This is a genomic window from Saliphagus infecundisoli, assembly GCF_020177375.1.
GTDB classification, from domain to species: Archaea; Halobacteriota; Halobacteria; order Halobacteriales; family Natrialbaceae; genus Saliphagus; species Saliphagus infecundisoli.
The window spans coordinates 213,312-322,553 of sequence record NZ_JAIWHV010000001.1; the positions used below are offsets into that span (position 1 = coordinate 213,312).

The window sequence follows — 109,242 nt, forward strand, 5'->3', positions numbered from 1 at the left end:
GGTAGGAGACCAGAGTGTCGCCGCGTTCGACGGTCCGGGGGGCGTGTTCCTCGAACCCGATCGCCTCGGGGCGGATCCGCATGTTCTCGTTGTCGAGGTAGCCCCCGAGGTACTCGTTGATTCCATTGCGGACGGATTTCGGCGAGGTGATCACGCCGTAGGCGCCGGGTTCGCCGTAGGCGACGTGGAGGGTGTCCGCGAGCAGGTCGAGGATCGCGAGGTCGTGTTCGACGACCAGCATCGACTTGTCCTCCTCGGCGGCGAGTTCCCGGATCAGCCGTGCGGCGATCACCCGCTGGCCGATGTCGAGGTAGGGGGTGATCTCGTCTAAGAAGTAGAAGTCGGTGTCCCGCGCCAGGGTCGCGGCGAGCGCGACCCGCTGGAGTTCGCCGCCCGAGAGGTCATCGATCGCCTGGTCGAGTACGGGTTCGATCGAGAGCCGGGAGGCGAGTTCCTCCAAGACGCCGCGTTCGTCCGCCCTTTCGAGCAACTCGCGGGTGTTGCCCTCGAACTGCTCGGGGATCTGATCGACGTACTGTGGTTTGCGTGCGACGGTGATCTCGCCGTCGCGGATCGACTCGATGTAGTCCTGCAGTTCGGTCCCTCGATAGGCATCCAGAACCGCGTCCCAGCCCGGCGGCTCTTCGTGTTCGCCCAGGTTGGGCTCGAGTTCGCCCGCCAGGATCCGGACGGCGGTCGTTTTCCCGATGCCGTTGGGTCCCAGAATGCCCGTCACCTTCCCCTCCTCGGGGACGGGAAGCCCGTAGAGCGCGAAGGCGTTCTCGCCGTAGCGGTGGGCCGGCTGGTCGTCGAGTTCCTGGGGGAGATTGAGGATCTCGATGGCGTCGAAGGGACACTTCTCGACGCAGATCCCGCAGGTCTCGCCCAGACAGATCTCCTCGCTGATCCGGATCTGGTCGGGTTGGCCCTCCGCCGTCTCCTCGCCCCGGAGGGTGATACACTCCTTGCCCGTTCGATTCGGCGGACAGAAGTTCTTGCACTCGTAGTTACACCGGTCGGGCTGACACCGGTCGAGATCGACGACGGCGATGCTGTCGTCGGCCATCAGCCCGTGTACTCCGTCGTGAGCAGGATTCCCCACGTGATGAACCACAGCGAGAAGGTCATCAGGGTGATGAAGAGGTAGTGTTTGACCCCGAACTCATCGTCGCCGTAGATTCCGAGCGCCTGGATCAGCGGGAACTGGAGGACGATCGTCCCGACGACGATCAGGAGCGCCCGGGTGTCGGTCGCGGCCGTCGCCGGCGCGGCGTCGCCCGTGATGATCGAGGAGGCGATCGCCGCCCCGATGCCGAGCAGAGCCGCGAACGACGTCACGCCGATCGAGCGGACGTGCTCGCGTCGGTCGCTGAGCGATTCGGTCGCCATGTCCGTGAGTCCGACCCGGGCGTTCAAAAGCCGTTCGGGTTCGCTGGCGAGCCCTCCCGCGCCGACGGAACGCGACCGTCCCCTTTATGGCCGTGAACGTTCAATTAGTCGTACAATGGTGCGGAGATCCCGGTCGCGGTCGCGCGGGGGCGGGGGAGCCCTTTCCCGCCGGGCCCTTCTCGGCGGCGGAGTGGTCGCCGTCGGTGGGGCCGGACTCGTGGCCCGCTCGGGCGCGTTCTCACAGAGCACTGCGACCCGGGAGGCGAGCATCGACTCTGCCGGCGACGACGAGGCGTTGGTCGGGGTCGCGGTCGCGTCCGTCGTCGCCGGGGAGGACGACCAGGAACTGGCGACGATCACGAACAACGCGGGCCGGGAGCTCTCGGTCACGGTGACGCTTGCCGACCCCGAGGACGGCGAGGTCGGAGAGCCGGCGGCGACGATCGGGCCCGACGACGAGCACACGTTTTCAGTTTCAGTCGCCCGGGGCATCGATACCGGTGAGAAGGCACTCCCGTTCGATATCGAGGCGACCGGCGACGACTCCTTTCACGCCACGATGGAACGGCGGGCGGACGTCGAGGCGGGCGAGGAGCCCGGCGAGCCGACCCTCAAGCGGAAGATTATCGACGAGACGAAGAACACCAACGCCGCGTTCACCATCGAGTACGACGTCGAATCGGTGGCCGACTTCGACCGCCTCGAACTGGACGTCGAGAACGCGAGCGTCGGCTGGATCGCGGGCGAGTCGTTCGTCCGCGAGAGCCCCGAGGGCGTGCTCTCCTATCCCTCGAGCGGCCACGACGGCGGCGCCGAGGGCCACACCTACACGTTCACGTTCCGGGTCTACGACTCGAACGGGGTAGTGCTCACCCGAAGCACCGAACGGGTCGCCGGCGAGGAGAGCGACGACGACGACGGGATCGGCGGCGCGGACGACCCCGAGCTCGAGTGGTTCGCCGTCGAGGACGACAGCAGCCCCCAGCACGGGACGACGCTGGCAGTCGAGTACCAGACCGCCGTCGCCGATCCCGACCGGTTCGGGTCGGTCCGCGTCGAGTTCGACACCGACGCCGATCCGGGCGGACACTGGGCCGACGAGACGATCTACGGCGAGGGGTCGAGCGATACCGTGACCCACACGAGGGACGGCACCGTCGGCTCGACCTACGAGGTGACCGTCGCCGTCGAACGACCCAGCGGGGTCACGGTCGACTCGGGGACGGTCACGATCGAATCGGGCTCGAACGAGACGATCGACTGGCCGTAGTCGCTCGGTTTTCCCGTTCGAACGTCGGACTACGGCGGCCGATCGCCGGCTCCGAGCCGGCTCCGGCGGTTCTCGACGGTGTGGACGGCCGCCGATATCCCGAAGAGCGCGACGAGCAGCGTCGCCCAGCCGAGGGTCGGAACGGTCTCGGTGGGGACGACCTCGAGCCAGAGGCCGGCGATCACGGCGCCCGCGACCGCCGAGAGTCCGAGGTAGTAGACGCCCCAGGGGATCGAGTCGCCGGGAACGATGTCGAGATAGACGTCGAGGTCGGCGGCGGAGTCGGTGAGTGCGATCGTCCGGTCGTCGAACTCGACCATGTTCGCGCGTTCGAGGGTCGGCAGGTGGGTCTGCTGGAGGGAGGTGTAGACCCGCTTTCGCTCGGCGGAAGTGAGTTCCGCGACCTCCTTGTCGAGTTCCCAGGCCGCGACGTGCTCGGCGAGGTCGCCGAGTTCCACGGGGTCGTCCTGCTGTTTGCAGTAGTGGATCGCGTACCGCCGGCGGTGGTTGCTGAGCAGGTCGAAGATCTCGCCGCGGGTCGGCCGGTCGTCCGTTTCGGACTCCGGGCCCGGGGCCGATTCGTTTTCACCCTTCTCCTTCCCTTCTGTCAGCGCCATCGACTCCTCACTTTTCGTGAAAATCAGACGGGAGAGGTATAAGTCTAGCGACCGTTCCGGCACCGTTTCGGCAACAGTTGTCGGAGAAAGGCCGGCTTGAAACGGCTCTGGCCCGGCCAGACGACGTTCTGGCGACTCAATACAAAGGGGAGTGGGTCCCAAGGAGGGGATACACCATGAGGATGAACAGACGGAACGTGCTCGCGGGAATCGGTATGACGGTCGTTGCCGGCGGCGGCGCCCTCGCGTCGGGCGCGTTCAGCCAGGTGGAAGCGGATCGATCGGTGAGCGTCACCACGGCGGGCGACGGGAGCGCACTCCTCCAGTTCGACGTCGACGACAGCTACAACGGGATCGACGACACTGGTGACGGGGTAGTCGCCCTCACGTTCCAGGACATCAACCAGGACGCAGTGACGACCTTCGAGGGCGCGCTGACCGTCACCAACAACGGGAGCGACGACGTGTCGCTCTCGGCCTCGAACGTCCCGGCCGCGATCACGTTTACGGATGCGAACGGAACGGATCTCGCGAACGGCGTGGATATACCGTCCGGCGGAAACAGCGCGAACTTCGACATCGAGATCGATCTGGTCGACAACTCCGAGCCGAGCGACCAGGACATCACGTTCAACGCCCAGGCCCAGAGCAACTGAGCCTCCCGTCACCGACTTCCTTCGTCGGTGAACCGACCGCAAGATCGATCGGATAATACATCCAATGTCCCGAAACACTCGTTTCCTGGCCCTGCTCGCCGTCGTGACGGGCACCACCTTCATCGTGCTCGGTCTGGCGGTGCCGACGGGAGCGATCGTTTCGGGAGCGCCCGACGAGGGTCGGTCGAGAGCCGTCGCCCTCGAGCCCACCTCCGACCACGCCGGACTCTCAGGGGACGAACTCGTCGTCGAACTCGCTAGTGTGAACAGGGACGCGACCTCGAGGTTCGACAGCGTCTTCACGATCACCGCCCGGGAAGCGGGAGCGATCCGCCTCGAGACCGACGTCGAGGGCGTCGCCTTCCATCGGGATGGGCAAGCCATCGCACCGGAGGAACCCCTCCGGCTCGAGGCCGGCGAGACCGTCCCGGTGGGGGTGATCGTCGAGACGGCCGACGCCGACCCCGAGGGCGGGACGTTCACGGTCTACGTCGAGGGCGAGTCCACGGCACCGACCTACGCCGTCGGCAGCCGGATCTTCACGGATCGGTTGACCGCGCTGGTCGCCGTTCCGATCGCCGTCGGGCTCCTCTCGGTCGCCGGGCTCGTCCGCCGTCGCCGGGATCTCTGGCCCGTGCTCCCGTGATAGCGGCCGAAACGTTCATCCGACCTGACACGGTAGCCATCGCCGGAGCAGACGGATGGACGGACTGAGAGGAGACGAATCGTCGCGGCCGATCGCCGGGCGGAGAGTGCCGGACGGGGAGCACCGGGGACGGCGATGAGCGGCGGAAGCCTCCTCGGAAAACTGTTCACGATCGTTTTCGCGATCGTTCTCCTCTCGCTGGTCGTCGGGCAGGTGCTGGGCCAGCCGATACTCCTTGGATACGTCACGACGGGGAGCATGGAGCCGACGATTGACGCCGGCGACGGCTTCGTCGCGATCCCGGCGGCGGTGACGGGCGAGCCCGAACCCGGAGACGTCGTCACCTTCGAGGCGACCGAACTCCACGACGGCGGGCTAACGACCCACCGGATCGTCGGCGAGGCCGAGGGAGGGTACGTCACCCAGGGCGACGCCAACCCCTTCACCGATCAGGACGGCGGGGAGCCGCCCGTTACTGAGGGACAGATCGTCGCGAGCGCCCTCCAGGTCGGGGACACCGTCGTGACGATCCCCCACCTCGGGACCGCGGTCATGGGGATCGGGTCGGTCCTCGAGACCGGATACGCCGCCGTCGCCTCGACGCTCGGCTTCACGACGACGCCCGACGGCGAGGGCGGCGGGGCGGTGCTGGTCGGTCTCGGGGTCGTTCTGGTCGGCCTCGGCGCCCTCTTTGGTTCCGGCCGGGACGTCGGCCGTTCGACGGCCCGGGAGAACGTGCTCGCGGTCCGGGTCGCGATCGCAGCCGTCCTCGTCGTTTTCGTCGCCGTCGCGACGGTCGCGATGGTCGTCCCCGCGGGGGTCTACGAGTACGAGGTCGTGAGCACGACCGAGCCGACCGACGATCCCCAGGTGCTCGCACCCGGCGAGTCCGGCGAGCTGGCCCGGACCGTCGACAACGCGGGCTTCGTTCCGACCGTCGCCATCGTCGAACCGCAGAGCCTCGGGATCGCCTCCGAGCCCGACCGCCTGACCGTCGGCGCCCGGGGGGAGGCCGAGACGACGGTCACGCTGACCGCGCCTGAGGAGGAAGGCGAGTACGTCCGCCACGTCGGCGAGTACCGCTACCTGCTCGTCCTCCCGCCGTCGGTCCTCGCCGCGCTCCACGGCGTCCACCCGCTCGTCGCGATCGCCGCCGTCGACGCCGTCGTCGTCGCCGTCGTCGTCGTGACGATGGTCGCGCTCCTGGGATCGGGTGATCTCCGATTTCGCCGGCCCGGCGGGAACGTCCCCGCCAGGCGCCGCCTCGAGCGCAAACTCCGGAAGTGGCGCTGAAGCGCCGTCGGCGAAACACTAGTATTATATCTCGTGAATGTCTGTAATTGAGTATACTGGTTCGGGGGACCGACTCCCCCGATTCGGGAGGGAGGACACGTGATCGACAACCCGCGGATCGATCTCCTGGTCGCCAGACACGGGCGAGCGATCGCGATCGCCGCGGTCGCCGTCGGCGTCCTCGCGCTAGTCGCGACCGGCTGGGCGGCCGCGAACCCACAGACGACGACCGCGCCCGCCGGGGTCGCCGAGGATCGCGTCGAGACCGAGGTCGCCACGAGCGCCGAGGTCGTCCGGGACGGCCTCTGGGAGTCGGGAACGGAACTCCGGGACAACCCCCTCTACACCCGCAACGACACCCCCGTCGTCGCCGTCGAACCCCGGACGACCGTTCCCGAGGACAGCGAGGTGACGGTCGATCACGTCGTTTCGATCTGCTACGAGGCGGTCCGCGACGAGACCGTCTTCTGGGAGGACGGTGAGGAGGTGCTGAACGAAACGGTGACCGCCGAGGGCGGCGTCGCGACCTCGAGCACCGAGATCGACGTCGAGTCGGTCGCCGACCGCCGCGAGGCGATCGAAGCGGACCTCGGCGACGTCGGGACGGTCGCGCTCTCGGTCGTCGTCGACGTCCGGTACTCGGGCGACCTCGACGGCGGCTACGAACTCTCCACGCCCCTCGCGATGGACGAGGAGGCCTACTGGTTCGAGGAATCGATGTCGGAGTCGGTGAGCCACGACCGGGCGGCCGGAGCGGAGACCACCGAGCCCCGGAGCACGCTCGTCGCGGGATTCGGCCTGCTCGCGCTCGCGGCGTTCGGCGTCGCGGCCGTCGTCGCCCGGCGAGGAACGGTCGACCCCGACGTCGCCCGGCGCCGGCTCCACGAGCGCCGACACGCCGAGTGGATCTCCCACGGGACGATCCCGATGTGGATCGGCGACCACCACGTCGCACTGGACACCTTAGAGGACGTCGTCGACGTTGCGATCGACACCAACGAGCGGGTGGTCCACGACCGCGACCGGGAGCTGTTCGCGGTCGTCAGCGACGACGTCGTCTACTACTACAGCGAGCGGGGCCTCTGGGAGGAGACCGCCTGGCCCGACTTCGACCTGCAAAGCGGGGAGCGCCCGCCGATGCCCGACGACGCCGGAGGGAAGACCGCGAGACCCCCGGAAATGGACGGCGGGAGCCCGGCCCTCGAGGGCGACGGCTCCGCGTCCGTTCCGGGCGGGACCGACCCGGCTTCCGACGACGACTCGCTGCCCGATCCCGACGACGACGACGCCTGGGAACAGCTCTGATCCCCGACCCAGGTAGACTCAACTTTTATACTGCTGGGACGTTTCGATTCGCAACGATGGCCGACACCGACGGGGAGGACATGACGGACCTGCCGCCGAGCGCCAAACTCGTTTTCAAGGTGCTCGAGTACGACGGGCCCCTGACCCAGAAACAGATCGTCGAGGAATCGATGCTGTCGGCGCGAACGGTCCGCTACGCTCTCGAACGCCTCGAGGGGATCGGGATCGTCGACGAGGACATCTACTTCGCGGACGCCCGACAGAGCCTCTATCGGATCGACGAGCCGGTCGCAGCCGACGGCTACGGCGCCGACGAGAAGCGCGAGGACGCCTGCTGTGCGGGCGGCCAGTAGCACCACAGTTATTTTCCGGCACTCGGGGAGTTCGTGTATGGACAAGGACACCCTGCCCCGCTGGGGCTGGCTGCTCGCCGCGCTCTTTGCCGCCGCGATCACGGCGTCGCTCGCGAACGTCGCGCTGTTCCGGCCGATCGGCCTCCCCCAGTCCTACGACGTCGTCACCACGATCGCGCTGATGGCGCCCGTGCTCATCTACGTCGGGCTCTGGCACGACGACGAGCGCCAGGCCTACTGGACCAACTCGCGGCCGAAGATCGTCGGCGACGCCGTCTTTACCCTTCTGGGGGCCCTGCTCGGCGCCGGCTTCGCCATCGCCGCGCTGATCGACGTCGGGATCCCGCGGCTCGCGACCGACGTGATCGCGATGCTCGCGGGCTTTCTCCTCGCCTGGGGTCTGTTCTGGTGGCGCAATACGGAACTCTACCGGGAGGACGACACACGCTAAGGGATTTCAGGGCCGACCGGTTACGACGGCACGACCGTGATCGGCTCCTGGCGGTCGATCGCGTCCTCTAACTCCTCGGCGATCGCACTCCCCCGCGACACCTGGATCTCTCCCCCGCGGCTCACCGTCGCGGTAAACAGGTAGTCGCCGCCGGCACGGATCTCGACGGTCTCACCCTGGTTGCCCTCGACGGGGACGACGACGTGTCTGGAGGTGATCTCGGGGGTGGTGATCCGGCCCTCGGGCTGTCCGGCGCTCCCGCCGCCGGCGGCGCCCGATCCGCTTGAGCCGTCTGAAGCAGCCCCGCCGGAGTGGGGGTTCTCGTCGTGGGTCCGGACGTCGATGTCGATCCCCAGCCTGTTCTCGATGTCGGTGATCCGGCCGCCGCCTTTCCCGATCACCGTCGAGATGTCGTCGTCGTCGACGTAGACGACCGCTCGGTCCTGGCCCGAGAGCTGGACGTCGACGTAGCCTCTGGCGACCGAGCGGATCTCGCGTTCGATCTCGCCTTTCGCGAGGCGATCGACGCCCGACTCGGTTCCGGGCCCACCGTCCTCGTCGTCGAGAGGGACGGTGACGACCTGGCGGTTGAAGGTGTAGATCTCGTACTCGGGCTCGCCGCTTTCGAACTCCGAGACGAGGATCACCGGCCGGGCTAAGTCCTCCTCGGTGAGCCCCGCGGGCACCTTCACCTCGGTCGTGACGTCGTACACCTTCGCGACCTCGCCGGCCTCGATGTAGACGACCGTGTCGACGACCTGGGGGATCATCCCCAGTTCGACCCGTCCCACGAGGCGCTGGAGGGCGTCGATCGCCCGGGTGGCGTGGACGACGCCGATCATCCCTACCCCGGCGAGGCGCATGTCCGCGAAGACCTCGAAGTCGTCGGTCTTGCGGACCTCGTCGTAGATGGTGTAGTCGGGCCGGACCATCAACAGGGCGTCGGCCGTCTTCGCCATCTCGCCGCCCAACTCGGTGTACTGGGTGATCTCCGGGCCGACCTGGAGGTCGCGGGGCTTCTCCATCGTCTTGACCGCGTACTCCTCGTCGTTCAGGTACCTGGCGACCGCCTGGGCGAACGTAGACTTGCCCGCGCCGGGCGCCCCCGAGATGAGCACGCCCCGCTGGTGCTCGCCGAGTCGGTCCTTGAGTTCCTCTGCGTGTTCGTAGTCCTCGATGTCGGTCTGTGCGATCGGCTTGACCGCGGTGATCTCGATGCCGTCGGAAAAGGGCGGTCTGGCGATCGCGATCCGGTAGTCCCGGAACTGGACGATCTTCATGCCGGGTTCCGAGAGCTCGACGAAGCCGCCGCTTGCCTCCTTGGCGCCGTCGACGACCTCGCGGGCGTACTCGTCCATCTCCTCCTCGGAGAGCGGGTCGTCGGCGATGGCCTCGTAGCGCATCTCGTCGAGTGCGCCCCGCTTTGCCATCGGGCGGGTATCGGTCTTCAGGTGGACGCTCATCGTCTCGTCGTCGAAGAACTCCTCGAGGGCAAGGGTGCCGACCTCGCGGGACTTCGGCGAGATGTAGGCGACCTCCAGGCCCTTCGCTTCTGCCACTTCGGCCTGGACGATGTCACTCGTGACGAAGGTGGCCTTGAGCTCCTCGGCGAGGTCGCGGATCAGCGCGTCGATCTCGCCCTCGGCGGCGTGGCCCCGCTCGATCGCGTCGGGGCGGTCGCCGACGTACTCCAGGTCGATCCGTCTGCCCTCGGCGAGGTCGGCCAGCGTCTGGAGCTCCGAGAGGCCGTCCCAGCCGCTCTCGAGGCCGTCGTTGGCCTGGGCCTCGAGTTCGGCGACGACCGCCTCCGGCACCGAGACTGTCGCTCCCTCGAACGTCACCTCCACGTCCTCTTCGCCCTCGATCGCGGCCGAGACGCGGCCGTCGATGACCACGCTCGTGTCCGGTACGACGTTCATGCCGGCGGATTCGGCCCTCGCGGGTATAAGGCTGCGGAACGCAGGTGACGGGTTCGGCCGCCTGCCCCCGGCAGCAGGCCGACAAAGGAGTTCAGTCGCCGGACGCTCGGTCGAGGGAGGCGACCGTGGCGTCCTCGAAGACCGCCTCGCAGCGACGACCGGGGACGGCGCTACAGACGACGATCCCGGCGTGGACCGGCCCGGTTCGCTCGATCGGGCGCTGGTCGACCGGGGTCCACCGGTCGCCGCCGGGAGAGACGAAACAGGTCAGGCGCTCGCCGAGGAGGTCGGCCCGGAGCCATTCGGCTCCGATCCCCTCGAGCTGGTGGCTGACGCCCGCCTCACCCGGGCGGGTCCGCCACAGTAGCTCCGTGCCGAACTCCGGGGTATCGCCGACGTAGCCGTACGTCGAGGCCCCATCGCGCCCGCTCCGGATCATCACGCCCGCCTTGCTACACGGATCGACGCCCTCGAGGGCGACGAGCCGGGCCCGGACGGTGACGTCGCCGTCGGCGGTCGCGTAGACGAACTGGAGGTCGTTCAGGTCGTCCCGGACGTCGTCGCCGTCGGCGGCGACCGTCCACCGGTTTGCGCCCGGGTCGAACGCGACGGTCCCGCCGGCCTCGAGGTCGCCGATCTCGACGTCGGACTCGAGATCGAGGCGGTCGCCGCGCCCGACGTCCGTGCGCTCATCGGCGGTCGGTGCCGACACGAGCGGACAGTTCCGAAACGAAAAGCGGGCGCCGCCCTCGGCGCTCTCGCCGACCGCCATTTTCCATCCCTGGGCGTCACAGATGTCGGAGACGAGGCCGAGCCCCACGCCGGTCCCCTCCGGGTCGGTGGTGTACCCCGGCTCAAGGACGGTTTCGCGCTCGGACTCGGGGATTCCCCGGCCCGTATCCTCGACGTAGAACCCGTCGTCGAGGGCTCCGATCCGGACGGTCACGTCCTCGCCACTGTTGGCGACGGCGTCATCGCGAGCCTGCGAGCGATTGCTCGTCGGACCGTGTTCCACGGCGTCATCGCGAATCTGCGAGCGGTGGCTCGTGGAACCGTGTTCCACGGCGTTCGTAAAGAGGTTCTCGAGGGCCGGCCGGATCGTCTCCTCGTCGACGGGCGTGTTCGTCGCCGCGGGGAGCCGGTTCTCCAGGGTCGCCTCCCCGGGGTAGACGCTCCAGACGTCCTCGACGACGTCGGCGAGCGACCCGGCCCCGCCGTCGGAACCGCCGGTCGAGCCGTTCGCGACCGTCTCGAGGTCCTCGATCATCTCGTCGATCCGACTGAGTGCCGCCCGAACCCGGTCGAGGTGGTCCTCGTCGCCGGTCTCCTCGGCGAGTTCGAGGTGGCCGGCGGCGACCTGCAGGGGGTTGCGGAGGTCGTGGCGGACGTTTCGGGCGAACGTCTCGAAGCGCTCCCGGAGCTCCTCGAGTTCCCGCTCGCTTCGTTTGAGGTCGGTGACGTCGACGGAGACGCCGACGAGTCCCTCCCGCCCGCCGTCGCTCCAGGGGATCTTCGTCGTCCGGACGGTGTGGGCGGTCGAGTCGTGGTCGTAGCGTTCGTCCTGGCCCCGGATCGACGCTCCGGTCTCGACGACCCGGCGGTCGTCCGCCGTGGTCCGGCGTGCCATCTCCGGGTTCGTCTCCCCGTAGAGGTCGAGGTCCGTCCGGCCGATCGCGTCCTCGGGATCGACGATCCTGGGGGTGGGGGTGGCATGGAGGTATCGCCCCTTCCCGTCCTTGACGTAGACGTTCGGCTCCGGGCCCTCGAGCAGCGCCGTGAGCGCGGCGCGTTCGACGCGGGCCTCCAGTCGCCGTCCGTACGTCTCGAGGCAATCGTCCACGGCGTGGCGCACGGTTTCGAGGGGATCGGCGGGGGTGTAGTAGCCGTCCGCGCCCGCGTTGAGGAGTTTCCGGGGGACTCCCTCGGAGTCGTCGGCGTAGAAGACGACCGGGAACGCGGCGTCGCGGGCGCGGACCTCCCGACAGAGGTCGGTGCCGGTCGTTTCCGGAAGCCGGTCGGCCAGCAGACACCCTACCTCTGGATCGCGGGCGGCATCGACCGCCGCCGCCGGCTCGAGGGATCGAATCTCCGTGGCCCGTCCCTCGAGGAGCGCGTCCCGGAGCTCCGGCGAGCGCACGGAGTCGCCGACGCCGACGACGACCGTCGGCGCGGGAAGGGGCCGGCTCATCGATCCGTCCCGTGGGGCCGGTCGTAGGGCTCCGCCGGCCCTCGAAAACGTCCTCGCTCGTCGCACATGGCCTCCCCTTTCCCTTCTCGGGATATAAGGCTACGGAACGTTCACGATAGTTTATCAGTCGCGGGCGACGACCGTCGAGCGCTCGCGGTAGCGCTCGTAGACGTCCTTGACCCACTCCCGGAAGGCGGGCGTGTCGTTCTCGACGCAGGCGGCGAACGTCCCGTCCTCGTAGCGGCCGACGAGCGCGGTGTCGTCGGTCAGCGTCAGCCCGAAGTCGACGGAGTCCTCGAGCGTCCGGAGGGTGAACGCCCCCGGCGGGGGCTCCTCGGGTTCGGGTACCCGCTCTAGGACCGGCCGGGGCATGATCAGCTCGGTCTCGACGCCGTCGGCCAGGAGCCGTCCGTGGACCTCGATGAAGAGGTCGCTGACGATCGGCGAGATCCCGCGGACCGACGACGTCTCGGAGTCGGTCATCGCCGTCCGGTAGTGGCTGATCGGCGCGTGGGGGTTCGTCGGGGTGGCGACGGTCACCGTCGCCTCCTCCAGCAACAGCGGGTCGAACGCGGGATCCCGGTCGGCGAACGTCCCGACGACCGGACCGTGGCGCTCGAGGGCCGAGAGCCGGTCGAGAAACCGCTTCGCCGACAGGTAGACCAGGTCGCCGACGGCGGTTAGCTCGTAGCGTCCGTCCACCTTCTCGACCCAGCCGAGTTCGCCACACGCGTTGAGGTGGCGCTGGACGGTCACCCGCGAGGCCGACAACTCCTCGGTCAGCCCCCGCGTGTCCGTCGGTTCCTCGTGGAGCGACCCCAACACGTCGAACCGGTGTGGCGACGAGAACAGGTCGGTTCCCCACTCGTATCCCATCGGCCGAACCCATTCGACCGACGAACGTATGCTTTCCGGTCATGATCCGTCGAAGGCGGCGTATCCGGTGGATTCGACCCCTCCATCGGCCGTGTTGGTCGTCCCGTATCCGTTTCAGGGGGTGTTCTCGAGGTCGAAAACGATCACCTCCTGAACGGGAGTGCAGTGGGTAAGGTAAGACCGTACCGAGTGGTACCAGAAACTGGCAGCACGACGACCCCGGTTCGGCCGGCCGCCGAACCCGCTCGATCGTGTGCCTCTGACATCACGGGGTCGGTTGGCCGCCGCCCCCTGTACTTCCTCTCCAGCCGTGGCTCCGCCGGACCCGCTACACTCACGGTCCTGGCCTCGAAAGCCGGTGCCATGGCAACGACGATCGCCGAACTGACCGAGGCCCTCGTCGGGATCGCGAGCCACGACGACGAGACCGCCGCCGGCGACCGCATCGAGGCGTGGCTCGCCGACGAGACGGAAGCGGCGGTCCGCCGCGACGGGATCGGGAACGTGATCGCCCGGCGAGGTGACGATGAAGGGGTCTCGGTCGCGCTCGTCGGCCACCACGACGTCGTCCCGCCCGAGGGGCCCCAGCTCGCCGAGGACGGCAGCTACCGCGTCGAGCGCCGGGAGGGCCGGATCCACGGCCGGGGCGCGGCGGACATGAAGGGCGCGCTCGCGGCGCAGCTGGTCACCTTCCGGGAGGCGGAGCTCCCTCCAGGAATCGAGCTCGTCTTCGCGAGCTTCGTCGGGGAGGAGACCGGCGGCGTCGGCGCCCGGTACGCGATCGACGACGGCTTCCTCCCCGACTACGCCGTCGTCGGCGAGGGCTCGACGAACTACTCGGGGCCGGACGTCACCGACGTCGTCGTCGCCCACCGGGGCCGGCGGGGGAGCACCGTCACCGCCCGCGGGACCGCCGCCCACGCCAGCGAGCCCGAGGCCGGCGAGAACGCGATCTACCGGGCGACGGCGGCGATCGACGCGATCCGGGAACTCGACGTTCCTCCGGTCTCGGTCGCCGGCGGCCGGCTCTCCGGAAGCGTCGTCGTCACCGAGATCGAGGGTGGCTCGGCGATGAACGTCGTTCCCGAGCGGTGTACGCTGACGGTCGACGAGCGGACGGTGCCCGGCGAGCGCGCCGACCTCGACGGTCTGGAACGGTTACCGGGAATCGAGTGGGCGGTCGAACAGGACCTCCCGCCGATGGAGTGCACCGACGAGACGTTCGCCGAGCGGGTCCTCGCGGCCGCCGCCGAGGCCCAGTCGGCCCCTCCCGAACTCGCGACCAAACCCCATGCGACCGACGCGGGCTGGCTCTCGCGGGCGGGGACCGAGTGCGTGATCTGTGGTCCCTCCGAACCCGGCGAGGCCCACACGCGCGAGGAGAGCGTTTCCATCCAGGCCCTCGAGCGGTGTTACCGGATCTATCGCGGGACCGTCGAGTCGTGGCCGGCCCACGGCTGACCTCCCTGGCCGGAACCCCGGCGTTGATGGGACCGGCCCTCGTTCGTCCGCCATGGCGAGCGATCAGCCCTCCGAGACGGGAGAGGACACCTACGAGCAGTTCGAGGAACGCGTCGAGCGCATCAGCAACGTCGGCAACGCCGCCGGAATCCTCCGGTGGGACCAGGAGGTGATGATGCCCGAGGGCGGCACGCCCGCACGGGCCAAACAGCTCTCGACGCTCTCGTCGATCAGTCACGAACTGCTCACTGCCGAGGAAACCGGCGACTATCTCGACGAACTCGAGGGCGAGGACCTCGACGGCGACCGCGAGGCGGTCGTCCGCGAGACCCGCCGGGAGTACGATCGGGCGACGACGGTCCCCGAGGAACTCGTCACCGAGATCTCGGAGACGACCTCGAACGCCCATCCCGTCTGGATGGAGGCCCGCGAGGAGGACGAGTTCTCGACGTTCGCGCCGACCCTCGAGAAACTCGTCTCGCTCAAACGCGAGTACGCCGAGCACATCGACCCCGACGCCGACCCCTACGCCGTCCTCTTCGCCGACTACGAACCGTATCTTGATCTCGAGACCGCAGAGCGAGTCCTGACTCGCCTGCGCGAGGAGCTGGTCCCGCTGATCTCCGCGATCGACGATTCGGATACCGAGATCGAGACCGACGCGTTCTCGGGGGAGTTCGACGACGACACCCAGGAGGAACTCGCCCGCGACGCCCTCGACACGCTGGGCTACGACTGGGACCGGGGCCGGATCGACACCGCCCCCCACCCCTTCTCCTCGGGGACGCAGTTCGACGCCCGCGTGACGACCCGGTTCGACGAGGAGGACCTCTTGGGATCGATCACCTCGACGATCCACGAGTTCGGCCACGCCAACTACACCCTCGGGCTGCCCGACGAGGGCTACGGCACCCCGCTGGGCGAGGCTCGCGACCTGACGGTCCACGAGTCCCAGTCTCGGCTCTGGGAGAACCACGTCGGACGCTCGGAGGCGTTCTGGGAGCGGTTTCTCCCGCAGGTCCGCGAGCGGTTTCCCGAGGTCGAGGCCACCCCCCGGGAGGCCTACGAGTCGGCGAACCAGGTGTACGACGACAACCTCATCCGGGTCGAGGCCGACGAACTCACCTACCACCTCCACATCGTGATCCGCTTCGAGATCGAACGCGACCTCATCGCGGGCGATCTGGACGTCGAGGAGGTCCCGGAGGTCTGGAACGACAAGTACGAGGAATACCTCGGCGTTCGCCCCGAAACCGACGCCGAGGGCTGTCTTCAGGACATCCACTGGTCTCACGGCTCCTTCGGCTACTTCCCGACCTACTCGCTGGGATCGGTGCTGGCCGCTCAACTGTACGACGCCGCCACCGACGCGGTCGGCGACGTCGACTCCCGGGTCCGCGAGGGCGAGTTCGACGAGCTGAACGGCTGGCTCCGCGAGGAGATCCACGCCCACGGCAAGCGTTACACGACCCCCGAACTGATCGAACGGGCGACCGGCAAGGCGTACTCCGCCGACGACTTCCTCGCGTACGCGAAGGCGAAGTACGGCGAGCTCTACGACCTCGAGGCGTACTGAAACCGGCCGGTTCTCGACCCATCCGTTCTCGGACGCCGTGAGCGTCGTTTCCCACTTCGGCAGGCGGGAACACGTCTGCCCGAGACCGATCGAAGCCGACTACTGAACGCTCGCAGTCGTTCGGACCGGGCTGACACCCACTGTGAACCGGAGCGACGACGGGCAAACCACTATCCCGTCGGCGCTGGTAGGACGTCGAACCACGATCCGAATGGCTACCGAGTACGTCTTCATCAGCGACCTTCACATGGGCGGCGACGAGCAACTCACCACGCTCGACTTCGAGGACGAACTCGTCTCGTTTCTCGAGGATCTGAAGGAGGATGGCGGCGACGTCGAGTTGATCATCAACGGCGACGCCTTCGGCCTCTGGGAGTACGCCGAGGCGACGGGCACCGACACGCTCGAGCGGGTGATCGAGGACCACCCGCGCGTCTTCGAGCAGTTCCGGGCGACCGGCGAGGAGATCGACATCACGCTGATCCCGGGCAACCACGACTACGACCTCGCGTGTTACCCCTCCTACGTGGATCGGCTCGCGGAGTACAACCTGACCCTCGAGCCCGAGGTCGCCATTACCAGGGAGGTCGCCGACGGAACGGTCTGGATCGAGCACGGCCAGCAACACGACGCGAACAACCGCATGCCCGACTGGGGCAACCCAGACGCACTGCCAGTTGGCTACTTCGTCGTCCAGCGGGTCGTCGCCGCCGCAGGGCGCTACTCCGAGCACGCTAGAGGCGACTGGCTCCGGGACATCCAGTCGGTCGCGCCGATGGAGGAGATCCCGCGCTGGCTGGTCTCGAACTACTTCTACCGCGAGATGAGCCCGCTGTTGCGAGCGATCGTCGTCCCCCTGTTGCTCTTTTTCAACATCACGATCCTCTACCTGTTCGGTACCGTCCTCGAGACGATCGGTCTCCTCCCGCCGCACGTGTTCACCGACAACCCCCTCATCCGAGCTCTCGGTGCCGCCGATTATCTCCTCGAACTCATCATCGCCATCAACGTCGTCGTCATCGGCATGTTGCTCGTGCTCGCGATCCCGTTCTGGTTTTTCAGGCGGGACCTGCGACGAACCCTCGGGCGCTTCGGCGTCATGCTGTCGGGGGTGCGGGTCGGCCAGGGCGATCGGCCGTTCCTGAACGCGGCCAGGGACGTCTTCGAGTCCCACCCCGACGTGGCCGTCTTCGTCTACGGCCACACCCACCGCGCGTCGCTCACGAAGTGGGGCGACCGCGTCGTCGTCAACACCGGCACCTGGCTGAAGAAGCTCCAGCACGTCGAAACGTGGTTCTCCCGGCTGCCCGGGCTCTACTATCCCTCGTTCCGGCTGAACTACTTCCGGATCTTCCCCGAGGGCGATCGGATCGTCGTCGAGTACGAGGAGATCGAAACGCGCCAACCCCGGGACCTCACCCGGTTTCAACAACTGGTCGCACGCAGACCGCCAGCACCGACGACGATCCCGGAACGCACGGCGGTCGATCCCGCAGGGCCCCTCGAGCTCCCGGACGCGGGATCGGGCCCCGATCCCGAACCGGCGACCGGGGGTGATCCGGAACGCGAACCGACGCGTGCGCCCGACCCCGAGGACGACTAGCTCGTGAGGACCTCGATCACGCCCGCGATGCGGCGCTCGAACTGGCGGAGAACCGCCGCCCCATCGCGTCGGGGAAGCCGTCGCCGCCCCCGCCGGGGGACCGTCGACGACGCCTACTCGTACGGACGCCGCATCGGCGCCGGCGACTCCGTGAACGGTCGCGGTTTCGCCGATCGACCGTTGGACGGACCGTACGAGCCTGCGATAGGTCGCGGCGGGACAGCTATCGGGAGGTGTGAAAAACGGTTATCTCCCGTCGCGTCGTCCGTCTGCAGGTCATGGAACGATACGTAGACGGGTTCGTTCTCGCGGTGCCCAAGGAGAAACTGGACGCCTACCGCGACATGGCGAGCGAGGCCGGGGAGCTGTGGATCGACCACGGCGCGCTCGAGTACTTCGAAGGGGTCGGAGACGACATGGAGCCCGACATGGGCGGGATGGCGGTCCGGACCTTTCCGGAGCTCGCCGACACCGACGAGGACGACGCGGTCGTGTTCTCCTTTATCGTCTTCGAGTCCCGGGAGCACCGCGACGAGGTCAACGCGAAGGTGATGGACGATCCCGCGATGGATCCGGACGCCTTCGACGAGGAGATGCCCTTCGACTCCGAGCGCATGGCCTACGGCGGCTTCCGGTCGATCGTCGGCCACGAGCGGTGATCGACGGAAAACGGCAACCGCACGCGGCGGCGTACGGCCTCGAGTACGCGGCGACGTCCGCCGAACTCTCCGACGTACCGAAATACTGACCCGACGGAAATACGGAAGGGGCCTCCCCCCGAACGGACCGTATGGCATTCGACAGTCTGGCAGGGAGGGCGGTCGTCGTCACTGGCGCGAGTTCGGGCATCGGCGAGGCGACGGTCCACGCGCTCGCAGAGGCCGGCGCGAACGTCGTGTTGGCGGCGAGATCTGGGGAGACGCTCGAGGAAATCGCCGACGACGTCGAGGCCGAGTACGACACGGAAACGCTCGTCGCTCCGACCGACGTCACCGAGGAGGACGCCGTCGAGGCGCTGATCGAGGCGACGGTCTCGGAGTTCGGCGAGCTCTACGGGCTGGTGAACAATGCCGGCCTCGGGCTGGGCGACGACGTCGAGTCGATGGACACCGACGACTTCGCGACGATGCAGGCGGTCAACGTCGACGGCGTCTTCTATGCGACCCGGGCGGCGATCCCCCACGTCCGGGAGTCGGGCGGCCACCTCCTGTTCGTCGGGAGCTTCGCGGGCCACTATCCCCGCCCCGGAAACCCGGTGTATGCGGCGACGAAGTGGTGGGTCCGCGGGTTCGCCCACAGCGTCGCGGGCCAGGTGGGCGAGGAGGGGATCGGCGTCACCGTCGTCAACCCCTCGGAGGTCCGCTCGGAGTTCGGCGGGGGCGACGGCGAGTCCTTTGCCGAACGGTTCGAGCCCGGCGAGGTCACCGAACCCGAGGAGATCGCCGAGGCGATCGCCTTCGCGCTCTCCCAGGAGCGGTCGTCGGCCAGCGAGATCGACCTCTACCGGCGGGACAAGTTCGCGGAGTTCTGAGTCCCTAAAACGGCGGTGCGTGTGCCGGGGATGGAGCCATCCGCCCCGCGTACCTCGATGGAGGCATGAAGATCACCGTTCCCGGACTGCCCGGCGTCTCCTACGACACCGACGCGGAGTCGACCGCGATCAGCGCGACGCTCACCGCCGCCGGACGGAAAGCGCCCAAGCCCCAGGGGTACGCGATCCAGCTCCTGCCCCTGCTGTGGTCGATCGACGTCGACCTCCAGGAAGCCCCCAACGAGCACCCGATCCAGTACCTCCATCCGGAGGGCGTCCACAGCCTCGACGAACTCCCGACGGACCATCGCCTCCGGCGGCTCGCCCGCGAGGCCGACGGCGCCCTCCGCCTCGTGGGGGACGTAAACGCCGAGACCGAAGCCGCGGTCGGCGAGCTCATGGGCCACGAGCGCGCCGACGGCGAGGAGTGGACCGAGATCGAGATCGAGGACGGCGACGCCCGATAAGCACGCACGCCTTTTAGGCTCCGGCACGTCCCTCCGCCATGCGCGTCGTCACGACCCTCCCCTCGGGGACGGAGCTTCTCGCTTCCCTCGGAATCGATCCCGTCGGCGTCTCCCACGAGTGTGACTTCCCCCCCCGGATGGCCGACCGGCCGGCGATCACCCGCTCGCGGATCGACGCCTCGGCGTCGAGCGACGAGATCGACCGACAGGTACTCGAAGCCGAGACGGACGCCGAGGGCGTCTACGAAATCGACTGCGAGACTCTCGAGGAACTCGAGCCCGACCTGATCGTCACCCAGGGGATCTGTGACGTCTGTGCGGTCGATGCCGCGGTCGTCGAGCGCGCGGTCGATCGAATCGAGCCCGACCCCGAAATCCTCTCGACCGACCCGAGCACCGTCGGCGACGTCCTCGCGGATCTCCGGCGGATCGGCCGCGCGGTCGGTCGGGAGGAGTGTGCCGAACGGGTCGCCGGCGATCTGGCGGAGCGCCTCGAGACGGTCCGCGACCGGACTCCCGACGAGGGGCCGCGGGTCGCGGTCCTCGACTGGACCGACCCCGCGATGGTCGCGGGCCACTGGATCCCCGAACTCGTTGCCGCGGCCGGCGGCGAGTACGGGATGGCCGACCCGGGCGACCGCTCGACCCCGCGGGAGTGGGCGGCGATCCGCGAGTACGACCCCGAGGTCCTGGTCGTCGCGCCCTGTGGGTTCGAACTCGATCAGACCGCCGAGAACCGAAGCAATCTCACCGATCGTGAGGGCTGGGACGAGCTTTCGGCGGTTCGGGACGGACAGGTCTGGGCGATGGACGGCCACCACTACGTCAACCGGCCGGGGCCACGCCTCGTCGATACCGCCGAACGTCTCGCGGAGGTCCTCGACCCCGAGCGGTTCGGGTCGCCTCCCGAGTCGGTCGCGGTGCCGTTTCCGGCGCTCGCGGACCTCGACCGGCGCGGGGAGCGTCAGTCCGCGGGAACCGTACACCGGCCCTCGTAGGAGACGTCCCGGATCGACTCGATCTCGGGGTCCTCGCCACAGACCGGACACGCCGGGTTTCGGGCGATCTCGACCGTCTCGAAGGAGAGCCCCATCGCGTCGTAGGTCAGCAGTCGGCCGTCGAGGAGGTCGCCGACGCCGAGCAAGTATTTGACCGCCTCGGTCGCCTGGATCGTGCCGACGGTGCCCGGGAGGACCCCGAGCACGCCGGTGGTCGCACAGTTCGGTACGGTCCCGGGTTCGGGCGCGTCGGGGAACAGACAGCGGTAGCAGGGCCCCTCGCCGTCGTTTTCGAACGTCGTGGCCTGTCCCTCGAAGCGGTAGATCGCACCGTGTGAGAGGGGGATCCCCTCGAGGGCACAGAAGTCGTTACAGAGATAGCGGGTCGCGAAGTTGTCGCTGGCGTCGACGACGACGTCGGCGCCGGCGAGCAGGTCGGGAGCGGTCTCGGCGGTGAGGCGGGTCTCGTGGGCATCGACCCGGATATCGGGATTGAGGTCGGCGACGCGTTCGGCGGCGCTCTCGACTTTCGGTCTGCCGAGGTCTCCCTCGCCGTGGATCACCTGGCGCTGGAGGTTCGAGCGCTCGACGCGGTCGTCGTCGATTATCCCGATCCGGCCGACGCCCGCGGCCGCGAGGTACTGGACGACCGGCGAGCCGAGGCCGCCGGCGCCGACGACGACGACGTGGCCGTCGAGGAGCCGTTTCTGGCCCTCGGGGCCGACCTCGTCCATGATGACGTGGCGGGCGTAGCGCTCGAGGCCGGTCGCGTCGAGAGCCAGATCGGTCATATCCGACCCTGGGCGGGAGCGACCGTAAGTCCGTGGGTCGTGTGTGGCAGGGACTGTCACGACCCAACGATTTATTAGCGTGGTACGCGATACCGTCACTATGGCATCAGCCCCCACCGATGCCGACGACGAGTTGTTCGACGAATTCCTCACGGACCGCGGCCATCAGGTACGACGAGCAGGGTGGGAGCGAGACTATAACAAGAAGAAGTGTCCGGAGTGTTCGGGGCTCCACGATTCGGAGGCGACCTCCTGTAACGTCTGTGGGTGGGCCCCGCGATAGGGCCCGTCGCGACCGCTCCTGAGCCGGCGTTTCCCGACGTAAGAAACCCACGTGACTTATGAGTGTCGGGTCCCTGAACGGGGACAATGGCTCCCACGGAGACGCAGGTGACTCGGTTGTTCGGCGGTCCGGGCAGCGGGAAGACGACGGCACTGCTCGACCACGTCGAGGAGGTCCTCGAGCCGGAGGGCGTCACGTTCCGTGACATCCTCGTCGTCTCCTACACCCGGGCGGCCGCCCAGGAGATCCGCGAGCGCCTCGCCGAGCGCCTGGACGAGAGTCCCCGCGCGCTCCAGGGCAACGTCTGTACGATGCACGCGAAGGCCTACGACCTGCTCGATCTCTCCCGTGGGGACGTCGTCGGCGAGAGCGAGAAGGAGGCGTTCTGCGAGGAGTTCGGCCTCGAGTACGAAGACGAGTACTCGGGTGCGGGCCGGCGGACCGCCCGCTCGACGACGATCGGGAACAAGGTGATCGCGACGAGCCAGTGGCTCCAGCGGACCCGCCGGGAGGTCGGCGACTGGTACGACGTCCCCTTCCAGTGGGACGAAGAGGAAGTGCGGTTGCCGCCGGAGATCGACCCGAACGCCCAGGAGGGCAACAAGTACACGCCGACGTGGCCCTCCGACGACGACCGGATCGACGTCCCCGAGGCGATCCGGGGCTGGCGTTCCTACAAGGGCCGGGAGGGGAAGATCGGCTTCGCGGACATGCTAGAGCGGGTCAAACAGCGCTCGCTGATCCCGAACGTCGAGTATCTGGTGATCGACGAGTTCCAGGACATCACCACCCTCCAGTACGACGTCTACGAGGAGTGGAAGCCCCACGTCGAGCAGGTGTTCATCGCCGGCGACGACGACCAGGTCGTCTACTCCTGGCAGGGCGCCGATCCCGCACTCCTTCTCGACGAGGAGGTCGACGAGGACATCATCCTCCCGAACTCCTACCGGCTGCCCTCGAACGTCCTGAACACCGTCAACCGCGAGATCCGTCACATCGACCACCGCCAGGACAAGGATCTCGAACCGCGCAAGGAAGGCGGCGCCGTCGAGGGCCACCGCAACGCCTCGATGCTCGACGTCGTCCGGATGGTCCGGCGCACCCTCGTCGAGGGCGACGGAACGATCATGGTCCTCTTTCGGGCGCGCTACCAAATGTTCCAGTTCATCGATGAGTTCATCACCGAGGGGGTACCCTTTACCGCCCTCACCGACCAGCGGATGTGGACCGATCGGCTCTCCCAGTACGTAAGCGCCGTCGAGAAAGTCGAGGACGGCGAGGACGTCAACGGACTCGAGGCCCGCCGGCTCGCGGACATGCTGATGGAGTCGGCCTTCGGCACCAACGACCGCGACGCGCTCTTCGATACGATCGACGACCGCGAGGAGGCCGCGGGGGTCGAGGACCTCACTGACCTCTCGATACCCGCCGAGGTGATCACCGACCACGCGCCGTTCATGCCGGGGCCGAACTCCGCCTCGGACATGGTCCGGAAGGTCACCAGCTTCCAGAAGAAGAGCATCAAGTCCTACTTCGCGGTGGGCAGTTACAAGGGGATGGACACCGACCGCGTCCGCGTCGGCACGATCCACTCCGCGAAGGGCCGGGAGGCAGACCACGTCCTCGTCGGCACCGACCTCACCGAGAAGGTCGTCGAGCAGATGGTCGCCACCGTCGACGACCCCACCGCAGTCGAGGGTGTAGAGGAGTTCACGAAGACGACCTCGCCGGTGCCGATCCTCACGGACAACGAACGCCGGGTGTTCTACGTCGGGATGTCGCGGGCCCGCGAGCGACTCGTCCTCCTCGAGAACCTAGTCGACGGCGCTCCGACGCTCCCCATCGACGTCCTGCTCAACAACCGGCCGACCGAGACCGATCTGGAAGAGCTGATCGAGGCGGCAGTCGAGCCCCAGGAGCGGGAGGTCGAGGCCGAAGCACCCTGACTCGCCCTCGCGGACACTGCAGTCGATCGGTTCGGTCGGTGACCCCGGCGGGAACGGTCACTCGCGCGGTTCGTCGGGATCCTTGCTCACCGCGCCGGCGACCCGCTGTGCGACCATGCCCGGGACGTCCCCCGGCAGGGTGACGTATCGCTGGACGAGGACGAGCGCGACCGCGAGCCCGATCAGGACGGCGCCCACGACGGGCTGACCCCGGACGAGGAGGAACTCGAGGCCGGCCAGCGCGGCGGGAATCGCGAACACGAGCACGCCCGCCAGCGAGAGCGTCTCGATGATGCTTGCCATCGGTCGGTGGTCGCTCCGGAGCGATAAAAACGCGCCGACCCCGCTCGGGTACGGTCCCGCACCGAACCGTCACGGTTTCGTGACGCGTTTCGGTATCGGTGGGCATTTCACCACGCCCGCCGACGGTCGGGTATGTTCACGGGAATCGTCGAGGGAACCGGCGAGGTCATCGCCCGGTCGCGGACCGACGACGGGATACGTCTCCGGATCGCGACCGAGGAGGTCGCGGCGGGCCTGGTCGAGGGCCAGAGCATCAGCGTCAGCGGCGCCTGCCTGACGGTCGAACGCTTCGAGGACGGGGCGTGGTTCGAGGCCTTCCTCGCGAGCGAGACCGTAGCGCGGACCTACCTCGGCGATCTGGCGGTCGGCGACCGGATCAATCTCGAACGGGCGATGCCCGCCGACGGCCGGTTCGACGGCCACGTCGTCCAGGGCCACGTCGATGCGGTGGCCCGTCTCGACTCCCGGGAGCCGGTCGGCGACGACTGGCGGTTTGCTTTCGAGCTTCCGGAGGGGTACGACCGCTACGTCGTCGAGAAGGGGTCGATCACGCTCGACGGGATCAGCCTCACGGTCGCCCGTCTCGAGGGCAGTCGGGTCGAGGTCGCGATCGTTCCGACGACCCACGAGCTGACGACGCTCTCGGAGAAGGCGGTCGGCGATCCGGTCCATCTCGAGGTGGACGTGCTCGCGAAGTACGTCGAGGGGTTGCTCGAATCGGGAGTCAGCGGTTGGGCGGATCGATCTCGGTGACCTCGGTCGCGGGGTCGCCCTCGCCGACGCGGTACTGGCGGTAGCGCCGGCGGTAGCGGGTGATCTTCCGGTAGAGGTAGTAGCCGGCGGCGGCGTCGAACGCGACGACGTAGCCGACGAACGCGAGCCCGGGGCCGATCCCGGTCGCGCCCGCGATGAGGTCGGGGGCGACCTGGGCCGTCGAGTTGTAGGTGGCGTGGATGACGGCGGCGACGAGCAGCCCCTTCACGACGAGGGGACCGGCGTTCTCAGGGTTGAACTTCGCGAGCCCGAGGTAGTAGCCCGCGATGGCGGAGTAGATGACGTGGCCCGGGCCGACGAGCGCGCGGACGGTAGTGATCCCGGTCGCGGCGGCGAGCAGCCCCGCCGACCCCTCGACCTCGGCGACGACTCCGGAGATGTAGATCGCGTTCTCGATGGCGGCGAAGCCGAGGCCGGCGACGGCGCCGTACACCGCGCCGTCGATGACCGCGTCGAAGGAGTCGCTCCGGAAGGCGAGGACGCGGACGGCCAGTAGCTTGACGGCCTCCTCTAGGGGGCCGACGATCAGGTAGAAAAAGAGGACCATCCCGACGACCGGGATCGACTGAAGAACGGCGCCGCCGGCGGCGTTGCCCAGGGCGGCGAACGTCGCAAAGAGGATCGTGAGGACGAAGGTGCCGACGAGCAAGGAGAGCGGCTCGCTCGTGGTGACGTCGGCGTACCAGATGTAGGCCGCAAGCGCCAGCGCCGGGACGGCCGACAGCGCGAAGAACGCACCCAGGAACGGCTCCTCGACGACGAGCAGGGCCGGCGAGACGAGAAGGGAGAGCGTGATCAGGGCGGCGACCGCGAGGACGATGCCGCGGAACCCGTAGCTGATCGCGCGGTAGAGCCGGACCGCGAGGCGATCGACGAGAGTGCGGGGCTCCCAGGTCGAGACGTCGTAGAGATCGACGCCCTCGCCGGCCGAGCGCTCGATCGGGTCACGAAGGGGTGACATACCTCCTGTAGGGCGAGGCCGGTGGAAATAGTTTGGCCGACGGACAGTCCCTGCGACCGTCGTCCACGAGAGGGATGGCTTGAAAGTCCCGCGGCCCAACCCCCGGACATGCACTTCGACCAGCGGACCCAACGCGCGCTCCGGGCGGTCGGCCTCGAGACGGACGACCTGCGGGCGGCGAGCGAGGCGGTCGTCGAGAGCGTCGCTGACGACGCCGCCGATCTGGTGACCTTCTTCGACGCCCACGACGTCGTCTACTCGGACATGGATCTCGCCCACAGCACCGCGGAGTTCCCCGAACACGAGGTGGAGTACGCCGACATCACGACCCACGCGGCGGAGATGCGGGGCTGGCTCCGGTTCGATACGTGGGGCGTTCCGATCGAGGACGGCCGCGTGCTCGGAGAGGAGCACGTCGAGCTGACCCTCGGCCCGACGATCCACGACCGGGTCCGCTTCGGGTCCGACCGGGAGGTCCTCCGGTGATCGGCGGGGGGCCGCGATGACCGCCGTCCGGATCCGGGGGATCTACACGACGGCGCTCACCCGCCTGCTCCGCCAGGACGGTCTGGAGGTCGTCCAGCCCTCCCCGCCGATCCGCGAGCGCTTCGAGGACGGACTCGATACGGTGCCCGCCGACGTCCGGATCGACACGAGCCGGGATCGCCAGGGGGTCTCGGTGTCGGGCGATCCCGACGGCGTCGAGGCGGTCGCGGCGCGTCTCGCCGACGCGGGGATCGACGCCTTTCGCTGGGACGACCCGATCCCCGAGGGGGCGGTCTTCGACTGCGAGGTCCTCGAGGCGGGCGGCGGGGGCGGCGCGACGGTCGATCTCGGCGACGGCCGGCGTGGCTACCTGCCCTACGACGCCGTCTCCGGCTACGTCGGAGATGGCGACCGCTATCGCGTCCAGGTCCGAGAGTCGGCCTCGCCGTGGGGCGACGACCGGGCCCGCGTCGAGCCCGGGTTCTCGGTCGGGGACGGGCTCTGCTCGCTCTCGCGGGACCGATCGGGGATATCGGCGGCCGTCGGCGGCGAGCGCGGGGAGGAGCTCGTCGGCCTGACCGAGCTCCTCTCGATCGAGGTGCCGGAGGGATGGGGCCTGCGCTGGGAGCGGGCCGCGGCCGACGCCGACCTCGAGGCGATGGGAGAGGCCGTCGCCGACGCCGGAGACCGGGCGCGGGAGTTGGAGGCGACCCTCGCCGACGCGCCCGACGAGCCGGGCGACCCTGCCCTTCTCGCCGAGCCCGAGGGAACCGTCTGGTGCTGGTTCGGCCGGGAGTCCCGGTTCGCGCTTGACGACTCCCGCTGCGCCGTGACGGCGACGATGGCGGGTCACCACCGGATCAAGGCCGGAAGCTCGGCGGCGAGTTCGGCCGTGGACTTCGCGGAGGCGGTCTGTGGCGGCGGCGGGGAGTTTCCCTTCGGCGCGGTCGCCGGCCAGTTCGGTCCCGAGGCCGGCGACCGGATCGCGCTCGGCCACGGCAAGCCCGACGGGCGTCTGATCACGCTCGGAACCGGCACGGTCACCGACTGGAGCGGGGACGGCAGCGTCTCCCTCGAACGCGAGATGACGGCCGGAGGAACGTACGACGCCCTCGAGGTTCCGATCGAGCGAGGCGACGTCGCGGTCACGAAGCTCCGCGAGGGGCGGTGGTGGTATCCGACGACCTACCGCGATTCGGAGGGTGTCGCGAAGGGGACGTACGTCAACGTCTGTACGCCCGTCGAACTCTTTCCCGACTGCGCGCGCTACGTCGACCTCTACGTCGACGTGATCCGACGGGCCGACGGCTCGGTCGCCGTCGTCGATCGGGAGGAACTCGCCGAAGCGGTCGCCGACGGGCTCGTAGACGAGGAGTTAGCGGAGAAGGCGCGGAACGTCGCGTCGGCGGTCGAACGGGCGCTCTCCTAACCCCCAAGAACTGCCTGGAGGACGGCGCCCTCGCCCTTCCGGAGGTGTTCGGCGGCGGTACTGGGCGCACAGCCGAGCTCGGCCGCAACGTCCTCGTGGCTCGCCTCGCGGGGTACCTCGTAGTAGCCGACGGCGAGGGCGACCTCGAGGGCCTCCCGCTGGCGGTCGGTGACCAGCGAGTCGGCTAGCTCCGTCACCCCGCGCATGCCCCCGACCGCCTCGACCCGGACCTCGATCGGATCGGGGACGCGCTCGATCGCCGCCTCGATCTCCTCTCCGGGACCGAACACCGAGTACGAGACGGTTTCCTCCGCGTACTCGATGGGCGGGATCACGACCGCGGTGCTCTCCGCGACGGCTCCGAACAGTTCCCGAAGCGGTTCGGTGGTCGCGTCCCGGACGTAGGCGTAGAAGGCCTCGCCCGCGGGCGTTATCTCGAACTCCCGGACCTCCGGAATCGTCTCGAGGCGCTGGCGAAACGCCTCGCGGTCGCCTTCCAGATAGTGCATGATCCCGAGTTCGTCGCCCGCGAAGCTCCAGTGGGTGGCGGTCGCGTGCTCGACCGCGGGGTCGTTGACCAGCACGTCGTACATCGGGTGGATCTCGGCCTCCCGGCCGCCCGCGTCGAGGCTCAGCCGGACGTGGTTCATGTGGGTTGCCTCGCCGTCCACGACTTAAACCCCACAGACGGATCCGGCGACATCGCTTCGGAAGCCGGGACCGAACCGATCCCCATGAGCGAACCACGAACGCTGCTCACCGGCGCGACCGGCACGCTCGGCGACGAGCTACGCCCCCGCCTCCGAAAAACGGGCCACGACGTCCGATCGGCGAGCCGGTCCCCACCCGCCGACGCCGACGGCGAGTGGGTCGAACTCGACCTGGCCGACGGGACCGGGATCGAACGGGCCCTCGAGGGGATCGACGTCGTCGTCCACGCTGCGACCGCGCCCCGGGGCGATAGCGAGGCAGTCGACGCCGGCGGGACCGAACGGCTCCTCGAGGCGGCCGCCGAAGCCGGCGTCGAGAACGTCTGTTATCCCTCGATCGTCGGCATCGATTCGATCCCGCTGTCGTACTACGAGCACAAACTGGCGGCCGAGCGCGCCCTCGAGAAAAGCGACGTGTCGGCGACGGTCGTCCGGATCACCCAGTTCCACGAGTTCGTCCTCGAACTGTGCGGGACGATCGAGCGGCTGCCGGTCTGGCCCGTGCCCTCGGGGTTCTGGGTCCAGCCGATCGCTGCCGGCGAGGCGGCCGACGCCGTCGTCGAACACGCGACCGTCGAGCCGGCTGGGCGGGTCGAGCCCGTCGGCGGCCCTGAGGTCCGGACGGCCGCCGACCTCGTCCGGAGCTACCGCGAGGTCGCCGGGCTCCGCCGGCCCGTCGTCGGGCTCCCGGTGCCGGGTTCGGTGGCGTCCGGCTTCCGGTCGGGCGCCGCGACCCGTCCGGATCGGGCCGTGGGATCGACTACGTGGGGGGAGTGGCTCCGGAAAGAGGTGGAGTAAGCCCGATCAGTCAGCCGCCAGCTCGTCAAGCCCCGCCGACCGGAGGTCCTCGCCGTCGAGCGAGGATCGCAGACCGTCCATCCCGTCGTCGCGGTCGATGCCGAAGCCACCGGCGTAGAGCTCTTCGACCCGTACCATCTCCTCGTCGCTCAGTTTCGGGACGTCGCTCGCGGCGGCCCACTCGTCGATGTCCGCCTTGGTGCGGAACGTCGGCGTGACCGTCGCGACGGCGTCGTGAGAGAGCAGCCAGGCCAGCGAGGCCTGGCCCATCGTGCGCCGGCCGTCCGCGTGCTTCGGGTCCTCCAAAAAGCGGAGCTTCTCGACTTTCTCCCAGCCCGTCTCGTACCACTCGTCGGGCCGGAATCCCCGATGATCTCCCTCGCCGAGTTCGGTGTCGGGGGTGACCTGCTCGTTCAGGATTCCCGAGGAGTGGGGCACCCGCGGAATCAGGCTCGTGGTCGATCCCGTCCGCTCGATGGTCTCGAGGAAGTGGCTGCCGACCTCCTGTTCGAGGACGTTCCAGACCAGTTGGACGGCGTCGAACTCCGCCTCGATTGCCAGATCGCCCTCGGCGAGCCAGCCGATCGAGGGCCCGAGCGCGAGCCCTCGCGCGCGGATCAGCCCCTCCTCCTCGAGTTCGTCGAGCGTCTCGAGGACGTCGGGAGTGATCTCGTCGGCGTCGGCGTTGTGGAGCTGGAGGACGTCGATGGTATCGACGCCGAGGCGATCCGCGCTCTTCTCGACCGCCGTCCGGACGTAGTCGGGGTCGATCTCCTTGGGGAGTTCGCCGTGGCCGGCCTGGGGATTGTCGTAGAAGTCGTAGCCGACCTTCGTGGCGAGGGTCACGTCCTCGCGGACGTCGGCGATTGCCTCGCCGATCAGTTCCTCGCTGCGGCCGTGGCCGTAGACGTCGCCGGTGTCGATGTAGGTGATCCCCCGGTCGATCGCGTGGCGGACCATCTCGATCGCCTGGTCCTCGGAGCGGTCGCCCCACCAGTCGGTGCCGACGACCCACGCGCCGAAGCCAATCTCGCTGACCTGGATTCCGGAGTCGCCCAGTTCCCGGTAGTGCATGTTCCGGAATTGGGGGCGCGGGCACTTATCGGATACGGAAGCCGCGTGGTTCGGGACGAACGTTTATGGTGTCGGCGAGACGGGACGACCGTGTGGGCGATGACCTGACCCGCCGTCTCGACCGGATCACGCTGCTGCTCGGGGCTATCCTGGGCGTCCAGACCGCGACGCTCCTCGTCCTGGCCGCCGCCACCGGCGTCTCGATCGTCGCGCTCGCGAGCGCGAGCGTGATCGCGCTCGTGGTCGTCGGGCTGCTCGTCGCGCTCCTCGGCGGGGCCCTCACGGAGGCGAACCCGTTCGGGGGAACCGACCGGCCCCGAGGACGGTGATCCCCGGCGCTGTCCATGCCCGACTCGGGGGTCGCCGAGGGGCGATGGGGCAAGACGGACGCACAACCGAACCCCTATGAAGCAGGCACCAGTAGCCATCGACCATGACAAAGCGGCACGTCTCGCTCCCCGACGAGGCCGAAGCCGGCATGCGCGACTTTCTCGACGAAGTGGACCGACGACTGTCGAGCGACGAGGACACCTGTTCGGTCGTCGAGGACGTCCTCATCGACCTCTCGGGCGACCGGGAGGCCTACGAGCGGTTCCAGGCCGGCGAGTCGATGTCGCCCGCCGAACGCGTCCGCGTCCAGAGCTACGATCCCTGCAACACGACCCTCGAAAGCGAGTACTACGCCGAGAAGGACGAAGAGAAGTTCCGCCGGTCCAAGCATCTCCAGTGGCTCTGGCGCCAGTTCGACAGCCTCCCGATCGCCGACAACGTCGAGTTCGCGCTCCGATTTCGCCGGATGCTCGCCGACCACCTCTTCGAGTCCTGTGGCGAGGGCTGTCGGTTCTTCAAGGGGATCTCGTTTACCTACGGCCACAACATCACGATCGGTGACAACGCCGTCGTCCACGACGAGGTCCACCTCGACGACCGCGGAAAGCTAACGATCGGCGACCGGGTTTCCGTCTCCGACGGCGTCCACGTCTACAGCCACGACCACGACGTCGTCGACCAGACCGAGGTCAGAAACTACCACACGATCGTCGAGGACGACGTCCGCCTGACGTACGACTCGATGGTCCGGGCGGGCAACAGGGTCGGCGAGAACGCCATCGTCGGCGCCCGCGGCATCGTCCAACACGACATTCCTGCCCACCACATCGCCGTCGGGATGCCCGCGAAAAGCGTCAAGATCAAACCTGGCTGGGAGGACGTCGCGACTCCCATCGACGACGCCGGCGAGAACCGCCAGGAGGAACGCCATCTCGACTACGACCTCCCGCCCGACCTAGAGCAGTTCGACGAGTTCCAGCGCGACCGTCTGCCGCCGAACTGAACGCCTGCGAACGGACACAACGCCCAAGTCCCTTGAGATCGTACCACACGGCATGGAGCTGTGGGGATGGATCGCGGGGTACGCCGTCCTCTTTGCACTCCTCCAGGCGGTACTGTACTACCGCTACGTCTACCGCGGGGACGGTCCGTCGACGGCACTCCCGGAGGCCGGAGCCGCCGACCGCGGCTCGCCTCCCGTCGAGGGGTCGGCGCCGGGAGACGACCGGGAGCCGGAGCCGGAACCGGACGACGGCGAGACGATGCACTGTCCCCATTGTGGAGGGCCGAACGAGATCGATCCCAGCTTCACCTACTGTCGTCACTGCGTCTCGTCGCTTCGCCGTTAGTCCTCGTTGAGGATCTCGAGGTCGAACTGTTCGTTCTCGGTGACGGCGTTCAGGACGACGCTGGTGTTGGACTCGTTGATGTCGGGGTCGGTCAGCAGCGTCTTGATCTGGCCGTTCATCCCGTCGGTGTCGGTGAACTTGCCGACGGCGATCACGTCGTAGTCGCCGGTGACCTCGTAGACGGAGGTCATCTGGTCGTGTTCGCGCAGGCGATCGGTGATCTCGGGGAGGGCGTTGCCCTCGACCTTCAACTGGATGACCGCGGTGACGTCGAAGCCGAGCGCGTCGTAATCGACTTTCGGGGTGTAGCCCTGAATGACACCCTGCTCCTCGAGGTCAGAGAGGTGATTCGAGACGGTGGTGACCGAGACGTCCAGGTCCTCCGCGAGACTCCGGAGGCTCGCCCGGCCGTCGCCCAGAAGTGCATTCACTAGCTTCGCGTCGAGATTTTCGTACGTCATCACGCCCGCTACGGCCTCCACCCATTATAAGTTTACGAATATCCAATTACAGTGTTCGGAGAGAAGATTTGCTCGGAACAGCAGGGCTTTAATAGTGGGGATAGTTGGATACGCCGACGAGAAGATGACAAGCGGAAATCTCACTGCGACCGAACAGGGGGTATTAGACGAGATCGACGACGAAGGCGTCGATTTCCTCCGACTCCAGTTTACGGACATTCTGGGGACGGTAAAGAACGTCGCGATCCCGGCCCGCCAGGCCGAGAAGGCGTTCACCGACGGGATCTACTTCGACGGCTCCTCGATCGAGGGCTTCGTTCGAATCCAGGAGTCGGACATGCGGCTCAAACCCGACCCCGAGACGTTCGAGGTGCTCCCGTGGCGAAACGACGAGAACGGTGCGGCCGCCCGGATGATCTGTGACATCATCAACACCTCGACGGACGAACCCTTCGAGGGCGACCCCCGGTACGTGCTCCAGCAGGCCATCGAGCGCGCCGAGGAGATGGGGTACGAGGTCAACTTCGCGCCCGAACCGGAGTTCTTCATGTTCGAGGAGGACGAGGACGGCCGGGCCACCACGAAAACCGCCGACACCGGCGGCTACTTCGACGTCGCACCCAAGGACCTCGCCAGCGACGTCCGCCGGGACATCATCTACGGGCTCGAGTCGATGGGCTTCGAGATCGAGGCCAGCCACCACGAGGTCGCCGAGGGCCAGTACGAGATCAACTTCGAGTACGACGACGCCCTCGCGACCGCGGACAACGTCGCGACCTTCCGGATGGTCGTCCGTGCGATCGCGGCCCAACACGACCTCCACGCGACGTTCATGCCCAAGCCGATCCCGCGGATCAACGGTTCGGGGATGCACACCCACATGTCGCTGATGGAAGACGGCGAGAACGCCTTCCACGACGAGGACGACGAGTTCAACCTGAGCGACGTCGCCCACTCCTATCTCGCGGGCGTCCTCGAACACGCGCCCGCGATTACCGCGGTCTCGAACCCCACCGTCAACAGCTACAAGCGCCTGGTTCCCGGCTACGAGGCGCCCGTCTACGTCGCGTGGTCCGACCGCAACCGCTCGGCGCTCATCCGCAAGCCCGCCGCGCGAATCCCGGCCGCAAGCCGGATCGAGGCGCGCTTCCCCGATCCCTCGTGTAACCCCTACCTCGCCTTTGCCGCCTTGATTCAGGCGGGCCTCGACGGGATCGAGAACGATCTCGAGGCGCCCGACCCGATCCGGGAGAACATCTACGAGTTCGACGAGGAGAAACGCGAGGAGTACGGCATCGAGACGCTGCCGACGAACCTCGGCGAGGCCATCGAGGCCCTAGAGGAGGACGAGGTCGTCTACGACGCGCTGGGCGAACACGTCGGCCCCAAGTTCGTCGAGGCCAAGTCCCAGGAGTTCGAGGACTACCTCGTCGACGTCTCCCAGTGGGAGCTCGATCGCTACCTCGAGACGTTCTAACGCCACACCCGTTCTGCCATCACGTCTTTTTCGAGCGCGATTCGACCGAGAACTCCTTGCCGGCCGAGCACGTAGAACGGCGATGGACGTCGATCCGACCCGCCTCCGACGGGAGTTCGGCGGGACCGACGGCGAGGTTCGCGTCGTCGCCAGGCAGGCCGGCGACCTCCTCGATTCGGGCCGGCTCGGGGCCGACCGCGGCCACGAACTGACCGCCGAGGAGATCCTCTCTCACCTGCGGGACGCGCCCGCCGGCTCGAGCCCGGTCGAGCGATGGAACTGGTGGATGGGCGCACTCGAGATCGCTTACGGCGGCTACGAGCAGTTCACGATCCGCGCCGACGGCTCGGTGGACGGGTAGTCGCTACGAGCGCCACTCACCGATCCGGTCGCGGAGACGGCCGGGGACGCCGAGCGCGGAGATCCCGCCGCCGATCAACACCATGAGCCCGTAGACGCCCAGCGTCGAGGTCCAGACGACGAACATCGCCAGAACGGCCCACCCTCCCGAGAGGAAGTAGAAGGCGGCGATCGACATCGCGGTACCATAGAGGAGCACGAGATAGGGGCCCCAGCCGCGGGCGTGGCTCCGGCGGACCCGGCTCCGGACGTAGCGTTCGAGCTCCGCCTCGAGGGACTCCTTTCGAACCGTACGGGACTCGACGCGCTCCTCGACGTCCTCGAGTTCGTCGCGCAGCCGTTCGATCTCCTCGCGAAGCGCCGCGGGGTCGCCCGAGCGGTCCCGGGTGCGGGCGCTCTCGGCGGGCGGGTCGACCGGCTCCTCCTCGACTCCCGTGGCGTCGTCGGTCATCGCTTCCGTCCGAGACTCTCTCGGGCGGGGACTTTGTAGCTGCCGGTCTCCCGACGGACCGTCGTCGTCGGGGCCGTCGATCCGGTCGATCTCCCGATCGTGTCCGGCGAGGACGGCGTTCAGGACGGCTCCGAGGACGACGAGGACGGAGCCGGCGTAGAGCCAGGTGAGCACGAGGAAGACCGCGCCCAGCGCGCCGTAGATGGCGTAGGTGGACGCGAGGCCGGCGTAGATCCCGAACGCGCGCCCGAGGACGGTCCAGCCGGCGGCGGCGAAGGCGGCTCCCGGGAGGGCCTCCCGGAGGGTGACGTCGGCGTTGGGAAAGACGAGGTACACCGGGACGAACGCCATGAGGACGGTGAGGAAGACGAAGACGGGGGCGATGATCCGGAGGAGCCCGCTGGCGGCGGCGGCGAGGAGGCCCTCGGCGACCGCGACGGTGGTGATCCCCAGGAGGATCGCGACCGCGACGATCCCCGCGTTCCGGAAGCTTCGGAGGACCGTGGTCGCGGCGACGGTGCCGTAGACCTCCGAGAAGGTCCGGTCCAGGCCACGGAGGACCCGCGAGCCGGTCCAGAGGAGCCCGACCGTGCCGACGACAGTCGCGCCGCCCCGGCCCGACTCCTCGGTGATCGCCTCGGCGAGCAGCGACTGGGCGCTGGGCGTCAGGACGTCGCTCACCGACTCGGTGACCCGTGCCGCGAGCCCCTCGCCACCGGCGACCGTCGCCACGACGATCCCCAGGAGCGCCAGCGGGACCAGCGAGAAGAAGGCGTAGAAGGCGACGCCGGCCGCCAGAAGCGTTAGCTGTCGGTGCTTTGCGACCCGGCGCATGCGGGTCAGGAGGGCCACGGCCTCCCGGAAGGAGTACATGCCCCCGGGTTCGGCCCGGACGCGCAAATACCGACCGCCGGCACTGTCGTCGTCGCGGCGGTGGACTTTTCTCGCGTCCGGGGAGTGAGAGGGGTATGGACGAGCGGCGCTGTCCCGACTGTGGCGTGGGGATGGAGGAGACGTCCGTCAGGACCGGTGACGGAATGAAGCTCTCGATTTCAACGGGGAAACGCGAGGGACTGCTCGGGAAACTCGGCGTCGGATCGACGACGAGCCTCGATGCCGTCCGCTGTCCGGAGTGTAGGCTGGTACGACTGTACGCCGCGGGCGATTAGCCGAGGTTCGGCGCGGTCGCGGCCCGGATCTCGGCGACGTCGGCGTCGGTCTTGAACGCCGTTCCGCCGTAGTGAGCCGGCGAGGCCGAAAAGCCCGCGGCCCGGAGATCCCCCAGAAAGTCGTCCATCGCGTTCGCGGGCAGTCCCCACGACTTACAGAGCTTGTGCTGGTCGTAGTGGGTCGGCTCGTCGAGCTCGCCCGCGAGCTCGGAGAGCAGCTCGTCGAGCTTCGAGGCGGTTCCGAACGAATCGGGGACCTCGCCGCGGACCGCCTCGAGGAACCCCCGGTCACGGGTCGGACCGAGCCAGACCGGCCCGGCGACCAGCAGCCGCTGGCCCCCGCAGTTCGGGCACGTGTCGGGGGCGTCGGCGATCAACCCCTCGCTCGTCTCCCGGTAGAGGCAGTCCTCGCAGTGGACGATGTGACCGAGTTCCTCGAGAGCGGCGTCGGCGGCGGTCGGCTTGTGGGTGAGCTCCAGCAGCGTTCGGACGTAGTGGCTCCGGGCGTAGGTGACGATCGGGGCGACGCCGACGTCGAAGCGGGCGGCAGATCGGGCGAGCGCCGAGAGGAGTATCCGGACGCCCATCTCGGCGTGGTACTCCGTGTTCCGTGGCACCGCCGAGTACGACCGGATCCCGCTTTGCAGGTGGGCGCCACACAGCGGCGCGGTGTCGGTCGCGGTGACACAGACCAGATCGCGCGCGCTCGCGAACGCGGCGTCGGCGAACGGCATCGGCGTCCCGTAGGGATCGAGGTCGATGACGTCGACGGGAGCCTCGGCGTGCATCACCGCGTTCGCGTCGCCCTCGATCACGCGCGTCCCGTCGTCCTCTGCGAGGTTCTCGCGGGCGAGCGCCACCGCCTCGCCGTCGGTATCACAGCAGGTCACGCGCCAGCCGTCGGCGGCGGCCCGGAGCCCGCGGATACCGCTTGCAGTCATCGCGTCGAGATACGTCTCCGCGCGGGGTTCTCGCTCCCGGTAGGCCCGCAGAGCGGCGACCGTCAGGTCCCGGTTCAGCTCCTGGCGAGGGTTGTAGAACACCGCTTCCTCGACGCCGTCGGTGGACTCGCCGGGGACCGAGAGGGAGACGCCGCCTTCCGTGACGCGCATACCCTCGCTGGGACGGGGAGGCCGAAAAACGGCGCGGTCGGCGCCGAACCAAACCGCTTTGGGCCTCCGGTGGGGAGGTGGGGTCGTGACCGAGGGAGAGCCCGGTTCCGGCCCCCGCGACGCCGAGGCCGTCGAGCGCTGGCAGGCGGCGTTAGCGGAGGCCGGGGAGCTCACGCCCGACGTCGTCGATCGGATCGTCCGCCTCCACGGCGATCGGGGGGTCCGGGCGATCGAGGCCGTCGGCGAGGGTCGGGTGAAGGAGTATCGAGATTTTACGGTCGTCGTCGGCTACGAGGACGAGTACGTCGTCGAGGGCGGTGGCTGTACGTGTAAGGACAGCGAGTACAATCTCGATCCCGACGATCCCACGGCGCTGTGCTGGCACGTGCTCGCGGTCGCGATCGGCCGCCGGGTCGGCCGGATCGACGCCCACGACATGTGGTACTCGGAGGTCCGGGAGTTCGTCTGAGAGAGAGAAGTTTTTAACTCGGGGCCGCGAAGGTCGGATATCGATCCGTCGGCAGACCTTTCCTCGGCGGGCGACGGTCCGTGAAGTGACCCCGTTCGGTCGCGACCGTTGCCCGCCCGGACTGCCCACGAAGCCACACATCTATGAGCGACGATACGTCATCCACTCTCCACGAACGCGTCGAAACCGAAGTCCCCTCCCACCTCGACGTCACCGACGTCCAGTACGAAGGGCCGGATCTGGTCATCTACACCGAGACCCCCCGCGAGTTCGCCGACGACGGCAACATCCTGGGCCAACTCGCCCGGAGTCTCCAGAAGCGGGTGACGATCCGACCTGCGCCGGGCACCCAGTCGAGCCAGTCCGAAGCCGACGCGAAGATCCGCCAGATCGTTCCCGACGACGCCGAGATCCAGAGCCTCGAGTTCTACCCCACCGTCGGCGAGGTCCTGATCGAAGCCGAGAAACCGGGGCTGGTGATCGGTCGCCGGGGCCGGACGATGCGCGAGATCACCCGCGAGGTCGGCTGGAACCCCGAGGTGATCCGGACGCCGCCCATGGAGTCCTCGACGGTCGCGAACGTCCGGAGCTTTCTCACTCAGGAGCGGGGCGAACGCCGGGACTTTCTCACCGACGTCGGCGAGGAGATCCACCGCGAGCCCGAAGAGGAGGTGGACTGGGTCCGGATCACCACGCTGGGGTGCTGTCGGGAGGTCGGTCGGGCGAGTTTTCTCTTGCACACGCCGAACACGAAGATCCTCATCGACTGTGGCGACAAACCCGGCGCCGAGGGCGAGGTGCCCTATCTCCACGTGCCCGAGGCCGCACCCCTCACCTCCATCGATGCGGTCGTGCTCACCCACGCCCACCTCGATCACTCCGCGCTGATCCCGCTCCTGTTCAAGTACGGCTACGACGGCCCGATCTACACCACCGAGCCGACGCGGGACCTGATGGGGCTGCTCACGCTCGACTACCTCTCGGTCGCTTCGAAGGAGGGCCGAACGCCACCGTACGAGAGCACCCAGGTCCGGGAAGCGATCAAGCGAACCATCCCGATCTCCTACGGCGACGTCACCGACATCGCACCGGACATCAAGCTCACGATGCACAACGCCGGCCACATCCTCGGCTCGGCGGTGAGCCACTTCCACATCGGCAACGGCTTCTACAACGTCGTCTTCTCGGGCGACGTCCACTACGAGCCCACCCGCCTCTTTAACGGCGCGGTCAACGACTTCCCGCGCGCGGAGGCGATGGTGATGGAGTCGACCTACGGCCGGCGAAACGACTACCAGACCGACAGCGAGGAAAGCGAAGCGAACGTCCACGAGATCATCCGCGAGACCCACGAGGAAGGCGGAATTACCGTCATCCCCGCGTTCGCCGTCGGGCGCTCCCAGGAACTCATGCTCGTCTTGGAGGAGGCAATGGCCGAGGGGAAAATCCCGACGATGCCCGTCTACCTCGACGGGATGATCCGCGAGGCGACCGCGATCCACACGGCCTACCCCGAATACTTGCGGGACGGCCTCCGCGAGCGGATCCTCCACGAGGACGAGAACCCGTTTCTGGCCGAGCAGTTCGCCCAGGTCGACGGCGGCGGCGAGATGCGCGAAGAGATCGCGAGCGGCGAGCCCTGCGTCATCCTCTCGACGTCGGGGATGGTCACCGGCGGCCCGATCATGTCCTGGCTCGAGCTCCTGGGACCCGACTCCGAAAACACCCTGCTGTTCGTCGGTTACCAGGCCGAGGGGACGCTGGGTCGGCGCATCCAGAGCGGCCGGGTCGAGGTCTCGCTTGGCGGCCGACGGGGCCCCGATCGGCTCACCCTCGACTGTCGGATCGAGTCGGTCAGCGGGTTCTCGGGCCACGCCGACCGCGAGGGCCTTGAGAAGTTCGCTGGCGAAATGAACCCCCGCCCGGAGACGATCCTCTGTGTCCACGGCGACGACCGCGCGACCGACCAGCTCTCCTCGGCGCTCTACCAGAAGTACGACGTCCGGACCCACCAGCCCCGGAACCTGGAGACGTTCAGGTTTCCCTGATAGGGTCGGAGACGACGATTTACCGTTCGGTCGCGACACGGTACCGCGACCGACGGCGCACTGACTCGTCTCCGACCCTATGACCCGCGATCCTGCAGATAGCTTTATTCTCACGGAATCGGAGAGTCATCCATGCGCCAGAGGTGGGAGGAGTCGCGGGCGGTCGCCGTAGCGTTGGTCCTCGCCAACGCCGTTCCGCTCGTCGGCGTCGTCTTCCTCGGCTGGAACCTCCACTCGTTGCTGGTGATCTACTGGCTCGAGAGCGGCGCCGTCGGCGTCGAGTCGGTCGCGAAGATCCGCCGTGCCGAGGGCGAGGACGACCCCGAGGACTTGCCGTCGCTGTCGCTCAACGACACGCCGGTCGCGTCGTTCGTCGGCCGGTCGAACGGGGCGATCGCCGGCTTCTTCGCCACCCACTACGGGGGGTTCTGGGTCGTCCACGGGGTGTTCGTGATGGTCTTTCCGGCCATGTTCCCCATGCCGGTCGCCTCCCCGTCGGCCGTCGCGGGCTCTGTCGTCGCGCTCGCGGCCTACCACGTCGCGTCCTACCGGATCAACTATCTGGGAAAGGGAGAGTACGAGCGAAACGGGCCCGTGACGCTGATGGTCGAGCCCTACCGCCGGGTGTTCGTGCTCCACCTGACGATCGTCGTCGGTGCGTTCGCCGTCGCCTGGATCGGCGCCCCCGCGGGCGCGCTCGTCGTGATGGTCCTCGTCAAGACGGTGCTGGACCTCCGTGGTCACTGGAGAGAACACGACCGGGCACAGCGGCGAACCCCGCCGGAGGCGCCGACGGCCTGATGGCTCCTGTCCGGCTACTTCCGGCCAGCCCGCCGGGCGGCCCACGCCGCGACCCGGCGTTCGGTCGCATAGACGACGGCCGCGGTGGCGACTCCGACCGCCAGCGCGAGCGCCGCCGCCCGGGGAATCGAGAGCAGGGGCTCGACCAGCAGAGCGTACCCCTGGACGGCGACCAGGACGCTCATGACGCCGACGGCGCCCCACAGCGCCGCGGAGGCGAGCCGTCTGCCGCCGGGATCATCGATGCTCGGAATCACGTTCCGGCCGTGGTCCCGGACGGCTCTAAAGCCGGCGATCGCCCGCCGGGGCGGTCGGGACCGCCGGAGCCAAGCCGCTCCGCTCCCGACAGTTGCCCGATGGCCCTCCCCGCCGCTCGCGCAGTCGGTCGCTGGCTCGCGGTTCTCCTTCCGGTCCTCGCGCTCGCCGGCCTCCGTGCCGGGATCCGTCGGGCCGCCGGAATCCCCTTCGCTCCGGTCTACGGCCGCGGCCGGATCGGCGCCGACTGGGCCGCCCGTCGGGGAATCACGGGCGAACCGGTCGCCGGGGAGGTCGAACGCTTCTCGATCTACGACCGTCCGGGGTTCGATTTCGAACGGATTCATCCCGAGATTCGGCGGTTCTACGAGGAGACCGGCGACTACGACCTCGAGTATCGGACCCGGTGGCACCCGCGGTTTCGCCTCGGGGCCTGGCTCGCTTCGTTCGTGACGAGCCGCCTCGAGCAACTGAACCTGCCCGGGCGAAACGACGACCGGACCCGAAGCCTCGAGAGCGAGCTCGCGGCCGTTCCCCGGGAAGTGGACCCACGGGGGTCCCGCGTCTGGACCCGGGCCGACCCCGACGGGCGGGCGGTGTTCGTCGCCGTCTACGCGACCCATACCAGCGAGGACGTCACCTACGCGAACGTCGCCGTCCCGCTGCCGGGATCGAATCTCTCGACCGTGCTCCGTCCCGAACACGACGGGGAGGGGGTTCGATTCACGACCCGCGGCCCCGGCGACGGGGGCCTCTATCTCGTGACCCCGGTCGGAGCGGTTCGACTTCCGATGGACCAGCGCTTTCGGGTGCTGCCGCTGGATTCGGCGGACGGCGGGGATGTTCGGCCGTCCACCGAGGACTCCGATCTCGTCGCTGTCCACGAGATGTGGCTCTGTGGGCGCCAGTTCCTGACGATCCGGTACCGCATCACCCGATAGGGGCTACACCAGCACCTCGACCGCGTACCCCCGCTCCTCGATCGCCGCGATCAGCTCCTCGACGTGGTCGGGGCCCCTGGTCTCGAGGTCGATCTCGACTTCGGTGTCGCTCATCCCGATGTCCCGGGAGGTCCGGTCGTGCTGGATGCCGTAGATGTTCGCCCGGTGGGCCGAGAGCACCGCCAGCAACTTCTCTAAGGCGCCGGGCTCGTCCTCCAGGACCGTCCGGATCTTGACGTAGCGGCCGGTCTCGACCAGGCCGCGCATGATCACCGTCGTCAGCGTGTTGAGGTCGATGTTTCCCCCCGAGATGACGGGAACGACGACCTCGCCCTCGTTCACCTCGAAGTGCTCGAACAGCAGCGCCGCAAGCGGGACCGCGCCGGCGCCCTCGACGACGGTCTTCGAGCGCTCGAGGAGGTAGACGACGGCCATCGCGATCTCGGAGTCGGGGACGGAAACGACCTCGTCGACGTACTCGCGGATGTGGGCGAAGGTGCACTCGCCGACGCTCCGGGTCGCGATCCCGTCGGCCATCGTGTCCACCGAGTCGCGGGCGACGACCTCTCCCTTCTCCAGCGAGTCGGCAACGCTCGATGCACCCTGGGCCTGGACGCCGATCACGCGGACGTCGGGCGTTTCGGTCTTGATCGCCGCCGCGACCCCCGAGATCAGGCCGCCGCCGCCGATCGGGACGACGACGGTCTCGACCTCGGGGCAGTCCTCGACGATCTCGAGGCCGATCGTCCCCTGGCCGGCCATCACCGCCTCGTCGTCGAAGGCGTGGACGTACGTCCGCCCTTCCTCGCGTTCGATCTCGTGGGCGCGTTCGGCGGCCTCGGCGTAGTCGACCCCCGCGAGGACGACCTCCGCGCCGTAGCTTCTCGTCGCCTTGACCTTCGAGATCGGCGCGTTCTCGGGCATCACGATCGTCGAATCGACCCCGATCCGGGAGGCCGCGAGCGCGACGCCCTGGGCATGATTCCCCGCGCTCGCGGTGACAACGCCGGCCTCCCGGTCTCCCTCGGGAAGCGTCGCCAGCCGGTTGGTCGCCCCGCGGATCTTGAACGAACCCGTCCGCTGGAAGTTCTCCAGTTTCAGGCGGACGTCGGCGCCGGTCATCGCCGAATAGGTGTAGGAGTGCGTCAGCGGCGTGTGTCGTGCGGTCTCGCGGACCCGATCCTCGGCCGCGAGCACGTCCGAACGCTCGAGCATACCATCGAGTATCGGGGGCGGGTCCAAAGGTGTGCTGCCCGAGGGCAGCGACAGGGTACAGGACAGTGCACGGCGTGTGACAGGGTCGTGCGCTCGAAGCGAGGAACGCTACGGGGATAAACCCGCGCCACGCGCGGTGAAAGTGAAACTACGACTCGTGAAGGGTGACACCGCCGTCTACGGTCGCGAGCACCCGATCGCGGAAGGGGCCCTCGCCCGGCCAGTCGGCGTTCACTTCCAGACGGTCGGGGTCGCCGACGTAGGTCCGGACCCGCCCTCCGCTCTCGCGGGGGATCGGAACGCGAACGTACAGCCCTCGATCGACCCCCTCGTAGGCGTCGAGCCGTTCGATTCCTCGAGGTGTGGTCCGGAGCAGTCGCCCCTCGACGCTCCCGCCGGGGACCAGGGTCGGATACTCGCCCTCGATCCGCCGAAGGCCCTCGACGGTCGCCTCTTCCAGGTACTCGTACTCGATCCCCTCGCCCGGCGTCGGACCGCCGACTCCCGAGGCGCGACCGAACACCGCTTCGGCGCGCTCGGGGTCGGTGAGCGTTCCGTAGACGAAGACGAGCATACCCGAACTGCGTCGGCCAGTCACTTTCGTCTACCGTCAGCGTCAACACCCCCCGGCGGGTGTCGGTTCGTATGGAGGCTGACCGGTCGGTCCGGGCCCGCGTCATAGCGACCTGGAAGCAGGTACTCGGACTGGCCTGGCCGATCATGGCCGAGCAGACCACCCGGACGCTGATGCGGACCGTCGACATCGTCGTCACCGGCCTCTTCTCGCCCGCGGCGATCGCCGCGATCGGTCTCGCGGACCTCTACGCCCGTCTCCCCCTGCGGATCGGCCTCGGACTCGGCGGGGGTGCCATCGCGCTCTCGAGCCAGGACACGGGCACGGGTGCGACCGCGACCCGCGACGAGGCGATCACCCAGTCGCTCCTCCTGGGCGCGCTCGCGGGGATCCCCTTCATCGCTTTCGGCTTTCTCCTCGGGGAGCCCGCGATCGCGATTCTGGGTGCCGAGAGCGAGGTCGCTCGGATGGGCGGGCTCTACCTCGGGACGGTCATGGCGACGGCGCCCGCGCGCCACGTCGGGCTGATCGCCGCCCGCTCGCTCCAGGGGACCGGCGACACCCGCTCGCCGATGTACGTCAACGTCGTCTCGAACCTGCTCAACGTCGCCGGCTCGGTCGTCCTCGGTCTGGGATACTTCGGGTTCCCCGAACTGGAGATCGTCGGCGTCGGGATCGCGACCGCGGTCGCGAACGTCTTCACCGCGGTCGTCCTCGTCGTCGTCATCGCCGGCCCCTGGCGCCAGGGCTCGCTCGTCCGGCCCACGGATCCGGTAATCACCAAACAGCTCCTCGTCGTGAGCGCCCCCCGGATCGCCGAAGGGGGGATGGCTACGGCTCTCGACTTCCCGTTCAACTCGATTCTCCTCCTCCTTGGCACCGAGGTCAACGCGGCCTACCAGGTCGGCCGCCGGCTCTACCAGCAGATCACCGGCCCGCTCTCGCGGGGATACAACGTCGCCGCGAGCGTCGTCATCGGCCAGCAGTTGGGCGAAGGCGACCCCGAGGAGGCCCGCTTTTCGGGGTGGGCGATCGCCGGCCTCGGGCTCGTGACCGTGGGACTGATCGGCGTCGTCCTCGCCGGCTTTGCCTACCGGTTCGTCGACATCTTCACCGACGACGCCGAGACGATCGAGTACGCCGCCACCTTCGCACGGGCCTACGGGATCGGCGCGCCCTTCCTCGTCACCTACATCGTCCTCGCGGGGGCCTTGCAGGGCGCCGGCGACACGATCACGCCGATGGTCGCCCGGATCAGCGGGCTCGTGATCTTCTACGTCGGCTTCTCCTACGCCGCCGTCACCTCCCTCGAGTGGGGCGTGACCGGGATCGCCGTCGGCATCGTACTCAACTTCGTCTGGGCGCTCGCGGTCGTCGCCGCGGGATTTCGCTACGGGGGCTGGGCGGAGAAGGCGGCACGGATGATGGACGAGCGGGGGACGGCGACCGACTGACGAGGATTACCGGTCCTCGACGGGAACGAACTCCCGTTCGTCGGGACCGACGTAGCGCGACCGGGGACGGATCAGGCGATTGTCCTCGTACTGTTCGAGGACGTGGGCGATCCACCCCCCCGACCGGCTCATCGCGAAGATGGGGGTGTAGAGGTCGATCGGGATCCCCATCTGGTAGTACGTCGAGGCCGAGTAGAAGTCGACGTTGGGCGCCAGGCCCTTCTCGTCTTTGACGTACTCCTCGATGGCGACGCTCATCTCGTACCACTTGCGGTCGCCGGCGGCCTCGCCCAGGGACTCGCTCTGTTCGCCCAGGATGACCGCCCGCGGGTCCTTGACGTTGTAGACGCGGTGGCCGAAGCCGGGGATCCGCCGCCCCTCCTCTAGGGCCTCCGTGACCCAGTCGACCGGGTCGGCCTCGGCGGCGTCGACCTCCTTGAGGACCTCCATGACGTCCTGGTTCGCGCCGCCGTGGAGACTCCCCCCCAGCGTGCCGATCGCGCTCGTCACCGCCGAGTGGAGGTCCGCGAGCGTGCTCGCGGTCACCATCGCCGAGAACGTCGAGGCGTTCAGCCCGTGGTCGGCGTGGAGGACGAGCGCCTGATCGAAGACGTCGGCCAGCACGTCGTCGGGCTCCTCGCCGTTTAGCATGTAGAGGAAGTTCGCGGCGTGAGCGAGGTCCTCGCGGGGCGCGATCGGCTCCTCGCCCCGGCGGGCGCGTTCGAACGCCGCGAGGATCGTCGGGATCTTCGCGGTGATCCGCCGGCCCTTCCGGAGGTTCGCCTCCCGGTCTGCCGGATCGCGTTCGGCGTCGGGGTCCGTCGAGGAGAGCTGGGAGACCGCGGTCCGAAGCGCCGCCATCGGCTCCTCGTCGGCGTCGGCCAGCGCCCCGACGGTGTCGAGAACCGCGTCGTCGACCTCGCGAGCACCCGCCATCGCCTCCCGGAACGAGGCGAGGTCGGCCTCGTCGGGAAGCTCGCCGTGCCAGAGCAAGTAGAGGACCTCCTCGTAGCTCGCCCCCGCCGCGAGATCGTCGATCGTATAGCCGCGATAGACGAGCCGGCCCGCGTCGCCGTCGATAGAACTGAGTCCCGATTCGGCGACCAGTACCCCCTCGAGCCCTTTCCGTATCTCGTCGGCCATACGCCAGTGTTGCCTCCGGGGTGGAAAAGTATTGCCGTTCGGTCGCTGAGGCGGCCGATCGGCGACGAACGTCCGCTTTCGCCCCGGTATGATCGGAGAGGGTGTCGGTCCGTCCGGGAGTTCCGGACGAACGTTGGGTCTCCGGTCGGCTTGGGTTCGGGAGGCGACAACGCTTTTCTCGTCGGCCGCGCAAGCCCGGCGTATGAGCCCGCCTCCGGACGTGGAGTACCGGCCCGCGAGCGTCAAGGAGGTGCTCGCGGAGATGAAAGACACCGCCGAGCTGTTGATCGACCTCTCGTACTCGGCGGTGCTGTTCGGTAGCGAAGGGGTCGCAGAGGAGGTCCTCGCCTTGGAAGAGCGGATGGACCTCCTCCAGATGCAAGCCCGGATGAGCCTGCTGATGGCCGCCCGGACGACCGACGACGCAGAACAGCTCGCGCCCGTGCTGGGCGTCGTCGGCGCCGCAGAGAAGATCTCGGACGCCGCCGGCGACATCGCGAAGGTGGTGTTAGAGGAGATCGGTCTCCCCGACGCGATGCGGGCCTCGCTGCCCGAGGCCGTCGAGTCGATCGTCCGGGCGACCGTCAGGGAGGACTCCCGGTTTGCCGGGCGCACGCTGGGCGAGATCACCTTCGAAACCGAGACCGGCGTCCGCGTGATCGCGATCCGGCGCGGGGGCGAGTGGCTGCTCGATCCGACCCACGAGACGAGCCTGGAGGCCGGCGACGTCGCGCTCCTCAGAGGGGCCGAGGAGAACCTCCCGCCCGTCTACGAGTCGATCACGGGCGAGCCCTACGCGGTTCCCGACCCGGTCGAACCCGCGATCGACGACTTAGAGCGTGCGGTCGACGCGATCGTTCTGATGAAGAACATGAGCGAACTCGCGGTCGACCTCGCCTACGGCGCCGTCCTCTACGATAGCACGGAGCTCGCCGAGGAGGTCGCCGCCCTCGAAGCCGAGGTCGATCAGCTGGAATCGCGCTTCGAGGCCTGGACGCTGCGGGCCGCGGCGGACGTCGCGGATCCGGTCGTCCTCCGGGGGCTGGTCCACCTGGCGGGCAGCACCGAGGTGATCAGCGACGCGGCCCTGGAGATCAGCGAGGGCGTCCTCCGGGGGATCGGCACCCACCCGGTCGTCGCCGAGGCGGTCCTGGAGAGCGACGAGGTGCTCGTTCGCTCGACGGTCGGGGAGGGGTCGCGTCTCGACGGGACGACCATCGGCGAGCAGACTGTCCGGACGGACACGGGCATGCGGATCATCGCGGTCCGGCGCCCGCGGGGCTCGCCGAGCACGGAGGACGACGAGTGGGAGACCCAGCCCGGCCCGGACACCCGACTCGCGGCCGGGGACGTGATCCTCGCGAAGGGGACCCGTACGGGCGCAGACCGCCTCGAGGAACTCGTCTGATCAGCCCGCTTCGATCTCCCGGGACACCCGGAGGGCAGAACGGACGGTGAGCACGACGGCGATCAACATCCCCGTGGTGACGGCGACGACGCCGGCGAGTCCGAGATAGAGGAGCCACGACTCCTGGGTCTCGCCGGGGAGGACGAAGACGGCAAAAAGCGCCGCAGCGAAGAGGCTCCCGGCGAGCAGGCCGATCGCCGCGTTCCGCTTGGCGCCGACGGTCACGAGCGCGCGGGCCAGTGAGGGGCGATCCGGGCGGTTCTCGGGGTTCTCGGACACGTACGTGTGTAGCGCCCGCGCGTACAAAATCGCGTCGGCTTCTCCCCCGCGTCTCCTTGCCCGCTCGGCCCCACGCTGGCGTCCGGATAACGGCTCCGTACTCGCTCGTGGGGCCGGATCACACGGGCCGGCAGGGAACGGATAACTAATCCCCGTTCGTCCCCGAGGGAAGGGTATGTGGCCGTGGGAACACGCCATCGTCGGCTACCTCGCGTACTCGTTTTTCTGCCGGCTCTACTACCGGGAGTCGCCCGACGGGCTCGCGGCGTTCGCGGTCGTCCTCGCGTCGGTCGGTCCGGACCTGATCGACAAACCCTTGACCTGGCAGTTCGGCGTCCTCGAAAGCGGCTATTCCATTGGCCACTCCCTCTTTTTCGCGGTACCGTTCGCGCTCGTCGCCGGCGCGCTCGCGCGGGCGGCGGGGCGACCACGGGCGGGGATCGCCGTCGGGATCGGCTACCTCTCGCATCTCCCGGCGGACGTGTTCTATCACTACGCGACCGGGAGCCCGACGCGCTGGGAGCTCGCGCTCTGGCCCGTCCGGAGGACCCCCCCGGAGGGCCAGTACGGGCTGGTGGGCCACACGACTGAGCTGCTCGTCGCCTACGGCCACCGGCTGCTGGCCGGAGGGGCCTCGGGGTACGTCCGGCTCCAGCTCGCGATCGCCGCCGGTGCCTTTCTGGTGTGGCTCGCCGACGGCGCACCGGTCCTACGGGAGATCCTCGTCGGCGGCAGGCGGCTCCTCGCCCGCTCGCATGCGGGTCGGTGACCGCCGACCGAGAGCGAGTCGTAATGTATTTTAGCGTTACCCTGCTACGTCGGAGTGCGTGTCCGGGTTAGGGTAGTGGACCATCCTTCAGCCTTGTGGAGGCTGAGACGCGGGTTCGATTCTCGCACCCGGACTTTCTGGCGACGAACGAACGTGAGGAGCCGAACGTCCGACCGAGATCGAACCCTGCCAGCCGCAACGGCCGAACGCAGTGAGACCGACCGTCTGGCTTCGGTTCGATTCTCGCACCCCGATTTCGAACCTCGCCAGGAATACGCACGCGAACCGATGTCTTTTCGGTGGCCCGGCGTCCGAGATAGTCCAATGAGTATCTCCGCCAGCGTTCCTCGAGGCCGCCCGTTCCGGGCCTCTCGAGCGGGGCCCGGAACGGGCCCGTCGGAATCGGCGTACGGCGAGGCCGAGTGCCGTGGAGGTGGGGTCGATGGCTGACTCCGTCCCCGACGAGGAGCCGGGAGACGCCGAACCCGACGGCGGCGTCCGGGCGTACACCGTTCGCCTCGAGCTCGTCGACGAACCCGGCGAACTGCTCCGGACGCTGGAGCCGATCGCAGACCACGGCGGGAACCTCCTCTCGATCCACCACGAGCGGGGGAACATTACCCCGCGTGGGCACATCCCGGTCGAGGTAGACCTCGAATGCCCCCCTGAGCGCTTCGAGGAGATCGTCGGGGCGCTCCGGGAGGCGGGGATCAACGTCATCCAGGCCGGCGCGGACCGCTACGGCGAGGAGGTCAACGTGATCCTCGTGGGTCACCTCGTCGAGACCGACCTCTCGGATACGCTGTCGGCGATCCAGGGGACTGACGGCCTCTCGGTCGTCGACCTCTCGCTTGCGGCCCCCGAGGGGATGGACGCGGTCTCGAGCGCGCGGGTCCGACTGGCCGTAGACGCCGGCCGCGCGGAGTCGGCCCTCGAGACGGTCCGGGAGGTCGCCGAGGGAAAGGACCTCTCGGTCGTCGAGCCGCTCCTGGGGGGTGGTGAGTGATGGACCTCGCGATCCTCGGTGCCGGCGCGGTCGGACGATCGGTCGCCGACCTCGCGGACGACTACGGCCACCGGGTCGTCGCGCTCGCGGACTCGACGCACGCGGCGGTCGCCGAGGAGGGAATCGAGGCCGACGCCGCGCTCGGCCGGAAGGAAGCGGGCGATCCGCTCGGCTCCCACGAGCCGGAGGCGGTCTTCGACGCTCCCTACGACGCCCTCGTGGAGGCGACGCCGACGACCCTCGGGGACGCGGAACCCGGCTTCTCCCACGTCGAGCGCGCACTCGCCGACGACCGCCACGTCGTCCTCGCGAACAAGGGTCCCGTCGCCGAACGCTACGACGAACTCCGGGAGCTTGAGGCCGCGAGCGCGGGCTCGGTCCGGTTCGAGGCGACCGTCGGCGGCGCCATCCCCGTGCTCTCGACGATCGAGGACTGCACCCCCGAGTCGGTCACCGCAGTTCGGGGCGTCCTGAACGGGACCGCGAACTTCATCCTCACGCGGATGGCCGCGGAGGGACTGGACTACGACCACGTCCTCGCGGAGGCCCAGGACCTCGGGGTGGCGGAGGCCGACCCCACATTCGACGTCGACGGCACCGACGCCGCCCTCAAGTTCGTCATCCTGGCGAACGTCCTGGGCGGGGGCGGTTTCTCCCTTGCGGACGCGACCGTCGATGGGATTCAGGACGTGCCGGGCAGTGCCCTCGAGCTCGCAAGCGAGGACGGGCGGACGATTCGGCTCATCGGCGAGGCGACCCGCGAGGGCGTCCGGGTCGGTCCCAGACTCGTGCCCGAAAACGGCGCGCTCGCGGTGACCGGGACCCGGAATATCGTCCAGATCGAGACCCGCGAGGCGGGCAGTCTCCACAACAGCGGCCGTGGCGCAGGGGGCCCCGAGACGGCGACCGCGGTGCTCGCGGACGTCGGCCGGCTCGACTGACGGTCGCCCCGCCACTGGCTCGCGTGTGATCGTGGGACAAACCGCAGGACTGCGTGGCGATCGGCGTGAGGGGGTTTCGAAATGGTTTTAACCGCAACGAGCAAAGGGGACCGATATAAGCGCCTTCGCGCGTGAGCTACAACAATGAGCGAGGACAAACCACACCAGAACCTGGCCATCATCGGCCACGTCGACCACGGAAAGAGCACGCTCGTCGGACGACTCCTCTACGAGACGGGGAGCGTTCCCGAGCACGTCATCGAACAGCACCGCGAGGAAGCCGAAGAGAAGGGTAAGGGCGGCTTCGAGTTCGCCTACGTGATGGACAACCTCGCCGAGGAGCGCGAGCGCGGGGTCACCATCGACATCGCCCACCAGGAGTTCGATACCGACGAGTACTACTTCACCATCGTCGACACGCCTGGCCACCGCGACTTCGTCAAGAACATGATCACCGGGGCCTCCCAAGCCGACCACGCCGTCCTCGTCGTCGCCGCCGACGACGGCGTCGCGCCCCAGACCCAGGAACACGTCTTCCTCTCGCGGACGCTGGGCATCGAGAAGCTCATCGTCGGGATCAACAAGATGGACCTCGTCGACTACGACCAGGGCGACTACGACGACGTCGTCGCCGAGGTCAACCAGTTGCTTGACCAGGTCAACTTCCAGGTCGACGACAACTCGTTCATCCCGATCTCGGCGTTCGAGGGCGACAACATCGCCGAGCCCTCCGAGAACACGCCGTGGTACGACGGCCGGACCCTGCTGGAGACGCTCAACGACCTGCCCGAGAAGGAGCCGCCGACGGACGCGCCGCTTCGGCTCCCGATCCAGGACGTCTACACCATCTCCGGCATCGGGACCGTCCCCGTGGGACGACTCGAGACCGGGACGATGAACGTCGGCGACAACGTCTCCTTCCAGCCCAGCGACGTGGGCGGCGAAGTGAAGACGATCGAGATGCACCACGAGGAAGTCCCCTCCGCGGGCCCCGGCGACAACGTCGGGTTCAACGTTCGGGGCATCGGCAAGGACGACATCCGCCGCGGTGACGTCTGTGGCCCCGCCGACGACCCGCCGAGCGTCGCCGAGACGTTCCAGGCCCAGGTCGTCGTCATGCAACACCCCAGCGTGATCACCGCGGGCTACACCCCCGTCTTCCACGCCCACACGGCCCAGGTCGCCTGTACGATCGAGTCCATCGACAAGAAGATGGATCCCTCCTCGGGCGAGGTCGCAGAGGAGAACCCCGACTTCATCCAGTCGGGCGACGCCGCGGTCGTCACCATCCGACCCCAGAAGCCCCTCAGCATCGAGCCCTCCAGTGAAATCCCCGAACTCGGGAGCTTCGCCATCCGCGACATGGGTCAGACCATCGCCGCCGGCAAAGTGCTCTCGGTCAACGAGAAATAGATGCAACAGGCACGCGTTCGACTCGCGGGCACCAGCCCACAGGACTTAGACAACATCTGTGACGACGTCCGCGAGATCGCAAACAACACCGGCGTCAACCTGAGCGGTCCGATCCCGCTCCCCACGAAGACCCTCGAGATCCCGACCCGGAAGTCCCCGGACGGCGAGGGCACCGCGACCTGGGAGCACTGGGAGATGCGCGTCCACAAGCGCCTGATCGATCTGGACGCCGACGAGCGCGCGCTCCGCCAGCTCATGCGCATCCAGGTGCCAAACGACGTCTCGATCGAGATCGTCCTCGAGGACTGAGACGGTCGGAGACGACGATTGACCGTTCGGCCGCAGTGCCGTATTGCGACCGACGGTGCATCGACTCGTCTCCGGCCGTATGCCGACACCGGCCGACGACGCCGTTCTCGTGTCCTCGAAACGGCCGAAACGGCTGATACGGACTGCGAACCTCTTTTAGACGGTGGCGGTCCCGCCACCGGTACACACGTAGAGCAGAACGGTCTGTGCGCTTTTGTAGCTCCCCCGCGTACGGACCGGTATGTCGGAGTTCCTCCCGGGACACGATCGGGAGTCCCAGTCGGGATCGGCGACGGCGGGATCGGAAACCGTGGGAGGCGCCGGTCCGCTCCTCGAGACGCTCGGGCTGTTCGCCGTCGTCGCCCTCGCGCAGCTCGTCGCTGGCGCGGCCGGGGCGATGACCGGTCTGTTCGTCCTCTCGGCGCCGGTCACGAACGACCCCTGGACGGTCGTCACGAGCGTCTACGCCCACGGCGGGCTCGGACACCTCCTCTCGAACAGCCTCGCACTGGTCGTCTTCGGCTGGCCGGTCGCACGGGCGACGACGCGGGTTCGGTTTCACGCCTTCTTCGTGGCGACCGGCGCGGTCGCTGGTCTCGCCCAGATCTGGGTGATGGGACTGTTCGGCGCCCACGCGGGCGTTCTGGGGGCCAGCGGTGCGGTCTTCGCCCTGCTCGGCTATCTCGTCGCCGGCAATCGGCTCTCCTCGGGGATCGCCGCCTGGGTATCGGTCCCCCGGTGGGTGACCGTACTGGTCTTTCTGGTGCTCGCCGCCGCGGTGACGGTCGCGACCGCGGCCCCCCAGGTCGCGCTGGTCGCTCACTTCGTCGGCTTCCTGTTGGGGCTCCTCGCGGGCCGTGCGGGCGTGTTACAACCCCAGTAAGGATCGAAGCACAAGCTACAAATAGCGACACGGGTTACGACCGGGTGCGGGCTCGTAGATCAGCGGTAGATCGCTTCCTTCGCAAGGAAGAGGCCCTGGGTTCAAATCCCAGCGAGTCCATATTCCTGCGGCGCGAGCAATTCCGCGAGCGCCGCGAATAGATGTCGAAGTTGGGATTTGAACTAGACCAGTCGCAGCCCGGGAGCGAGCGCAGCGAGCGACCCGGACCGTCTGGGCGTAGTTCATAATCCCAGCGAGTCCACTCACTCGATTCTCTCGTTCGCGGACTCGCTGTACCTCGCAAACGCTTCGCGTTCACTCACTCCCAGCGAGTCCACATGCGTTCGTGGCTTCTAGCGCCCGATTACTCGAGCGCTGCGACTTCGACGGTCATTCGGTCGTCGAACGAGAGTTCGATGCGGTGGCCGTCGTGGTCGAAGGTGACGGTGCCCGCCCGAGAGCGCCGCGAGGTCGATTCGAACAGGCCGTTCAGCGCGTCGGGATCGACGCTGTCGTGAAGGGGTGTCACGTCGGCGGTCTCGACGCCACGTACGTCGGCGATCGCGGTGACCACCGCCGTCGTCGGCGTCTCGGCCCCGCCGATCCTCCGGCGTACGACCTCTCCCGTGTCCATGGATACGTCCTATCACGGTCCTCGGTAAAAATCTGTCGCCAAAACCGGACGTAATCGACGTATTTCGTCGATCATTGCCGGATTCGGAATCGTATTATTAATCGTTCTGTTCGTTCGTCAACCACCGGTCAGCGATCGGGGAGACGCTCGGAGAGCCGGGCGAACCGCTCGTCTACGGCCTCGCGGTGCTCCTCGCTCTCGCCCTCGCGGTGGTCGGCTCCCACGAACTCGCCGTCGGCGACCGTGACCGAGAGGACGGCCCCCTCGTAGCGACCCTCGCGGGGGAGCCGGTCGGCGGCGACGTCGAGCTGGTCGATCGCTCGGGGCCCGTCCTCGCTTGACGCGTCACACCCCGGCCCCGCCTCCATGAGGATCACGGCTGTCTCGCCGTCGACGATCCGGTCGACCACGCCGGTGTAGCTCCCGTCCATGGGGGAGGTGTAGGCACGGCACGGGCATCAATCGTGGGATCGGCGAGCTCGCGGCGCTCGTCGGCGTCGGGTCGTTCCTCCCGGAGGTCCTCGGGATCGGTCGAGAACTCCTCGGCGGGCGCGACCGAGAGCTCTCGGCCGTCGGTCGTGACGACGACGTCGCCGTGGACCGCGGTCCAGTAGGTCTCGATCCCGCGGTCGGCGAAGGAAGCGAGGACCTCCTCGTGTGGATGGCCGTACTGAGAATCGCGGGCGCTCGAGATCACGGCGACCTTCGGGTCGACGGTGGCGAGGAGGGGATCGCTCGAGGAGGTCGCGGAGCCGTGGTGGCCGACCTGGTAGACGTCGGACGCGAGGGCGTCGCCGCGGGCCTCGACCATCCGGGCTTCGGTCGCCGCCTCGGCGTCGCCGGTGAAGAGGGCGGTTCGGTCGCCGTACTCGACGGTGAGCGCGACGCCGTTTCCGTCGAGGTCCTCGCCGGCGGTGTCCGCGGGCGGGTTGTGGAACTCGACCGACGCCGCTCCGACGTCGATCGCATCGCCCTCCCGCACCTCGTACAGCGTGACGTCGTGGCGCTCGACGGCGTCCAGGTACCGTTCGTACGTCCGGGAGGTGTGGACGACTCCGGAGTCGTAGACCGCGCCGATCCCGTCGTACTCCGTCTCGTAGGCGTCGATCACCGCCTCGTGGCCGCCGATGTGGTCGGCATGGGCGTGCGTGGAGACGAGGTGGTCGATCCGCTCTACGTCCTGCTCGCGCAGGGCCGTGAGGACCCGCTTCCCGTCGTCGCGCCAGTCGCCCGAATCGACGAGCATCGTCTCGCCGTTGGGGAACTCGACGACGGTCGCGTCGGCCTGGCCGACGTCGAGGTAGCGAATCCGAAGCTCGCCGCCGGGGACGTCGGTCGGCGTCTCCTCTCTCCCGAGATCCGATCCGTCGTCGGCGTCGGCCCCCGATTCCGTCGGCGTCGTGTCGTCCGTATCGTCGGCCTCGGGAGCGCCGCTTCCCGAACCGGCGTCTGGACCGATTCCGGGTGCGATCCCGATTCCGACGACGAGCACGGCGACAAGGACGACAACGAGGACGACGGCGACGAGCCATCTTCCGGCCGCTCGAATCTGGCTCACCGCCCTTCCCGTCCCGTTGGGTGTGTTCCGATCGTCGGACCCGTCACTGTGGGCGGAAACGCCGGCCGTGCTGATAGCTGTTGGGTCGGCCTCTCGGGACCAACGGGACGAACCGTCGCAGCCGGGCGGGAGTGGGGAAGGGGAGAACTCGTCTCGCCCGGGCAGATATCTCCGGTTCGGCACGACCCTGGGAACGGTGGTGGGAAAGGTCGTGCGTATCGACCGAGGGAGAGCAGATGTATAGCCCTGCGGTCGGCATATTCAGGGTCGGCTCCGGCGACGAGCCCGAGCCGGTCGCACGGCTCTCGACGGACTCCCTCGGAAAAACTCGGGCCGTTCGCTGTCGTACACGTCGCCCCTTCGGCGGGAACGCCTACTCCTCGGTCTCCTCGTCCTCGAGTTCGCCGCGGACGAAGGCAGCCTCGGCGCTTTCCTGGCCGGCGTCGGCGGTGGGTCCTTCGAGGAGGGTCGCGAAGTCGTCGACCTCGTCGTACTGGTCCCGGTAGACCAGCGCGGCTTTCCCCGTTTGAGTGATCTCGTAGAGGCCCGAGCGTTCGGCGGGGCCGATCTTTCTGACCAGTCCGTAGTCCTCGAGGACGGGCAGGCGGGTATTGATGTTCTTGCGGCTCTTGTCCGTGTGGGCCTGGAGGTTCGTCGCGACGTTGCGTCCCGTCTCCTCTAAGGCCGCCAGGATCAGGAAGTCCGTGGGTCGTCGGAGTTTCATCGGTCATCGTACTCCCTCCTCGATAATAGGTCTTCTGGCTATTTGCGTTGCCAACGCCGGAACGCTATCTGTAACGGCTGTTTTCCGCGGCAGTGACGAACGACGGCGGAGTCGGGACTGCGATCGGTCGCGTTCGATCCCCGGAGAACCCGGCGCTGGGTCGGACGACCGGGTGACGGTCGTCCCGTCGATCGGGACGTCGTCTCCCCGGCGGTCCGGGTTCAGTCGGCGGCCGGCGCCGCGAGGTCGGCGTTCGCTTCGGCGAGCGCCCGTTCGGTGTACACCTCGAGGAGCTGTGCCCGGAACTCCCCCGAGGCTCGCAGGTCGTCCATCATCAGCGCCGTGTCGAGGCCCTCGCCCGCGCGGGCGGCTGCGGCCTCGATCGTCTCCTCGTCGACGGAGCCACCCGCCAGGGCGTCCTCGACGCCCTCGAGCCGGACCCCCCGGTCCATCACGCCGCTGGCGCCGACGCGGACCGTCTCGGCGGCTCCGTCCTCGACCGAAAGCAGGGCGGCGACGCCGACCATCGCGTACCCCGAGGAGGGGCTCGCTCGCTTGACGTAGGTGCCGACGGCGCCGGCGGCCGAGGGGACCTCGACCCGGGTCAGGAGCTCGTCGGGACCGATGTCGGTCGCGTACATTCCCAGGTAGAACTCCTCGGCGGGCACGTCGCGCTCGCCGTCGGGTCCCTGGACGACCATCGTCGCATCCGAGACGAGCACCGCGCCGGGGAGGTCCGAAGCGGGGTCGGCGTGGGCGACGTTGCCCCCGACGGTCCCCCGGTTGCGGACCTGCCGGTCGCCGACCTGCTCGACCGCCGCGGTCAGCGCGGGCGCGTGCTCGCGGGCGGCTTCGGCGTCTAAAACGTCGCTGTAGCTCGTCATCGCGCCGATGGTAAGCGTCCCGCCGTCGGCCGTGACGCCGGTGAGCTCTTCGATCCCGCCGATGTCGATCAGGACGTCGGGACTCGAGAGCCCGCTTTTCATCGCCGGGAGCAGGCTGTGGCCGCCCGCCAGTAGCTCGGTCTCCGCGTCGCCGTGTTCCTCCAAGAGCTCGATCGCTTCGGCGGTCGTTTCCGGCTCGTGGTAGTCGAACCCGTCGGGAATCATCGCTTCTCACCTCCCTCGTCGTCGCCCTCGCCAGGCGGGGACCCGCCATCCGTGGTCGCCCGTCCGTTCGTCGCCTCCCAGACCCGTTCGGCGGTCAGCGGCATCTCGATGCCCTCGACGCCAAAGGGTTCGAGGGCGTCGGCGACGGCGTTGACGACGGCCTGGGGGGCCGCGATGGTGCCGGCCTCGCCGACGCCTTTCACTCCCAGGGGGTTGTGCGGGCTCTCGGTCACGGTGGAGTCGGTCTCCATCTCGGGGATGTGGTAGGTCTTCGGGACCGCGTAGTCCTGCATCGAGCCGGTCAGCAACTGTGCGTTCTCGTCGTACTCGGCGCCCTCGTAGAGGGCCTGGCCGATCCCCTGGGCGATCCCGCCGTGGATCTGGCCCTCGACGATCTTGGGGTTGATCTGGTTGCCGACGTCGTCGACCGCGGCGTATTGCTCGAACTCGATCTCCCCCGAGTCGGGATCGACCTCCACGACCGCGACGTGGGTGCCAAACGGGAAGACGAAGTTGTCCGGGTCGTAAAAGGAGGTGGCCTCGAGCCCCGGCTCCATCTCCTCGGGCATGTCGTGGGCGAGGTAGGACTGCTCGGCGACCTCCTTGATCCCTAGCGAGCGGTCGGGCGCGCCGGCAAGCCGGAACTCGCCGGCCTCGAACTCGATATCGTCGGGATCGGCCTCGAGCTGGTGGGCCGCGATTTCCTTTGCCTTCTCGACGAGCTTTTCCGAACTCTTGACGAGCGAGCTCCCGCCGACGGCCGCCGACCGGGAGCCGTAGGTGCCCATCCCGTGTGGGATCTCGTCGGTGTCGCCCTCGACGACCTCGACGTCGTCGTAGGGGATGCCGAGCTCGTTGGCGACGATCTGGGCGTACGTCGTCGCGTGACCCTGCCCGTGCCCCGAGGTGCCACAGAAGGCGGTGACCGTCCCGGAGGGATGGAAGCGGACGAGACTGGACTCCCAGAGGCCGGCCTGGGCACCCAGTTGGCCGGCGAGTTCCGAGGGGGCGAGCCCGCAGGCCTCGATGTAACAGGAGAAGCCGATCCCCAGATACCGACCTTCCTCGCGGGCTTGCTCCTGGCGCTCGCGGAACGAGTCGTAGTCGACCATCTCGAGGGCCTTGTCGAGAGGCTTCTCGTAGTCGCCGCTGTCGTAGACGACGGCGACCTGGGTCTCGTAGGGGAATTCGTCCGCGGGAACGAAGTTCAGCCGGCGGAACTCCGCGGGGTCCATGTCGACCTCGCGGGCGCCGAGATGGGCCAGGCGCTCGACGACGAAGGAGGCCTCCGGGCGGCCGGCGCCCCGGTAGGCGTCGACCGGCGGAACGTTCGTGAACGCGCCAGTCACCGAACAGTGGATCGCGGGGATGTCGTACTGGCCCGAGAGCAGGGTGCCGTAGAGCCAGGTCGGTACCGCGGGGGCGAACGTCGAGAGGTAGGCCCCGAGGTTCGCCTTCGTGTCCACCCGCAGGCCCGTGATCCTCCCGTCGTCGTCCATCGCGAGTTCGGCCTCCGTCCGATGGCCCCGTCCCTGGGCGTCGGTGACGTACGTCTCCGTGCGTGTCGCGGTCCACTTGACCGGACGCTCCAGGTCCTTGGCGATCCAGGCGGCGAGGGCCTCGTCGGCGTAGTGGTGGATCTTGCTCCCGAAGCCGCCGCCGACCTCCGGGGCCTTGATCCGGAGTTTGTGCTCGGGGTGGCCGATGACCCCCGACATCAGCAGCCGGTGGAGGTGGGGGTTCTGGGAGGTCATGAACACCTCGAGTTCCCCGGAGCCGGGACTGTAGTCGGCGACTGCCGCACGGGGCTCCATCGCGTTCGGGACCAGCAACTGGTTCTCGACGTCGATCGAGACCGTATGCGACGCCGACTCGAACGCCTCGTCGGTCGCGTCGCTATCCCCGAGTTCCCAGTCGAAGGCGACGTTGTCCTCGCCGTGGAGCGCGGGAGCGCCCTCGTCGAGTGCCTCCCTGGGGTCGGTGACGGCGTCCCGGCGGCCGTAGTCGACGGAGACGGCCTCGGCCGCGTCGCGGGCCGTATAGCGGTCCTCGGCGACGACGACCGCGATCGCATCGCCCTGGTAGCGAACGCGGCCGTCGGCCAGGATCGGGTGATCGACCTGCTCTAAACTGTCGAGCAGCCAGCCGGTCGGCAGCGAGAACGACCCGCCTTCGGGCGTGTCCTCTCCGTGGAGGTCCTCGTGGGTGTACGTCGCGACGACGCCTTCCATCTCCTCGGCCGCGCTCGTATCGACGCCCTCTAGATCGGCGTGGCCGTACTGGCTCCGGGCGACGGCCATGTGGGCCATCCCCGGACGCTGGATGTCGTCGGTGTACTCGGCGTCGCCGGTGATGAGCGCGGGGTCCTCCCGGCGTTCGATCGCCGAGCCGAGGATGTCGGCGGCGTCGACCTCCTCGGGGTCCATCGAGTCGATCGTCACTCGCCTTCACCCCCCGGCCAGCGGACCTCGCCGCCGTCGGCCACCGGTTCGTCCAGCTCGGCGGCGGCGTTCTCGACGGCGTTGACGATGTTCTGATAGCCCGTACACCGACAGAGGTTCCCCTCTAACCCCTCGCGGATCTCCTCGCGGGAGGGGTCGGGGTTCTCCCTGAGGAGATCGGTCGCCGTCATCATCATCCCGGGAGTGCAGTAGCCACACTGGAGGCCGTGTTCCTCCCGGAACCCCTCCTGGATCGGATGGTAGTCGTCACCGCTCTCGAGCCCCTCGACGGTCTCGATCCGCTCGCCGTCGGCCTGGACCGCGAGCACCGTACAGGACTTGACGGCCTCGCCGTCCATGTGGACCGTACAGGCCCCGCAGGTAGTGGTCTCACAGCCGACGTTCGTCCCCGTATAGCCGAGTTCGTCCCGGAGCGCGTGGACGAGCAGGGTCCGTGGCTCCACCGAGAGCTCGTGGTCGGTCCCGTTTACCGTCAGCGTGATCTCGTGGTCGGTCATGGTCGTGGCCGGGACGCCTCGGGTCGCTCGCTCGAGCCGGCTCTCCCGGGGACCGTCGGCTCGCTCGGGGCCTTGGCATCGGCGTCTCCGAACTCAGTGAAGATCGTACACATACACCACTCTACATCCCACCTATATAATTATAGTTCTTTGCAATGGGTCGGCGGCGCGCTTGCCGGCTGCGATCGGCTGATGGCCGTCGCGGACCCAGTCTCGACGATCGCACGCCTCCGAAACCATTATATCGGATAACTCACAATTTCGGCCCATGGGCACCGTCGACTCCGAAGCGGGACACCCCTTCGAGAACCCGCTCTTTCGCTACGGGATCGGTCTCTCGGGAGCCATCGTCATCATCGCCGTCGCGATCCTCTACCTCGACGGCGTCGCCCGCTACGTCGCGCTCGCGATCGCGGTCCTCGACGGAGCGGTGACGCCGAAGATCCTCGAGTACGCCGCCGCTCAGGACGCTCAGACGTAGCCCTCTTCGACCAACAGCTCGCCGTTCAACACGCTCGCGCCGGCAGCACCTCGAAGCGTGTTGTGGGCGAGGCAGTTGTACTGGATGCCGAACGTCGATTCGCGGACGCCGCCGGCGGCGATCGCCATCCCGTCGCCGACGGTTCGGTCGAGGCGGGGCTGGGGCCGTTCGGGGTCCTCGAAGACGTGGATGAGCGGCTCGGGCGAGGAGTGAAGCGAAAGCGATGGGTACTCCGCAAACGCCTCCCGAACCTCTTCGGGGGAGGGGTCCTCGCTCGTCTCGATCCAGACGTTCTCGAGGTGGCCGTCGATCGTCGGGATCCGGTTGCAGGACGCGGCAACCTCCATTTCGTGATCGGCGAGCGCGGTGCCGTCGAACTCCCCGAGCAGTTTGCGGGACTCGGTCTCGAGTTTGGCCTCCTCGCTGCCGATGTGGGGGATGGCGTTGTCGATGATCTCCATCGACGTGACGCCGTCGTAGCCCGCCCCCGAGACCGCCTGGAGGGTCGCGACGTGGACCGTCTCGAGGCCAATACCCGCCTCGGCGAGGGCGGCGAGCGTCGGAACGAACGTGATCGTCGAGCAGTTCGGGTTCTTGACGAGCGCCCCGTCCCACCCGCGCTCCTCGCGCTGGATCTCGAGGGCCTCGAGGTGATCCCCGTTGACCTCCGGGATCACGAGCGGGACGTCGGACTCCATCCGGGCGTTCGAGGAGTTCGAGGAGACGACGTAGCCGGCCTCACAGAACGGGGTTTCGACTTTCGCGCCGACGGTCGAGGGCAGCGACGAAAAGAGCAGGGGGACGTCGTCGGGCACTGCTTCGGGAGTGGTCGCGGTGACGGTCATCTCGCCGACCTCCTCGGGGATGGGGGTGTCGATGCGCCACTTCGCGACGTCGCGGTAGGGGTGGCCCGCGCTCTCGTCGCTTGCTGTCAGGGCCGCGATCTCGAACTCGGGATGGGGTTCTAAAAGCTGGATCAGGCGCTGTCCGACCGCGCCGGTGGCGCCGAGAACGCCGACTCGTACTGTCATTGCCCGGGGTCGGGGACGGTGGCGCAAAGACGTTTGGGTTCGGGCCAGTATCGACTCCCCGGCGCCGGCGCCGGACGGCGATTCCCGACAGCTATCGACCGGCGGTCACCACCGGTGGTGGACGTACTCGCGGACGGACTCGTCGTAGACCTCGGTCACCGTCGCCCGCTCCTCGTCCGACAGCGACCGCAACCTCGAGGCCGCGGCGTTCGCCCGGACGTGCTCGGGGTTCGTCGACCCCGGAATCACCGTCGTCACTGCATCGAAATCGAGGATCCACCGGAGGGTGAACTGGGCCATCGACCACTCCTCCGGTACTGCGGGCCGGAGTTCGTCGACGGCCTCGAGGCCGACGTCGTAGGGAACTCCCGCGAAGGTCTCGCCGACGTCGAAGGCGTCGCCGTCGCGGTTGTAGTTGCGGTGGTCGTCCTCGGGGAACTCAGTGTCGGCGTCGAGGGCGCCCGTCAACAACCCGGAGGCGAGGGGAACCCGGACGATGACCCCGACGTCGCGGCGATCGGCCTCCCGGAAGAACAGTTCCGTCGGGCGCTGGCGCAATGGATTTGCGATGATCTGGACCGTCTCGACGCCGGGGTACTCGATCGCTTTGAGCCCTTCCTCGCAGCGCTCGACGCTGACGCCGTAGTGGGCGATTTTCCCCTCGTCGACGAGGCCCGAAAGCGCCTCGAACGTCTCGGGCTGGTAGTAGGCGTCCGTCGGCGGGCAGTGCAGTTGGAGGAGATCCAGCGTCTCGACCCCCAGGTTCTCGAGGCTTCGATCGACGAACTTCTCTAAATGCTCGCGGTCGTAGTCGGCGGCGACGTGGGGGTCGAGCCGTCGGCCGGCCTTGGTCGCGACGACCGGCTCCGCGTCGTGGTCGGCCAGGACCTCCCGGATCAGTCGCTCGCTGCGGCCGTCGCCGTAGACGTCGGCGGTGTCCAGGAAGGTGATACCGGCGTCGAGAGCGGCCCGGATCGCTTCTCGACCTTCGTCCTCGCTAACCTCTCCCCAGTCTGAACCGACGTTCCAGGTTCCCATGCCGACCTCTGTGACGTCGTAGCCGGTCGTCCCGAGCGCACGCTCGTCGATATCGGTCTCTGCCGTGTCCATACCCGACGTTGTGGCCGGACGGCTATAGTCCTTCAGCTACCGGAGGACGGGCTCGTCGAGAACTCGCGTTCAGGCGGGGACTTCGCTGCCCTTCTTGCGGGTGACGTAGCCCGCGACCCGGTTCCGGACGCCCTTGGACTCGATGTTGGTGAGCTTCATGACGCTGTCTTTGTTCTGCTCGAAGTCGGTGGTGAACGCCTCCGGGTACCGCTCTAGGAGCAGGTTCCCCGTCTTCTTGACGTAGGCAGGTTTGATGGCCATGGGGGAAGCTCTCTCCCTGAGGGCCTTAATAGGCACCATTTCTGCCGAATCGATTCGGGCCTTCGCCGTCCGGTTCGACGCCCGCAGTTCGGCCTCCGGGGCGTCGTGGGCCAGTTCGTGCGGTCGGACCAGGTGACTCGGACTCGGCGATCCACTGCGTCTCCCCGATCACTCGTCGACGGATCGAACCACGCCGAGTGCAGCGCCGATCCATCTCGCAAAGCCCGTCTCGACGACGACGGTCACGAGGATGACCAGAAACACCGTCCCGAGCAGGACGTCCGCGCCCGCCGGATCCGAGGGAGGCGCCCCCGTCTCGAGGCGGATGGCGAACAGCGTGGCGACCGTGGCGGGGATGATCCCGCGCGGACCGATCGCGCCGACGAACAGGCGCTCGCGGACCGTGAACCCACAGCCGATCGTCGAGACGAAGACGGCAAGCGGGCGGAGCACGACCATCACCACCGCGACGACCGCGAGACCGGCGACGCCGAGCGCGAGCAGTTCGGAGAACTCGAGCAGCGCCGCGAGCGCGATGAAGACGAACGAGAGGACGAGGACGGTCACGTCCCGCTTGAACCGGTGAACGCTCTCTTGGTGGGGTAACTCGACGTTGCCGAGGACGAATCCCGCGGTCGCCGCGGCCACGATGCCGGCCTCCGAGAACACCGAATCGGCCGTCGCGAACGCGGTGACCGCCGCGGCGAGGACGAGCAGCCGGGCCACCTGTGGCGCCCGATCGGGGGGAAGTTCGACCCGCGTGAGCAGCGGATCGAGATCGACGTGGATGGACACCGGTTCACCACCCTCTCCGCCGCTCGGAGCCGTCCGTCTCGGCTGTCACGGCGACCATGAACCGCGAACTACGGCTCCCAGCGGTAAAATCCTCGTGGCATCTCGTGGGCCGCCGGGCCGTCGTCGTGCGACCTACAGCCAGTCGTATTCGTCGGCGGCCGCCGGCTCCCACGTCGAGTGTCGACGCACCCGCGAGAGCGCCTCCAGTTCGCGTGGCCCGCCCGTCCGGTCGACCACCGACACGCAGTGGGCGAGCCGGTCGACGAGGACCGTCTCGTCGTAGCCCGGGACGTCGAGGCGCGAGGCCGCGACGGTCGCCTCGATCACGGCTCCGAAGCCGCGGTTGATCGGCGCCACCGTCTCGCGCTCGATCGCGGCCTCGACGGGCACGAGGGTCCACTCGACCCACCGCGTCCCGCCGTCAGTTCCCGACCCCGCTCGCTCGGCGCGCACCCGAGCCCAGGCGTCCGTGGCGTCGATCACCGGCTCCGCTTCCTCGACGATCGAGAGGGCGGCGTCGGCGAAGGCCACGGGGTCGCGCGTGAACTGGACGTACCCCTCGCCCTCCCGGTGAAAGTTCCGCTGGGTCCGGGTGTTCCCCCAGGTGCGCGCCGTGACCGCCTCGCCGGCGAACAGCCCGAGCGCGGCGACGTTCCACAGTCCGTTCGGCCCGCGGGTCGCCACGAGGGACTCGGTGACGCCCGCGAGGGAAACGGGCCACCCCTCGCAGGGCTCGCCCTCGAGCCCGTCTGCCTCTTCGCCGGGTACCCCCTCGTCCGCCCGCTCGCACCCACCATCGTCTCCGCTCATACGACCAGCTCACCCCGCTCGAGCGCGACGAACAGCCCCGCACAGACCAGATCCGCGGTGGTCCCCGGATTCACTCCCCGCGAAACGAGGTCGTCGGCGAACGCCTCGACGGCCTCGGGCTCCGTGTCGAGCGCGGAGCGCTCGTCGAGTTCCGCCGCCCGCTCGCGGACCTCCTCGGCTACCCTCTCTCCGTGTTTGGTCGCGACGAGCGTGTCCGGGCGGTCGGCGAGCGCGGAGAGGAAGGCGGCCGCGGCCCGCTCGGAGGGCGTCCCCTCGGTCCCGCCGATCACCCCTGCAGCCCGGAACGAGCGCTCGAACCCCTCGGTCCACTCGCGGGCGACGTCGTCGCCGGGCACGCTCGCCGCCATCACCTCGAGCAGCGTGAGCCCCCGCTCCTCGACGGCGGGGACCGCCTCGCTGCCCCGGCGGACGTCGAGGGGCTCCATCCCCTCGGGCGGCTCGCCGACGCGGACGTCGGTGTGGTCGAACGCCCGGTAGAAGCCGGCGGCGTCCTCGACCGTCGTCCCCTCGACGACCTCGCGGACGCCGGCGGGCGTCACTTCGCGGCCACTTGCGGCCCGGACCAGCGGAACCAACAGGAGCAGCGAGCCGAACTGGGTGTTGCCCCCCTCCTGGCACCCCATCCCGGCGACCGCGCGCTCGAACGCGCTCCCGACGGGGGCGCCCTCGCCGGCCAACTCGAGGCCCTCCCGCGACCCGACGGCACCCGCGAGGAAGTGGTCATACCGGAGGCCGGAGAGATCGCGCTCGCGATCGACGTTTCCGGGTTTCGGGGTCGCGCTGACCTCGAGCAGGAGGGCGAGCTGGGCGGTCTCGGCGGGCGACCGGGTCATGGCTCCGGTTCCGCGGGCGGTTCGATCCCCTCGGGGTCGAACTCCCGATCGACGGCCTCGCGGACGCGCGCCAGGACCGTGGGGTCGTCGCTCGGCCGACCGACGCTGACCGCGTCCGCTCCGTAGGATCGGTACTCCGCGACCGCTTCGCGCCCGCGGACGCCGTTGTTCGCGATCAGGTACAGTCCGCAGGCCGCTCGGACGTCGGCGACCAGCCCCTCCGAGTCCATCGCATCGACGTGGAGATAGCTCGCACCCGCGTCCTCGAGAACCCCCGCCAGCGCCGGGAGATCGACCCCCGGAACCTCAGTTCGGACCTTGACCCCGACCGGGACGTCCGCCGCCTCCGTGGCGGTCCGGACGTACTCGGCGAGTCGGGGGGTGTCGGCGAGCAGGGACTCCCCACAGCCCACGGCGCGGAGTTCGTCCTGGCGGCAGTGGGCGTTGATTTCGAGGAACGCGCCCCGGTCCTCGCAGATCCGGGCGACTTCCTCGAGAGGATCGGGCGTCGCCGACCGGACGTTGATCCCGGCCCGGATCGGCGCGTCCTCGAGGGAAGCGAGCTGTCGGTCGACGAAGGCGGCTGGCTCCCGGGGGAGGAACTCGCTTCGCCCGCGGGCGACCAGTTTTCTGGCGGCGGCCCTCGAGGGCGAATCGAGGGCGATCCCGCCCAGGACCGCGGCGTCGGCGTGCTCGCCCCCCGCCTGCGCCCAGTCGGCGTCGGACTCGCCGCTGAGACTCGCGAGCGCGAGCCGCGGGGCAAAGTCGGTCATCGATTCCCATCCCCTTCCCGGACCCGCTCGATCGCGCGGAGAGCGGCCTCCCGGACCCGCCTCGCGTCCGCCTCGCCGTCGATCCGGATGTTGGTCTCGACCGTCGGGACCGGCAGGTCACCGCCATCGCCCGAATCGACGACGACGGCGTCGGCGAAGGGGTAGGCCTCGGCCAGCCCCGCCGTCGTCGGCTCGCGGCCGGTCGCGCGCATGAGCTCCGCTGCAGGTCCCGAAAAGGCCTCGCCCGCGAGGAAGGGGGAGACCGTGACGACCGTCGTTTCGGCGAGGGCCTCGCGAACGCCCGGCACCGAGAGGATCGGGCCGACGCTCGTCACGGGGTTCGAGGGGCCGATCACGACCGGCTCCGTCAGGGCCTCCAGAACGGTGTCGGTCGGGGCGGCCTCCTCGCTGCCCCGGAACTCGACGTCCTCGACGGTCGGCTCGCCTTCGCGGCCGACCCAGTACTCCTGGAAGTGCATTGCTCCCTCGGGGGTGTGGACGATGGTCGCAACGGGATCGTCGCTCATCGGCAGGATCTCGCTTTCGGCGCCGACGGCCTCCCCCAGAACTCGAGTCGCCTCGGTCAGCGTCTCCCCCCGATCGATGAGGCTCGTCCGGGTGATGTGGACCGCCCGGTCGCGGTCGCCGATCGTCATGAACTCCGCGATCCCCGAAAAGCGCCGCCAGCGGGCGAGTCGCCGGCCCGCCGTCTGGGCCTCCTCGGGGAGGTACTGGGGACCCTCGGACAGCCCCGCCTCGCTCGCGAGCTCGAACAGCGCCTCGTTCGTCCGGTGGGTGTCGCCCTCGATCCCCCACCAGTACTCCCGATCCAGCACGTCGCCGCCCTGAAAGAGCAGCGTGTCGATGTCCGGCGAGACGAGCAGGCCCCCGAGTTCGATGTCGTCGCCGGTGTTGGCGACGATCGTCAGGGTCTCGGAGGAAAACGGACCTTCGCCTCCCGCAGCATCGACTCTCCCGGACCCGGTCCCCTCCAACAGCTTCGGCGTTCCGGTCCCCCCGGAGAGAACGGTAACCATACGGGTCCTACCGCCGGCTCCGGTTAATGGGTTACGACCCCGATCCCTCGCTGCCGATCCACTCGGCGAAACTCCCCTCCAGAAGGGTCTCGGCCTGGCGGTCGATGTACGCCCGCTGCATCCCCGTGATCGCCCCCTCGAGATCGCTTCCCTCGTCGAGGCGGGCGGCGACCTGGTCGCGTTTCCAGCTCGCGGGCGTCACCCCCTGGCGGACCCGCCGGCGGAGCGGGTAGAGGTACTTCGCGGCGGCGTCCTCGCTCAGGCCCCGGCTCGAGAGGCCGTCCTCGGCGTGGGCGAGGAGGTCCTCGTAGATCCGTTTTCGATCCCTCGTCCGGTCGCCGTCGTTCGTGATCCAGACGAGATCGGCCGAGAGCCCCTCCCGCATCGCGGCGTAGAAGTTCTCGCGAGCGATCTCCCAGTCGAGATCGACGACGGGGTGTTCGAGCCGGGTGAGGCTCTCGAGCAGGCCCGCGAACGCCGCCTGGAAGGAAATCGAATCCCTGACCGTGGGCTGGGCCGGGATCGGGCGGAACTCGATGCGGGCGTTCGCCGCCGATCGGCTCGAGCCGTCGAAGACCGGCCGGACCCACCGCCAGTAGGTGCCGTGTTTCCGCCGGAAATGTGCGAACCGATCGTCGAACCGCCCGCCCTCCGAGACCGGCATCGGGACGATGGTGTCGTCGTCGACGATCCGGTCTACGGCCTGGGCGGCGGTCTCGAGGTCGCGCGGGAACCGGACCTTCCCGGCGCCGGCGGCGGGGTCGTTGAGGGTCGTCTCGAAGACGCTGATCCGGTGTTCCATCCACGCTTCAGCCAGGATCTCCTGGGCGCTCGCGCCCTCGTCGTAGAGGTCGGGCGGGAAGAAGGGGCTGTTGACGCCCAGCGCGAGCAGCGGGGCGGCGATCCGCAGGGCGTAGTTGAAGTAGTCGGGGAGGTCGACGGCGTGGGGGACCTGGTAGTGGGGCTGGATCGAGGTAATCAGGCTCTCGGGCATCACGGTGTCCGCGGAAAGCGAGACGTTGGGCGCCTCGATGCGCATTCCTGCGGTCTCGGCCTGATCCGTGTTCGCCATCGCGTGGTAGCGTGCCGCCGCGCTCATGTTCGTCGCGACCCGGATCGGGCGTTCGTCGTCGCCGACCGTCCGCTCGACGCTGTCGGTGAGGTACCCCCGGGCGGTCTCGCCGTCGGGGGGGATCGTCCAGAGTGCGTCGCTGACCAGCGCCATCCCCTCCGTGCGCGTGACGTCGACGGCCGTCCGGAGTCGGGACTTGACCTCGGCTTCCTGGGCGAGAAGGCCGTCGGCGTTCAACGGCTGGGGGCTGGTCGTCATCTCGGCGTTGTGGAGCCCGAGTTCCTTCTCGAAGCCGATCAGCTCCAGCAGTCGGCGGGGCATCCGCCGAAGAGCGCACCCGTCGGCGCCGACGGCGTAGAACTCGTACTCGAGGCCGACGATCGCCTGGGGGTTGTCGAACGTCCCGTCGTGGATCTCGCCTTTGATCCAGTCGGCGTCGGCCCCGGCCCGCCGTCGGTACTCCTCGGGATCGACCGCGAGCACCTCCCCGACCCGCGCCGCGAGTTCCTCCCCGGGCATCTTCGTACTCGCCACTCTCGGTCGCCGGACTTGAATGCAGTTATCCCCGATCGACGGGATATAAACGACCCTCGCCCCTACGGCCGGCCATGACTCGCTCTACCGCCCCCGGGAAGGTCTATCTCTTCGGGGAACACGCCGTCGTCTACGGCGAACCCGCAGTCCCCTGTGCGATCGAACGTCGGGCCACTGTCTCCGTCGAGCGCCGCTCGGACGACCGCCTCCGGGTCGAAGCCGCGGACCTCACGATCGACGGCTTCGCCGTCGAGTACGGCGCGGGCGGGACCGACGGCCCCGAGATCGACGTCTCCGATGGCCTGGTGTCGGCCGCGACCGCCTACGTCGACGAGGCGATCGCCCAGGCTCGAGACGCCGCCGGCGAGGACGCGGGCTTCGACGTCCTCATCGAGAGCGAGATCCCCCTCGGTGGCGGCCTCGGCTCCTCTGCGGCGGTCGTCGTCGCGACGATCGACGCCGCGACCCGCGAGCTCGGCCACGAACTCGACAGGGCGGAACTCGCCGAGCGTGCCTTCCGGACCGAGTACGAAGTCCAGGATGGCCAGGCCTCCCGCGCCGACACCTTCTGTGTCACTTCGGGGGGTGCGGTCCGCGTCGAGGGCGACGACTGCCGGCGGATCGAGGCCCCCGACCTCCCGCTGGTCGTCGGCTTCGACGGCGGTGCCGGCGAGACCGGCGAACTCGTCGCCGGCGTCGGGGCGCTGCGCGAGGAGTACGGCTTCGCTTCCGACACCGTGGGCGCGATCGGCGACCTCGTCCGGGAGGGCGAGGCCGCCCTCGCCGACGGGAACATCGAGGAGGTCGGCAGGCTGATGGACTTCAATCACGGCCTGCTATCGGCGCTGGGCGTTTCCGCGCGCTCGCTCGACTCGATGGTGTGGGCCGCCCGGGAGGCCGGCGCCCTCGGCGCGAAGCTCACGGGCGCGGGCGGGGGCGGCTCGATCGTCGCGCTCGATCACATGGAGGAAGTCGAGACCGCCCTCGAGCTCACTCCCGCCTGCGAGGAGGTATTCCGGGCGGAACTCGCCGAGGAGGGGGTCCGGCGATGACGACCGTGCTCAAACTCGGCGGGAGCGTCATTACGGACAAAGATCGGGCGGAGACGGTAGACGGCGAGAGCCTGGAGCGGGCCGCGGCGGCGATTGCCGATGCGGTCTCGGACTCCACAGAAACCGACGGGGGACTCGTCGTCGTCCACGGCGGCGGCAGCTTCGGCCACCCCGCCGCCGACGCTCATGGAGTGACGACGACGGCCGGGACCGACGACGCCGGGGCCGTCACCGAGATCCACGCCGCGATGACGGCGCTGAACGGCTTCGTCCGGCGGGCCCTCCTCGAACGCGGCGTCGAGGCCCTCCCGGTCTACCCGCTCTCGCTCGCGGCACGAAATCGGGAGGGCGACCTCGCGCTCCCCACGGAGAGCGTCGAGACGATGCTCGAAGAGGGGTTCGTCCCCGTCGTCCAGGGCGACATGGTTACCCACGCCGGCCGGGGCGCGACGGTCGTCAGCGGCGACGAACTCGTCGCCGAACTCGCACGCGGGCTCGACGCCGACCGCGTCGGGCTCTGCTCGACGGTTCCCGGCGTCCTCGACGACGAGAGGGTCGTCGATCGGATCGACTCCCTCGCGGACGTCGAGTCGGTGCTCGGAGGAAGCGAGTCGACGGACGTCACCGGCGGAATGCGGGGGAAAGTCGAGACCCTGCTCGGCCTCGAGACGCCTGCGTCGATCTTCGGGCTCGAGGGACTCGAGGGGTTCCTCGCGGGCGAGGACGTCGGGACGACCGTCGGCTGAGCGGGTAGGTCGCTGACGACGCGGATCGCTGAGACGGATTCCGTCGGCCGGCGAACCCACTGTGTTTTTAACCGCGGGGAGCATAGCGCCGATCATCGAGACCCGCGGGCAAGTGCGCTCGGTCGCGAGCGCATAGCGGGACCGAATGGCCGTCCCGGTGACGGGCCGGCCAGGAGACCGGGAGTCCGCGGACCGTTTCGGTGAGTGTGTTTACACCAATGGAAATCGAAATCGCAACGATAGGCGGATACGAGGAAGTCGGGCGGCAGATGACTGCCGTCCGCGCCGGTAACGACATCGTCATCTTCGACATGGGGCTGAACCTCTCGCAGGTTCTGATCCACGACAACGTCGAGACCGAGCGGATGCACAGTCTGGATCTGATCGACATGGGCGCGATCCCCGACGATCGGATCATGAGCGACCTGGAGGGCGACGTGAAGGCCATCGTACCGACCCACGGCCACTTAGACCACATCGGTGCCATCTCAAAGCTCGCCCACCGGTACGACGCGCCGGTCGTCGCGACCCCCTTCACGATCGAACTGGTCAAACAGCAGATCGAGGGCGAACAGAAGTTCGGCGTCGAGAACGACCTCGTGAAGATGTCCGGCGGCGAGTCGATGACCATCGGCGACCACGGCGTCGAACTCGAGTTCGTCCACGTCACCCACTCGATCATCGACGCGATCAATCCCGTGCTCCACACGCCCGAGGGCGCGATCGTCTACGGCCTCGACAAGCGCATGGACCACTCGCCGGTGATCCAGGACCCGATCGACATGAAGCGCTTCCGTGAGATCGGCCGCGAGGACAACGGCGTGCTGTGTTACATCGAGGACTGTACCAACGCGAACAAGAAAGGGCGGACGCCCAGCGAGAACGTCGCCCGCGAACACCTCCGTGACGTCCTCTACAGCATGGAGGACTACGACGGTGGGATCGTCGCGACGACGTTCTCAAGCCACATCTCGCGGGTGACCTCGCTGGTCGAGTTCGCGAAGGACATCGGCCGCCAGCCCGTCCTGCTCGGCCGGTCGATGGAGAAGTATTCCGGGACCGCAGAACGGCTGGACTTCGTCGACTTCCCCTCGGATCTGGGGATGTTCGGCCACCGCAAGTCCGTCGACCGCACGTTCAAACGGATCATGAACGAGGGCAAGGAGAACTTCCTCCCCGTCGTCACCGGCCACCAGGGCGAACCCCGCGCGATGCTCACCCGGATGGCCAGAGGCGAGACCCCCTACGAACTGGACGACGGCGACAAGGTCGTCTTCTCGGCTCGCGTGATCCCCGAGCCGACCAACGAGGGCCAGCGCTATCAGGCCGAGCGCCTCCTCGGGATGCAGGGCGCGCGCGTCTACGACGAGATCCACGTCTCCGGCCACCTCTGTCAGGAGGGCCACTACGAGATGCTAGACGCCCTCCAGCCCCGGCACATCATCCCCGCCCACCAGGACCTGAAGGGTTTCTCGGGGTACGTCGATCTGGCCTCGAATCAGGGCTACCAGATGGGTCGGGACATCCACGTCACCCGCAACGGGAACCTGATCTCGATCGTCGACTGATATGACCTCCCCAGAGGCGCGCGAACGGGCGGTGCTCGAGGCGGTCGGCGAGCGCCGCGAACGGGTCAACCGGGCGATCCCCGAGGAGCTCCCGATCGTCCGCCCCGAGCGGCTCTATGAAGCCTCGCGATACCTGCTCGACGCCGGCGGGAAGCGCCTCCGTCCGACCGTCCTCCTGACGACGGGCGAGGCCCTCGCGGACGTCTCGCCGCTCTCGACGCCCTACCGCCGGTTTCCCGGCCTCGACGGGAGGACGATCGATCTGATGGCCGCCGCCGTCAGCGTCGAGGTCATCCAGTCGTTCACCCTGATCCACGACGACATCATGGACGACGACGACCTCCGGCGGGGCGTCCCCGCGGTCCACCGCGAGTACGACGTCGAGACCGCGATCCTCGCGGGCGACACCCTCTACTCGAAGGCCTTCGAGATCATGCTCGAGACCGGCGCGCCACCCGATCGGGCCGTCGAGGCCCTGGAGGTACTCGCGACGACCTGTACCCGGATCTGCGAGGGCCAGTCGCTGGACGTCAGCTTCGAGGCCCGCGGCGAGGTCACGACCGAGGAGTACCTCGAGATGATCGAACAGAAGACCGCCGTCCTCTACGCGGCCTCGGCCTCCCTCCCTGCGATCCTGATGGGTGCCGACGACGAGACGATCGAGGCGCTGTCGGGCTACGGCCTCGACGTCGGCCGTGCGTTCCAGATCCAGGACGACGTCCTCGATCTGACCGTGCCGAGCGAGAAACTCGGCAAACAGCGCGGCAGCGATCTGGTCGAGGAAAAACAGACCCTGATCACCGTCCACGCCCGCCAGCACGGCGTCGACATCGAGGGCCTGGTCGACACCGAGGACGTCGACCGCGTTACCGAAGGCGAGATCGACGACGCCGTCGCCGAACTCGAGTCGGCGGGATCGATCGAGTACGCAAACGGGATGGCCCGGACGCTCGCCGACCGAGGGAAGGATCGGCTGGAAGTCCTCCCCGACAACGAGGCCCGCGGGCTCTTGGAGGACCTCGCGGACTACCTGATCGAGCGCGGCTACTGAGCCGCTCGCCCGATCCTCGTTCTCGAGGCGGGGGAACCGCTCCGGAGACCGACGTGCCACGGTACCGACGACCGTCCGAGCCGAGGAACCCGTAGCCTTCAGTTTCGCGGTTGGCTCGTGCCGATCGCGGGCCGTCGGCCGACGATGCCGGAGGACGGAGTTCTATACGGTCCGGCGCCCAGGGGCTCCTCATGACCGATACCGACAGCGTCACCGTCCACGACGGGATCACGTACGCCGATCGCGACGGCGACGAACTGAAACTCGACCTCTACGTCCCCCCGGTCGAGTACCCGCCGCTGGTCGTCTACGTCCACGGCGGGGGCTGGGTCGCCGAAACGCGCGAGAACGTCCCCGAGCCCGAACGGTACGCCGCCGAGTGGGGCGTTGCCATCGCGAGCGTGAGCTATCGCCTCCAAGAGGTCCCCGACGGGAGCGAGCTTTCGAGGATGTTCGACCCCTCGAACCCGACTCCTCGAGGGACGTTCCCGGATCACTTCGTCGACGTGAAAGCCGGGATCCGGTGGCTGCGGGCCCACGCCGACGACTACGGCTACGACGCCGAGCGGGTCGCCGCGTGGGGGGCGTCGGCGGGCGGCCACCTTGCTTCCCTCGCGGGCGTCGTCGACGACGTTCTCGACCTCGGCGACGCCTATGCCGACGACGTAACGAGGACGGTCGCACCCGGAGAGTCGGGTGCGATCCAGGCGGTCGTGAGCTGGTACGGCGTCTCCGACGTCGGGCTGGCAGCCGAGGGCGGCGACGGCCTGATGGCGCTGCTCATGGGCGGGTCCCGCGCCGAGTACCCCGAGCGGTACGAGGGGGCCAGCCCGGTGGCCCACGTCACGGCCGACAGTCCGCCGATCCTGCTCATGCATGGCCGCGAGGACGAGGTCGTCGGCGTCGAACAGAGCCGACGCTTCTTCGACGCGCTCGCCGAGGCCGGGGTCGACGCCGTCAGCTACGAGCTACACGGCCTGAACCACGTCTGGGCCGACGACGTCGAGTCGATCGACTCCGAACGGACGGCGATGGCCCTCCTGACCGGAGAACCGACGCCCGCCCAGTCGGTCCACGAGACGACCCACGCGACCGAGGGCGGGACGCTCCGCCCGCTCATACCGGAGCTTCCGCCGGCCGGTCCCGACGCGATCCGGCAGTTCCTTGAGGAGACCATCGGGTGAGGCCACGATCGGGCGTCGGGGACCCCGGCGGTGACGATGGCGAGATTACGACTGCGGCCGGAGCTCGAGGCGCTGGCCGGGGACCGTCCCGAAGGCGAGCACGTTCGGCTCCGGCCGCTCGACGGGAACGGGGTCGCCGTCGGCCACCACTTCGTACGTGTGATCGTCGGAGGTCCGAACGCGACACCGATTGCCCGCCGCAGAGCGGATGGTCGCCCGGTCGAGAGTGCCCCCGGTCCACGCCAGATCGACCTCGAACCCCCCGCGGGCGCACAGCCCCTCGACCGAGCCCGCAGACCAGGCGTCGGGGAGCGCGGGCAGGAGCCGGAGCTCGCCGGCGTGGCTCCCGAGGAGCATCTCCGTGATGCCGGCCGTGCCGCCGAAGTTGCCGTCGATCTGAAAGGGCGGATGGAGGTCGAAGAGGTTCGACGCCGTCGAGCTGACCAGCAGTTCGCGGAGGTGGGCGTAGGCCTCCTCGCCGTCCTCAAGCCGGGCGAACTGGTTGATCAGCCAGGCACGGCTCCAGCCGGTGTGGCCGCCGCCGTTTTCGAGGCGGCGCTCGAGGCTCGTTTCGACTGCTTCGGCCAGCTCCGGGGTTCCCCGGGGCGTGATCCGCTCACCCGGGTGGGACGCGTAGAGGTGGGAGATGTGGCGGTGGCCGGGCTCGGCCTCCTCGTGGTCGTCCCGCCACTCTTTGAGCTGGCCGTCGTCCCCGACTTCCATCGGCGGGAGCCGGTCGGCCGCGACGCGGAGTTCCTCGGCGAGTTCTTCGTCGCGAGAGAGGACATCCGCGGCCGCCGCACAGTCAGTGAATAAATCGGCGAGCAACTGGACGTCCATCGTCGGCGCGACCGCCATGGTTACCTCGTCGCCGTCGGGACCGACGTAGGCGTTCTCCGGGGAAAGTGAGGGAGTCGTCACAAGGGAGCCGTCTTCGTCCTCGGCGAGGAAGTCGAGGAAGAACTCGGCGGCCTCGCGCATCGTCGGATAGCCCCTGCGGAGAAACGCCTCGTCGCGGGTGAATCGATAGTGTTCCCAGAGGTGCCGGCAGAGCCACGCCCCGCCCGTCGGCCACAGCCCCCAGCGGGCGCCGTCTACGGGAGTCGTGTGGCCCCACGGGTCCGTGTTGTGGTGGGCGACCCAGCCCCGGCAGTCGTAGTGTTCGCGGGCGGTCCGGCGGCCGTCCTCGCGCAGACCATAGACGAGATCGTGGAGCGGTTCGGCACACTCCGCGAGGTTACAGACCTCCGCCGGCCAGTAGTTCATCTCGAGATTGACGTTGATCGTATACCCCGAGTTCCACGGCGGCTCGAACTCCCAGTTCCAGATCCCCTGGAGGGTCGCGGGGAGGCCGTCCGGCTGGGAACTTCCCATCAGCAGGTACCGGCCGTACTGGAAGTAGAGCGCCTCGAGGTGGGGGTCCTCCCGCTCGCCGTAGGCGACAAGGCGGTCATCGGTCGGTTCCGCAATCGGGTCGCCGAGGTCGAGGGAAACGCGCTCGAATTGCTCGCGGTGGGCGGCGACGTGATCGGTTCGAACCTCCGAATACGACCGATCGGCCATCTTCTCCAATGTCGCCTCGCAGGCCGCAGTCGGGTTCTCCCCCTCGAAACTCGTCGCAGCATCGAGTCGGATCTCGACGGCCTCCGCGTCCGCAACGTTCAGACGGTCCCCGTCGGCCTCGACCGTGGCGACCTCGCCCTCCGCCGACACACGGGCGCGGCTCTCGAACCGAACTCCCCATCCCGAGACGCCCTGATCCTCGAGTTCACTCTCCGTGCGGGGGAGGTTGACGACCTGCCCGCGAAGGAGGAGTTCGTCGTCCACGGCGGTGGCCCGGGCTTCGCGTTCGCGCTCTAGTCCGACGGTTCCCGAGAGGGTGTCCGGGCCGTCGGTCTCGACGCGGGCGACGAGACAGTCGTCGGGCCGGGAGACAAACGCCTCCCGCGTGACGGTCGTCTCGCCGACGGCGTAGCGTGCCGTCGCGATGCCGGTCTCGAGGTCGAGTTCGCGACGGTAGTTCTCGACGTCTTCGTGACCCAGGGCGATCTCGAGCGTTCCGAAGCGCTGGTAGGGCCGCAACCGACGTTCGACGCCAAGCATGCAGTCGTCGGCGAGTGCCTGGGCCTCGGCGGGCCGTCCGTCGGCGAGCAGCGACCGGACCTCTGGGAGCGCCTCGAGGGCCTCGGGGTTCTGGAGCCCCGAGGCGTCGCCAGCCCACAGCGACTCCTCGTTGAGGACGATCCGTTCGGCCTCGGGGTCGCCGGTCGTCAGCACGCCGAGGCGACCGTTGCCCAGGGGGAGCGACTCGAGAGGTCCCGACGCGGGCTCGCGATACCACAGCGTCGATTCGACGCCCGACGGCGGGAGGCGGTCTGGCATATCTCCAGAGACCGAGGGGATCGCCAAAAGCGGTCGGGTCGCCGGTCGACCCCGTTACTCCCGATTCCCGTGTCGGGGATGGACGTCCTCGACCCGGCCGCGGCCAGCGCAGCGAGGAGGACGGCGAAGACGACGCCGGTCATCCCGGGGGAACCCCCGAGTAGAGTAGGCGACGGCCGTCCCTCACCAGGACCTGCACCCCGTTGAACGCCGCCCTCGGGTCCGCGCCGAACATGCGCGAACGTGTCGCTATCGCCACGGATGGCTTCCGTCGGAGCGGGATTCGGCTCGCGTTTCGAGGCGGCCGGACGTGGGGACGGAGAGCCGCGACGACGGACGAGCCGACACCGCGGAGGTTTTGGTCCGGCCCCGAATAGCCTCCGCCAATGGACGACGAGTTACGCGACCGGATCGAGCGCGAGGCCGAGACCCACGCGCTCGTGAACGCGGTCAAACACGGGGGCGACGCCGACGTCGGTGCGATCATGGGGCCGCTGATGGGCGCCAACCCCGACTTCCGCGAGCACGGGGATCAGGTGCCCGGCGTGGCGGGCCGCGTCGTCGCCCGGGTCAACGACCTGACGGTCGAGGAGAAACGCGCTCGGCTCGAGGAGCTCGCCCCCGAGGAGCTCGCCGAACTCGACGCCGAGGACGAGGGCGAAGAGCATCCCCTGCCCGACCTCCCCGGCGTCGAGGAGGGCGAGGAGATCCGGATGCGCCTCGCGCCGAACCCGAACGGCCCCTGGCACCTCGGCAGCGCCCGGATGCCCGCCGTCATCGGGACATACAAGGACCGGTACGACGGCTGGATGCTCTGTCGGTTCGACGACACAGACCCCGAGACGAAACGGCCCGACATGGATGCCTACGGCGAGATCATAGAAGCGATCGAGTACCTCGGATTCGAACCCGACGAAGTCGTCAAAGCGTCCGACCGGGTCGACACCTACTACGACCACGCCAGGGAGCTGATCGACCTCGGGGGCGCCTACACCTGTTCGTGTGGCGGCGAGGAGTTCTCCGAGTTGAAAAACGCCGGCGAGGCCTGTCCCCACCGCGAGAAGGGTGTCGAGACCGTCCGCGAGGAGTTCGAGGCGATGGTCGACGGCGAGTACGGGTCGGGCGAGATGGTTCTCAGAGTGCGAACCGACATCGAACACAAGAACCCCGCGCTCAGAGACTGGGTCGCGTTTCGGATGGTCGACACCCCCCACCCACGCGAGGAAGCCGCCCAGTACCGGTGCTGGCCGATGCTCGACTTCCAGTCGGGAGTCGACGACCACCTCTTCGGGATCACCCACGTCATCCGTGGGATCGACCTCCAGGACTCCGCCAAGCGCCAGGCGTTCGTCTACGACTATTTCGGCTGGGAGTACCCCGAAGTGGTCCACTGGGGCCACGTCCAGATCGACGCCTACGACGTCAAGATGTCCACCTCGCGGATCAAGGAACTCGTCGAGAACGGGGAACTTGAAGGCTGGGACGACCCGCGCGCGCCGACCGTCGCGAGCCTCCGCCGGCGGGGGATTCGTGGAGAAGCGATCGTCGATGCCATGATCGAGCTCGGGACCTCGACCTCGAACGTCGATCTGGCGATGAGTTCGATCTACGCCGCCAACCGCGACCTGATCGACGAGGAGACCGACCGGCGCTTCCTGGTCCGAGAGGGCAATCAGATCCCCCTCGGCGGGAGCCCGCCGGACGAGGCGAACCCGCCGTTGCACCCCAACCACGAAGAGCGGGGCGTCCGCGAGATTCCCGCCGTCGACAGCGTTCTGCTGGAACCCGACGACGTTCCCGGCCGCGAGGAACGGATCTGGCTCAAGGGCCTGGGCTGTTTCCAGTTCACCCGGGACGTCCTCCAATACACTGGCGAGGATATCGATGTGGTTCGGGAGGGCGAGGTCGACGTCGTCCACTGGGTCCCCGCGAGCGAGAGCGTTCCCCTCCGCCTCCGGACGATGACCGGCGACGTCCGCGGGCGGGCCGAACCCGGAATCACGGAGTACGAAGCCGACGACGTCGTCCAGTTCGAGCGGATCGGCTTCGCGCGGTTCGACAGCGTCGCCGACGACGGCGAGAAGGAGTCGGTAGCCTACTTCGCGCACCCGTAGCCGGCCCACTCCGATTATTCGCCGTCCTCACCGTTTTCCAGCAGCGACGAGCCGTCACCTACGGGATCGGCGACGACGCCGTCCTCCCGGCCGAGCACCCGTCCGTGGGCCGCACAGACCAGTCGGTTGTCGGCCCACGGAAGGTGGAGTTCGACGGCCGCGGGCCGCCCGCAGCCCTCCTCGGCACACTTCCGGTCCATACTCCTCGGAGGGGAGCGGAGGGATTCAGTGTTTCTGGAACTGGGCCGGGATTTATTCCTATCCGACACTATCGGTTCGCATGGTCGATCGAGCACCGATCGCGGTCGGTCTCGTCCTCGGAGCGGCGGTCCCGTCGATCGTCTACGCCGACGGCTACTGGGATCCCCAGCTCATGGCCGTTCTCGGGCTCACGTGGGCCGTTTCCGGATGGCTAATTGCCCGTAATTGGCGAATGATGCGGGAGGCACCGGAGCGCTGGGGCGCTTTGTATGCACTCCTCGTCGTCGGCGTCCCCGGGTTCGGAATCCACGCCGACCTCCCGCTCTCGGGCGATCTCTGGGACGTGCTACGACTGTTGGTGATCGGCGCACTCGCGGGAGCCGTCGCCCTCGGGATGGAGACGGCTCGCCCGGAGAGCCACCGCGAGGAGAGCAGGGTCACGACGCCCGCCGACTGACCGGACGACCGGTCGAACCCGTCCTACAGCACGAACACCGAGAGAACGAATCCGAGAAAAACGGTCGCCGTCAGCAGCACCTGGATCGCCGTCGAGGCGAGGACGCCGACGGTGGCGTAGGCCGCGGATCGAGAACTCTCGCGGACGTCGCCGCCGAGGACGAACTCGAGTGCGAAGACCGTTCCGAACAGGCCCACCAGCAAGCCGATCGGGCCGGTAATCAGAAAGAGGACGATCGAGACGACGACGGCGGCCACGGTCGTCGTCCAGGAGGCGCCGCCGTAGCGGGCAGCGCTGGCGCCCGCGAAGAGATCGACGAGTACGGTAGTGACCGCGAGCACGGAGAGGACCGCGAGCGCGAGGAGTCCGGGTTCGGTAAAGCCCGACCCCCACCAGTAGAGCAGGAGGCCGGCGAGCGAGAGCGCGCCGCCGGGGACCATCGGGACGACCGTCCCGACGACGGCGCCGACGAGCAGGGCGACGGCCACGACCGCGACGACATCGACCATGGAGGCCGAAGACGAGGAGGACTGAAAGGCCTGCCGTCCTGGGTCCGTCACTCCCGAACTCGGAGCCTCGAGCGGTTCGGCGCCACCGACGAGGTGATTCGAACGGAACGCGGCGGGTGGTGTCGGTTCCCGCTACCTCGAGTAGTTCCGGGCCGACCGGTGATCCGGCCGGAACGCAACCGTCGGCGCCGGCCGGGTGGTCCGGGAGATCAAAAAGCCGTCCCGTCGGGCCCCTTCAGATCGAGGAACTCCCGGACCTGGTTGGGGGAGGCGGGCTCTCGTCCCGTCTGTTCGGCCGCCAGATCGACCAGTTTCGCGACGAGGTCGGCGTTGCTTTCGGCGAGTTCCCCCTTTCGAAGGTAGAGGTTGTCCTCCAGGCCGACGCGGGCGTGGCCGCCCATCGAGATCGCTTGCAGACCCAGCGGGAACTCGTTGCGGCCGGCGCCGATCACTGAAAACGAATACTGCTCGCCGAAGAGGTCCTCGGCGACGCGGTGCATGTGGGTCAGGTTCGCGGCGTCGGCACCGATCCCGCCGTGGATCCCGAGGACGAACTGGAGGTGAAGCGGAGACTCGAGAAGCCCCCGATCGAGCAGGTGCTTCGCGTTGTAGAGGTGGCCGACGTCGTAGCACTCGAGTTCGGGTTTCGTTCCGTGGGCGTCGAAGACCGGGAGGATCGTCTCGAGGTCTCCGAACGTGTTCCGGAAAATGAGGTCCTTGGTTCCCTCGAGATACGGCTCCTCCCAGTCGTGTTCGAACTCGTCGTACCTCTCGAGGAGCGGGTAGAGCCCGAAGTTGATCGAGCCCATGTTACAGGAGGCCATCTCGGGGGCGAGTCGGGGGACGACGCCGATCCGCTCTCTCGGTGGGGAGGAGGGTTCGCCGCCGGTGGTCGGCTGGACGATGGCGTCGCTTTCCTTGCGGATCCGGGTCGCGACCTCGTCGAAGAGGTCGAAGTCGTTGACGGGTTCGCCCGTCTCGGGGTCCCGGACGTGGACGTGGACGACGTTGGCGCCGGCGTCGGCGGCGGCGATCGCCTCCTCGGCGATCTCCTCGGGCGTGATCGGGAGGGAAGGCGACATCGTCGGCGTGTGGATCGCCCCGGTCACCGCACACGAGAGGACGAGGTCGTCGAACGAGCGCATACGCGGGGATGGGGCCGTCGGACCGTAAGTACTCGCCCCGCTCCGTCGCCTGCAACGCGTAGCTTTACCCGGTCGGTCGGTGATGTGGACTGTATGGTTTCGATGAATCAGGAGCGAGAGCGGACGCGAAGCGAGGTCGCCGACTACCTCCGGGAGTTCGCCGACGAACTCGATCCCGCGGGCTCGCGGACGGCCGACACGAGAACCGACGCCGGAGCCGGCCGGACCGACCGCACGGCGACCGAAAGCGGTGCCGGCACGCCGGGAACCGGGACCGGCGACGACTCGTTGACCGACGACGACAGCACGCTGACCGCCGACGACGATCGAGCCGGAGACGCGGGCGCGGACGCGACGACGGACGCGAACGCCGCGAACCGGAACGCGGGCGACCGGGTGACGATCATCGTCGGCAACGAGAGCGCGACGATCAACCCGCCCGAGACGCTCGACTTCGCGGTCGACGTCGACACCGACTCGTCGCTTTTGGGTACTGGCGCCGACCGGTCGGCGACGTTCTCGCTGCGGTGGTCCGAGGAACACGTCGAGGCCGACGACTCCCTGGAAGTCGAATAATCGGGTTACCGCCGGAGCAGCAGGTAGCCGGCGGCACCCAGAAGGGCCATTCCGCTCCCACAGACGACGAGGAGCGCGCGGTAGCCCTCGGCGGGCACCGGAAAGAACGTCTCGGCGACGAACGGCACCGCGGTCGGACCGACGGTCTGGCCGAGACGGAGCACGCTCGTTCGAAGCCCCATCACCCCCGCCCGGAGCCGATCGGAGACGAGCGTGATAACCGTCGTGTCGATCGAGGGCATCACGATCCCGAAGCCGACGCCGAACGCGAGCAGGGCGACCCCGACGAGGATCGGCGAGGGCGCGAGCCGGACGCCGATCAGGCTCGCGCCGTAGGCGACGAAGCCGAGCGCGACGAGTTCGGGCGCCGAGCGCCACTCCGAGACCCGGCCGTACTGCGAGGAGACCGTCGCGCTCGCGACCGACACCATCGCCAGTACGGGACCGATCGCGCCGGCGCCGAGGCCGAACTGATCGGCGAGCAGGAGGGGCAGTGCAGTGAGGACCAGTCCATAAAAGACGGTGAAGACGACGAAGATGGCGGCGAAGATCGCGAGCGCCTCCGGGGTTCGGAGGACGTCCCGAAGCCCGCGGAGATACGTCCGGAGATCGCTCGAGCGTTCCTGGTGGGGTTCCTCGAGGACGAACAGGGTGACGACGCCCACGACGACGGCGACCCCGAAAAAGAGGAAGGGGACGTTCCACCGGATCGCGCCCAGCGTGCCGCCGATCAGGGGGTAGATCGCCGCGCCCGTCCCGAGGGTGCTCCCGTTGAGTCCCATCACGGCGTCCCTGCGGGTGCCCTCGTAGAAGTCGCCGATCATCGTCACTGCGAGGGTGACGAGTGCGCTCGCGCCGATCCCCTGGAGGAATCGCAGGCCGAGGACGGCCCGGAAGCTCTCGACGAAGGCGACGCCCGCGCCGGCGGTTCCGAACACGAAGAGCAGGGGAACGATCACGCGACGGCGCCCGAGGCGGTCGGCGACCAGCCCGATGAAGGGGGTGAGGACGATCCCGGGGAGGGTGTAGGCGGTGATGACGAGGCCGACCTGGGCGTCGCTGACGCCGAAGGCCGCCCGGAGGTCGGGGAGGACGGGGCTGACCATCGAGACGCCCATGACGCCGACCAGTGAGCTGGCGAGGATGACGTAGAGCGCGCTCGAGTCCCAGGGAACGGCGGACATTCCCGTCTCTTCGGTCGCGGTCATCTCTCGTTCGGACCTGCCCGTCGGCGGTACGTCGGGGTTCCGGTACCGGAAAACCAGCCGCGACGGAGCCGTCGCTGGTAGGGGAAACGAGCGATCAGGAGCGGATTAGTCGATGTGGCCTTCGCGGCGGAGCTGGGCGGCGTCCTGGTTGGAGTAGCGCCACTCGATGTTGGCCTTCTCGTCCTGCCAGTCCCAGGGCTCGACGAGGACGACGTCGTCCTCCTCGATCCAGGTGCGGTACTTCATCCGGCCGGGGATCCGGCCCATGCGCTCTTTCCCGTCCTCACAGCGGACGCGGACGTGGTTGCCGCCGTTGTGTTCGGTGACCACCGCGAACAGCTCGTCGTCGTTGGGCATGCGGAGGTTCCGACTCTCTCGTTCGTTACTCACACCGTACTGTAGGAGGGGCAGACGGTTAAGTGATCGGTGACGGATGGGAGCGTTCCGCATCCGGCCCAGTGCTTAAGCTCCGCGAGCGCCACGAGATACCATGGACTGTACGGATCGACGGTCGGGGGAGGGAGGTCTCCGAAAGCGAGCGGCCGGGGGATGGCGATGAGCCTCTTCAGCGACCTGGGCGAGAAGGTCGAACGGTTCAAACAGAGCGCCGTCTCCGCTAGCGAGGACCAAGCCGAGTTCGTCTGCCGGGCGTGTGAGGAGCCGGTGTTTACCGACCAGGAGCGCTGTCCCCACTGTGGGGCCGAGGCGGTCGAGCGGGTCCCGGCAAGGGAGGACGCTCCCCCGGAGGAGGGATCGAGAGCGTCCGGTTCCGAAGGCGAATCCGGCGGAACCGACCGGACCGATCGGCCCGACCGCGAATAGGGGTTCAGTTCTCGAAGCCGGGATGGAACGTGGTGTAGAACTCCGCGTAGCTGAGGAAGTCGTCGATCCGGTCGCCGACCGAGTCGGTGTACTCCTCGACACGGGAGACGACCGCCGGGTCGGGCTCGTGGTCGATCCCCTTGTGGAACTCCGACTCGACGCCCAGGCCCTGGAGGACGAGGTAGTAGAGATAGTAGTTGTTCAGGTCCGTCGCCGTCCGCGTGAGCGATGCCCGCGTTCCGGGCGCACAGAAGCCCGACGCCCGGTAGCTCTCGACCTGTTCGATCGGGCCGGGGTTGATCTCGCGGGCCTCGGTCCAGAAGGGGGTCTCGCCCGAGTTGTACTTGTAGTAGAGGCTGACGAAGTCGTAGATCTCCTCCCAGGTCGCCCGCGTCGTCTCGTTGAACAGTTCCCGGACCCCGTCGTGGTTGATCCGGCCGTGCATCCCCAGGAACATCGCCAGCCGGTCGGCCAGTTTGGCCGAGGTCGTAAGCGCCGTCGACTGGAGGGGCTCGACGAAGCCGACCGCGTTCCCGACGGCGACGCAGTTGTTCGCCCAGGGGGTTTCGAGGACGCCCGACTCGAAGCGGTAGCGGCGGGTCTCGTCGGGGTCGATCCTCTCGGCACGGGTCTCGACGAACTCCGCGAGCGCCGCCTCGTCGTCGATGTGCTCCGAGGAGTAGACGTAGCCGAGATCGCGGACGTCGACCGTGTCGATCTGCCAGAACCAGCCCGCTTCCCCGGAGGTGACGACGGTCGCCGAGACGATGTCGTCGAACGAGACGTCGGTCGTGGCGACGACCGCGGAGTCGACCGGAAGATCGAACTCCCGGAGGGACGTTCCGAGTTCGGTCATCAGAAGCCGCCGGAAGCCCGAGGCGTCGACGTAGAGGTCGGCGGCGTACTCCCGGGCGCCGGCGATCGAGTCGATCCAGCCCTCGGAGCTCTCGACGGCCTCGATCCGGTCGTCGATCAGGTCGATCCCGCGTTCCCGACAGAGCGTCCGCAGGAATCGGTTGAAGCTCTCGGAGTTGAAGTGATAGGAGGCGTCCGGTAGCCCCTTCTGGATGTCGAAGACGTTCTCGTCGTCGAGTACCATCGGGGTCTTCCCGGGGGTTTCGGCGAGTTCGTTGTACAGCGTGGTGTACTCCCCGACCTCGTAGCGGTGGTGGAACTCGTCGAACACCGCCTCGTTCTCGGGGCTCAGCGACTCCCGTCGGGTCGTCGGCTCGACCCACTTCCCCAGGTCGACCTGGCTGACCGTCGGGAGGGGCTTTCCCAGCGGGCTGTGGAATTCCTTGCCACACCAGTCCTTCAGGTAGACCGTGCTCTTGAACCCGAGTTTCACCTCCTCGACCAGCCGAGTGGGGCTGATCTCGAGGCGGTCGTGGAGGAAGGTAAGCAGGTACCGGAGCGTGCTCTTGCCGACCTCGGGCACCGACTGGTCGAAGTCGTCGACGACGAATATCTCCGGGTCGTCGAGCCCCTTCTCCAGGGCCAGCGCGGTGAGCAGTCCGGCGTCGCCGCCGCCGACGATCCCGATCGAGTCGATCCTGTACCGAATGTCACTCCCCATCAATCACCAAAAATAGCCAGGGTCAGTATAAACCCTCCTCTCGGTCGATCTCCACGGCCGGATCCTCGACGCCGAGCTACGTGCCCGGAGCCAGGGGCGGCGGAGCCGACGCGCCGGCGGCCGGACCGGGAGCGATCGACTCGACGCCGCCGGAGCCGTTCCCGGTGTTCTCCTCGCTTCCGTCGGTTTCGCCGGTCGCGTTCGTCTCCTCGACGACGTATCGCTGGCCGATCATCGGGTCCAGCAGGTCGTCGACGGTCGCCCGGTCGTCCCGGAGGACCGGCACGTCGTCGGTCCGGGGTTTCTCGAGGTAGCCGTCGATCTCGCCGCCCATATTGAGGCCGATATCGCGGTCGTCGTTCCGTTCCGCGAGCTCCGCCTCCGAGAGGCGGTCGTCGCTCTTGGTGGCGACGACCTCGACGTTCTGGACGACGTTCGCGTCGGCGGTCCGGAAGGCGTACGTCTGGGCGAAGACCTCGTCGATGGTCCGGTACTGCGAGCGGTAGAACTCCGAGGCGGGGCCCGCCGGCGCCGAGATCACGTTCGCGACGAGGACGCCGTCGGCCGAGAGCCGGTCGTGGACGACGCTCATGAACTCCCGGGTCGTGAGCTCGAAGGGAACCTTGTCGATCCTGTAGGCGTCGAGGACGATGGCGTCGTACTCGCGGTCGGTCTCCTGGAGGAAGGTTCGACCGCCGTCGTTGTAGACGTTGAGCCGCTCGTCGTCGGTGTCGACCTCGAAGTAGGTGTCGGCGGCGTCGATCACCTCGGGATCGATCTCGACGACGTCGACCGTCACGTCGTCGTCGTTCTCGAGGAAGGCTTTGGGACCGGTGAACCCGCCCCCGCCGACGAACAGCACCCGGTCGATGTCGTCGGGGTCGTCGGCCATCAGGTACGGCATGTGGAAGTAGCGGGTGTAGTCGAAGACGTGGCGGGTCGGCTCGTCCTTGTTCATCGCGCTGTGGCGTTTCCCGTCCAGGTACAGCGTCCGGGTGTCGCCGCTGTCGACGACCTCGAGTTCCTGGTAGGGCGTCTGGGTCTCGTAGACGACCTGACCCTGGACGGAGTAGCCGAGCGGGCCGCCGGCGACGGCGCCGACCAGACAGATGGTCACGACCGCCGCGCTGATCGCGGGCCGGCGCGGGATCTGCGGCGCCTCGATGGCGATGGCGGTCACCACGAGCAGGAGGCCAAGGATCAGGCCGATCCGGTCGATCGAGAGCCGGGGGATGAGCAGGAACGTCGTCCCGAACGTGCCGACGAGGCTCCCGATCGTCCCCAGCGCGTAGACGTGTCCGGAGGCCTCGCCGGTGCCGGTCTTCCCCGAGAGCTGGGCGCCGTAGGGGCTGACGAACCCGAGGAGGTAGGTTGGCGGGCCAAAGAGGATCGTGATCGCCGGCAGGGAGGCATACCGGCTGGGAAGGGGAATCGCCGCCGTCGTCGTCAGCAGGGCCTCGTGGGCGAACACGAGGAAGGCGACGTAGCCCGCCGTCGCCAGGAACAACCAGGTCAGCTCCCGGAGGGTGGTGTGTGCCGCCCGCTTGCCGCCCTGGTGGTAGCCCAGAGAGAGGGCCGCCAGACTGACCCCGATGATGCTCCCCCAGGTGTAGATGCTGCTGCCGAACTGGGGAGCGACGATCCGTCCCGCCAGGATCTCCAGGCCCATGCTGACGGTCCCGGAGACGAACACCGCCAGCTCCGGCCTCGTAACGCGCGGAACCCGCTCGGAGACTCCCGACATCTGGACCGGCTAGGCCGAGCGCACAATTACAGTTGTCGATGGCCCGACGGGAGCCAGCCACCGGCACCTTCGGGGAGTACCTCCGCCGGCCGTCCCGCCGGGACGAGCTTTTTGGGCCCGACGGACGACGGTCTGGACGTGTACTCACACGTCAGCTTAGAGGACGTCGACGCCCGCGAACTCGAGGACGGGGCACCGATCCTGCGGTCGGTCGGCATCGACCTCCAGCCCGAGGAGATGCGCCCGTCGGTCTGGGAGTACGACGCCGGCGAGGAGAACGTCTTCCACCGACAGGGGAGCCAGGAGGAGCTGTACGTCGTCCTCGAGGGGAGCTTCGACGTGACGATCGAACGCGACGACGAGCGCGAGGTCCTCGCCGTCGAGGCGGGCGACTACCTGGTCGTTCCCCCGGAGTCCTGGCGCCAGCTGTCGGCCCGCGAGCCGAGCCGGGTGCTCGTCGTCGGCGCGCCGAACGTCGCCGACGACGGGATCGTCGAGGACTGACCGAGGTCACTCGGGCCGTGGCGACCCGACGGTGACGGGATCGCCGACCGAGAACGCCTCGCCCCACGACTCCGGAGGCACCCGCGTGTTGACCATCAGCCGGAAGTAGTGGTCGAACTGCGCCTCGTTGGCCCACTCGGGGAGCGTTGCCCGCCTGCGCTCGACGAACCGTTCCCGGAAGCCCTCGGTCTCGGCCCCGGTATCGGGGTCCCGCGTCGGGACGACACACCGCGCACAGGGGCTCTCGCCGTGGATCGTCGCCCCGCCGATCTCGAACGGGACGACCGTCCCCGGCCGGTCGTAGAGACGGTCCTCGGCGAACGCCTCCCCCGAGAGCACGAGGTTCGGCCGGAGCCGCCGGCACAGCTCGGCGGGCGTGATCCCCTCGAACCAGGCGGCGACCGCCGCCAGGGTTCCCGACGCGATGACGGTCGGCCCCGCGGCGTCGGTGTCGTCGGGAAAGCCGCCCTCGTCGTTCCGCCGGAGGGAGACCTCGTCGCCCAGGTACTCGGCGAGCCACGCCTCGAGAGCGGTTCGGTCGTCCTCCAGGTCGAACCCCCGCGGGGACGGGTCGCCGGGGCCGGGGTCGTGGACGCGGAGGGAGACCCGGCCCATCTCGAGATCGAACGCCGCGCCGATCCGGTGGATCGCCCGCTCCCGTTTCCCGTTGACGTACTCGCCGTCGCTATCGACGATCGAGTACCGGCGGTCCCACGCCAGCCCGCCGCCCTCGACGATCCGGGCCGTCTCGCGGACGGTCGCGTCGAGAGACTTGATCGGGTGGACGCGGATCGACTCGAGGGTCGGCGCGGTCATCGGGTGGACGATCGGTCCGGGACGTCAAAGTCGTTACTTCGGGCGAGCGAACGTTGCATGCGGTTTAGCTCCATTCGCGGAGACGGTGATCGTTCAATACAGACTGTCGGTCGGCTCTAATCGATATGCTCACAATCGAGACGAACACAGTCCATGGACTATCGATGCTCGAGGTCTCTCAAAGATTTCTCTGCACCAGAAGCTATTCATGAAACGAGTTTGATATTCCTCTATGGACGGCAGGATATCACGCCGGACAGTTATCTGTCTCAGCAGTACCTCGCTTGCCGGTAGTCTTAGCGGTTGCAACACCCTGATAGGTCAGAACGAACCTGAGCGTTTCACACTTTGCAATCTCGAAATTTTCAACGGAGATCAGGACTCCGAACATAGGATCGAGATCCACGTACAGGCCGATGGTGAGACGGTTCATCGGGGCACATATGACATACCGAGTGCAACGGGCAGCACCGTCTCTGATAAGGAGTTTGATCCTCGTGATTGGCTCGATGGACCGATCCAAACGCTCACAGTGGAAGGGCAGGTCGATAAGCAAGATCGTGTCGGTCCTCGAGAGATCATGGCATCGCAGGTTAGCGAACAAACAGAGGTATTCTACAGGATTGCTGAGGACGAGTCACTCGATATACAATATATGGTAGCGGGCGATGCGTGTAATCGCAATGAACCGTAAGCTACCCTTTTGCGCTCTCTCGTGGCGTTCGGTCGCTCGGCAAACGGGTAATAAACACATTCGTTCCTCTCCTCGGTTCGCGGCCTCCGGCCGTTCGCTCGCGGATGCTGCGCTTTTCACAGCCTGAACGCGACACGTTCCCTCGGCGTGTAGTGGATCGCCCTCGCCAGCCCGACGGTTTCGGTGGGGCGGAGAGAATCGGGGACCGACTCGAGGAACCCGTCGGAAGGCGCGAGCCGACGAACCACGGCTCACCGGTGGCCACCGGACGGTTCGCCCGGCGCGAACGGCCCTACCAGTAGGGGTTTTCGAGCCAGCGATCCGAGCGCGCGCCGAGGACGAACAGGGAGAAGACGAGGCCGGCGACGACCGATCCGGCGGCGACCGTCGCGGCGAGGTAGCCGCCGCCGAGCACGCCGTCGAGAACCCCCCAGAGACCGGCGGCGACCAGCCCGGCGACGACGACGAGGCCGGCGGCCGTCCCGGCGCGTTCGAGCAGCGTCATGTCTCGGACCTCGGCGCGGGACCCGATAAATCCGACCCCGGTCGGGGCGATCCTGCCATCTCGCTCCCCCTGGACCGCCGCGATCGGGTCGTGACCCACACAGTCCTCCCGAAGGTCGCGGTCGTCTGAGAGCGCACCGAGAGCCCGTCGGAAGCGCCGCGTTCAAGGCCGTCGCCGACCGACTCCCGCCATGCTCGTCGTCGTCCCGATCGACCCGTCGCGCGACCGGACGCCCCTCCCCGGGCTCGAGGGCCTCCTTCCGCCGGCCGACCGTCGCCGGCTGTACGAGGCCGCCGCGACCGACGTCGTCGGGGCGGTCGCCGACAGCGGCGGCGACCTGCTCGTGAACTACCGCGAACCGAAGGACGGCGACGACGGGAGCGAGGAGGCCGCTCGCAACGCCCTCGCCGACGCCGACCTCGCCGAGGCCCGTTTCGAGCGCCAGGTCGGCTCGACGCGCTCGGCCCGAACGGGAAACACCGTCACCCACCTCCTTCGGGAGGAAGGGGAGACGAGCGTCGGGGTCCTCGAGCCGACCGCGGCCCTCGTTTCGCGCACGGAGGTCGACGGCGCGGCGATGAAGATCCGCCGGAACGGTGCCGTCCTGGGGCCGGCACCCGACGGCGCGGTCTATCTCGCGGCCTTCGGGGAACCGATCGACTTCGCCGACGCCTACACCGATCCGGAACTGTCGACGATCGCTCGAAAAGCGGCCGACGCGGGCCTGGAGATCGGTTTCGCGCCGATGGTCCCGACGATCGAAACCGAAGCGGGGCTCCGCTCGACGGTCGCCGGACTCAAGGCGCGTCGGGCCGCCGGGCGGCCCGTGCCGGAGGCGACCGCCGCCGCCGTCGACGATCTGGGTCTCGCGACCGACAACGCTTTTTGAGCGGCTCCGGAAGACGAGGGTGTGGTGGGGTGGCAGAGCGGCCCAACGCGCCTGCCTTGAGAGCAGGTGGCCGGGAGGCCTCATGGGTTCAAATCCCATCCCCACCGTTCTGTCGCGAACACTCCGTGAGCGACAGCGAGGTCGATTGGATTTGAACGAGAGAAGTCGCAGCCCGCGCAGGCGAGCGAAGCGAGCCGAGCAGGACCGTCTTCGCGTGGTTCAAATCCCATCCCCACCGCTTGTGCGACGTGTTCGCGAGCGAAGCGAGTGAACGCACGCGGGAACGGAGTTCCCGCGACGAACGGACGTGAGCAGGGAAACGGAGACGGCGGGATTTGAACTACGGAACGAGGAGTGCTCTTGTGGAGAGGGTCGTTGATACGGCCCTCCCGGTGAGTCAGAACGGAACGCGCTCGTCTGATTGCTCACCGATCGGGTTCCCGCCTCGACCAACTGAGCAGAGAATCGCAGGACTGGTCTCCGTCAATGTAGTGTACGTGAGGGCATCAATTTATAGTAATTTCAGAATGATAAGGGAAGAGAACACATCATGATCCGAACTCGGCGGGAACTACTACACACTGGGAGTTTGATTGGATGTGTATGTCTATCCGGCTGTCAGACGTTCTCGTCATGCTCGGCGGAAGTCGCCTGTTTTGAGTTCGAGCATGAAGGCTATGATGACGCTCCGGATGTTCTCACAATAACCCACACGGGCGGAGATTCACTACCCGCTAACGAGGTGTTCATTACGAACGTGGCAGTTGATTATAACGACGAGGAGATAGCTACCGTGCCCTGGTATGAACTCAGTGCGAACGTCGATGCAGATGACGAGATCGAGGGTGATTCGATTACCGTTGAAATTCTTTTTCCCGAAGTGGTAGAGGTGCTATGGCGACAGGATGGTGAAGAACGGGTGATCGGGGAAACGAGGGATTTCCGTTAACGCTCTCGTGGAGGGGGTCGTTGATACGGCTCTCCTGGTGGGCTCAGAACAGAAATCTAGCGTGTCATAGGTGTAGACGAGAGAAGTCACAGCCCGTACAGGCGAGCGAAACGACCGACGTTCAGGTGGTTCAAATCCCGTCCTCCCCTGACGGGTTCTCCAGTGGCTCCGTCGATACCACCCGACCGACGGCGGCGAGGGGCAACGTTTTTGCGACCGACGCACCCACCCCGGGTATGGACTGGCCACACGACCCCGACGGGGAGGAGGGCAGCGAGGGGATGCGGAAGTTCGACATGGCGGTCATCGCCAAGAAGGTAGACGACGACGAGGACTTCCCCCTCTCCCGGGACGAGTTCGTCGAGGCCCACGGCGCGGACCCGATCCGAATCAACTCCGAGACCGTCGTCTCGATGGCGGAGATCTTCGAGCACGTCGACGGTGAGGAGTTCGAGACGATCACCGACATGCATCGGGCGGTCGGAACGGCGATGCGCGAGGGCGGGTTCTGGACCTACCACCCCGTCGGTGCCGATCCCGAACGCAAGTCGGCCTGAGCCGAGCGGGATCGACTATCACGGATCTGGATTGCGTATCGTTTATACGACGTCGACGGAAACGGGGAGATACCGTGACGAACACGCAGGTTACGCTCGTTCAGATCGACAACTACGGGCCCTGGACCGTGACGCCGGAACCGAGGCGCGAAGCCGACCTCCAGACGCTCCAGTCGCGGCTGTACGCCGACGTCTCCCAGTTCGTCGGCGCCCGCGATGGCTACGTCTTCTTCACCCGCTTCGACAACATGATCGCCGTCACGAACGGGCTCGATCTCGACGACCACCGGCTCCTCCAGGAGTCCGTCGGCAACCGCTACCCGGTCTCGTTGAGTCTAGGGGTCGCGGCCGACCCCGATCCCGTCGAGGCACTCTCCGAGGCGACCGAGCTGGTCCAGGACGCCGGCAGCGCCCAGGACCGAAACAGACGCGAGATCCTCGGCGGCGAGGTCGCGGAGGGCACGGGCGGCGAGGACGTCGGAATCGCCCATTTCGACGTCAACGACGCCACCGGCGAGTACACCGACGAGCTGAACGCCTTCGACAGTTTCATCGAGATCGAACAGGCCTACGCCGAACTCATGCGCTACATGCGCACCGCCCACCGGAGCCTCTCGTTTTTCGTCGGCGGCGACAACATCATCGCCGTCTGTCCCGAACTGGGCGAGGACGCCTATCACGATGCCATCGCCCACGTCGAGGAGGACGTCGGCGTCGCGCTCAAGGTCGGCGTCGGAAGCGGTTCGAGTGCCCACGCGGCCGGGATGGACGCCAAACACGCCCTCGAGATCTGCCGCGCAGAGGAAACCCGGATCGAGTTCAGCCGCTGAGAACGGTCGAAAAAGTTCGCCGGCCGCTCGCTTAAGTCTGCCGGAGGTAGCTTTTAGGCCGATTGTGCCAATCGATACCATATGGAACAGGCACTGGCTGTCAGGGACGTCCTGACGAACGACTACGTCGGCGTCAGCGAGGCCGACACCGTCCTCGCGACCGTCGAGCTCATGCGGGCCGAACGGACGGGCTGTGCGCTGGTCGTCCGTGGCTCCGATCCCGTCGGGATCGTCACCGAGTGGGACGTCCTCGGGCTCGTCGAGGAGGGGAAATCGGCCGCGGAGACGACCGTCGGCGACGCCATGTCGACGCCCGTGATCACGATCGGCGCCGACCGCTCGCTGACCGAGGCCGCCGCGCTGATGACCCGCGAGAACGTCCGGAACCTCGCCGTCACCGACGACCGGGAGATCCTCGGGGCCCTCACCCAGCGGGACGTGATCGCCGCGACGGGCTCGTTCCAGGGCTCGCCCGATTCCGAGCTCGCCGGGGAGATGACGACCGCGGGCGACTTAGAGGAGGGACGGCTCCGGGCCAACGGCGGCGAGTACACGACCCAGGGGGTCTGTGAAGCCTGTGGCTCGCTCGTCGACGCACTCCGGGAGGCAAACGGCCAGCTCCTCTGTGCGGACTGCAGGCGGGTGTAGCACCGAAAGAGGTTCCCCGACGGGCGACGAGGTCCGCCCGTGTACCGGCCGCGATCGACTCCGGCGGTTCCGGCGCTCCCGACGACCCCGACCGGACGCGAGGGTGACCGATGAGCGACGACGGCGAGCGGGCCGACGACCCGGCTGCCAGTGACGACACCGACGCCACGCCGCTGATCGAGCCTGCAACGGACGACGACCTCCCAGCCCTCGTCTCCGCCTGGATCGCCCTTGCGGGCGAACAGGAGGCTTACGGCTCCCACATCCGCCCCGAGGAAAACCGGGAGGCGATCCGGGACGTCCTGCTCGCTCATACGTTCGACGACGACCTCCTCGTCGCCAGGATCGACGACGCGATCGCCGGCTTCGCCAGCGTCTCGATGGAGAACGGACTGTTCGAACTCGACGTCGCCCGCGGACGCCTCTCGAACCTCTACGTCACGCCCGCCCATCGGGGCCGCGGGATCGGCACCGCCCTCCTCGAGGCCGCCGAGGACCGGCTCCGGGCGGAGGGCGCCGACGTCCTCTCGCTCGAAGCGATGGCCGACAACGCCGACGCGAGGCGGTTCTACCGGGCGAACGGCTACCACGAGACGCGAGTGACGATGGAGCGACGGCTCGAGGACCGGGGAAACGACACACACTCAAAGGAAGAACGGTAAGGATCGACCGCGCCAGGGGAGCATGGGCGGTTCATGCACTCGACTTGTAATCGAGACTTCGTGGGTTCGAATCCCACCCCTGGCTCGTTTCAACGGCGAAAGTTCGTCTCAAACCGGACAGATCACTGGGTCGCTCTCGAAGCTGTCGCCTTTCAACTCCACGAAGGTTCGTCTGAAACCAACCGCTTCCCGAAGCGCATCATTCCACGTTCCGCTTCAACCCTGCCCAAACACGCCCGATTTTCCTCGGAAGTACGATATGTGGTTGCATGATCGTGTGCATGGAAAGCGATTTACCGTCCTCGACTGAACACGAGAATGAATGAGTCTTGCCGATTCGGACCGCGAGCTGATCACCACCGAACTCGGCCGCGAGCCGACGGCGGCGGAGGCGGCGCTGTTCGAGAACCTCTGGAGCGAGCACTGTGCGTATCGCTCCTCGCGCCCGCTGTTGGGCGCGTTCGACAGCGAGGGCGAGCAGGTCGTGATCGGTCCCGGCGACGACGCCGCGGTGGTCGCCCTCCCCGATCCCGAGACGGGCGAGCCCGGCGAGACGTACGTCACGCTCGGCATCGAGAGCCACAACCACCCTTCCTACGTCGATCCGTTCGACGGCGCGGCCACGGGCGTCGGCGGCATCGTGCGGGACACGCTCTCGATGGGTGCCTACCCCATCGCGCTGACCGACTCGCTGTACTTCGGCCCCTTCGCCGAGGACCACCCCAAGTACCTCTTCGAGGGCGTCGTCGAGGGAATCAGCCACTACGGCAACGCCATCGGCGTTCCGACGGTCGGGGGCAGCGTCGATTTCCACCCCGACTACGAGGGCAACCCCCTGGTGAACGTCGCCTGCGTCGGCCTCCTCCCCGCGGATCGGCTGGTCACGGCCGTGGCCCAGAAACCCGGAAACAAACTGGTGCTCGTCGGGAACGCCACCGGCCGGGACGGACTCGGGGGAGCCTCGTTCGCCAGCGAGGATCTGGCCGAGGACGCAGAGACCGAGGACCGACCCGCGGTCCAGGTCGGCGACCCGTACGCAGAAAAGCTGCTGATCGAGGCCAACGAGGTCCTCGTCGAGGAGGGCCTGATCGAATCGGCCCGGGACCTCGGTGCCGCCGGTCTGGGCGGCGCCTCGAGCGAACTCGTCGCCAAGGGTGGACTGGGCGCCGAGATCGAACTCGAGGCGGTCCACCAGCGCGAACCGGAGATGAACGCACTCGAGATCCTCCTGGCGGAGTCCCAGGAGCGGATGTGTTACGAGGTCGCCCCCGAGAACGTCGAGCGCGTCGAGGCGGTCGCCGCGCGCTTCGACCTGGGCGCGTCGGTCATCGGCGAGGTCACCGAGGGGAACTACCGGTGTACCTTCGAGGGAGAGACCGTCGTCGACGTCGACGCCGAGTTCCTCGGCGACGGCGCCCCGATGAACGACCTCCCGGCCGAGGAGCCAGCGGTGCCCGACACCGAACTCCCGGATCCCGACCTCGAGGAGTCGTTCGAAGCCGTCGTCTCGAGCCCGAACACCGCCTCGAAGGAGTGGGTGTATCGCCAGTACGACCACGAGGTCGGCGTCCGAACCAGCGTGAAGCCGGGCGACGACGCCGCCGTCGTCGCGATCCGGGAGGCCGCCGGCCTCGGGGACGACGCGCTCTCGGAGGACGCGGAGGGTATCGGGCTCGCGATCTCGGCGGGGGGCGCGCCCAACTGGACCGCGAGCGATCCCGAGGCCGGCGCCCGCGCGATCGCCGTCGAGAACGCGACGAACCTCGCGGCGAAAGGGGCCCGGCCGCTGGCGGCCGTGGACTGTCTCAACGGGGGCAACCCCGAGAAGCCCGACGTCTACGGCGGCTTCTCGGCGGCGGTGTCGGGACTCGCGGAGGCGTGTGCCGACCTCTCGGTCCCCGTCGTCGGCGGCAACGTCTCGCTGTACAACGACTCCGCGACGGGGCCGATCCCGCCGACGCCGACGCTCGCGATGGTCGGCACGAAGCGGGGATACGAGGCCCCGCCGCTTTCGGCGAGTCCGGAGGGCGATCTCCTCCTGGTCGGCGACCGACCCGACCGGCTGGGCGGCTCGGAGTACCTCGCGCGCTTCGGCGGCAGCGACCGGTTCCCCGCCCTCCCCGACGATCCAGCGGGGTTCGTCGATTCGCTCGCGGCGGTCGCAGACCACCCCGCGACGCTCGCGACCCACGACGTTTCCCACGGAGGCCTCGCCGTTTCCCTCGCCGAGATGGTCACCGATGAGGCGGGTCTCGAGGTCAGCCTCTCCGGGGACCCCGCCGCCGCGCTGTTCGCGGAGGGCGCCGGCCGCGTCCTCGTCCAGACGACCGACCCCGACGCCGTCCGGGAGGCGTTCGCGGGAATCGCCCCCGTGGCGCGGATCGGCGAGGGAACCGACGACGGGGTCCTCCGGGTCGACGTCGGCGAAACCGACCTCACCTACGACGCGGCCGGGATCCGCGAGCGCCGCTCGACGATCGCCGCCGAACTCGAGTAGTCATACGGTCGGAAGAAACGAGTTACCGATCGACCGCGGTGACGTGTTGCGATCGAGGGTCCACTGACGTTCCGCCGACTGTATCAGGGTTCGAGAGTCGCCACTCCCCGAACGGAGACGCGGCCCTCGCCGACCGATAGCCGCCAGCCGTGGGCGTCGGCGATCGCCCGCGCGACCGCGAGGTCGAGCCCGTCGGCTCCCCACGCTCGGCGTTCGGTCCCTCCGTCCTCCCCGTCGGCGGCGACGTAGAACCCCCGTTCGTCCCCGTCTACGGTTCCGACCCGGACGGCCCGAATCCCCTCGGAGCCGCCGGCCCGCTCGAGCGCGCCGTTGAGGACCGACGCGAGCAGCGACCGGAGTCGGCCGGGGGCCGCCCGCAGGCTTCCCCCGTTCTCCACGACGATCCGGTCGGGATCGGCCCGCGACTCCGCGACGGCGGTCTCGAGGGCCGCCCCGAGCTCGACCCGCTCGCGCCGGCCGACGCCGGTCGCCTCGCCCGCGACCGCGCCGACGTCGGCGACGAGTTCGCGGATGCGGTCGATGCGCTCTCCGACCTGGGGTTCCCCGTCCGTCCCGGCGAGGGCGGCCTCGATCGCCTCGAGTTCGCGGTCGACGTCCGTCGAGAGCGCGCCCGCGACGGTCTCGAGGCGATCGGCCTGGCTCGCGATCCGGTCGGCGCGCTCGCGGAGGAGCCGGTCCCGGTCGGCCCGATCGAGGGCCGCGCGGGCGTTCTCGACGAGCGTCGCCAGGAGGTCGCGGTCGGCCTCGTCGAAGGCGTGGGCCTCGAACGAGCCGGTCATCAGGACGCCGTGGGCCCCGATGGGCGCGATGATCTCCGAGCGGAGCCGCGTCTCGGGGTTGTAGAGCCCATCGACCTCCCGGAGGTCGCCGTATAGTTGGAGTTCGCCGGCCTCGAAGGCGTCCCAGACGAGCCCCTCGCCGGGGGCGAATCGGGGGAGCCCCCCGAACTCGTCGTGGGCGCCCGCGGTGCCGGCGACCGGCTCCAACCCCCCGTGGTCGTCGTCGACGAGCCAGACGCCGCTGATCGGCAGATCGAGCAGGTCGCCGCCCGCGTGGACGGCGATCGCACAGATCTCTCGGGGGTCGTCGGCCCGCACCAGCCGGCGGGTCACCCCGTGGAGCGAGGCGAGTATCCGCTCGTGGTCCCGGCGCTCGGTGACGTCCCGGACGATCGCCGCGACCGCCGGCCCGCCCCCAAGCGCCGTGAGCCGGACGATACCGACGCGCTCGCGTCCCTCGCCGTCCGTGTACGTCAACTCGATCTCGGTCGGATCGCCGCCGTCCCGCAGCTTCTCGATCGCCCGGTGGAGTTCGGCGGCCTCCCGGGGGGCGACCTCCCCGGCCGACAGCAGACGCTTGAGGGAGGCACCGACGACGGCCCCGCGGTCGACGCCCATGGCGCACTCGACGGCGGCGTTTACCGACCGCACCCGGTCGTCGCCGCCGACCACGACCACGCCGTCCCGGATCACCTCCACGACGGACGGCGGCGCTTCCGGCGCGTCGTTCACCCCCGATCACCCGCCGCACGCGGAGGAGTCATCGGATGTGTCTACTATCCGGGGGGTGGAACTTCACTCCCCCGGCCGTCCCCGCGGGGAACGATGCCACCCCGTAGGTCGGGAGCCGCCCCGACCGCCGGCTCCGGTCGGCGATCCGGAGCCGAGGCAGGATATCGGACGTATCGCCGGCTGCCGGGCTCGATACCGGGTATCGACAGGTTAATCCTCTGGAGTGGCATACGGCGATCCATGCCAGGAGTGACGGTCGCCCATGACCGACTCGACGACGATGCCGTCGAGGACGCCCTCCGTTCGGTCCGTTTCGACGACCGCTACACCCGAGAGAACGTAGTCGACGACGACGATCGAGTCGTCGCCTACACCGGCTACGACGAGTATCCGGTACGCGTCATCGAGACCGATTCGCACACGGTCGTTCTCGAGGGCCATCTCTACGGGACCGACGAGGTCGAGGGTGAACTGACGGCTGCGGCGGAGCTGGTCGAGGAGGGGCGACTCGACGAGCTCTCGGAGTGGCTGGCGGGCCGCGACGGCGATTTCCTCGTCGTCGTCGTCGGGGACGACGGCTCGACCCGAGTGATGAACGATATGTTCGGGCGTCTCCCGACCTACCGGGCGACCATCGGCGGGACGACCGTCGTCACCCGCGAACTCAAAGTGATCCGGAAGCTCGCGCGGTCGGCCGGCGAGGAACTCGAACCGAACACGCTCGCGCTCGGCCAGTTCCTCTGGTTCGGCCACCCTCTCGGGACGCGGACGCTGTTCGAGGGGGTCGAACAGCTCGCGCCGGGCTCGCTGATCGACGTCGAGGCTGATACGGTGGAGTCGGTCCACGAGTACCGCTTCGACGACGTCGACCGGAGCCGAAGCCTCGAGGAGAACGCCGAGCACCTCGCCGACCGGTTCATCCAGTCGTGTCGGAACCGCGCGAGCGTGGGCGAGGAGACCGTCGTCTCCCTGAGCGGCGGCCTCGACTCGCGGGCGTCGATCGCCGGCTACACCCACGCCGACGGCACCCTGCTCGCGGCGACCTCCGCCCGGAAGGACGGCGGCAACGACGGCGAGGTCGACATCGCGCGACAGGTCGCCGCCGCGCTCGACGTCCCCTGGGAGCTGTACGTCGCCGAACGGACCGACGGCTACCGCGAGTGGCTCCTCGAGACCAAACAGGGGATGAACAGCTTGAGCCAGACCCTCGGGCTCGACTTCGCCGACCAGGTGGCGGCCGACCACCCCGGAGCCATGTTCGTCACCGGCGACGGGGGCGACAAGACGGTCAAGAACATCATGCCCTCGAAGCCCGTCGAGTCGGCCGACGATCTCGTGGACGCGGTGATCGACCGGATGGCGCTGTTCGACCTGGACGAAGTGACCGAGATCGTCGACGTCGACGCCGACGCACTCGTCGAGTCGGTCCGCGAGCGATTCGAGGCCTACCCGGAGTCGACCGTTAAGGGACGGTACGTCCACTTCGTCGTCCGCGAGCAGGGCCCGAACTGGTCGTTCCACGGCGAGGATCGTACCCGCTACTACGTCTGGTCGACGACGCCCTTCTACTACCCGCCCTTTTTCATGGATGCGATGGCCTGCCCGCCCGAACAGAAGCAGGGAACCGAGCTCTACCGGGTGTTCCTCGATGAGCTTGCGCCAGCCGCGACCGACGTCGACTACTTCGACTTCGGGACGCCGATCGACTCCCTGGAGTATCGGGTCAAACGCGCCGGCTACGACTGGCTCTCGGACCGCCCGTTCCTCAAACAGCGCGTTCTGGGCCTTCTCGGCGAGGGGAGTTCGTCGGGCGGCTCGCCCCCGACTCCCCTCGCCGAGGAGACGGGGATCCCATCGACGCTTGCGGACTGCTTCTCGGGCGAGGCCGTCCAGCGGGTCACCTGGTCGGGCGCGTACAGCACCCCCCAGCAGTACCTCCTGTTGACCCTCGTCTCCGCGCTCAACTGGGTGCCCGAGGACGGGGACGTCGAGATTGCGTATGCGGATGACGACAGAGCCGACAGGTCATCGGTCTCCAAGCGACCATAGCTCCTCGGGAACCCGGTTTCGAACCGCTCAGAACCCGTCCCGGAGATAGACCTCCGTCTCGGAAAACGCCCTCCCCAGGGCGTCGACCGCCGCCGGCGCCCCCTCGAGCCGGCCCGTCCGCTCGAGGCGGCCGGCCGACCGGGCGCCGACGGCCAGTTGCGAGAGCGCGGCGATGTCGAGGCGGGCGTCGGCGTCCCCGGACGAGGGCTCGTCGTGGATCCGCTCGCAGGTCGCCACGCCGTCGTCGATCGAGATGGCGAAGACGCCGTCGTTCCAGTCGGCGAGCGGGTCGGAAACGGCGAGTCTCACGTCGAGATCGGTCTCGGGGTACGAAAGCGCCGATAGCGACTGGGCGATGTCCACGATCCGGACCATCGGGCCGTCCTCGAGCTCACAGTCGAGTTCGTCGGGATCGGTCGCGATATCCGGGAGCAGGGAGTCTTCGGGCTCGCGCAACCGGACCGCGTTCACCTGGGAGTCGTGGTCGCCACAGAACGCGAGCAGTCGGCGGTAGGCCTCGCTATCGACGGCGGCGAGTTCGTCGACGTGCATCGTCCGGTCGCCCCACTCCCCCGAGATCCGGTAGACGAGGTAGCCCCGGATCTCGCCCGCGCGCTCCCAGCCGTAGACGAACGGGTCGTCGTCCCAGCGCTCGAAGACCCGGTGGCGCCACCACTTCTCGGTGCGATCGATCGAGAGGCCATATCGGCGCGAATCGGCCTCGTAGGCGGCTTCGAGACGGTCGTAGTCGCCGGCCTCGATCCGCCGGTACTGGCCGTCTTCCCTACCGTGTCCACCGTCTCCCGCGTTCCCGTCGGCCGCCGCCGACGCCAGCGCCTCGGGCTCACAGTCGATCGCGAGTGTCTGGTTGGCGGTGTCCCAGCCGTACTGGCGGTAGAACCGGTACCGGAACGGCCAGAGGACCGAGAACCGGGCGTTCCGGTCGCGGTACTCCTTGAGGGCGCCCTCCAGGAGGTCCCGGACGTACCCCGACCGGCGGTGTTCGGGGGGCGTCGCGACCGCCGACAGCCCCGGAACCGGGTGGAGGTCCCCGCGGACCCGTGCGTCGAACCAGTGGTGTTTGCAGACCGAGAGCGGGTCGGCCTCGGCGGGCGCGCCGTCGGGGTACAGCCCCCGCGGGCTCCCCATGCGCGCCCTGGGCGTGTCGTGCTCGTCGGGGTCGTACTCCGGCGGGCCGTCGGTCGGGCTGAAGGCGTAGCTGACGTACTCGAAGAGGACGTCCCGTCGGTCGTCGGGGAGGGGACGGTACTCCGTCATGGTCCCGACTGCTCGGGGAGGCGTCAAGAACGTTCGTGATCCGCGGTACCAGGGGACGTCACCGCCGACTCATCGCCCGCCGACTCATCGCCCGTCGACGAAGCGCTCGATCCGCGCGAGCGCCTCCCGGAGCTCCTCCATCCCGGTCGCGTACGACACCCGGAGGTGGCCGTCGCCGCCGGAGCCGAAGACGCTCCCGGGGACGACCGCGACCCCGTGCTCCGTGAGGAGTTCCTCGGCGAACGTATCGGCGTCCCATCCCTCTGGAACTTGCGGGAAGACGTAGAAGGCCCCGCGGGCCTCGAAACAGGGCATCCCGATCTCCTCGAATCGCGCGAGGACGAACCGGCGCCGGCGGTCGTACTGTTCGACCATCTCCCGGACGTCGCCCGCACACGACTCTATGGCCTCGATCGCCGCGTACTGGGCGGTCGTCGGCGCCGACAGCATCGTGTACTGGTGGATCCGGTTCATCGTCCCGATCGCCTCGGCGGGAGCCAGCGCGTACCCCAGTCGCAGCCCGGTCATCGCGTGGGCCTTCGAAAACCCGTTGAAGACGACCGTCCGCTCGCGCATCCCCGGCAGGGTGGCGATCGAGGCGTGCTCGCCGTCGTAGGTGAGTTCGGCGTAGATCTCGTCGGCGAACACCAGCAGGTCGTGTTCGCGGGCGAAGTCGGCGATCGGCTCCAACTGCTCGCGACTCATCACCGCTCCCGTCGGGTTGTTCGGGTAGCAGTAGACCAGCGCCTCGGCCTCCTCGGCGCCGGCCTCGGCCAGGGCCTCGCGCGTGAGCCGGAACTCGTCGGCCTCGCGGGTCGCCACTGGAAGAACGTCGCCGCCGGCGAACGTTATTCCGGGCTCATAGGAGATGTATGAGGGCTGGGCGACGGCGACCCGGTCGCCGGGATCGACGAACGCCCGGAAGGCGAGGTCGACGGCCTCGCTGGCGCCCGCCGTGACGAGGATCTCCTCGCTCGCGTCGTACGAGAGGTCGAACCGGTCGGCGACGTAGCCCGAGATCGCCGCCCGGAGGTCGGCCATTCCCCGATTGGCCGTGTAGGAGGTCCGGCCGCGCTCCAGGGAGTCGATCGCGGCCTCGCGGGCGGCCCACGGCGTCGCGAAGTCGGGCTCGCCGACGCCCAGCGAGATGACGTCGTCGCGTTCCTCGGCGATCTCGAAGAATCGGCGGATCCCCGAGGGTGGAACCTCCCGCACTCGCCCTGCCGGCTCGAAGCTCATGGCGAGTACGAGAGCCGGTCGTCGTCGTCGCCGTCGCCGAGTTCGAGCCCGTGTTCCTTGTAGGAGGTCATCACGTAGTGGGTGACGGTCTGGGTAATCTCGGGGACGGGCGCGACCTTCTCGCTGATGAATCGGGAGACCTCCCCCAGCGAGTCGCCCTCGACCTCCATATCGAAGTCGTAGTCGCCGCTGACGAGTCGGAGGGCGGTCACCTGCGGAAAGCTCGCGAGGCGCTCCGCGATGTCGGCGTACCCCGTCTCGCGATCGAGAACGACGTTGAGTTCGACCTCCGCGCGGACCCGCTCGTCCGCCAGGCGGTCCCAGTCCACGACGGGCCGGTAGCCCCGGATTACCCCTTCGGCCTCAAGATCCTCGATCGCCGCCTCGACCTCGCTCTCACTCAGGCCGGTCATCCGGGCGACGTCGGCGGTCGAGTAGCGGGCGTTCTCGCGCAGCGCCGCGAGGACCTCGCGTTCGCTCATACGCTACCCCAGCGTGGGGCGCCGGCAAAAACGTTGCCGTCTCGTGGGAGCCGGTCGCATTCGGGCTGGAGCGGTCGTTTCGGGACCCTTATGGGGTCGCCGTCCGTTCGGAGATCAGAGGCGACATGTCGCCGGCGCTCCCGCTTTCCGTCTCGCTTACGCCCGACCCGATCGGCGAGCTCCAGGGCCAGTATCTCGCCTCGGTGTGGAGCCAGCTTCTCGCGACGGTTCTGGTCGTCGCCGTCGGGATCGGGGCGGTCGTCGCCGTCCGCCGGCTCGAGTCACGCCTCCGGGGGCGCTACGGGACCGTCCTCGCGGAGGTGGCCGCGCTCGCGGTGCTCGCCGTCCTCGTCGTCCTGGGTGTCTACTCGCTTGCGGTCGTCTGGAAGGTGACCGGCGTCCTCGGAGAGGAGCTCGGCTCCGTGTCGATAACGGCCCAGCTCACCGGCCAGCTCCTCCTTTCGGTCGGAACCGTCGCCGTCACCTACTTCGCGATCCGTTTCGTCAACCGCTCGATCGACAAGCTCGCGTCGCGGAACTCGATCACGACCCACCAGAGCGAGGTCGCCTACCACGTCTCCGACGTCGCCATCGCCGGCGTCGCCGTCCTCCTCTTGCTGACGATCTGGCGAATTGACCTCACCAACATCTTCATCGGCGCGGGCGCGATCACCGCCGTCGTCGCACTCACGGCCAGGGAGACGCTGACGTCGGTGCTCGCCGGCTTCATCCTCCTCTTCTCGCGCCCGTTCCGGGTCGGCGAGTGGATCCAGGTCGACGACGGCGACGACGAGGACGGGACGAGCGGGATCGTCACCGACATCACGATCTTTCACACCGAACTCCAGACGTTCGACGACAAGCAGGTACTGATTCCCAACGACCGGATCACGAGTTCGACGCTCACGAACTACGCCCGGAACGACCAGCTCCGCCTCGAGATCGAGGTCGGCATCGACTACGACACCGACCCCGAACGCGCCCGGTCGGTCGCGATCGAGGCCGTCGAGGATCTCGCCGAGATCAAGCCCCGCCCGGAGCCCCAGGCCGTCACCAGACGCTTCGGCGACTCGGCGATCCTCCTCGAGGTCCACGTCTGGATCGAGAACCCGACGATGCGGCGGGCCCTGGATGCCCGGACGGCCGTCATCGAGGCGATCACGGCGGCGTTCGACCGGGAGGGGATCACGATCCCGTTCCCCCAGCGGGTCCACTCTGCCCGCGAGGACACGGAGTTCGCCTTCGAGAACCGGTACGCAGAGGAGGCGACCCCCTCGACCGACGACTGATAGGGTCTGCAAGACCCGAGATCACCGGACGCCGCGCCGGTACTGGACCGGCCACTCCTCGCTTGCCCCCTCGCCCCGCAGGGCCCCCGCCGCCCGAAGCCCGAAGTAAGGGTCCCGGAGGAACTCCCGGCCGACGAGCACGAGGTCGGCCCGGCCGTTTCGCACGAGCGCGTCGGCCTGCTCGGGCTCGGTGATCCCGCCGACGGCACCCACTGCGGCGTCGCTGCCCTCGCGAACCGCTTCCGCGAGGGGAATCTGGCCGTTCGGACCCTCCGGTGGCTGCTGGTCGGGGTGAAGCCCGCCGGAGCTGACGTCGATCAGGTCCGCGCCCAGGTCGGCGAGCGCTTCCGACAGCCGCACCGACTGCTCTATCGTCCACGACTCCTCGACTCCCTCGAGCCAGTCGGTCCCCGAGATCCGCACGAACACCGGGCGGTCGTCGGGCCACACGTCCCGGACCGCTTCGGTGACCTCGCGGACGAGTCGGGTCCGGTTCTCGAAGCTTCCTCCGTACTCGTCCTCCCGGCGGTTTGTCACGGGCGAGAGGAACTCGTGGAGGAGGTAGCCGTGGGCCGCGTGGACTTCCGCGATCTCGAAGCCGGCCGAAAGCGAGCGTTCGGCGGCCGACCGGAAGGCGCCGACGACCTCCTCGACGTCCTCGCTATCCATCTCCCGGATTTCGGGTCCCTCCTCGTAGGGGTAGGCCTCCGGCGAGGGCGACAGCGTCTCCCAGCCGCCCTCGTCGGGCGAGAGGGGGTCGTTTCCCTCCCAGGGGCGGCGCTTGCTCGCCTTGTGGCCCGCGTGGGCGAGCTGGATTCCCGGGACGGAGCCCTGTTCGCGGACGAACTCGGCGATCGGTTTCAGGGATCGGGCCTGCTCGTCGGTCCAGATCCCGAGGTCGTGGGGCGTGATCCGCCCGCGGGCGGAGACGGCCGTCGCCTCGGTCAGCACGATTCCCGCCCCGCCGACGGCGCGGCTGCCGAGGTGGACGCGGTGCCACTCTTTGGCGACCCCGTCGCGATCACAGGAGTACTGACACATCGGCGAGACGGCGATCCGGTTTTCGATCTCGCGGTCGCGGAGGGAAAGCGGCGAGAGCAGGTCGGTCATCGGGCGACCCTCGGCCCCGCGCGCCGAAAACCGCCCCGGAGGGCGACGGCCTTGCCGGTGACCGCCGTGCGGGGCGGTCGCGCCGACCGGTCCCCCGTCGGCGCGGGTCGCCGCCGATTTAGCCGTCCCCCTCCAACAAGGGTCGATGCCAGCAATCGATCCGTTCGACGCCGAGCGACCGATCGTCGGGATGGTCCACCTCCAACCGTTGCCGGGCGCACCCGGATTCGACGGCGATCGGGGAGCCATCCGCGAGCGCGCGCTCGCCGACGCCCGGGCGCTCGAGGCGGGCGGGGTAGACGGCCTGATCGTCGAGAACTTCGGCGACGCACCGTTCTACCCGGAGGGGGTCCCGGCCCACGTCGTAAGCGAGATGACCGCCGTCGCGGGCGAACTGCGGGAGGCGGTCGAGGTTCCGGTGGGAATCAACGTCCTCAGAAACGACGCCGAGGCGGCCCTCGCGGTCGCGGGCGCGGTCGGCGCCGACGTCGTCCGGGTGAACGTCCACGTCGGGACCGCCGCGACCGATCAGGGTGTTCTCGAAGGCAGGGCCCACGAGACGGTCCGCCTGCGCGAGCGGGTCGCCCCCGACGTCGCGATCCTCGCGGACGTCCACGTCAAACACGCTTCGCCGGTCGGCGATCGGGGGATCGAGCGCGCGGCCCGAGAGACCGCAGAGCGCGGGCTCGCCGACGGGATCGTCGTTTCGGGACCCGGTACGGGCGAGGAGGCGGGAGTCGAGGACGTCGAGCGGGTCGCCGACGCACTCTCGGAGCTCGACGTGCCGGTGTTCGTCGGCAGCGGCGTCACCGCAGACACCATCGGCTCCGTCTTCGAGGCGGGCGCCGACGGCGCCATCGTCGGTTCGGTGCTCGAACGCGGGGGCGAGGCCGGAAACCCGGTCGAGGAGGAACGGGTCCGGGAGGTCGTCGCCGCACGACCCTGACTACTCGAGGAGCGTCGAGACGCGGGCGTTCTCCTTCAGATCGAGGCCGGCGCCGCCGACCGCGAGCGGGAGAAGCGGGAGGTGTTCGGTGACCCGGACGGTCGGATGGCTCGCGCCGCGGGCGAGCAGTTCGTTGCGGGGCTGGAGACACAGCGGCCCCTCGCCCGCGAGGAACTCGTTGTGCTGGAGGACGTACTGACCGGCCTCGAGATGCCACCACTCGTAGTCGTCGTCCGGATCTCGCTTCTCGGTTCCGACGGGCGCCAGGTCGGCGTCGGCGAGTTCGTCGCCGCCGAAGTCGATGCTGCCGGGCTTCTCGACCTCGTAAATCGCGCTGACCGTGAGGTCGATCCCCTCCTCTCCGATCTGGACCGGTTCGTACACCAGGTTCTCGACGCGCTCGCGGACGTCGTTCGGGGCCATACGGGAGCCGACGGGCTCGCGGGCCAAAAAACGTGCCGACGGCTCCGACCGAGCGGTCGCCGGCGCCGGTAGAACTATCGGCTCCCGGCGGGACCGTCTAGTATGTCATCGGTGCTCTCCGAGGAGGTGGCACGGTTCGTCCGCGCGGCGGGTCCCGACCCCGACGACACCCTCGTGGAAATGCACGAGTTCGCCGAACGGGAGGGATTTCCCAACGTCGGCCCCGACGTCGGCTCGTTCCTTCGGCTGGTCGCCCGGACGACCGATGCCGAGCGGGTCTTCGAGTTCGGCTCCGGCTACGGCTATTCGGCCTACTGGTTCGCCCAGGCCCTTCCCGACGACGGCGAGGTCGTCCTCACGGAGGTAGACGAAGGGGAACTCGAGATGGCCCGCGACTACATGGCCGAGGGCGGCCACGACGGCGTCGCCCGCTACGAACTCGGTGACGCCTTGGAGACGGTCGAACGCTACGACGGTCCCTTCGACGTCGTCCTGATCGATCACCAGAAGGAACGCTACCCCGAGGCGTTCGAGGCGATCAAGCCGAAGGTGCCCGTCGGTGGTGCCGTCGTCGCCGACAACGCGATGCGGGCCGGCCCCCTCGAGTTCGAGACCCTCCTGGCGGTGCTCGAAAGCGGGGACGACAGCGAGCGCACGGAACTCCTCTCGGAGGCGAACGAGATGACCCGCGGGGTCGCGGAGTACCTCCGAACCGTACGCCGGGACCCCGATTTCGAGACGGTCGTCCTCCCGCTCGGGGAGGGGATCGCGCTGAGCTACCGGGTTCGGGAGTAGCCACCGGAGGTCCTGTCCGCTCGATCTCCCGTCCGAGCGATCGCGTTCAGCCGGGTTCAGTTGTTGCTGTATTCGATCTCGCCCTCGACGGTCGCGGGCTCGACGACTCGGCTGCCGTACTCCCGGAAACCCAGGAAGGCGGTCGTGGCGCCTGCGACGAGCAGGGCGGTCCAGGTCGCCGTCCGCACGGCGGCGTCGCCGCCGGCCGGCAACGGCCCGTATCCTCCCGCCTCGCCCGCGGCGGCGACCGCCGCGAGAGCGACGACCGCGACCCAGAGCGCGATGGCGGTTCGTGCGAGCCGGACGCGGTCGGCCGAGCGGGCGTACCGGGCCGTCGCGTAGACGCCAGCGACGGTCGCGGAAAGCGCGAGAACGACCCTCGGGGTGGCCGAGAGCGGGGCGTCGGCGAGGCCCGCGAGCGCGAAGCAAGCGAGGGCGGCGAGCAGTGATCGGGCGGAGTGGGAAAGTGGCGAAACCACGTCGGACACCGTGTTGGCGCCAGGAGTCCGCGCCCGTACATATAGCTGTTGGCTACGGGTCCGGTTGGTGTGTGGTGGCACGCGACTCGTCTTCCCCGACGGGCGGCCATTCCCAGGCGTCGGCCCGGGCGATCCCCAGGAGCCTGCGCCGGCGGTCCTCGATCTCCGAGACGGCCCTCTCGAGCGTCCGATCCTCGACGGTCCCGATGGAGTCCTCGCGGAGTCGGTCGAGGTCGGGGGCGGGAGGCACCTCGTCGGCGGGGTCGATGAAGGCCGTTTCGAGCGTGTCGAGATAGGTATCGACGCTCGAGCGTGCGCTCGCAAGGAGCACCGGGTCCGGCCGGTCCGCGGGCTCGACGCCGCTTTCGAGAATGGTCAGCGCCTCGTCGAGGATCGGGACCGCCACTGCGGAGGCCCGCGAGGGCTGGTCGCTGTGGTAGTAGTGGAGGACCGGGTACGCCTTGTGCTTGTCCGCGAGCAGGCTGAGGTCGTTGGCCAGCGACTCGAGAGGAAGCCCGAGTTCGCCGAACTCGCCTTCGGTTTCGTCCCAGCCCGTCCGGACGAACGACTCGGGACGGTCCCCGAGACCGGTGACGTCGCTCGCGAACGATCGTTTCTCCGAGACCGCACCGAGGACGGTGACGACGTAGGAGATCCCGAGCGTGACGAACGCCATTCCCGTTGCCGTCGTGAACGAACTCGCGATCTCCCAGACGCCCCCGGCGGGCGTGTAGTCGCCGTTCCCGTTCGTGAACATGGTGTAGGCGACGTAGTAGATCCGGCCGGTCCAGGAGGCTGGCTCGCCAGTCTGGGTGCTGAGGAGTGCCGGGCTCCCGCCGGCGAAAAGCAGCGTCCAGCCGAGCCAGAGGAGTCCGATCCACATCGCGAGCGTAAGCGAGAGGACGAGCGGACCGGCCACCCCGAGCAGCCCCCGGTCGTCGCTCGCCCGCCGGAGCCCGTACCAGGTCCAGGTCGTCAGCCGGGCCGAGAGGGGACCCGATCCCCCATCGACCCACAGCGTCGTCCAGATGACGTCTACGACCACGGCGAGGAGGACGACCGTGCCGACCGCGAGGTAGAGCGAGTCCATGCGGACCGGCTACCGCTCCTGGCCCCCTCAACCCTCACCCGGGTACTGACACGGATTTTTAGGCACCGCCGGAGAGCGATCCACTCGAAAACGTCGCGCGGCCCGTGGCTGGTTCCGGCTCTCGCCGGCTG

114 protein-coding genes and 4 tRNA genes (1 of these 118 cut by a window edge) are annotated in these 109,242 nt (G+C 68.5%); 64 read left to right on the forward strand and 54 right to left on the reverse strand.

What is annotated here, in order from left to right; translation table 11 throughout:
• Positions 1-1,066, reverse strand: the 5' portion of a protein-coding gene (locus LCF40_RS01260; RefSeq protein ID WP_224827058.1) for a ribosome biogenesis/translation initiation ATPase RLI. 749 nt of this gene lie to the left of the window's left edge; the window shows 1,066 of its 1,815 coding nt (coding positions 1-1,066); its start codon is at positions 1,064-1,066; its stop codon lies beyond the left edge, outside the window.
• Positions 1,066-1,389, reverse strand: a complete 324-nt coding sequence (locus LCF40_RS01265; RefSeq protein ID WP_114577468.1) for an EMC6-like membrane protein — start codon at positions 1,387-1,389, stop codon at positions 1,066-1,068. Before LCF40_RS01265 ends, LCF40_RS01260 begins: the two co-directional genes overlap by 1 nt.
• A 115-nt stretch (positions 1,390-1,504) precedes the next feature.
• Here LCF40_RS01265 and LCF40_RS01270 point away from each other — a divergent pair, with 115 nt between their 5' ends.
• Positions 1,505-2,659 (forward strand): hypothetical protein, encoded by a 1,155-nt coding sequence (locus LCF40_RS01270; protein WP_224827059.1) that lies wholly within the window; start codon positions 1,505-1,507, stop codon positions 2,657-2,659.
• Between the two features lie 29 nt (positions 2,660-2,688).
• Here LCF40_RS01270 and LCF40_RS01275 read toward each other — a convergent pair whose 3' ends face one another.
• On the reverse strand, positions 2,689-3,276 hold the full coding sequence (locus LCF40_RS01275) for a DUF7344 domain-containing protein (RefSeq protein ID WP_224827060.1): 588 nt from the start codon (positions 3,274-3,276) through the stop codon (positions 2,689-2,691).
• Between the two features lie 182 nt (positions 3,277-3,458).
• Here LCF40_RS01275 and LCF40_RS01280 point away from each other — a divergent pair, with 182 nt between their 5' ends.
• The 6 genes from LCF40_RS01280 to LCF40_RS01305 all read left to right on the forward strand — a co-directional run bounded on the left by LCF40_RS01280 (position 3,459) and on the right by LCF40_RS01305 (position 7,980).
• Complete coding sequence (locus tag LCF40_RS01280) at positions 3,459-3,932, forward strand: hypothetical protein (protein WP_157972389.1); 474 nt, start codon at positions 3,459-3,461, stop codon at positions 3,930-3,932.
• 64 nt (positions 3,933-3,996) lie between these two features.
• Complete coding sequence (locus tag LCF40_RS01285; RefSeq protein WP_224827061.1) at positions 3,997-4,578, forward strand: hypothetical protein; 582 nt, start codon at positions 3,997-3,999, stop codon at positions 4,576-4,578.
• Positions 4,579-4,713: 135 nt separating this feature from the next.
• Positions 4,714-5,871, forward strand: a complete 1,158-nt coding sequence (locus LCF40_RS01290) for a S26 family signal peptidase (RefSeq protein WP_224827062.1) — start codon at positions 4,714-4,716, stop codon at positions 5,869-5,871.
• Positions 5,872-5,970: 99 nt separating this feature from the next.
• A complete protein-coding gene (locus tag LCF40_RS01295; RefSeq protein WP_224827063.1) occupies positions 5,971-7,176 on the forward strand; it encodes a DUF5305 domain-containing protein in 1,206 nt (401 codons plus the stop codon).
• 56 nt (positions 7,177-7,232) lie between these two features.
• Positions 7,233-7,529 (forward strand): winged helix-turn-helix transcriptional regulator, encoded by a 297-nt coding sequence (locus LCF40_RS01300; RefSeq protein WP_114577462.1) that lies wholly within the window; start codon positions 7,233-7,235, stop codon positions 7,527-7,529.
• Positions 7,530-7,566: 37 nt separating this feature from the next.
• On the forward strand, positions 7,567-7,980 hold the full coding sequence (locus tag LCF40_RS01305; RefSeq protein ID WP_224827064.1) for a hypothetical protein: 414 nt from the start codon (positions 7,567-7,569) through the stop codon (positions 7,978-7,980).
• Positions 7,981-8,000: 20 nt separating this feature from the next.
• Here LCF40_RS01305 and LCF40_RS01310 read toward each other — a convergent pair whose 3' ends face one another.
• The 3 genes from LCF40_RS01310 to LCF40_RS01320 form a co-directional block, all read right to left on the reverse strand.
• Positions 8,001-9,899, reverse strand: coding sequence for a PINc/VapC family ATPase (locus LCF40_RS01310; protein ID WP_224827065.1), 1,899 nt, complete (start codon positions 9,897-9,899; stop codon positions 8,001-8,003).
• Between the two features lie 91 nt (positions 9,900-9,990).
• Complete coding sequence (locus LCF40_RS01315) at positions 9,991-12,087, reverse strand: ATP-binding protein (protein WP_224827066.1); 2,097 nt, start codon at positions 12,085-12,087, stop codon at positions 9,991-9,993.
• A gap of 123 nt (positions 12,088-12,210) precedes the next feature.
• Entirely contained in the window at positions 12,211-12,963 is a 753-nt protein-coding gene (locus LCF40_RS01320) for a helix-turn-helix transcriptional regulator (RefSeq protein WP_224827067.1), read from the reverse strand.
• 363 nt (positions 12,964-13,326) lie between these two features.
• Between LCF40_RS01320 and LCF40_RS01325 the strand changes: the two genes are divergently transcribed.
• From LCF40_RS01325 to LCF40_RS01355, 7 genes are all read left to right on the forward strand, one after another.
• The gene (locus LCF40_RS01325) at positions 13,327-14,424 is read left to right on the forward strand and encodes a M20 family metallopeptidase (protein ID WP_224827068.1); all 1,098 of its coding nucleotides are present in this window, start codon (positions 13,327-13,329) and stop codon (positions 14,422-14,424) included.
• Between the two features lie 52 nt (positions 14,425-14,476).
• Entirely contained in the window at positions 14,477-16,000 is a 1,524-nt protein-coding gene (locus LCF40_RS01330) for a carboxypeptidase M32 (protein ID WP_224827069.1), read from the forward strand.
• A 211-nt stretch (positions 16,001-16,211) separates the two neighbouring features.
• Positions 16,212-17,603 carry a metallophosphoesterase gene (locus LCF40_RS01335; RefSeq protein WP_224827070.1) on the forward strand — a complete coding sequence of 464 codons (1,392 nt, stop codon included), beginning with the start codon at positions 16,212-16,214 and terminating at the stop codon, positions 17,601-17,603.
• 278 nt (positions 17,604-17,881) lie between these two features.
• Complete coding sequence (locus LCF40_RS01340; protein WP_224827071.1) at positions 17,882-18,262, forward strand: DUF1428 domain-containing protein; 381 nt, start codon at positions 17,882-17,884, stop codon at positions 18,260-18,262.
• Between the two features lie 131 nt (positions 18,263-18,393).
• Positions 18,394-19,134 (forward strand): SDR family oxidoreductase, encoded by a 741-nt coding sequence (locus tag LCF40_RS01345; protein ID WP_114577453.1) that lies wholly within the window; start codon positions 18,394-18,396, stop codon positions 19,132-19,134.
• A gap of 65 nt (positions 19,135-19,199) precedes the next feature.
• Positions 19,200-19,601: a hypothetical protein gene (locus LCF40_RS01350; protein WP_224827072.1), complete on the forward strand. Its 402-nt coding sequence runs from the start codon at positions 19,200-19,202 to the stop codon at positions 19,599-19,601.
• A 38-nt stretch (positions 19,602-19,639) separates the two neighbouring features.
• The gene (locus tag LCF40_RS01355) at positions 19,640-20,599 is read left to right on the forward strand and encodes an ABC transporter substrate-binding protein (protein ID WP_224827073.1); all 960 of its coding nucleotides are present in this window, start codon (positions 19,640-19,642) and stop codon (positions 20,597-20,599) included.
• Here LCF40_RS01355 and ubaA read toward each other — a convergent pair.
• Complete coding sequence (gene ubaA, locus LCF40_RS01360; protein ID WP_224827074.1) at positions 20,566-21,390, reverse strand: SAMP-activating enzyme E1; 825 nt, start codon at positions 21,388-21,390, stop codon at positions 20,566-20,568. The two genes, LCF40_RS01355 and ubaA, sit on opposite strands and share 34 nt — an antisense overlap.
• A gap of 100 nt (positions 21,391-21,490) precedes the next feature.
• On the opposite strand from ubaA, the gene LCF40_RS01365 reads away from it, so the two are divergent.
• Both LCF40_RS01365 and LCF40_RS01370 read left to right on the forward strand, forming a co-directional pair.
• Entirely contained in the window at positions 21,491-21,673 is a 183-nt protein-coding gene (locus LCF40_RS01365; RefSeq protein WP_224827075.1) for an HVO_0416 family zinc finger protein, read from the forward strand.
• 86 nt (positions 21,674-21,759) lie between these two features.
• Positions 21,760-23,619, forward strand: a complete 1,860-nt coding sequence (locus LCF40_RS01370) for a UvrD-helicase domain-containing protein (RefSeq protein ID WP_224827076.1) — start codon at positions 21,760-21,762, stop codon at positions 23,617-23,619.
• Positions 23,620-23,676: 57 nt separating this feature from the next.
• Here LCF40_RS01370 and LCF40_RS01375 read toward each other — a convergent pair whose 3' ends face one another.
• Positions 23,677-23,922: a DUF7533 family protein gene (locus tag LCF40_RS01375; protein ID WP_114577447.1), complete on the reverse strand. Its 246-nt coding sequence runs from the start codon at positions 23,920-23,922 to the stop codon at positions 23,677-23,679.
• A 132-nt stretch (positions 23,923-24,054) separates the two neighbouring features.
• Between LCF40_RS01375 and LCF40_RS01380 the strand changes: the two genes are divergently transcribed.
• Complete coding sequence (locus tag LCF40_RS01380) at positions 24,055-24,675, forward strand: riboflavin synthase (protein ID WP_224827077.1); 621 nt, start codon at positions 24,055-24,057, stop codon at positions 24,673-24,675.
• On the opposite strand, the gene LCF40_RS01385 is transcribed toward LCF40_RS01380, so the two are convergent.
• Positions 24,647-25,657, reverse strand: coding sequence for a PrsW family intramembrane metalloprotease (locus LCF40_RS01385; protein WP_224827078.1), 1,011 nt, complete (start codon positions 25,655-25,657; stop codon positions 24,647-24,649). The two genes, LCF40_RS01380 and LCF40_RS01385, sit on opposite strands and share 29 nt — an antisense overlap.
• Positions 25,658-25,765: 108 nt before the next feature.
• Between LCF40_RS01385 and LCF40_RS01390 the strand changes: the two genes are divergently transcribed.
• Both LCF40_RS01390 and LCF40_RS01395 read left to right on the forward strand, forming a co-directional pair.
• Positions 25,766-26,143, forward strand: coding sequence for a DUF7532 family protein (locus tag LCF40_RS01390; RefSeq protein ID WP_224827079.1), 378 nt, complete (start codon positions 25,766-25,768; stop codon positions 26,141-26,143).
• Positions 26,144-26,159: 16 nt separating this feature from the next.
• Complete coding sequence (locus LCF40_RS01395) at positions 26,160-27,572, forward strand: ribonuclease FAU-1 family protein (RefSeq protein WP_224827080.1); 1,413 nt, start codon at positions 26,160-26,162, stop codon at positions 27,570-27,572.
• On the opposite strand, the gene LCF40_RS01400 is transcribed toward LCF40_RS01395, so the two are convergent.
• Entirely contained in the window at positions 27,569-28,222 is a 654-nt protein-coding gene (locus LCF40_RS01400) for a helix-turn-helix domain-containing protein (RefSeq protein WP_224827081.1), read from the reverse strand. The genes LCF40_RS01395 and LCF40_RS01400 overlap by 4 nt on opposite strands.
• 84 nt (positions 28,223-28,306) lie before the next feature.
• On the opposite strand from LCF40_RS01400, the gene LCF40_RS01405 reads away from it, so the two are divergent.
• A complete protein-coding gene (locus LCF40_RS01405; RefSeq protein WP_224827082.1) occupies positions 28,307-29,080 on the forward strand; it encodes an SDR family oxidoreductase in 774 nt (257 codons plus the stop codon).
• Positions 29,081-29,086: 6 nt separating this feature from the next.
• Here LCF40_RS01405 and LCF40_RS01410 read toward each other — a convergent pair whose 3' ends face one another.
• Positions 29,087-30,154 (reverse strand): aldo/keto reductase, encoded by a 1,068-nt coding sequence (locus tag LCF40_RS01410; RefSeq protein ID WP_224827083.1) that lies wholly within the window; start codon positions 30,152-30,154, stop codon positions 29,087-29,089.
• 92 nt (positions 30,155-30,246) lie between these two features.
• Between LCF40_RS01410 and LCF40_RS01415 the strand changes: the two genes are divergently transcribed.
• From LCF40_RS01415 to LCF40_RS01425, 3 genes are all read left to right on the forward strand, one after another.
• Positions 30,247-30,483: a hypothetical protein gene (locus tag LCF40_RS01415; protein WP_224827084.1), complete on the forward strand. Its 237-nt coding sequence runs from the start codon at positions 30,247-30,249 to the stop codon at positions 30,481-30,483.
• A gap of 104 nt (positions 30,484-30,587) precedes the next feature.
• Positions 30,588-31,487 carry an acyltransferase gene (locus tag LCF40_RS01420; protein ID WP_224827085.1) on the forward strand — a complete coding sequence of 300 codons (900 nt, stop codon included), beginning with the start codon at positions 30,588-30,590 and terminating at the stop codon, positions 31,485-31,487.
• A gap of 52 nt (positions 31,488-31,539) precedes the next feature.
• Entirely contained in the window at positions 31,540-31,833 is a 294-nt protein-coding gene (locus tag LCF40_RS01425) for a DUF7577 domain-containing protein (protein ID WP_114577438.1), read from the forward strand.
• Here LCF40_RS01425 and lrp read toward each other — a convergent pair.
• Positions 31,830-32,294 (reverse strand): HTH-type transcriptional regulator Lrp, encoded by a 465-nt coding sequence (gene lrp / locus LCF40_RS01430; RefSeq protein WP_114577437.1) that lies wholly within the window; start codon positions 32,292-32,294, stop codon positions 31,830-31,832. The two genes, LCF40_RS01425 and lrp, sit on opposite strands and share 4 nt — an antisense overlap.
• 124 nt (positions 32,295-32,418) lie before the next feature.
• Between lrp and glnA the strand changes: the two genes are divergently transcribed.
• Both glnA and LCF40_RS01440 read left to right on the forward strand, forming a co-directional pair.
• On the forward strand, positions 32,419-33,771 hold the full coding sequence (gene glnA, locus LCF40_RS01435) for a type I glutamate--ammonia ligase (RefSeq protein WP_224827086.1): 1,353 nt from the start codon (positions 32,419-32,421) through the stop codon (positions 33,769-33,771).
• Positions 33,772-33,853: 82 nt separating this feature from the next.
• Entirely contained in the window at positions 33,854-34,132 is a 279-nt protein-coding gene (locus LCF40_RS01440; RefSeq protein ID WP_224827087.1) for a WNWW family protein, read from the forward strand.
• A 3-nt stretch (positions 34,133-34,135) separates the two neighbouring features.
• Here LCF40_RS01440 and LCF40_RS01445 read toward each other — a convergent pair whose 3' ends face one another.
• On the reverse strand, positions 34,136-35,455 hold the full coding sequence (locus LCF40_RS01445; RefSeq protein ID WP_224827088.1) for a YihY/virulence factor BrkB family protein: 1,320 nt from the start codon (positions 35,453-35,455) through the stop codon (positions 34,136-34,138).
• Between the two features lie 95 nt (positions 35,456-35,550).
• On the opposite strand from LCF40_RS01445, the gene LCF40_RS01450 reads away from it, so the two are divergent.
• Positions 35,551-35,751 (forward strand): hypothetical protein, encoded by a 201-nt coding sequence (locus LCF40_RS01450; protein ID WP_224827089.1) that lies wholly within the window; start codon positions 35,551-35,553, stop codon positions 35,749-35,751.
• Here LCF40_RS01450 and LCF40_RS01455 read toward each other — a convergent pair.
• Complete coding sequence (locus LCF40_RS01455; RefSeq protein ID WP_224827090.1) at positions 35,748-36,863, reverse strand: tRNA (guanine(26)-N(2))-dimethyltransferase; 1,116 nt, start codon at positions 36,861-36,863, stop codon at positions 35,748-35,750. The genes LCF40_RS01450 and LCF40_RS01455 overlap by 4 nt on opposite strands.
• A gap of 85 nt (positions 36,864-36,948) precedes the next feature.
• On the opposite strand from LCF40_RS01455, the gene LCF40_RS01460 reads away from it, so the two are divergent.
• The 3 genes from LCF40_RS01460 to LCF40_RS01470 all read left to right on the forward strand — a co-directional run bounded on the left by LCF40_RS01460 (position 36,949) and on the right by LCF40_RS01470 (position 40,181).
• Complete coding sequence (locus LCF40_RS01460) at positions 36,949-37,332, forward strand: hypothetical protein (protein ID WP_114577432.1); 384 nt, start codon at positions 36,949-36,951, stop codon at positions 37,330-37,332.
• A 143-nt stretch (positions 37,333-37,475) separates the two neighbouring features.
• Positions 37,476-39,380 (forward strand): beta-CASP ribonuclease aCPSF1, encoded by a 1,905-nt coding sequence (locus tag LCF40_RS01465; protein ID WP_224827091.1) that lies wholly within the window; start codon positions 37,476-37,478, stop codon positions 39,378-39,380.
• A 132-nt stretch (positions 39,381-39,512) separates the two neighbouring features.
• The gene (locus LCF40_RS01470; protein WP_224827092.1) at positions 39,513-40,181 is read left to right on the forward strand and encodes a DUF6498-containing protein; all 669 of its coding nucleotides are present in this window, start codon (positions 39,513-39,515) and stop codon (positions 40,179-40,181) included.
• 14 nt (positions 40,182-40,195) lie between these two features.
• Here LCF40_RS01470 and LCF40_RS01475 read toward each other — a convergent pair whose 3' ends face one another.
• Entirely contained in the window at positions 40,196-40,438 is a 243-nt protein-coding gene (locus LCF40_RS01475) for a DUF7981 family protein (RefSeq protein WP_224827583.1), read from the reverse strand.
• A gap of 99 nt (positions 40,439-40,537) precedes the next feature.
• Between LCF40_RS01475 and LCF40_RS01480 the strand changes: the two genes are divergently transcribed.
• The gene (locus LCF40_RS01480; RefSeq protein WP_224827093.1) at positions 40,538-41,377 is read left to right on the forward strand and encodes a hypothetical protein; all 840 of its coding nucleotides are present in this window, start codon (positions 40,538-40,540) and stop codon (positions 41,375-41,377) included.
• A 3-nt stretch (positions 41,378-41,380) separates the two neighbouring features.
• On the opposite strand, the gene ilvA is transcribed toward LCF40_RS01480, so the two are convergent.
• Together ilvA and LCF40_RS01490 are read right to left on the reverse strand one after the other, a co-directional pair.
• Positions 41,381-42,592 (reverse strand): threonine ammonia-lyase, encoded by a 1,212-nt coding sequence (ilvA, locus tag LCF40_RS01485; protein WP_224827094.1) that lies wholly within the window; start codon positions 42,590-42,592, stop codon positions 41,381-41,383.
• Positions 42,593-42,740: 148 nt separating this feature from the next.
• Positions 42,741-43,166 carry a gamma-glutamylcyclotransferase family protein gene (locus LCF40_RS01490; RefSeq protein ID WP_224827095.1) on the reverse strand — a complete coding sequence of 142 codons (426 nt, stop codon included), beginning with the start codon at positions 43,164-43,166 and terminating at the stop codon, positions 42,741-42,743.
• A 71-nt stretch (positions 43,167-43,237) separates the two neighbouring features.
• On the opposite strand from LCF40_RS01490, the gene LCF40_RS01495 reads away from it, so the two are divergent.
• Positions 43,238-44,620, forward strand: a complete 1,383-nt coding sequence (locus LCF40_RS01495; protein ID WP_224827096.1) for an MATE family efflux transporter — start codon at positions 43,238-43,240, stop codon at positions 44,618-44,620.
• 6 nt (positions 44,621-44,626) lie between these two features.
• Here LCF40_RS01495 and citZ read toward each other — a convergent pair whose 3' ends face one another.
• On the reverse strand, positions 44,627-45,763 hold the full coding sequence (gene citZ / locus LCF40_RS01500) for a citrate synthase (protein WP_224827097.1): 1,137 nt from the start codon (positions 45,761-45,763) through the stop codon (positions 44,627-44,629).
• Positions 45,764-45,965: 202 nt separating this feature from the next.
• Between citZ and LCF40_RS01505 the strand changes: the two genes are divergently transcribed.
• Entirely contained in the window at positions 45,966-47,171 is a 1,206-nt protein-coding gene (locus LCF40_RS01505; protein WP_224827098.1) for a potassium channel family protein, read from the forward strand.
• Here the strand turns inward: LCF40_RS01505 and LCF40_RS01510 are convergent, their stop codons facing one another.
• Positions 47,172-47,450: a DUF7536 family protein gene (locus tag LCF40_RS01510; RefSeq protein ID WP_114577423.1), complete on the reverse strand. Its 279-nt coding sequence runs from the start codon at positions 47,448-47,450 to the stop codon at positions 47,172-47,174.
• A gap of 175 nt (positions 47,451-47,625) precedes the next feature.
• Between LCF40_RS01510 and LCF40_RS01515 the strand changes: the two genes are divergently transcribed.
• The 8 genes from LCF40_RS01515 to LCF40_RS01550 all read left to right on the forward strand — a co-directional run bounded on the left by LCF40_RS01515 (position 47,626) and on the right by LCF40_RS01550 (position 52,891).
• Positions 47,626-48,219 (forward strand): metal-dependent hydrolase, encoded by a 594-nt coding sequence (locus LCF40_RS01515; protein ID WP_114577422.1) that lies wholly within the window; start codon positions 47,626-47,628, stop codon positions 48,217-48,219.
• 61 nt (positions 48,220-48,280) lie between these two features.
• A tRNA-His gene (locus LCF40_RS01520) sits at positions 48,281-48,353 on the forward strand.
• A gap of 308 nt (positions 48,354-48,661) precedes the next feature.
• A complete protein-coding gene (locus LCF40_RS01525; protein WP_224827099.1) occupies positions 48,662-49,225 on the forward strand; it encodes an amino acid-binding protein in 564 nt (187 codons plus the stop codon).
• A complete protein-coding gene (locus LCF40_RS01530; protein ID WP_114577420.1) occupies positions 49,225-50,166 on the forward strand; it encodes a homoserine dehydrogenase in 942 nt (313 codons plus the stop codon). Before LCF40_RS01525 ends, LCF40_RS01530 begins: the two co-directional genes overlap by 1 nt.
• A gap of 144 nt (positions 50,167-50,310) precedes the next feature.
• Positions 50,311-51,579, forward strand: coding sequence for a translation elongation factor EF-1 subunit alpha (gene tuf, locus LCF40_RS01535; RefSeq protein WP_224827100.1), 1,269 nt, complete (start codon positions 50,311-50,313; stop codon positions 51,577-51,579).
• A complete protein-coding gene (rpsJ, locus tag LCF40_RS01540; protein WP_114577418.1) occupies positions 51,580-51,888 on the forward strand; it encodes a 30S ribosomal protein S10 in 309 nt (102 codons plus the stop codon). It abuts the gene before it with no gap.
• A gap of 241 nt (positions 51,889-52,129) precedes the next feature.
• The gene (locus LCF40_RS01545; RefSeq protein ID WP_114577417.1) at positions 52,130-52,771 is read left to right on the forward strand and encodes a rhomboid family intramembrane serine protease; all 642 of its coding nucleotides are present in this window, start codon (positions 52,130-52,132) and stop codon (positions 52,769-52,771) included.
• Positions 52,772-52,819: 48 nt separating this feature from the next.
• Positions 52,820-52,891 (forward strand) — tRNA-Ala (locus tag LCF40_RS01550).
• Positions 52,892-53,135: 244 nt separating this feature from the next.
• Here the strand turns inward: LCF40_RS01550 and LCF40_RS01555 are convergent.
• The 7 genes from LCF40_RS01555 to LCF40_RS01585 all read right to left on the reverse strand — a co-directional run bounded on the left by LCF40_RS01555 (position 53,136) and on the right by LCF40_RS01585 (position 59,755).
• The gene (locus tag LCF40_RS01555) at positions 53,136-53,405 is read right to left on the reverse strand and encodes a HalOD1 output domain-containing protein (RefSeq protein WP_224827101.1); all 270 of its coding nucleotides are present in this window, start codon (positions 53,403-53,405) and stop codon (positions 53,136-53,138) included.
• A gap of 128 nt (positions 53,406-53,533) precedes the next feature.
• Positions 53,534-53,836 carry a DUF3006 family protein gene (locus tag LCF40_RS01560; RefSeq protein ID WP_224827102.1) on the reverse strand — a complete coding sequence of 101 codons (303 nt, stop codon included), beginning with the start codon at positions 53,834-53,836 and terminating at the stop codon, positions 53,534-53,536.
• A complete protein-coding gene (locus LCF40_RS01565) occupies positions 53,779-54,954 on the reverse strand; it encodes a ComEC/Rec2 family competence protein (protein ID WP_380683387.1) in 1,176 nt (391 codons plus the stop codon). The genes LCF40_RS01560 and LCF40_RS01565 overlap by 58 nt, the downstream gene beginning before the upstream one ends.
• A gap of 382 nt (positions 54,955-55,336) precedes the next feature.
• Positions 55,337-55,687, reverse strand: coding sequence for a winged helix-turn-helix transcriptional regulator (locus LCF40_RS01570; protein WP_114577413.1), 351 nt, complete (start codon positions 55,685-55,687; stop codon positions 55,337-55,339).
• A 221-nt stretch (positions 55,688-55,908) separates the two neighbouring features.
• Positions 55,909-56,796 (reverse strand): FAD binding domain-containing protein, encoded by an 888-nt coding sequence (locus tag LCF40_RS01575; RefSeq protein WP_224827104.1) that lies wholly within the window; start codon positions 56,794-56,796, stop codon positions 55,909-55,911.
• Positions 56,793-59,237, reverse strand: a complete 2,445-nt coding sequence (locus LCF40_RS01580) for a xanthine dehydrogenase family protein molybdopterin-binding subunit (RefSeq protein WP_224827105.1) — start codon at positions 59,235-59,237, stop codon at positions 56,793-56,795. Before LCF40_RS01580 ends, LCF40_RS01575 begins: the two co-directional genes overlap by 4 nt.
• Positions 59,234-59,755 carry a (2Fe-2S)-binding protein gene (locus LCF40_RS01585; RefSeq protein WP_114577410.1) on the reverse strand — a complete coding sequence of 174 codons (522 nt, stop codon included), beginning with the start codon at positions 59,753-59,755 and terminating at the stop codon, positions 59,234-59,236. The genes LCF40_RS01580 and LCF40_RS01585 overlap by 4 nt, the downstream gene beginning before the upstream one ends.
• 268 nt (positions 59,756-60,023) lie before the next feature.
• Here LCF40_RS01585 and LCF40_RS01590 point away from each other — a divergent pair, with 268 nt between their 5' ends.
• On the forward strand, positions 60,024-60,236 hold the full coding sequence (locus LCF40_RS01590) for a hypothetical protein (RefSeq protein WP_114577409.1): 213 nt from the start codon (positions 60,024-60,026) through the stop codon (positions 60,234-60,236).
• Here LCF40_RS01590 and asd read toward each other — a convergent pair.
• From asd to LCF40_RS01635, 9 genes are all read right to left on the reverse strand, one after another.
• Positions 60,227-61,267, reverse strand: a complete 1,041-nt coding sequence (gene asd / locus LCF40_RS01595; protein WP_224827106.1) for an aspartate-semialdehyde dehydrogenase — start codon at positions 61,265-61,267, stop codon at positions 60,227-60,229. The genes LCF40_RS01590 and asd overlap by 10 nt on opposite strands.
• Before the next feature lie 105 nt (positions 61,268-61,372).
• A complete protein-coding gene (locus LCF40_RS01600; RefSeq protein ID WP_345777839.1) occupies positions 61,373-62,356 on the reverse strand; it encodes an aldo/keto reductase in 984 nt (327 codons plus the stop codon).
• 90 nt (positions 62,357-62,446) lie between these two features.
• The gene (locus tag LCF40_RS01605) at positions 62,447-62,638 is read right to left on the reverse strand and encodes a 30S ribosomal protein S17e (RefSeq protein WP_114577407.1); all 192 of its coding nucleotides are present in this window, start codon (positions 62,636-62,638) and stop codon (positions 62,447-62,449) included.
• 168 nt (positions 62,639-62,806) lie between these two features.
• Positions 62,807-63,433, reverse strand: coding sequence for a cation:proton antiporter domain-containing protein (locus LCF40_RS01610; RefSeq protein ID WP_345777837.1), 627 nt, complete (start codon positions 63,431-63,433; stop codon positions 62,807-62,809).
• 132 nt (positions 63,434-63,565) lie between these two features.
• Complete coding sequence (locus tag LCF40_RS01615) at positions 63,566-64,243, reverse strand: DUF447 domain-containing protein (protein ID WP_224827108.1); 678 nt, start codon at positions 64,241-64,243, stop codon at positions 63,566-63,568.
• Entirely contained in the window at positions 64,240-65,097 is an 858-nt protein-coding gene (locus tag LCF40_RS01620) for a triphosphoribosyl-dephospho-CoA synthase (protein WP_224827109.1), read from the reverse strand. The genes LCF40_RS01615 and LCF40_RS01620 overlap by 4 nt, the downstream gene beginning before the upstream one ends.
• On the reverse strand, positions 65,094-65,870 hold the full coding sequence (locus tag LCF40_RS01625) for a tRNA-dihydrouridine synthase (RefSeq protein ID WP_114577404.1): 777 nt from the start codon (positions 65,868-65,870) through the stop codon (positions 65,094-65,096). The genes LCF40_RS01620 and LCF40_RS01625 overlap by 4 nt, the downstream gene beginning before the upstream one ends.
• Entirely contained in the window at positions 65,867-66,907 is a 1,041-nt protein-coding gene (gene cofD, locus LCF40_RS01630; RefSeq protein WP_224827110.1) for a 2-phospho-L-lactate transferase, read from the reverse strand. Before cofD ends, LCF40_RS01625 begins: the two co-directional genes overlap by 4 nt.
• A 31-nt stretch (positions 66,908-66,938) precedes the next feature.
• A complete protein-coding gene (locus LCF40_RS01635) occupies positions 66,939-68,498 on the reverse strand; it encodes a glutamate-cysteine ligase family protein (protein ID WP_224827111.1) in 1,560 nt (519 codons plus the stop codon).
• Between the two features lie 89 nt (positions 68,499-68,587).
• Here LCF40_RS01635 and mvk point away from each other — a divergent pair, with 89 nt between their 5' ends.
• From mvk to LCF40_RS01660, 5 genes are all read left to right on the forward strand, one after another.
• Positions 68,588-69,565: a mevalonate kinase gene (mvk, locus tag LCF40_RS01640; protein WP_114577402.1), complete on the forward strand. Its 978-nt coding sequence runs from the start codon at positions 68,588-68,590 to the stop codon at positions 69,563-69,565.
• A complete protein-coding gene (locus LCF40_RS01645; protein WP_224827112.1) occupies positions 69,562-70,311 on the forward strand; it encodes an isopentenyl phosphate kinase in 750 nt (249 codons plus the stop codon). Before mvk ends, LCF40_RS01645 begins: the two co-directional genes overlap by 4 nt.
• Positions 70,312-70,529: 218 nt before the next feature.
• Positions 70,530-71,879 carry a ribonuclease J gene (locus tag LCF40_RS01650; RefSeq protein ID WP_224827113.1) on the forward strand — a complete coding sequence of 450 codons (1,350 nt, stop codon included), beginning with the start codon at positions 70,530-70,532 and terminating at the stop codon, positions 71,877-71,879.
• A gap of 1 nt (position 71,880) precedes the next feature.
• A complete protein-coding gene (gene idsA3 / locus LCF40_RS01655; protein ID WP_224827114.1) occupies positions 71,881-72,930 on the forward strand; it encodes a geranylfarnesyl diphosphate synthase in 1,050 nt (349 codons plus the stop codon).
• 191 nt (positions 72,931-73,121) lie between these two features.
• A complete protein-coding gene (locus tag LCF40_RS01660; protein ID WP_114577398.1) occupies positions 73,122-74,114 on the forward strand; it encodes an alpha/beta hydrolase in 993 nt (330 codons plus the stop codon).
• A 45-nt stretch (positions 74,115-74,159) separates the two neighbouring features.
• Here LCF40_RS01660 and LCF40_RS01665 read toward each other — a convergent pair whose 3' ends face one another.
• The gene (locus tag LCF40_RS01665; protein WP_224827115.1) at positions 74,160-76,496 is read right to left on the reverse strand and encodes a glycoside hydrolase family 95 protein; all 2,337 of its coding nucleotides are present in this window, start codon (positions 76,494-76,496) and stop codon (positions 74,160-74,162) included.
• A 386-nt stretch (positions 76,497-76,882) separates the two neighbouring features.
• On the opposite strand from LCF40_RS01665, the gene LCF40_RS01670 reads away from it, so the two are divergent.
• On the forward strand, positions 76,883-78,610 hold the full coding sequence (locus LCF40_RS01670; RefSeq protein WP_224827116.1) for a glutamate--tRNA ligase: 1,728 nt from the start codon (positions 76,883-76,885) through the stop codon (positions 78,608-78,610).
• Positions 78,611-78,624: 14 nt separating this feature from the next.
• Here the strand turns inward: LCF40_RS01670 and LCF40_RS01675 are convergent, their stop codons facing one another.
• Positions 78,625-78,810: a DUF8014 family protein gene (locus LCF40_RS01675; RefSeq protein ID WP_224827117.1), complete on the reverse strand. Its 186-nt coding sequence runs from the start codon at positions 78,808-78,810 to the stop codon at positions 78,625-78,627.
• A gap of 80 nt (positions 78,811-78,890) precedes the next feature.
• Here LCF40_RS01675 and LCF40_RS01680 point away from each other — a divergent pair, with 80 nt between their 5' ends.
• The gene (locus LCF40_RS01680; RefSeq protein WP_224827118.1) at positions 78,891-79,268 is read left to right on the forward strand and encodes a hypothetical protein; all 378 of its coding nucleotides are present in this window, start codon (positions 78,891-78,893) and stop codon (positions 79,266-79,268) included.
• Between the two features lie 23 nt (positions 79,269-79,291).
• Here LCF40_RS01680 and LCF40_RS01685 read toward each other — a convergent pair whose 3' ends face one another.
• Together LCF40_RS01685 and LCF40_RS01690 are read right to left on the reverse strand one after the other, a co-directional pair.
• The gene (locus LCF40_RS01685) at positions 79,292-79,777 is read right to left on the reverse strand and encodes a DUF456 domain-containing protein (protein WP_224827119.1); all 486 of its coding nucleotides are present in this window, start codon (positions 79,775-79,777) and stop codon (positions 79,292-79,294) included.
• A gap of 209 nt (positions 79,778-79,986) precedes the next feature.
• Positions 79,987-80,922 (reverse strand): beta-keto acid cleavage family enzyme, encoded by a 936-nt coding sequence (locus LCF40_RS01690; RefSeq protein ID WP_224827120.1) that lies wholly within the window; start codon positions 80,920-80,922, stop codon positions 79,987-79,989.
• Positions 80,923-81,015: 93 nt separating this feature from the next.
• Here LCF40_RS01690 and LCF40_RS01695 point away from each other — a divergent pair, with 93 nt between their 5' ends.
• Positions 81,016-81,498, forward strand: coding sequence for a hypothetical protein (locus tag LCF40_RS01695; protein ID WP_114577392.1), 483 nt, complete (start codon positions 81,016-81,018; stop codon positions 81,496-81,498).
• 5 nt (positions 81,499-81,503) lie between these two features.
• Here the strand turns inward: LCF40_RS01695 and LCF40_RS01700 are convergent, their stop codons facing one another.
• Together LCF40_RS01700 and eif1A are read right to left on the reverse strand one after the other, a co-directional pair.
• A complete protein-coding gene (locus LCF40_RS01700) occupies positions 81,504-82,706 on the reverse strand; it encodes an MFS transporter (RefSeq protein ID WP_224827121.1) in 1,203 nt (400 codons plus the stop codon).
• 105 nt (positions 82,707-82,811) lie between these two features.
• Positions 82,812-83,096: a translation initiation factor eIF-1A gene (eif1A, locus tag LCF40_RS01705; protein ID WP_224827122.1), complete on the reverse strand. Its 285-nt coding sequence runs from the start codon at positions 83,094-83,096 to the stop codon at positions 82,812-82,814.
• A 165-nt stretch (positions 83,097-83,261) separates the two neighbouring features.
• Between eif1A and LCF40_RS01710 the strand changes: the two genes are divergently transcribed.
• Positions 83,262-83,528, forward strand: coding sequence for a PhlB family protein (locus LCF40_RS01710; RefSeq protein ID WP_224827123.1), 267 nt, complete (start codon positions 83,262-83,264; stop codon positions 83,526-83,528).
• Positions 83,529-83,532: 4 nt separating this feature from the next.
• Here LCF40_RS01710 and LCF40_RS01715 read toward each other — a convergent pair whose 3' ends face one another.
• Positions 83,533-85,104: a tryptophan 7-halogenase gene (locus LCF40_RS01715; protein WP_114577390.1), complete on the reverse strand. Its 1,572-nt coding sequence runs from the start codon at positions 85,102-85,104 to the stop codon at positions 83,533-83,535.
• A gap of 76 nt (positions 85,105-85,180) precedes the next feature.
• Positions 85,181-86,848, reverse strand: coding sequence for a spermidine synthase (locus LCF40_RS01720; RefSeq protein ID WP_224827124.1), 1,668 nt, complete (start codon positions 86,846-86,848; stop codon positions 85,181-85,183).
• 132 nt (positions 86,849-86,980) lie between these two features.
• Between LCF40_RS01720 and LCF40_RS01725 the strand changes: the two genes are divergently transcribed.
• Entirely contained in the window at positions 86,981-87,352 is a 372-nt protein-coding gene (locus LCF40_RS01725) for a cupin domain-containing protein (RefSeq protein WP_224827569.1), read from the forward strand.
• A gap of 6 nt (positions 87,353-87,358) precedes the next feature.
• On the opposite strand, the gene LCF40_RS01730 is transcribed toward LCF40_RS01725, so the two are convergent.
• The 3 genes from LCF40_RS01730 to LCF40_RS01740 form a co-directional block, all read right to left on the reverse strand.
• The gene (locus LCF40_RS01730) at positions 87,359-88,168 is read right to left on the reverse strand and encodes an MOSC domain-containing protein (RefSeq protein ID WP_224827125.1); all 810 of its coding nucleotides are present in this window, start codon (positions 88,166-88,168) and stop codon (positions 87,359-87,361) included.
• A 247-nt stretch (positions 88,169-88,415) separates the two neighbouring features.
• A complete protein-coding gene (locus tag LCF40_RS01735; protein ID WP_224827126.1) occupies positions 88,416-88,601 on the reverse strand; it encodes a hypothetical protein in 186 nt (61 codons plus the stop codon).
• Between the two features lie 553 nt (positions 88,602-89,154).
• A complete protein-coding gene (locus tag LCF40_RS01740; protein WP_224827127.1) occupies positions 89,155-89,367 on the reverse strand; it encodes a hypothetical protein in 213 nt (70 codons plus the stop codon).
• Positions 89,368-89,557: 190 nt separating this feature from the next.
• On the opposite strand from LCF40_RS01740, the gene LCF40_RS01745 reads away from it, so the two are divergent.
• From LCF40_RS01745 to purL, 9 genes are all read left to right on the forward strand, one after another.
• A complete protein-coding gene (locus LCF40_RS01745; protein ID WP_224827128.1) occupies positions 89,558-90,256 on the forward strand; it encodes a hypothetical protein in 699 nt (232 codons plus the stop codon).
• A 23-nt stretch (positions 90,257-90,279) separates the two neighbouring features.
• A tRNA-Ser gene (locus tag LCF40_RS01750) sits at positions 90,280-90,363 on the forward strand.
• 443 nt (positions 90,364-90,806) lie between these two features.
• Positions 90,807-91,205 carry a hypothetical protein gene (locus LCF40_RS01755; RefSeq protein WP_157972387.1) on the forward strand — a complete coding sequence of 133 codons (399 nt, stop codon included), beginning with the start codon at positions 90,807-90,809 and terminating at the stop codon, positions 91,203-91,205.
• 236 nt (positions 91,206-91,441) lie between these two features.
• Entirely contained in the window at positions 91,442-91,762 is a 321-nt protein-coding gene (locus LCF40_RS01760; protein ID WP_114577383.1) for a DUF5785 family protein, read from the forward strand.
• Between the two features lie 74 nt (positions 91,763-91,836).
• On the forward strand, positions 91,837-92,592 hold the full coding sequence (locus tag LCF40_RS01765) for a GTP cyclohydrolase III (RefSeq protein ID WP_224827129.1): 756 nt from the start codon (positions 91,837-91,839) through the stop codon (positions 92,590-92,592).
• A gap of 81 nt (positions 92,593-92,673) precedes the next feature.
• Entirely contained in the window at positions 92,674-93,240 is a 567-nt protein-coding gene (locus tag LCF40_RS01770; protein WP_224827130.1) for a CBS domain-containing protein, read from the forward strand.
• A 110-nt stretch (positions 93,241-93,350) separates the two neighbouring features.
• Complete coding sequence (locus LCF40_RS01775; RefSeq protein ID WP_224827131.1) at positions 93,351-93,902, forward strand: GNAT family N-acetyltransferase; 552 nt, start codon at positions 93,351-93,353, stop codon at positions 93,900-93,902.
• A gap of 11 nt (positions 93,903-93,913) precedes the next feature.
• Positions 93,914-93,987, forward strand: a tRNA-Thr gene (locus LCF40_RS01780).
• Between the two features lie 237 nt (positions 93,988-94,224).
• A complete protein-coding gene (purL, locus tag LCF40_RS01785) occupies positions 94,225-96,399 on the forward strand; it encodes a phosphoribosylformylglycinamidine synthase subunit PurL (protein WP_224827132.1) in 2,175 nt (724 codons plus the stop codon).
• A gap of 83 nt (positions 96,400-96,482) precedes the next feature.
• Here the strand turns inward: purL and LCF40_RS01790 are convergent, their stop codons facing one another.
• On the reverse strand, positions 96,483-97,931 hold the full coding sequence (locus LCF40_RS01790) for a GAF domain-containing protein (RefSeq protein ID WP_224827133.1): 1,449 nt from the start codon (positions 97,929-97,931) through the stop codon (positions 96,483-96,485).
• A gap of 240 nt (positions 97,932-98,171) precedes the next feature.
• On the opposite strand from LCF40_RS01790, the gene LCF40_RS01795 reads away from it, so the two are divergent.
• Positions 98,172-99,980: an asparagine synthetase B family protein gene (locus tag LCF40_RS01795; RefSeq protein ID WP_224827134.1), complete on the forward strand. Its 1,809-nt coding sequence runs from the start codon at positions 98,172-98,174 to the stop codon at positions 99,978-99,980.
• 27 nt (positions 99,981-100,007) lie between these two features.
• Here LCF40_RS01795 and LCF40_RS01800 read toward each other — a convergent pair whose 3' ends face one another.
• From LCF40_RS01800 to LCF40_RS01810, 3 genes are all read right to left on the reverse strand, one after another.
• The gene (locus tag LCF40_RS01800; RefSeq protein ID WP_224827135.1) at positions 100,008-101,258 is read right to left on the reverse strand and encodes a GNAT family N-acetyltransferase; all 1,251 of its coding nucleotides are present in this window, start codon (positions 101,256-101,258) and stop codon (positions 100,008-100,010) included.
• 84 nt (positions 101,259-101,342) lie between these two features.
• Entirely contained in the window at positions 101,343-102,497 is a 1,155-nt protein-coding gene (locus LCF40_RS01805) for an aminotransferase class I/II-fold pyridoxal phosphate-dependent enzyme (RefSeq protein WP_224827136.1), read from the reverse strand.
• Positions 102,494-102,979, reverse strand: a complete 486-nt coding sequence (locus LCF40_RS01810) for an Lrp/AsnC family transcriptional regulator (RefSeq protein ID WP_114577374.1) — start codon at positions 102,977-102,979, stop codon at positions 102,494-102,496. Before LCF40_RS01810 ends, LCF40_RS01805 begins: the two co-directional genes overlap by 4 nt.
• Positions 102,980-103,104: 125 nt before the next feature.
• On the opposite strand from LCF40_RS01810, the gene LCF40_RS01815 reads away from it, so the two are divergent.
• The gene (locus LCF40_RS01815; protein WP_224827137.1) at positions 103,105-104,268 is read left to right on the forward strand and encodes a mechanosensitive ion channel family protein; all 1,164 of its coding nucleotides are present in this window, start codon (positions 103,105-103,107) and stop codon (positions 104,266-104,268) included.
• Positions 104,269-104,289: 21 nt separating this feature from the next.
• Here the strand turns inward: LCF40_RS01815 and LCF40_RS01820 are convergent, their stop codons facing one another.
• Entirely contained in the window at positions 104,290-105,378 is a 1,089-nt protein-coding gene (locus LCF40_RS01820; RefSeq protein WP_224827138.1) for an NADH:flavin oxidoreductase/NADH oxidase, read from the reverse strand.
• A gap of 145 nt (positions 105,379-105,523) precedes the next feature.
• On the opposite strand from LCF40_RS01820, the gene LCF40_RS01825 reads away from it, so the two are divergent.
• Positions 105,524-106,324, forward strand: coding sequence for a BtpA/SgcQ family protein (locus LCF40_RS01825; RefSeq protein ID WP_224827139.1), 801 nt, complete (start codon positions 105,524-105,526; stop codon positions 106,322-106,324).
• Here LCF40_RS01825 and LCF40_RS01830 read toward each other — a convergent pair whose 3' ends face one another.
• Complete coding sequence (locus LCF40_RS01830; protein ID WP_224827140.1) at positions 106,325-106,747, reverse strand: dCTP deaminase/dUTPase family protein; 423 nt, start codon at positions 106,745-106,747, stop codon at positions 106,325-106,327.
• 102 nt (positions 106,748-106,849) lie between these two features.
• Here LCF40_RS01830 and LCF40_RS01835 point away from each other — a divergent pair, with 102 nt between their 5' ends.
• Complete coding sequence (locus tag LCF40_RS01835; protein ID WP_224827141.1) at positions 106,850-107,542, forward strand: O-methyltransferase; 693 nt, start codon at positions 106,850-106,852, stop codon at positions 107,540-107,542.
• A 56-nt stretch (positions 107,543-107,598) separates the two neighbouring features.
• On the opposite strand, the gene LCF40_RS01840 is transcribed toward LCF40_RS01835, so the two are convergent.
• Positions 107,599-108,021 carry a hypothetical protein gene (locus LCF40_RS01840; RefSeq protein WP_224827142.1) on the reverse strand — a complete coding sequence of 141 codons (423 nt, stop codon included), beginning with the start codon at positions 108,019-108,021 and terminating at the stop codon, positions 107,599-107,601.
• A 52-nt stretch (positions 108,022-108,073) separates the two neighbouring features.
• Positions 108,074-109,111 carry a potassium channel family protein gene (locus LCF40_RS01845; protein ID WP_224827143.1) on the reverse strand — a complete coding sequence of 346 codons (1,038 nt, stop codon included), beginning with the start codon at positions 109,109-109,111 and terminating at the stop codon, positions 108,074-108,076.
• Positions 109,112-109,242: the final 131 nt, after the last annotated feature.

Bases quoted from the DNA above. Each gene is read 5' to 3' on its own strand.
- LCF40_RS01660 (WP_114577398.1), top strand. From the start codon at position 73,122: ATGACCGATACCGACAGCGTCACCGTCCACGACGGGATCACGTACGCC.
- LCF40_RS01810 (WP_114577374.1), bottom strand. From the start codon at position 102,979: ATGAGCGAACGCGAGGTCCTCGCGGCGCTGCGCGAGAACGCCCGCTAC.
- LCF40_RS01675 (WP_224827117.1), bottom strand. From the start codon at position 78,810: ATGGACCGGAAGTGTGCCGAGGAGGGCTGCGGGCGGCCCGCGGCCGTC.
- mvk (WP_114577402.1), top strand. From the start codon at position 68,588: ATGACTCGCTCTACCGCCCCCGGGAAGGTCTATCTCTTCGGGGAACAC.
- LCF40_RS01670 (WP_224827116.1), top strand. From the start codon at position 76,883: ATGGACGACGAGTTACGCGACCGGATCGAGCGCGAGGCCGAGACCCAC.
- LCF40_RS01755 (WP_157972387.1), top strand. From the start codon at position 90,807: ATGATCCGAACTCGGCGGGAACTACTACACACTGGGAGTTTGATTGGA.
- cofD (WP_224827110.1), bottom strand. From the start codon at position 66,907: ATGGTTACCGTTCTCTCCGGGGGGACCGGAACGCCGAAGCTGTTGGAG.
- LCF40_RS01775 (WP_224827131.1), top strand. From the start codon at position 93,351: ATGAGCGACGACGGCGAGCGGGCCGACGACCCGGCTGCCAGTGACGAC.
- LCF40_RS01585 (WP_114577410.1), bottom strand. From the start codon at position 59,755: ATGACCGACCACGAGATCACGCTGACGGTAAACGGGACCGACCACGAG.
- LCF40_RS01370 (WP_224827076.1), top strand. From the start codon at position 21,760: ATGGCTCCCACGGAGACGCAGGTGACTCGGTTGTTCGGCGGTCCGGGC.
- LCF40_RS01270 (WP_224827059.1), top strand. From the start codon at position 1,505: ATGGTGCGGAGATCCCGGTCGCGGTCGCGCGGGGGCGGGGGAGCCCTT.
- LCF40_RS01710 (WP_224827123.1), top strand. From the start codon at position 83,262: ATGAGCCTCTTCAGCGACCTGGGCGAGAAGGTCGAACGGTTCAAACAG.
- lrp (WP_114577437.1), bottom strand. From the start codon at position 32,294: ATGACGTACGAAAATCTCGACGCGAAGCTAGTGAATGCACTTCTGGGC.
- LCF40_RS01350 (WP_224827072.1), top strand. From the start codon at position 19,200: ATGAAGATCACCGTTCCCGGACTGCCCGGCGTCTCCTACGACACCGAC.
- LCF40_RS01685 (WP_224827119.1), bottom strand. From the start codon at position 79,777: ATGGTCGATGTCGTCGCGGTCGTGGCCGTCGCCCTGCTCGTCGGCGCC.
- LCF40_RS01285 (WP_224827061.1), top strand. From the start codon at position 3,997: ATGTCCCGAAACACTCGTTTCCTGGCCCTGCTCGCCGTCGTGACGGGC.
- LCF40_RS01625 (WP_114577404.1), bottom strand. From the start codon at position 65,870: ATGACCGACTTTGCCCCGCGGCTCGCGCTCGCGAGTCTCAGCGGCGAG.
- LCF40_RS01615 (WP_224827108.1), bottom strand. From the start codon at position 64,243: ATGAGCGGAGACGATGGTGGGTGCGAGCGGGCGGACGAGGGGGTACCC.
- LCF40_RS01345 (WP_114577453.1), top strand. From the start codon at position 18,394: ATGGCATTCGACAGTCTGGCAGGGAGGGCGGTCGTCGTCACTGGCGCG.
- LCF40_RS01560 (WP_224827102.1), bottom strand. From the start codon at position 53,836: ATGGACGGGAGCTACACCGGCGTGGTCGACCGGATCGTCGACGGCGAG.
- LCF40_RS01420 (WP_224827085.1), top strand. From the start codon at position 30,588: ATGACAAAGCGGCACGTCTCGCTCCCCGACGAGGCCGAAGCCGGCATG.
- LCF40_RS01760 (WP_114577383.1), top strand. From the start codon at position 91,442: ATGGACTGGCCACACGACCCCGACGGGGAGGAGGGCAGCGAGGGGATG.
- LCF40_RS01395 (WP_224827080.1), top strand. From the start codon at position 26,160: ATGACCGCCGTCCGGATCCGGGGGATCTACACGACGGCGCTCACCCGC.
- tuf (WP_224827100.1), top strand. From the start codon at position 50,311: ATGAGCGAGGACAAACCACACCAGAACCTGGCCATCATCGGCCACGTC.
- LCF40_RS01300 (WP_114577462.1), top strand. From the start codon at position 7,233: ATGGCCGACACCGACGGGGAGGACATGACGGACCTGCCGCCGAGCGCC.
- LCF40_RS01825 (WP_224827139.1), top strand. From the start codon at position 105,524: ATGCCAGCAATCGATCCGTTCGACGCCGAGCGACCGATCGTCGGGATG.
- LCF40_RS01835 (WP_224827141.1), top strand. From the start codon at position 106,850: ATGTCATCGGTGCTCTCCGAGGAGGTGGCACGGTTCGTCCGCGCGGCG.
- asd (WP_224827106.1), bottom strand. From the start codon at position 61,267: ATGACAGTACGAGTCGGCGTTCTCGGCGCCACCGGCGCGGTCGGACAG.
- LCF40_RS01800 (WP_224827135.1), bottom strand. From the start codon at position 101,258: ATGACGGAGTACCGTCCCCTCCCCGACGACCGACGGGACGTCCTCTTC.
- LCF40_RS01645 (WP_224827112.1), top strand. From the start codon at position 69,562: ATGACGACCGTGCTCAAACTCGGCGGGAGCGTCATTACGGACAAAGAT.
- LCF40_RS01440 (WP_224827087.1), top strand. From the start codon at position 33,854: ATGGACGTCGATCCGACCCGCCTCCGACGGGAGTTCGGCGGGACCGAC.
- LCF40_RS01365 (WP_224827075.1), top strand. From the start codon at position 21,491: ATGGCATCAGCCCCCACCGATGCCGACGACGAGTTGTTCGACGAATTC.
- LCF40_RS01695 (WP_114577392.1), top strand. From the start codon at position 81,016: ATGGTTTCGATGAATCAGGAGCGAGAGCGGACGCGAAGCGAGGTCGCC.
- idsA3 (WP_224827114.1), top strand. From the start codon at position 71,881: ATGACCTCCCCAGAGGCGCGCGAACGGGCGGTGCTCGAGGCGGTCGGC.
- LCF40_RS01375 (WP_114577447.1), bottom strand. From the start codon at position 23,922: ATGGCAAGCATCATCGAGACGCTCTCGCTGGCGGGCGTGCTCGTGTTC.
- LCF40_RS01280 (WP_157972389.1), top strand. From the start codon at position 3,459: ATGAACAGACGGAACGTGCTCGCGGGAATCGGTATGACGGTCGTTGCC.
- LCF40_RS01470 (WP_224827092.1), top strand. From the start codon at position 39,513: ATGCGCCAGAGGTGGGAGGAGTCGCGGGCGGTCGCCGTAGCGTTGGTC.
- LCF40_RS01325 (WP_224827068.1), top strand. From the start codon at position 13,327: ATGGCAACGACGATCGCCGAACTGACCGAGGCCCTCGTCGGGATCGCG.
- LCF40_RS01820 (WP_224827138.1), bottom strand. From the start codon at position 105,378: ATGACCGACCTGCTCTCGCCGCTTTCCCTCCGCGACCGCGAGATCGAA.
- LCF40_RS01555 (WP_224827101.1), bottom strand. From the start codon at position 53,405: ATGGACACGGGAGAGGTCGTACGCCGGAGGATCGGCGGGGCCGAGACG.
- glnA (WP_224827086.1), top strand. From the start codon at position 32,419: ATGACAAGCGGAAATCTCACTGCGACCGAACAGGGGGTATTAGACGAG.
- LCF40_RS01490 (WP_224827095.1), bottom strand. From the start codon at position 43,166: ATGCTCGTCTTCGTCTACGGAACGCTCACCGACCCCGAGCGCGCCGAA.
- LCF40_RS01320 (WP_224827067.1), bottom strand. From the start codon at position 12,963: ATGGGATACGAGTGGGGAACCGACCTGTTCTCGTCGCCACACCGGTTC.
- LCF40_RS01305 (WP_224827064.1), top strand. From the start codon at position 7,567: ATGGACAAGGACACCCTGCCCCGCTGGGGCTGGCTGCTCGCCGCGCTC.
- LCF40_RS01545 (WP_114577417.1), top strand. From the start codon at position 52,130: ATGTCGGAGTTCCTCCCGGGACACGATCGGGAGTCCCAGTCGGGATCG.
- LCF40_RS01400 (WP_224827081.1), bottom strand. From the start codon at position 28,222: ATGAACCACGTCCGGCTGAGCCTCGACGCGGGCGGCCGGGAGGCCGAG.
- LCF40_RS01425 (WP_114577438.1), top strand. From the start codon at position 31,540: ATGGAGCTGTGGGGATGGATCGCGGGGTACGCCGTCCTCTTTGCACTC.
- LCF40_RS01805 (WP_224827136.1), bottom strand. From the start codon at position 102,497: ATGAGCTTCGAGCCGGCAGGGCGAGTGCGGGAGGTTCCACCCTCGGGG.
- LCF40_RS01525 (WP_224827099.1), top strand. From the start codon at position 48,662: ATGGCTGACTCCGTCCCCGACGAGGAGCCGGGAGACGCCGAACCCGAC.
- LCF40_RS01815 (WP_224827137.1), top strand. From the start codon at position 103,105: ATGTCGCCGGCGCTCCCGCTTTCCGTCTCGCTTACGCCCGACCCGATC.
- rpsJ (WP_114577418.1), top strand. From the start codon at position 51,580: ATGCAACAGGCACGCGTTCGACTCGCGGGCACCAGCCCACAGGACTTA.
- LCF40_RS01480 (WP_224827093.1), top strand. From the start codon at position 40,538: ATGGCCCTCCCCGCCGCTCGCGCAGTCGGTCGCTGGCTCGCGGTTCTC.
- LCF40_RS01405 (WP_224827082.1), top strand. From the start codon at position 28,307: ATGAGCGAACCACGAACGCTGCTCACCGGCGCGACCGGCACGCTCGGC.
- LCF40_RS01290 (WP_224827062.1), top strand. From the start codon at position 4,714: ATGAGCGGCGGAAGCCTCCTCGGAAAACTGTTCACGATCGTTTTCGCG.
- LCF40_RS01590 (WP_114577409.1), top strand. From the start codon at position 60,024: ATGGGCACCGTCGACTCCGAAGCGGGACACCCCTTCGAGAACCCGCTC.
- LCF40_RS01335 (WP_224827070.1), top strand. From the start codon at position 16,212: ATGGCTACCGAGTACGTCTTCATCAGCGACCTTCACATGGGCGGCGAC.
- LCF40_RS01715 (WP_114577390.1), bottom strand. From the start codon at position 85,104: ATGGGGAGTGACATTCGGTACAGGATCGACTCGATCGGGATCGTCGGC.
- LCF40_RS01690 (WP_224827120.1), bottom strand. From the start codon at position 80,922: ATGCGCTCGTTCGACGACCTCGTCCTCTCGTGTGCGGTGACCGGGGCG.
- LCF40_RS01830 (WP_224827140.1), bottom strand. From the start codon at position 106,747: ATGGCCCCGAACGACGTCCGCGAGCGCGTCGAGAACCTGGTGTACGAA.
- LCF40_RS01795 (WP_224827134.1), top strand. From the start codon at position 98,172: ATGCCAGGAGTGACGGTCGCCCATGACCGACTCGACGACGATGCCGTC.
- LCF40_RS01385 (WP_224827078.1), bottom strand. From the start codon at position 25,657: ATGTCACCCCTTCGTGACCCGATCGAGCGCTCGGCCGGCGAGGGCGTC.
- ilvA (WP_224827094.1), bottom strand. From the start codon at position 42,592: ATGCTCGAGCGTTCGGACGTGCTCGCGGCCGAGGATCGGGTCCGCGAG.
- LCF40_RS01465 (WP_224827091.1), top strand. From the start codon at position 37,476: ATGAGCGACGATACGTCATCCACTCTCCACGAACGCGTCGAAACCGAA.
- LCF40_RS01340 (WP_224827071.1), top strand. From the start codon at position 17,882: ATGGAACGATACGTAGACGGGTTCGTTCTCGCGGTGCCCAAGGAGAAA.
- LCF40_RS01740 (WP_224827127.1), bottom strand. From the start codon at position 89,367: ATGACGCTGCTCGAACGCGCCGGGACGGCCGCCGGCCTCGTCGTCGTC.
- LCF40_RS01355 (WP_224827073.1), top strand. From the start codon at position 19,640: ATGCGCGTCGTCACGACCCTCCCCTCGGGGACGGAGCTTCTCGCTTCC.
- LCF40_RS01495 (WP_224827096.1), top strand. From the start codon at position 43,238: ATGGAGGCTGACCGGTCGGTCCGGGCCCGCGTCATAGCGACCTGGAAG.
- LCF40_RS01735 (WP_224827126.1), bottom strand. From the start codon at position 88,601: ATGAACCGTCTCACCATCGGCCTGTACGTGGATCTCGATCCTATGTTC.
- LCF40_RS01450 (WP_224827089.1), top strand. From the start codon at position 35,551: ATGGACGAGCGGCGCTGTCCCGACTGTGGCGTGGGGATGGAGGAGACG.
- LCF40_RS01720 (WP_224827124.1), bottom strand. From the start codon at position 86,848: ATGTCGGGAGTCTCCGAGCGGGTTCCGCGCGTTACGAGGCCGGAGCTG.
- citZ (WP_224827097.1), bottom strand. From the start codon at position 45,763: ATGGCCGACGAGATACGGAAAGGGCTCGAGGGGGTACTGGTCGCCGAA.
- LCF40_RS01445 (WP_224827088.1), bottom strand. From the start codon at position 35,455: ATGTACTCCTTCCGGGAGGCCGTGGCCCTCCTGACCCGCATGCGCCGG.
- LCF40_RS01330 (WP_224827069.1), top strand. From the start codon at position 14,477: ATGGCGAGCGATCAGCCCTCCGAGACGGGAGAGGACACCTACGAGCAG.
- LCF40_RS01315 (WP_224827066.1), bottom strand. From the start codon at position 12,087: ATGAGCCGGCCCCTTCCCGCGCCGACGGTCGTCGTCGGCGTCGGCGAC.
- LCF40_RS01650 (WP_224827113.1), top strand. From the start codon at position 70,530: ATGGAAATCGAAATCGCAACGATAGGCGGATACGAGGAAGTCGGGCGG.
- purL (WP_224827132.1), top strand. From the start codon at position 94,225: ATGAGTCTTGCCGATTCGGACCGCGAGCTGATCACCACCGAACTCGGC.
- LCF40_RS01770 (WP_224827130.1), top strand. From the start codon at position 92,674: ATGGAACAGGCACTGGCTGTCAGGGACGTCCTGACGAACGACTACGTC.
- ubaA (WP_224827074.1), bottom strand. From the start codon at position 21,390: ATGACCGATCTGGCTCTCGACGCGACCGGCCTCGAGCGCTACGCCCGC.
- LCF40_RS01390 (WP_224827079.1), top strand. From the start codon at position 25,766: ATGCACTTCGACCAGCGGACCCAACGCGCGCTCCGGGCGGTCGGCCTC.
- LCF40_RS01620 (WP_224827109.1), bottom strand. From the start codon at position 65,097: ATGACCCGGTCGCCCGCCGAGACCGCCCAGCTCGCCCTCCTGCTCGAG.
- LCF40_RS01455 (WP_224827090.1), bottom strand. From the start codon at position 36,863: ATGCGCGTCACGGAAGGCGGCGTCTCCCTCTCGGTCCCCGGCGAGTCC.
- LCF40_RS01570 (WP_114577413.1), bottom strand. From the start codon at position 55,687: ATGAAACTCCGACGACCCACGGACTTCCTGATCCTGGCGGCCTTAGAG.
- LCF40_RS01700 (WP_224827121.1), bottom strand. From the start codon at position 82,706: ATGACCGCGACCGAAGAGACGGGAATGTCCGCCGTTCCCTGGGACTCG.
- LCF40_RS01730 (WP_224827125.1), bottom strand. From the start codon at position 88,168: ATGACCGCGCCGACCCTCGAGTCGATCCGCGTCCACCCGATCAAGTCT.
- LCF40_RS01275 (WP_224827060.1), bottom strand. From the start codon at position 3,276: ATGGCGCTGACAGAAGGGAAGGAGAAGGGTGAAAACGAATCGGCCCCG.
- LCF40_RS01530 (WP_114577420.1), top strand. From the start codon at position 49,225: ATGGACCTCGCGATCCTCGGTGCCGGCGCGGTCGGACGATCGGTCGCC.
- LCF40_RS01265 (WP_114577468.1), bottom strand. From the start codon at position 1,389: ATGGCGACCGAATCGCTCAGCGACCGACGCGAGCACGTCCGCTCGATC.
- LCF40_RS01575 (WP_224827104.1), bottom strand. From the start codon at position 56,796: ATGATTCCCGACGGGTTCGACTACCACGAGCCGGAAACGACCGCCGAA.
- LCF40_RS01745 (WP_224827128.1), top strand. From the start codon at position 89,558: ATGCTCGTCGTCGTCCCGATCGACCCGTCGCGCGACCGGACGCCCCTC.
- LCF40_RS01635 (WP_224827111.1), bottom strand. From the start codon at position 68,498: ATGCCCGGGGAGGAACTCGCGGCGCGGGTCGGGGAGGTGCTCGCGGTC.
- LCF40_RS01380 (WP_224827077.1), top strand. From the start codon at position 24,055: ATGTTCACGGGAATCGTCGAGGGAACCGGCGAGGTCATCGCCCGGTCG.
- LCF40_RS01410 (WP_224827083.1), bottom strand. From the start codon at position 30,154: ATGCACTACCGGGAACTGGGCGACTCCGGAATCCAGGTCAGCGAGATT.
- LCF40_RS01505 (WP_224827098.1), top strand. From the start codon at position 45,966: ATGAGCCCGCCTCCGGACGTGGAGTACCGGCCCGCGAGCGTCAAGGAG.
- LCF40_RS01845 (WP_224827143.1), bottom strand. From the start codon at position 109,111: ATGGACTCGCTCTACCTCGCGGTCGGCACGGTCGTCCTCCTCGCCGTG.
- LCF40_RS01310 (WP_224827065.1), bottom strand. From the start codon at position 9,899: ATGAACGTCGTACCGGACACGAGCGTGGTCATCGACGGCCGCGTCTCG.
- LCF40_RS01605 (WP_114577407.1), bottom strand. From the start codon at position 62,638: ATGGCCATCAAACCTGCCTACGTCAAGAAGACGGGGAACCTGCTCCTA.
- LCF40_RS01515 (WP_114577422.1), top strand. From the start codon at position 47,626: ATGTGGCCGTGGGAACACGCCATCGTCGGCTACCTCGCGTACTCGTTT.
- LCF40_RS01665 (WP_224827115.1), bottom strand. From the start codon at position 76,496: ATGCCAGACCGCCTCCCGCCGTCGGGCGTCGAATCGACGCTGTGGTAT.
- LCF40_RS01680 (WP_224827118.1), top strand. From the start codon at position 78,891: ATGGTCGATCGAGCACCGATCGCGGTCGGTCTCGTCCTCGGAGCGGCG.